General features: G+C 70.5%; 101 protein-coding genes and 2 pseudogenes (1 of these 103 cut by a window edge). 72 read left to right on the top strand and 31 right to left on the bottom strand.

Features of this window, described 5'->3' with window-relative positions; genetic code table 11:
- Positions 1-190 precede the first annotated feature (190 nt).
- Complete coding sequence (locus ACFU6I_RS02705) at positions 191-568, top strand: hypothetical protein (protein ID WP_384360610.1); 378 nt, start codon at positions 191-193, stop codon at positions 566-568.
- Complete coding sequence (locus ACFU6I_RS02710; protein ID WP_384360612.1) at positions 568-1,275, top strand: tetratricopeptide repeat protein; 708 nt, start codon at positions 568-570, stop codon at positions 1,273-1,275. The genes ACFU6I_RS02705 and ACFU6I_RS02710 overlap by 1 nt, the downstream gene beginning before the upstream one ends.
- Positions 1,276-1,346: 71 nt before the next feature.
- Here ACFU6I_RS02710 and ACFU6I_RS02715 read toward each other — a convergent pair whose 3' ends face one another.
- Positions 1,347-2,624, bottom strand: a complete 1,278-nt coding sequence (locus ACFU6I_RS02715) for a DUF1015 domain-containing protein (protein WP_384360614.1) — start codon at positions 2,622-2,624, stop codon at positions 1,347-1,349.
- Positions 2,625-2,696: 72 nt separating this feature from the next.
- Here ACFU6I_RS02715 and ACFU6I_RS02720 point away from each other — a divergent pair, with 72 nt between their 5' ends.
- The 4 genes from ACFU6I_RS02720 to ACFU6I_RS02735 all read left to right on the top strand — a co-directional run bounded on the left by ACFU6I_RS02720 (position 2,697) and on the right by ACFU6I_RS02735 (position 6,931).
- A complete protein-coding gene (locus tag ACFU6I_RS02720; RefSeq protein WP_384360616.1) occupies positions 2,697-3,725 on the top strand; it encodes an HAD hydrolase-like protein in 1,029 nt (342 codons plus the stop codon).
- A 274-nt stretch (positions 3,726-3,999) separates the two neighbouring features.
- Complete coding sequence (locus ACFU6I_RS02725) at positions 4,000-4,959, top strand: iron chelate uptake ABC transporter family permease subunit (RefSeq protein ID WP_345513772.1); 960 nt, start codon at positions 4,000-4,002, stop codon at positions 4,957-4,959.
- 5 nt (positions 4,960-4,964) lie between these two features.
- On the top strand, positions 4,965-6,026 hold the full coding sequence (locus ACFU6I_RS02730; RefSeq protein ID WP_384360886.1) for a FecCD family ABC transporter permease: 1,062 nt from the start codon (positions 4,965-4,967) through the stop codon (positions 6,024-6,026).
- A gap of 77 nt (positions 6,027-6,103) precedes the next feature.
- The gene (locus ACFU6I_RS02735) at positions 6,104-6,931 is read left to right on the top strand and encodes an ABC transporter ATP-binding protein (protein WP_384360888.1); all 828 of its coding nucleotides are present in this window, start codon (positions 6,104-6,106) and stop codon (positions 6,929-6,931) included.
- 138 nt (positions 6,932-7,069) lie between these two features.
- Here ACFU6I_RS02735 and ACFU6I_RS02740 read toward each other — a convergent pair whose 3' ends face one another.
- Positions 7,070-7,417: an SCP2 sterol-binding domain-containing protein gene (locus ACFU6I_RS02740; protein WP_266987247.1), complete on the bottom strand. Its 348-nt coding sequence runs from the start codon at positions 7,415-7,417 to the stop codon at positions 7,070-7,072.
- Positions 7,418-7,459: 42 nt separating this feature from the next.
- On the opposite strand from ACFU6I_RS02740, the gene ACFU6I_RS02745 reads away from it, so the two are divergent.
- The 6 genes from ACFU6I_RS02745 (at position 7,460) to ACFU6I_RS02770 (ending at position 13,535) form a co-directional block, all read left to right on the top strand.
- Positions 7,460-7,759, top strand: a complete 300-nt coding sequence (locus ACFU6I_RS02745) for a hypothetical protein (protein WP_384360618.1) — start codon at positions 7,460-7,462, stop codon at positions 7,757-7,759.
- A gap of 7 nt (positions 7,760-7,766) precedes the next feature.
- Positions 7,767-8,582 (top strand): TlyA family RNA methyltransferase, encoded by an 816-nt coding sequence (locus tag ACFU6I_RS02750; protein WP_266987249.1) that lies wholly within the window; start codon positions 7,767-7,769, stop codon positions 8,580-8,582.
- Complete coding sequence (locus ACFU6I_RS02755) at positions 8,579-9,484, top strand: NAD kinase (protein WP_327247138.1); 906 nt, start codon at positions 8,579-8,581, stop codon at positions 9,482-9,484. The genes ACFU6I_RS02750 and ACFU6I_RS02755 overlap by 4 nt, the downstream gene beginning before the upstream one ends.
- A 96-nt stretch (positions 9,485-9,580) precedes the next feature.
- On the top strand, positions 9,581-11,326 hold the full coding sequence (gene recN / locus ACFU6I_RS02760; RefSeq protein ID WP_384360620.1) for a DNA repair protein RecN: 1,746 nt from the start codon (positions 9,581-9,583) through the stop codon (positions 11,324-11,326).
- A 152-nt stretch (positions 11,327-11,478) separates the two neighbouring features.
- Complete coding sequence (locus tag ACFU6I_RS02765) at positions 11,479-12,249, top strand: hypothetical protein (RefSeq protein ID WP_384360891.1); 771 nt, start codon at positions 11,479-11,481, stop codon at positions 12,247-12,249.
- Positions 12,250-12,434: 185 nt separating this feature from the next.
- Positions 12,435-13,535, top strand: coding sequence for a glycosyltransferase family 4 protein (locus tag ACFU6I_RS02770; protein WP_384360622.1), 1,101 nt, complete (start codon positions 12,435-12,437; stop codon positions 13,533-13,535).
- Positions 13,536-13,578: 43 nt separating this feature from the next.
- Here ACFU6I_RS02770 and ACFU6I_RS02775 read toward each other — a convergent pair whose 3' ends face one another.
- From ACFU6I_RS02775 to ACFU6I_RS02785, 3 genes are all read right to left on the bottom strand, one after another.
- Entirely contained in the window at positions 13,579-15,222 is a 1,644-nt protein-coding gene (locus ACFU6I_RS02775) for a PucR family transcriptional regulator (protein ID WP_384360624.1), read from the bottom strand.
- A 95-nt stretch (positions 15,223-15,317) separates the two neighbouring features.
- Positions 15,318-16,736, bottom strand: a complete 1,419-nt coding sequence (locus ACFU6I_RS02780; RefSeq protein WP_384360626.1) for an FAD-binding oxidoreductase — start codon at positions 16,734-16,736, stop codon at positions 15,318-15,320.
- Positions 16,737-16,842: 106 nt separating this feature from the next.
- Positions 16,843-18,645 carry a glycoside hydrolase family 15 protein gene (locus ACFU6I_RS02785; RefSeq protein ID WP_384360893.1) on the bottom strand — a complete coding sequence of 601 codons (1,803 nt, stop codon included), beginning with the start codon at positions 18,643-18,645 and terminating at the stop codon, positions 16,843-16,845.
- Between the two features lie 405 nt (positions 18,646-19,050).
- Between ACFU6I_RS02785 and ACFU6I_RS02790 the strand changes: the two genes are divergently transcribed.
- The 14 genes from ACFU6I_RS02790 to ACFU6I_RS02855 all read left to right on the top strand — a co-directional run bounded on the left by ACFU6I_RS02790 (position 19,051) and on the right by ACFU6I_RS02855 (position 34,632).
- Positions 19,051-20,736: a CTP synthase gene (locus ACFU6I_RS02790; RefSeq protein ID WP_384360628.1), complete on the top strand. Its 1,686-nt coding sequence runs from the start codon at positions 19,051-19,053 to the stop codon at positions 20,734-20,736.
- Between the two features lie 88 nt (positions 20,737-20,824).
- Positions 20,825-21,451 (top strand): NUDIX hydrolase, encoded by a 627-nt coding sequence (locus ACFU6I_RS02795; RefSeq protein ID WP_345513641.1) that lies wholly within the window; start codon positions 20,825-20,827, stop codon positions 21,449-21,451.
- A gap of 176 nt (positions 21,452-21,627) precedes the next feature.
- A complete protein-coding gene (locus ACFU6I_RS02800; protein WP_384360630.1) occupies positions 21,628-23,691 on the top strand; it encodes a tetratricopeptide repeat protein in 2,064 nt (687 codons plus the stop codon).
- Between the two features lie 143 nt (positions 23,692-23,834).
- Positions 23,835-24,950, top strand: a complete 1,116-nt coding sequence (ald, locus tag ACFU6I_RS02805) for an alanine dehydrogenase (protein ID WP_384360895.1) — start codon at positions 23,835-23,837, stop codon at positions 24,948-24,950.
- Between the two features lie 368 nt (positions 24,951-25,318).
- Positions 25,319-26,437, top strand: a complete 1,119-nt coding sequence (locus ACFU6I_RS02810) for a ParA family protein (protein WP_030917911.1) — start codon at positions 25,319-25,321, stop codon at positions 26,435-26,437.
- A complete protein-coding gene (locus ACFU6I_RS02815; RefSeq protein ID WP_384360898.1) occupies positions 26,434-27,036 on the top strand; it encodes a hypothetical protein in 603 nt (200 codons plus the stop codon). Before ACFU6I_RS02810 ends, ACFU6I_RS02815 begins: the two co-directional genes overlap by 4 nt.
- A 144-nt stretch (positions 27,037-27,180) precedes the next feature.
- On the top strand, positions 27,181-28,368 hold the full coding sequence (locus ACFU6I_RS02820; protein WP_384360633.1) for a segregation and condensation protein A: 1,188 nt from the start codon (positions 27,181-27,183) through the stop codon (positions 28,366-28,368).
- Positions 28,365-29,021 (top strand): SMC-Scp complex subunit ScpB, encoded by a 657-nt coding sequence (gene scpB / locus ACFU6I_RS02825; RefSeq protein WP_384360635.1) that lies wholly within the window; start codon positions 28,365-28,367, stop codon positions 29,019-29,021. Before ACFU6I_RS02820 ends, scpB begins: the two co-directional genes overlap by 4 nt.
- Complete coding sequence (locus tag ACFU6I_RS02830; RefSeq protein ID WP_384360637.1) at positions 29,021-30,139, top strand: pseudouridine synthase; 1,119 nt, start codon at positions 29,021-29,023, stop codon at positions 30,137-30,139. Before scpB ends, ACFU6I_RS02830 begins: the two co-directional genes overlap by 1 nt.
- Before the next feature lie 194 nt (positions 30,140-30,333).
- Positions 30,334-30,987, top strand: coding sequence for a nicotinamide riboside transporter PnuC (pnuC, locus tag ACFU6I_RS02835; protein WP_384360639.1), 654 nt, complete (start codon positions 30,334-30,336; stop codon positions 30,985-30,987).
- Positions 30,984-32,063: an AAA family ATPase gene (locus ACFU6I_RS02840; protein ID WP_384360641.1), complete on the top strand. Its 1,080-nt coding sequence runs from the start codon at positions 30,984-30,986 to the stop codon at positions 32,061-32,063. The genes pnuC and ACFU6I_RS02840 overlap by 4 nt, the downstream gene beginning before the upstream one ends.
- A complete protein-coding gene (locus ACFU6I_RS02845; RefSeq protein ID WP_384360643.1) occupies positions 32,060-32,791 on the top strand; it encodes an NUDIX domain-containing protein in 732 nt (243 codons plus the stop codon). The genes ACFU6I_RS02840 and ACFU6I_RS02845 overlap by 4 nt, the downstream gene beginning before the upstream one ends.
- Positions 32,788-33,810, top strand: coding sequence for an ADP-ribosylglycohydrolase family protein (locus ACFU6I_RS02850; protein WP_384360645.1), 1,023 nt, complete (start codon positions 32,788-32,790; stop codon positions 33,808-33,810). The genes ACFU6I_RS02845 and ACFU6I_RS02850 overlap by 4 nt, the downstream gene beginning before the upstream one ends.
- 3 nt (positions 33,811-33,813) lie before the next feature.
- Entirely contained in the window at positions 33,814-34,632 is an 819-nt protein-coding gene (locus ACFU6I_RS02855; protein ID WP_384360647.1) for a DNA polymerase beta superfamily protein, read from the top strand.
- 244 nt (positions 34,633-34,876) lie between these two features.
- Here the strand turns inward: ACFU6I_RS02855 and ACFU6I_RS02860 are convergent, their stop codons facing one another.
- Together ACFU6I_RS02860 and ACFU6I_RS02865 are read right to left on the bottom strand one after the other, a co-directional pair.
- On the bottom strand, positions 34,877-35,581 hold the full coding sequence (locus tag ACFU6I_RS02860; protein ID WP_384360649.1) for a DNA polymerase beta superfamily protein: 705 nt from the start codon (positions 35,579-35,581) through the stop codon (positions 34,877-34,879).
- Positions 35,582-36,159: 578 nt separating this feature from the next.
- Positions 36,160-36,624: a Rieske (2Fe-2S) protein gene (locus tag ACFU6I_RS02865; RefSeq protein ID WP_384360651.1), complete on the bottom strand. Its 465-nt coding sequence runs from the start codon at positions 36,622-36,624 to the stop codon at positions 36,160-36,162.
- A 111-nt stretch (positions 36,625-36,735) separates the two neighbouring features.
- Here ACFU6I_RS02865 and ACFU6I_RS02870 point away from each other — a divergent pair, with 111 nt between their 5' ends.
- The 7 genes from ACFU6I_RS02870 (at position 36,736) to der (ending at position 41,901) form a co-directional block, all read left to right on the top strand.
- On the top strand, positions 36,736-36,960 hold the full coding sequence (locus ACFU6I_RS02870; protein ID WP_384360653.1) for a hypothetical protein: 225 nt from the start codon (positions 36,736-36,738) through the stop codon (positions 36,958-36,960).
- A gap of 5 nt (positions 36,961-36,965) precedes the next feature.
- A complete protein-coding gene (locus tag ACFU6I_RS02875; protein WP_384360655.1) occupies positions 36,966-37,232 on the top strand; it encodes a hypothetical protein in 267 nt (88 codons plus the stop codon).
- A gap of 157 nt (positions 37,233-37,389) precedes the next feature.
- On the top strand, positions 37,390-37,752 hold the full coding sequence (aroH, locus tag ACFU6I_RS02880; RefSeq protein WP_384360657.1) for a chorismate mutase: 363 nt from the start codon (positions 37,390-37,392) through the stop codon (positions 37,750-37,752).
- Complete coding sequence (locus tag ACFU6I_RS02885) at positions 37,749-38,834, top strand: prephenate dehydrogenase (RefSeq protein ID WP_384360659.1); 1,086 nt, start codon at positions 37,749-37,751, stop codon at positions 38,832-38,834. The genes aroH and ACFU6I_RS02885 overlap by 4 nt, the downstream gene beginning before the upstream one ends.
- A 160-nt stretch (positions 38,835-38,994) precedes the next feature.
- A complete protein-coding gene (cmk, locus tag ACFU6I_RS02890; protein WP_384360661.1) occupies positions 38,995-39,711 on the top strand; it encodes a (d)CMP kinase in 717 nt (238 codons plus the stop codon).
- Complete coding sequence (locus ACFU6I_RS02895; protein ID WP_384360663.1) at positions 39,708-40,364, top strand: lysophospholipid acyltransferase family protein; 657 nt, start codon at positions 39,708-39,710, stop codon at positions 40,362-40,364. The genes cmk and ACFU6I_RS02895 overlap by 4 nt, the downstream gene beginning before the upstream one ends.
- 67 nt (positions 40,365-40,431) lie before the next feature.
- The gene (gene der, locus ACFU6I_RS02900; protein WP_384360665.1) at positions 40,432-41,901 is read left to right on the top strand and encodes a ribosome biogenesis GTPase Der; all 1,470 of its coding nucleotides are present in this window, start codon (positions 40,432-40,434) and stop codon (positions 41,899-41,901) included.
- A gap of 106 nt (positions 41,902-42,007) precedes the next feature.
- Here the strand turns inward: der and ACFU6I_RS02905 are convergent, their stop codons facing one another.
- Positions 42,008-42,334: a hypothetical protein gene (locus ACFU6I_RS02905; protein ID WP_384360667.1), complete on the bottom strand. Its 327-nt coding sequence runs from the start codon at positions 42,332-42,334 to the stop codon at positions 42,008-42,010.
- Positions 42,335-42,471: 137 nt separating this feature from the next.
- On the bottom strand, positions 42,472-43,254 hold the full coding sequence (locus ACFU6I_RS02910; RefSeq protein WP_384360669.1) for a hypothetical protein: 783 nt from the start codon (positions 43,252-43,254) through the stop codon (positions 42,472-42,474).
- A gap of 355 nt (positions 43,255-43,609) precedes the next feature.
- Between ACFU6I_RS02910 and ACFU6I_RS02915 the strand changes: the two genes are divergently transcribed.
- From ACFU6I_RS02915 to ACFU6I_RS02930, 4 genes are all read left to right on the top strand, one after another.
- On the top strand, positions 43,610-44,893 hold the full coding sequence (locus ACFU6I_RS02915) for a glycosyltransferase (RefSeq protein WP_384360671.1): 1,284 nt from the start codon (positions 43,610-43,612) through the stop codon (positions 44,891-44,893).
- Positions 44,890-45,777 carry a transferase gene (locus tag ACFU6I_RS02920; RefSeq protein WP_384360673.1) on the top strand — a complete coding sequence of 296 codons (888 nt, stop codon included), beginning with the start codon at positions 44,890-44,892 and terminating at the stop codon, positions 45,775-45,777. Before ACFU6I_RS02915 ends, ACFU6I_RS02920 begins: the two co-directional genes overlap by 4 nt.
- 48 nt (positions 45,778-45,825) lie before the next feature.
- Complete coding sequence (locus tag ACFU6I_RS02925) at positions 45,826-46,785, top strand: helix-turn-helix transcriptional regulator (RefSeq protein ID WP_384360675.1); 960 nt, start codon at positions 45,826-45,828, stop codon at positions 46,783-46,785.
- A 438-nt stretch (positions 46,786-47,223) separates the two neighbouring features.
- Positions 47,224-47,439, top strand: a complete 216-nt coding sequence (locus tag ACFU6I_RS02930; RefSeq protein WP_345513621.1) for an I78 family peptidase inhibitor — start codon at positions 47,224-47,226, stop codon at positions 47,437-47,439.
- A gap of 94 nt (positions 47,440-47,533) precedes the next feature.
- Here the strand turns inward: ACFU6I_RS02930 and ACFU6I_RS02935 are convergent, their stop codons facing one another.
- Positions 47,534-48,565: a phosphatase PAP2 family protein gene (locus ACFU6I_RS02935; protein WP_384360677.1), complete on the bottom strand. Its 1,032-nt coding sequence runs from the start codon at positions 48,563-48,565 to the stop codon at positions 47,534-47,536.
- A gap of 488 nt (positions 48,566-49,053) precedes the next feature.
- Here ACFU6I_RS02935 and ACFU6I_RS02940 point away from each other — a divergent pair, with 488 nt between their 5' ends.
- Together ACFU6I_RS02940 and ACFU6I_RS02945 are read left to right on the top strand one after the other, a co-directional pair.
- A complete protein-coding gene (locus ACFU6I_RS02940) occupies positions 49,054-50,778 on the top strand; it encodes an MFS transporter (protein WP_384360679.1) in 1,725 nt (574 codons plus the stop codon).
- Between the two features lie 73 nt (positions 50,779-50,851).
- On the top strand, positions 50,852-52,084 hold the full coding sequence (locus tag ACFU6I_RS02945) for an acyl-CoA dehydrogenase family protein (protein WP_384360681.1): 1,233 nt from the start codon (positions 50,852-50,854) through the stop codon (positions 52,082-52,084).
- A 41-nt stretch (positions 52,085-52,125) separates the two neighbouring features.
- Here the strand turns inward: ACFU6I_RS02945 and ACFU6I_RS02950 are convergent, their stop codons facing one another.
- Positions 52,126-52,566 carry a cell division protein SepF gene (locus ACFU6I_RS02950; RefSeq protein ID WP_384360683.1) on the bottom strand — a complete coding sequence of 147 codons (441 nt, stop codon included), beginning with the start codon at positions 52,564-52,566 and terminating at the stop codon, positions 52,126-52,128.
- Positions 52,567-52,874: 308 nt separating this feature from the next.
- On the opposite strand from ACFU6I_RS02950, the gene ACFU6I_RS02955 reads away from it, so the two are divergent.
- A complete protein-coding gene (locus tag ACFU6I_RS02955; protein ID WP_384360685.1) occupies positions 52,875-54,092 on the top strand; it encodes a DUF5685 family protein in 1,218 nt (405 codons plus the stop codon).
- A gap of 33 nt (positions 54,093-54,125) precedes the next feature.
- On the opposite strand, the gene ACFU6I_RS02960 is transcribed toward ACFU6I_RS02955, so the two are convergent.
- Positions 54,126-55,070, bottom strand: coding sequence for an ABC transporter substrate-binding protein (locus ACFU6I_RS02960; RefSeq protein WP_384360900.1), 945 nt, complete (start codon positions 55,068-55,070; stop codon positions 54,126-54,128).
- A 506-nt stretch (positions 55,071-55,576) separates the two neighbouring features.
- On the opposite strand from ACFU6I_RS02960, the gene ACFU6I_RS02965 reads away from it, so the two are divergent.
- The 10 genes from ACFU6I_RS02965 (at position 55,577) to ACFU6I_RS03010 (ending at position 66,323) form a co-directional block, all read left to right on the top strand.
- Complete coding sequence (locus tag ACFU6I_RS02965; RefSeq protein ID WP_384360687.1) at positions 55,577-56,476, top strand: amino acid ABC transporter permease; 900 nt, start codon at positions 55,577-55,579, stop codon at positions 56,474-56,476.
- Positions 56,473-58,323 (top strand): FAD/NAD(P)-binding protein, encoded by a 1,851-nt coding sequence (locus ACFU6I_RS02970; protein WP_384360689.1) that lies wholly within the window; start codon positions 56,473-56,475, stop codon positions 58,321-58,323. The genes ACFU6I_RS02965 and ACFU6I_RS02970 overlap by 4 nt, the downstream gene beginning before the upstream one ends.
- A 68-nt stretch (positions 58,324-58,391) precedes the next feature.
- The gene (locus tag ACFU6I_RS02975; RefSeq protein WP_384360691.1) at positions 58,392-59,309 is read left to right on the top strand and encodes an amino acid ABC transporter permease; all 918 of its coding nucleotides are present in this window, start codon (positions 58,392-58,394) and stop codon (positions 59,307-59,309) included.
- A gap of 41 nt (positions 59,310-59,350) precedes the next feature.
- Positions 59,351-60,103, top strand: coding sequence for an amino acid ABC transporter ATP-binding protein (locus ACFU6I_RS02980; protein ID WP_384360902.1), 753 nt, complete (start codon positions 59,351-59,353; stop codon positions 60,101-60,103).
- Between the two features lie 41 nt (positions 60,104-60,144).
- Positions 60,145-61,119 (top strand): ABC transporter substrate-binding protein, encoded by a 975-nt coding sequence (locus ACFU6I_RS02985; RefSeq protein ID WP_384360693.1) that lies wholly within the window; start codon positions 60,145-60,147, stop codon positions 61,117-61,119.
- A gap of 22 nt (positions 61,120-61,141) precedes the next feature.
- A complete protein-coding gene (locus ACFU6I_RS02990) occupies positions 61,142-62,209 on the top strand; it encodes an LLM class flavin-dependent oxidoreductase (protein ID WP_384360695.1) in 1,068 nt (355 codons plus the stop codon).
- The gene (locus tag ACFU6I_RS02995) at positions 62,206-63,510 is read left to right on the top strand and encodes an NtaA/DmoA family FMN-dependent monooxygenase (RefSeq protein ID WP_384360697.1); all 1,305 of its coding nucleotides are present in this window, start codon (positions 62,206-62,208) and stop codon (positions 63,508-63,510) included. Before ACFU6I_RS02990 ends, ACFU6I_RS02995 begins: the two co-directional genes overlap by 4 nt.
- A gap of 4 nt (positions 63,511-63,514) precedes the next feature.
- Positions 63,515-64,312, top strand: coding sequence for a DUF1684 domain-containing protein (locus ACFU6I_RS03000; RefSeq protein WP_384360699.1), 798 nt, complete (start codon positions 63,515-63,517; stop codon positions 64,310-64,312).
- A 442-nt stretch (positions 64,313-64,754) separates the two neighbouring features.
- Entirely contained in the window at positions 64,755-65,654 is a 900-nt protein-coding gene (locus tag ACFU6I_RS03005) for a S1 family peptidase (protein ID WP_384360701.1), read from the top strand.
- Positions 65,655-65,843: 189 nt separating this feature from the next.
- On the top strand, positions 65,844-66,323 hold the full coding sequence (locus ACFU6I_RS03010) for a hypothetical protein (protein ID WP_384360703.1): 480 nt from the start codon (positions 65,844-65,846) through the stop codon (positions 66,321-66,323).
- A gap of 26 nt (positions 66,324-66,349) precedes the next feature.
- Here ACFU6I_RS03010 and ACFU6I_RS03015 read toward each other — a convergent pair whose 3' ends face one another.
- The gene (locus tag ACFU6I_RS03015) at positions 66,350-67,279 is read right to left on the bottom strand and encodes a DUF4231 domain-containing protein (protein WP_384360904.1); all 930 of its coding nucleotides are present in this window, start codon (positions 67,277-67,279) and stop codon (positions 66,350-66,352) included.
- Between the two features lie 318 nt (positions 67,280-67,597).
- Between ACFU6I_RS03015 and ACFU6I_RS03020 the strand changes: the two genes are divergently transcribed.
- The 5 genes from ACFU6I_RS03020 to fxsT all read left to right on the top strand — a co-directional run bounded on the left by ACFU6I_RS03020 (position 67,598) and on the right by fxsT (position 76,651).
- Positions 67,598-68,308, top strand: a complete 711-nt coding sequence (locus tag ACFU6I_RS03020) for a hypothetical protein (RefSeq protein WP_384360705.1) — start codon at positions 67,598-67,600, stop codon at positions 68,306-68,308.
- A 474-nt stretch (positions 68,309-68,782) separates the two neighbouring features.
- The gene (locus ACFU6I_RS03025; protein WP_208857661.1) at positions 68,783-68,947 is read left to right on the top strand and encodes an FXSXX-COOH protein; all 165 of its coding nucleotides are present in this window, start codon (positions 68,783-68,785) and stop codon (positions 68,945-68,947) included.
- Between the two features lie 30 nt (positions 68,948-68,977).
- The gene (gene fxsBH / locus ACFU6I_RS03030; RefSeq protein WP_384360707.1) at positions 68,978-71,281 is read left to right on the top strand and encodes a radical SAM/SPASM protein FxsBH, inactivated beta-hydroxylase extension form; all 2,304 of its coding nucleotides are present in this window, start codon (positions 68,978-68,980) and stop codon (positions 71,279-71,281) included.
- 91 nt (positions 71,282-71,372) lie between these two features.
- Positions 71,373-72,719, top strand: a complete 1,347-nt coding sequence (gene fsxC / locus ACFU6I_RS03035) for an FxsC protein (protein WP_384360709.1) — start codon at positions 71,373-71,375, stop codon at positions 72,717-72,719.
- On the top strand, positions 72,716-76,651 hold the full coding sequence (gene fxsT / locus ACFU6I_RS03040) for an FxSxx-COOH system tetratricopeptide repeat protein (protein WP_384360711.1): 3,936 nt from the start codon (positions 72,716-72,718) through the stop codon (positions 76,649-76,651). The genes fsxC and fxsT overlap by 4 nt, the downstream gene beginning before the upstream one ends.
- Positions 76,652-76,687: 36 nt before the next feature.
- Here fxsT and ACFU6I_RS03045 read toward each other — a convergent pair whose 3' ends face one another.
- Positions 76,688-77,581, bottom strand: coding sequence for an alpha/beta fold hydrolase (locus tag ACFU6I_RS03045; RefSeq protein ID WP_384360713.1), 894 nt, complete (start codon positions 77,579-77,581; stop codon positions 76,688-76,690).
- A gap of 268 nt (positions 77,582-77,849) precedes the next feature.
- On the opposite strand from ACFU6I_RS03045, the pseudogene ACFU6I_RS03050 reads away from it, so the two are divergent.
- Positions 77,850-78,129 (top strand): annotated as a pseudogene (locus ACFU6I_RS03050) (S1 family peptidase); the annotation flags it as partial.
- Between the two features lie 451 nt (positions 78,130-78,580).
- Here ACFU6I_RS03050 and ACFU6I_RS03055 read toward each other — a convergent pair.
- A complete protein-coding gene (locus ACFU6I_RS03055) occupies positions 78,581-79,459 on the bottom strand; it encodes a septum formation family protein (protein WP_384360715.1) in 879 nt (292 codons plus the stop codon).
- Between the two features lie 567 nt (positions 79,460-80,026).
- On the opposite strand from ACFU6I_RS03055, the gene ACFU6I_RS03060 reads away from it, so the two are divergent.
- The 3 genes from ACFU6I_RS03060 (at position 80,027) to ACFU6I_RS03070 (ending at position 85,755) form a co-directional block, all read left to right on the top strand.
- Positions 80,027-83,482 carry a DNA polymerase III subunit alpha gene (locus ACFU6I_RS03060; protein WP_384360717.1) on the top strand — a complete coding sequence of 1,152 codons (3,456 nt, stop codon included), beginning with the start codon at positions 80,027-80,029 and terminating at the stop codon, positions 83,480-83,482.
- On the top strand, positions 83,479-84,480 hold the full coding sequence (locus ACFU6I_RS03065; RefSeq protein WP_384360719.1) for an ImpB/MucB/SamB family protein: 1,002 nt from the start codon (positions 83,479-83,481) through the stop codon (positions 84,478-84,480). The genes ACFU6I_RS03060 and ACFU6I_RS03065 overlap by 4 nt, the downstream gene beginning before the upstream one ends.
- A gap of 381 nt (positions 84,481-84,861) precedes the next feature.
- Positions 84,862-85,755, top strand: coding sequence for an esterase/lipase family protein (locus ACFU6I_RS03070; protein ID WP_384360721.1), 894 nt, complete (start codon positions 84,862-84,864; stop codon positions 85,753-85,755).
- A 103-nt stretch (positions 85,756-85,858) separates the two neighbouring features.
- On the opposite strand, the pseudogene ACFU6I_RS03075 reads toward ACFU6I_RS03070, so the two are convergent.
- From ACFU6I_RS03075 to ACFU6I_RS03100, 6 genes and pseudogenes are all read right to left on the bottom strand, one after another.
- A pseudogene (locus ACFU6I_RS03075) lies at positions 85,859-86,308 on the bottom strand (lytic polysaccharide monooxygenase); the annotation flags it as partial.
- 220 nt (positions 86,309-86,528) lie between these two features.
- A complete protein-coding gene (locus ACFU6I_RS03080; RefSeq protein WP_384360723.1) occupies positions 86,529-87,392 on the bottom strand; it encodes a hypothetical protein in 864 nt (287 codons plus the stop codon).
- Positions 87,393-87,454: 62 nt separating this feature from the next.
- Entirely contained in the window at positions 87,455-88,900 is a 1,446-nt protein-coding gene (locus ACFU6I_RS03085) for a Dyp-type peroxidase (protein ID WP_384360907.1), read from the bottom strand.
- On the bottom strand, positions 88,809-89,822 hold the full coding sequence (locus tag ACFU6I_RS03090; protein WP_384360725.1) for a hypothetical protein: 1,014 nt from the start codon (positions 89,820-89,822) through the stop codon (positions 88,809-88,811). Before ACFU6I_RS03090 ends, ACFU6I_RS03085 begins: the two co-directional genes overlap by 92 nt.
- Before the next feature lie 12 nt (positions 89,823-89,834).
- The gene (locus ACFU6I_RS03095; protein WP_384360727.1) at positions 89,835-90,368 is read right to left on the bottom strand and encodes a hypothetical protein; all 534 of its coding nucleotides are present in this window, start codon (positions 90,366-90,368) and stop codon (positions 89,835-89,837) included.
- An 18-nt stretch (positions 90,369-90,386) separates the two neighbouring features.
- Entirely contained in the window at positions 90,387-90,605 is a 219-nt protein-coding gene (locus tag ACFU6I_RS03100) for a hypothetical protein (RefSeq protein ID WP_384360730.1), read from the bottom strand.
- 386 nt (positions 90,606-90,991) lie between these two features.
- Between ACFU6I_RS03100 and ACFU6I_RS03105 the strand changes: the two genes are divergently transcribed.
- Entirely contained in the window at positions 90,992-91,456 is a 465-nt protein-coding gene (locus ACFU6I_RS03105) for a GNAT family N-acetyltransferase (RefSeq protein ID WP_384360732.1), read from the top strand.
- Between the two features lie 51 nt (positions 91,457-91,507).
- Positions 91,508-92,986, top strand: a complete 1,479-nt coding sequence (locus ACFU6I_RS03110) for a trifunctional class I SAM-dependent methyltransferase/NUDIX hydrolase/VOC family protein (protein WP_384360734.1) — start codon at positions 91,508-91,510, stop codon at positions 92,984-92,986.
- Here the strand turns inward: ACFU6I_RS03110 and ACFU6I_RS03115 are convergent.
- Both ACFU6I_RS03115 and ACFU6I_RS03120 read right to left on the bottom strand, forming a co-directional pair.
- On the bottom strand, positions 92,983-93,492 hold the full coding sequence (locus ACFU6I_RS03115; protein ID WP_384360736.1) for a DUF402 domain-containing protein: 510 nt from the start codon (positions 93,490-93,492) through the stop codon (positions 92,983-92,985). The two genes, ACFU6I_RS03110 and ACFU6I_RS03115, sit on opposite strands and share 4 nt — an antisense overlap.
- On the bottom strand, positions 93,473-94,393 hold the full coding sequence (locus ACFU6I_RS03120) for a GNAT family N-acetyltransferase (protein ID WP_384360738.1): 921 nt from the start codon (positions 94,391-94,393) through the stop codon (positions 93,473-93,475). Before ACFU6I_RS03120 ends, ACFU6I_RS03115 begins: the two co-directional genes overlap by 20 nt.
- Before the next feature lie 69 nt (positions 94,394-94,462).
- On the opposite strand from ACFU6I_RS03120, the gene ACFU6I_RS03125 reads away from it, so the two are divergent.
- Positions 94,463-94,837: a GntR family transcriptional regulator gene (locus ACFU6I_RS03125; protein ID WP_345513581.1), complete on the top strand. Its 375-nt coding sequence runs from the start codon at positions 94,463-94,465 to the stop codon at positions 94,835-94,837.
- A gap of 93 nt (positions 94,838-94,930) precedes the next feature.
- Here the strand turns inward: ACFU6I_RS03125 and ACFU6I_RS03130 are convergent, their stop codons facing one another.
- Positions 94,931-96,034, bottom strand: a complete 1,104-nt coding sequence (locus ACFU6I_RS03130; protein ID WP_384360909.1) for a DUF5925 domain-containing protein — start codon at positions 96,032-96,034, stop codon at positions 94,931-94,933.
- Between the two features lie 446 nt (positions 96,035-96,480).
- Between ACFU6I_RS03130 and ACFU6I_RS03135 the strand changes: the two genes are divergently transcribed.
- A complete protein-coding gene (locus ACFU6I_RS03135) occupies positions 96,481-97,281 on the top strand; it encodes an SGNH/GDSL hydrolase family protein (RefSeq protein WP_384360742.1) in 801 nt (266 codons plus the stop codon).
- A 32-nt stretch (positions 97,282-97,313) separates the two neighbouring features.
- Here ACFU6I_RS03135 and ACFU6I_RS03140 read toward each other — a convergent pair whose 3' ends face one another.
- A complete protein-coding gene (locus ACFU6I_RS03140) occupies positions 97,314-98,942 on the bottom strand; it encodes a serine/threonine-protein kinase (RefSeq protein WP_384360744.1) in 1,629 nt (542 codons plus the stop codon).
- Between the two features lie 277 nt (positions 98,943-99,219).
- Between ACFU6I_RS03140 and ACFU6I_RS03145 the strand changes: the two genes are divergently transcribed.
- Entirely contained in the window at positions 99,220-99,483 is a 264-nt protein-coding gene (locus ACFU6I_RS03145) for a hypothetical protein (RefSeq protein WP_327247209.1), read from the top strand.
- An 80-nt stretch (positions 99,484-99,563) separates the two neighbouring features.
- Here the strand turns inward: ACFU6I_RS03145 and ACFU6I_RS03150 are convergent, their stop codons facing one another.
- A complete protein-coding gene (locus ACFU6I_RS03150) occupies positions 99,564-100,760 on the bottom strand; it encodes a CaiB/BaiF CoA transferase family protein (protein ID WP_384360746.1) in 1,197 nt (398 codons plus the stop codon).
- A gap of 122 nt (positions 100,761-100,882) precedes the next feature.
- Here ACFU6I_RS03150 and ACFU6I_RS03155 point away from each other — a divergent pair, with 122 nt between their 5' ends.
- Positions 100,883-102,628 carry an amidohydrolase gene (locus ACFU6I_RS03155; RefSeq protein ID WP_384360749.1) on the top strand — a complete coding sequence of 582 codons (1,746 nt, stop codon included), beginning with the start codon at positions 100,883-100,885 and terminating at the stop codon, positions 102,626-102,628.
- Positions 102,629-102,842: 214 nt separating this feature from the next.
- Positions 102,843-103,451, top strand: coding sequence for a TetR/AcrR family transcriptional regulator (locus ACFU6I_RS03160; RefSeq protein WP_384360751.1), 609 nt, complete (start codon positions 102,843-102,845; stop codon positions 103,449-103,451).
- Positions 103,452-103,552: 101 nt separating this feature from the next.
- On the opposite strand, the gene ACFU6I_RS03165 is transcribed toward ACFU6I_RS03160, so the two are convergent.
- On the bottom strand, positions 103,553-104,374 hold the full coding sequence (locus tag ACFU6I_RS03165) for an ABC transporter permease (protein ID WP_384360753.1): 822 nt from the start codon (positions 104,372-104,374) through the stop codon (positions 103,553-103,555).
- Complete coding sequence (locus ACFU6I_RS03170; RefSeq protein WP_384360756.1) at positions 104,371-105,348, bottom strand: ATP-binding cassette domain-containing protein; 978 nt, start codon at positions 105,346-105,348, stop codon at positions 104,371-104,373. The genes ACFU6I_RS03165 and ACFU6I_RS03170 overlap by 4 nt, the downstream gene beginning before the upstream one ends.
- 64 nt (positions 105,349-105,412) lie before the next feature.
- Between ACFU6I_RS03170 and ACFU6I_RS03175 the strand changes: the two genes are divergently transcribed.
- The gene (locus ACFU6I_RS03175) at positions 105,413-106,132 is read left to right on the top strand and encodes a TetR/AcrR family transcriptional regulator (protein ID WP_384360759.1); all 720 of its coding nucleotides are present in this window, start codon (positions 105,413-105,415) and stop codon (positions 106,130-106,132) included.
- A gap of 12 nt (positions 106,133-106,144) precedes the next feature.
- On the opposite strand, the gene ACFU6I_RS03180 is transcribed toward ACFU6I_RS03175, so the two are convergent.
- From ACFU6I_RS03180 to hmgA, 3 genes are all read right to left on the bottom strand, one after another.
- Complete coding sequence (locus ACFU6I_RS03180; RefSeq protein ID WP_384360761.1) at positions 106,145-107,362, bottom strand: type ISP restriction/modification enzyme; 1,218 nt, start codon at positions 107,360-107,362, stop codon at positions 106,145-106,147.
- A 63-nt stretch (positions 107,363-107,425) separates the two neighbouring features.
- Entirely contained in the window at positions 107,426-108,211 is a 786-nt protein-coding gene (locus ACFU6I_RS03185) for a GntR family transcriptional regulator (protein ID WP_384360763.1), read from the bottom strand.
- A 63-nt stretch (positions 108,212-108,274) separates the two neighbouring features.
- Positions 108,275-109,603: a homogentisate 1,2-dioxygenase gene (gene hmgA, locus ACFU6I_RS03190; RefSeq protein ID WP_384360911.1), complete on the bottom strand. Its 1,329-nt coding sequence runs from the start codon at positions 109,601-109,603 to the stop codon at positions 108,275-108,277.
- 186 nt (positions 109,604-109,789) lie between these two features.
- Between hmgA and ACFU6I_RS03195 the strand changes: the two genes are divergently transcribed.
- The 5 genes from ACFU6I_RS03195 to ACFU6I_RS03215 all read left to right on the top strand — a co-directional run.
- On the top strand, positions 109,790-111,997 hold the full coding sequence (locus ACFU6I_RS03195) for a right-handed parallel beta-helix repeat-containing protein (protein ID WP_384360766.1): 2,208 nt from the start codon (positions 109,790-109,792) through the stop codon (positions 111,995-111,997).
- The gene (locus tag ACFU6I_RS03200) at positions 111,994-112,851 is read left to right on the top strand and encodes a hypothetical protein (RefSeq protein ID WP_384360768.1); all 858 of its coding nucleotides are present in this window, start codon (positions 111,994-111,996) and stop codon (positions 112,849-112,851) included. Before ACFU6I_RS03195 ends, ACFU6I_RS03200 begins: the two co-directional genes overlap by 4 nt.
- Positions 112,848-114,131, top strand: coding sequence for a hypothetical protein (locus ACFU6I_RS03205; protein ID WP_384360770.1), 1,284 nt, complete (start codon positions 112,848-112,850; stop codon positions 114,129-114,131). Before ACFU6I_RS03200 ends, ACFU6I_RS03205 begins: the two co-directional genes overlap by 4 nt.
- A 46-nt stretch (positions 114,132-114,177) precedes the next feature.
- A complete protein-coding gene (locus ACFU6I_RS03210; RefSeq protein ID WP_384360772.1) occupies positions 114,178-114,798 on the top strand; it encodes a TetR family transcriptional regulator in 621 nt (206 codons plus the stop codon).
- Positions 114,799-115,014: 216 nt separating this feature from the next.
- Positions 115,015-115,343: the 5' end (the start) of a molybdopterin-dependent oxidoreductase gene (locus ACFU6I_RS03215; protein ID WP_384360776.1), read on the top strand. 1,921 nt of this gene lie beyond the right edge of the window; 329 of the gene's 2,250 nt are visible here — the first part of the coding sequence; it begins with the start codon at positions 115,015-115,017; its stop codon lies beyond the right edge, outside the window.

The raw sequence follows: 115,343 nt of genomic DNA on the forward strand, positions 1-115,343 counted from the left end.
GACCGCGGTGGGCGTCCCGGTGGTGGCTTCGAGCGTCGTGACGACCGGCCGCGTGGGCCCCGTCGCGACGACGACAGCCGCGGCGGCGGGTTCCGCCGTGACGACAGTCGGCCCATGAGCGGCGGCGACCGCGGCGGGTTCCGTCGCGACGACAGCCGTGGCGGTGGCGGCGCCGGTAGGTTCCCCCGCGATGATCGTGCGCCGCGTCGTGAGGACGACCGTGGTGGGTACCGTGGACCGCGTCGTGATGACGACCGCGGTGGGCGTCCCGGTGGTGGCTTCGAGCGTCGTGACGACCGGCCGCGTGGGCCCCGTCGCGACGACGACAGCCGCGGCGGCGGGTTCCGTCGTGACGACAGCCGTGGTGGCGGTGGGTACCGCGGACAGCGGGACGACCGCGAGCGAGGTGGGTACCGCGGACAGCGGGACGACCGTGACCGTGGTGGATATCGCGGACAGCGGGACGAGCGTGGTGGCTACGACCGGGACCGTGAGCCGATCAAGCGGCTTCCCATCCCTGACGACGTCACCGGTGACGAGATCGACAAGGATGTGCGGCAGGAGCTGATGAGCCTGCCGAAGACCCTGGCCGAGGATGTTGCCCGCAACCTCGTCATGGTCGCCCGGCTCATCGACGAGGACCCCGAGCAGGCGTACGCGTACTCGCGCATTGCGCTGCGGCTGGCCTCGCGGGTGGCTGCGGTGCGGGAGGCGGCCGGCTTTGCCGCGTACGCGACGCAGAAGTACTCGGAGGCGCTGGCCGAGTTCCGGGCGGCGAAGCGGATGACCGGTTCCGTGGAGCTGTGGCCCGTCATGGCCGACTGCGAGCGTGGACTCGGGCGGCCCGAGCGGGCGTTGGCCATGGCCGGCGAGCCCGAGGTGCAGAAGCTGGACAAGGCCAGCCAGGTCGAGATGCGCCTGGTGGCCGCCGGGGCGCGCAGGGACATGGGGCAGATCGATGCCGCCATCGTCACCCTGCAGAGCTCCGAGCTCGCATCGAGCGCCGTGCACCCGTGGACGCCGCGACTGCGCTATGCGTACGCCGATGCGCTGCTGGCCGCGGGGCGCGAGGACGAGGCGCGTGAGTGGTTCGCGAAGGCCCTGGAGGCCGACAAGGACGGTGCCACCGACGCGTCGGACCGGCTCGCCGAGCTGGACGGTGTCGAGTTCGTCGACGCTCTCGGTGAGAGCGACGACGAGGACACGGTCGAGGCCGAAGCCGGCACCGACACCGATGTCGATGATGCGGATGAGGGCGGGTCGGCGAAGGCGTAGGACATGAGAGAGGGCGGCATCCCGCAAGGGACGCCGCCCTCTTTTTTTGTGTCCTGCGTCCGTGCCCGCCGTCAGCCGAGGGCGAGGCTCCGCAGGACCAGGCCCGTGGCCGGCTTGGGGCCGAACGAGGTCGACTTGCGGGGCATGGTGACTCCCTGTCGGGCCAGGTCCCGGACGACTTCTTCGCGTACCGGATGCATCAGGACCGCGGTGGCGTTGCGGCGCTCGGCCTGTTCCACGGCTGCCTCGGTGTCGTGTATGTACGCGATGCGTTCCGGGCTGTCGGGGATCTGCCACACATGGTCGAGCAGCGTCGCGTGCAGCACCGTCGCATCGAGAGTGCGCCAGGCGGGTGGGCGGTCGGCCGGGATCGTGCGGGCCAGCAGTGCCTCGTCCGGGCGGTCGACGAGATGGAACCGGCCGTCGCCTGCCAGCAGGAAGGCGTTGCCCTCGGCGGCCGCCTCGGCGAGGGCGTCGAGGGCCACGGGGAGTGGTTCATCGATGTCGCGGACGCGGAAGGTGCCGTTCAACGCGGCCAGGGCGTCGGCGACGGGGAGGCGGTGCAGCAGCCGGTGGATGGCGCGGACCCGGAGCGGGTAGCGGGCCGTGTCGACGAGGAGGACCAGGCCGAAGTCCCAGGGGCCCGGGTCGGTGTGTTCCTGCTGCAGCCGGAGGTAGGTGGCCCATCGGTGGTGGCCGTCGGCGATGAGCGCCTGGTGGCGGGCGAGGTCGGTCTCGATCTCGGACCGGTCGGCCGGGTCGGTGACCGCCCAGAGCCGGTGCCGGTAGCCGTCCTCGGTGGTCGTCGCGAGCAGCGGCGGCCGGTGGATGGTGCGCTCGATCACAGCGGTCGCGCCGGTCGGGTCGCCCTCGCTGCGGTAGGTGAGCAGGAGCGGTTCCAGGTGGGCGGCTGTGGTGCGCATCAGGTTGGCGCGATCCTCGACGACATGGGCCATGACGTCCTCGTGCGGCAGGACGATGCCGTCGGCGGGGGAGGAGAGCGCCAGTGCTCCCACGATGCCGCGCTGCAGGATCTCGCCGCTGCGCTGCTCGTAGACGTAGAGCGCGGGCTCGCTCTCGGGGACCAGTATGCCCTCGTCGAGCCAGCGGTTCAGAGTCTCGGCGGCCTGCTCCTGGCGGGCGGCGGGCGTGTCGGCCTGCGGCAGGATCAACCTGACGATGTTGTGCGGGTCCGCCGATTCCAGGTGGTGCAGCCCGTCGGGGCGCACGACGACGTCGTACGGCGGTGAGGTCACCGCCGCGAGACTGCCGACCCGCTCGGGGACGTAGCGAAGACCGCGGAACGGGATCAGGCGCAGTCCCTGGCCGGTGGGACCTGGTGTCTTCATTTCTGCATCGTATGTGCGTTGTGGCGATGCGCGATGATCGGGGGAGAAGCATGCAATGAGGAGCGTAAAGATATGAGTCAGGTGAGCAGGAACCGGCCGAGCGGGATCAGCACTGCGCTGAGCGAGGCGTACGACACGGCTCTGCTGGATCTTGACGGGGTGGTGTACGCGGGCGGCCACGCGATCGTGCATGCCGTCGATTCGCTGGGCGTCGCGCGGGACCGCGGCATGCATCTCGCGTACGTGACCAACAATGCGCTGCGTACGCCGGCTGCCGTGGCGGACCATCTGACCGAGCTCGGAGTGCCGGCCGAGCCCGCCGACGTGATCACCTCGGCGCAGGCGGTGGCCCGGCTGATGGCCGATCAGCTGCCTGCCGGGGCTCGGGTGCTCGTGGTCGGAGGTGAGGGGCTGAAGGTCGCGCTGGAGGAGCGCGGGCTGGTGCCGGTGGAGTCGGCGGACGACGAGCCGGTGGCGGTGGCGCAGGGGTACGGCGGTCCCGACATGGCGTGGGGGCGGTTCGCGGAGGCTGCATACGCGATCAACCGTGGGGTGCCGTGGTTCGCGTCCAACACCGATCTGACGATTCCGAGCGCCCGGGGGATCGCGCCGGGCAATGGTGCGGCGGTCGAGGTCGTACGGATCGCCACCGGTGCCGAGCCGCAGGTCGCGGGGAAGCCCCTGCCGCCGATGCACCGTGAGACCGTGCTGCGGACCGGGGCGGAGCGGCCGCTGGTGGTCGGGGACCGGCTGGACACGGACATCGAGGGTGCGTTCAACGGTGGAGTGGACTCACTGCTGGTGCTCACCGGGGTGACGGACGCGGCGCAGCTGGTGGCGGCCGAGCCGAAGCACCGGCCGACGTATGTGGATGCGGATCTGCGGGGACTGCTCACCGGGCAGCCCGAGGTGACGGAGAACGGCGGTGGGTTCGGCTGCGGTGGCTGGACGGCCGTGGTGCGCGGCGACGAGCTGGCGCTGGAGGGCGACGGGGACGTGCTCGACGGGCTGCGGGCGCTGTGCGGGGCCGCCTGGTCGTACGCCGGTGAGGGGGCGTGCCGGCTTGATGCGGGGAAGGCGGTGGCCAGGCTCGGGCTGTAGTCCGGCGGCAGCCGGAGGGAGCTGCGCGCGGGGCGTGGGCAACTGGGCGGGAGGGTCCGGGAGTTCGCCGGGGCGACGGATCCTTGCGGGATGAATCGGGCGTATGCGGCGTTCCGTTGCGTACGGAGGCCGGGCGACTCGACAACTTAAGAGGGTAGGCTAACCTAACCTCGTGTTGGTCGAGAGTCCGCCAGAGCCGAGCGCAGGTCCCAGAGCCGCGCCGGTGACATCCGCGCCCCCCGGGCGCCATGCGATCCGTGCCGCAGGGCTGTTGATGGCCGTGGTCGCGCTGGTGCTGGTATGCCTCGCGAGTGTCGCGATCGGTGCCAAGGCGCTGCCCCTCGCCGATGTCTGGCACGGTCTGTTCCACGCCTCGGGGACCCATGGCGATGTCCTCGTGCGGGAGGTGCGCATCCCGCGGACCGTGCTCGGGCTGATCGTCGGCACCGCGCTCGGCCTCGCCGGTGCGGTGATGCAGGCCCTGACCCGTAACCCGCTGGCGGAACCCGGACTGCTCGGGGTCAACGCAGGAGCCTCGGCAGCTGTCGTCTCCGCGATCAGCTTCTTCGGTGTCACCTCGCTGACCGGGTACGTGTGGTTCGCGTTCCTCGGCGCCGCGGTCGTGTCGGTCGCGGTGTACCTGCTCGGTGGCAGCCGGTCCGCGACACCTGTACGCCTCGCCCTCGCAGGGACCGCGGCCAGCGCCGCGCTGTTCGGCTATGTCAACGCCGTACAGCTGCTGGACGCGGCGGCGCTCGACCGGCTGCGGTTCTGGACGGTCGGGTCGCTGGCCTCGGCGAACATGGAGACCGTCGGCAAGGTGTGGCCGTTCATCGCGGTCGGTGTCGTCCTCGCACTGCTCATCGCCCGGCCGCTGAACGCCCTGGAGATGGGCGACGACACCGCCAGGGCGCTCGGCGCCCACCTGACCCGCACCCGCGTCCTCGCGATGCTCGCCGTCACTCTGCTGTGCGGGGCCGCGACCGCCGCCTGCGGGCCGATCGTCTTCATCGGGCTGATGATCCCGCACCTGGTGCGCGCGATCACCGGCCCCGACATGCGGTGGATCCTGCCCTACGCGGCCGTGCTCGCCCCGGTGCTGCTGCTCGGCGCTGACGTGGTGGGGCGGGTGATCGCCCGGCCGTCCGAGCTGCAGGTCGGCATCGTCACCGCGCTGCTCGGCGGTCCCGTCTTCATCCATCTCGTACGCCGCAAGAGGATGGCCCAGCTGTGAAGGCCATGAAGACCCGTACGAAGGGCGGGGCCGGCACGGTTCGGGCCGTACGGACCGGCGGGGGGCTCTCCTTCCGGGTGGACGTCCGGGCGTTCGTGGTGATCGTGCTCCTCGCCGCTGTGGCAGCCGGGGCCGGGATCGTGCTCATCGGCAGCGGCGACTACACGATGACGCCCGGCGAGGTCGTCAGCACGCTGCTCGGACACGGCACCTTCCAGCAGGAGTTCATCGTCACGGACCTGCGCCTGCCACGGGTCCTCGTCGGGCTCCTGGTCGGGGCGGCGCTCGGGGTCGGCGGTGCCGTGTTCCAGACCATCTCCCGCAACCCGCTCGGCAGCCCCGACGTGCTCGGCTTCGGCCAGGGTGGCACCGTCGGTGCGCTGACCGTGATCGTCCTCTTCCAGGGCGGGGCCGCCGCGGTCGCGGGCGGCGCCGTGGTCGGCGGGCTGCTCACCGGCGCCGCGGTGTACCTGCTGGCGTGGAAACGAGGGGTCCACGGCTACCGGCTGGTGCTCGTCGGTATCGGCGCGGCCGCGATGCTCACCGCCGCCACCCAGTATCTGATCACCAAGGCCAACCTGGTGGACGCGACCCGCGCCGTCGTCTGGATGACCGGCTCGCTGGACGGGCGCGACTGGGCGCAGGTCCGGCCGCTGCTGGTGGTGTGCGGCCTGCTCATTCCGTTGGTGCTCGGGCACGGGCGGGCGCTGCGCATGATGGAGATGGGCGACGACGCCGCGTACGCCCTGGGGGTACGGGTGGAACGCACCCGGCTCGTCCTGATGGGCTGCGCCGTGCTGCTCGTCGCCGTCGCCACCGCCGCCGCCGGCCCCATCGCCTTCGTTTCGCTGAGCGCCCCGCAGTTGGCCCGTCGGCTCACTCGCTCACCCGGGCCCAATCTGGCGCCCGCCGCCTTCATGGGGGCCGCGCTGCTGCTCGTCGCCGACTGGATCGCGATGGACTCCTTCGGCGACCGGCAGCTGCCGGTCGGTGTTGTCACCGGCGTGCTGGGTGGCTGCTACCTGCTGTGGCTGCTCGTCTCCGAGCGTAGGGCGGGGCGGATATGAGAACCCGCAGGACGGTGAATCCGCCCCGTAGGACCAGCCCGTCGATGACCCATCCCACCGACTCCCGGAGTACGACCATGCAGCGCCTCACCGCGGATTCGGTGACCCTCGGCTACGACCAGCGGGTCATCGCGGAGAACCTCTCGGTCGAGATCCCCGACAACTCGTTCACCGTGATCGTCGGCCCCAACGCCTGTGGGAAGTCCACGCTGCTGCGGGCACTGTCCCGGATGCTCAAACCGAGCCGGGGGCAGGTGCTGCTGGACGGGCAGACGATCCATGCGATGCCCGCGAAGAAGGTCGCGAAGACCCTGGGGCTGCTGCCGCAGTCCTCGATCGCGCCCGACGGCATCACCGTCGCGGACCTGGTGGCACGCGGTCGGTATCCGCATCAGGGGCTGCTGCGGCAGTGGTCGCCGGACGACGAACGCATTGTCGAGGAATCGATGATGTCGACCGGTGTCCGCGAGCTGGCCGATCGCTATGTCGACGAACTGTCCGGCGGTCAGCGGCAGCGTGTCTGGATCGCGATGGCGCTTGCGCAGGAGACGCCGCTGCTGCTGCTCGACGAGCCGACGACGTACCTCGACATCCAGCACCAGATCGATGTCCTCGACCTGTGCGCGGAGCTGCATGAGACGCGCGGGCGGACGTTGGTCGCCGTGCTCCACGACCTGAACCACGCCGCGCGCTACGCCACGCATCTGATTGCCATGCGCGGGGGCGAGGTCATTGCCGAGGGGCCGCCGGGAGACGTGGTCACGGCGGAGCTGGTGGAGCGGGTGTTCGGGCTGCGGTGCCAGGTGATCGATGATCCGGAGACGGGGACGCCGTTGGTGGTGCCGGCCGCACGGGGCGCGCGTAACGCGCGGGGCGCGCGCGTTACGGATTCGGTGGGAGCCTGAGCGGGACTGCACTGCCTGTCGGCGCGCTCTGTCCTCGATCGCCGGACGGGTTTGATTCCGGCGGGCGTGATCGATCAGCGCGGCAGGCCTGACGGTGTGGGTGTGGCCGGTTGCCCCAGTGGTCCGGGGGTGCTTGTACTACAGCAGTGTTCTGAGGCGCATGAGGTCTCGGAGGCTTGCCTCCAGCCGGACCCGGCCCGAGGCCCAGGCCTTTGCGAAGTTCAGGTTCCCGTTCACCATGGCCACCAGGTCGTCGCCGTTCATCGCGAGCCGGATCTCGGCCTTCTCGCTCGGCGGGCCCTCGATCGTGTCGAGTACCTGGATCCGGCCGTCCTTGAGACGGCCGGTGAAGGTGATCCCGAGATCCTTGATGTGACAGCTCAGCGAGCGGTCCAGGGCAGCCGCGCTGCGCACGTCGCCCTCGGCCGTCGCGAGGTTGTCGGAAAGTCTGTCGAGTGCGCTGCGGCACTCCGCCATGGTCGCCATCGTGACTGACGGTACCCCAGGCCTTCGCGGTAGCGTTTCCGCATGAGCGACTTGATGCCGGAAGCCGCGGCTGCACCCGGGGAATCGGTGGAGACGGCCGGCCCCGCACCCGAGCCCGCAGCCCCCGCCCCCCTAGGCGTCACGCGCACCCCCACCGGCCACGCCGAGATCGACGCGGGGCTGGAGCGGCTGGCCGATGCGGACCACCTCCCGGCGGAGGGACACATCGAGGTGTACGAGGATGTACACCGTGGGCTGCGCGATGCGCTGACCGCGCTGGATGCCCGGCCCGCACCCGCACCGGTACCCGCACCGATGCCCCCGTACAACAACAGGAGCTGAACCGAACGTGGCAGGAGTGGCACGTCGCCGCCTCGACGCCGAGCTGGTACGCCGAAAGCTCGCCCGCTCACGCGAGCATGCGAGCCAGCTGATCGCCGCAGGGCGGGTGACCGTCGGCGGCAACACCGCGACCAAACCCGCCACCCAGGTCGAGACCAGCGCCGCGGTCGTCGTCATCAAGGACGACAGCGACCCCGAGTACGTCTCGCGCGGCGGGCACAAGCTCGCGGGCGCCCTCGCCGCCTTCGTACCCCTCGGGCTGAAGGTCGAGGGACGGCGGGCGCTGGACGCAGGGGCGTCGACCGGTGGATTCACCGACGTGCTGCTGCGGGCCGGAGCCGGTCATGTCGTCGCCGTCGACGTGGGCTACGGGCAGCTCGCCTGGTCGCTGCAGTCCGATGAACGCGTCACCGTCAAGGACCGCACCAACGTACGTGAATTGACGCTGGAGGCGATCGACGGCGAGGCGGTGGACCTGGTGGTCGGCGATCTGTCGTTCATCCCGCTGGGGCTCGTCCTGCCTGCTCTGGCGCGCTGTGCCGCCCCCGACGCGGACCTGGTCCTGATGGTCAAGCCGCAGTTCGAGGTCGGCAAGGAGCGGCTGGGCAGCGGTGGCGTGGTACGCAGCCCCGAGCTGCGGGCCGAAGCGGTACGGGAGGTCGCGCGCCGGGCCTGGGGGCTGGGCCTCGGAGTGCGCGGAGTGACCGCGAGCCCACTGCCCGGGCCTTCCGGCAATGTCGAGTATTTTCTCTGGCTGCGGGCCGGAGCGCCTGAGCTGGATCCCGCGGATGTCGACCGTGCAGTGGCGGAGGGGCCTCGTTGACGACGAATGCGGCACGAACAGTCTTTCTTTTGGCGCATACCGGCCGACCGGCCGCGATCCGCAGCGCCGAGCTCGTGGTGCAGGGGCTGCTGCGCAGCGGACTCGGGGTACGGGTCCTTGCCGCGGAGGCCGCCGACCTGCCGCTCCCGACGGCCGTGGAGACGGTCGACGACGCGACGCCCGCGGCGGTCGACGGCTGTGAGCTGCTGATCGTCCTCGGCGGGGACGGGACGCTGTTGCGCGGCGCCGAGATCTCCCGGGCCTCCGGGGTGCCGATGCTCGGTGTCAACCTCGGCCGGGTCGGCTTCCTCGCCGAGGCCGAGCGGGACGACCTGGACAAGGTGGTCGACCGGGTCGTCACCCGGGCTTACCGGGTCGAGGAGCGCATGACGATCGACGTCCTCGTGCACAGCAACGGCGACATCGTCCACACCGACTGGGCGATGAACGAAGCGGCCGTGCAGAAGGTGTCGCCCGAGCGGATGCTCGAGGTCGTCCTGGAGATCGACGGGCGCCCGGTCACCGGCTTCGGCTGCGACGGGATCGTCTGTGCGACACCGACCGGCTCCACCGCGTACGCCTTCTCGGCGGGCGGGCCGGTGGTGTGGCCGGAGGTCGAGGCGCTGCTGATGGTCCCGATCAGCGCCCACGCCCTGTTCGCCAAACCGCTGGTGACGTCGCCGACCTCGGTGCTCGCCGTCGAGGTCCAGCCGCACACACCGCACGGGGTGCTGTGGTGCGACGGGCGCAGGACCGTGGAGCTGCCGGCCGGAGCGCGGGTCGAGGTGCGGCGCGGCGCCGTGCCCGTGCGGCTGGCGCGGCTGCACCAGGCCTCGTTCACGGACCGGCTGGTGGCGAAGTTCGCGTTGCCCGTCTCGGGGTGGCGGGGCGCGCCCCACTGATCGCGTCGGTGCCGCAGATCACGGCCCTCCGGCGCACGGGAGAGTGAATCCGCGGCCGGGGCCCGTCGCACACCGGGGTCCGGACCTCGTAAGGTCGTGTCCGTGTTGGAGGAGATGCGGATACGGTCGCTCGGAGTCATCGACGACGCGGTGGTGGAGCTGTCACCAGGGTTCACCGCGGTGACGGGCGAGACCGGCGCGGGCAAGACCATGGTCGTCACCAGCCTGGGGCTGCTGCTCGGCGGGCGCGCCGACCCCGCCCTGGTGCGGATCGGTGCCAAGGCTGCCGTCGTCGAGGGACGGATCACGGTGTCCGCCGGTGACGCGGCCGCGGTACGGGCCGAGGAGGCCGGGGCCGAAATCGACGAGGGTGCGCTGCTGATCAGCCGTACCGTTTCCGCGGAGGGGCGCTCGCGTGCCCATCTCGGCGGACGGTCCGTGCCGGTGGGCGTCCTCACCGAACTCGCCGACGAACTCGTCGCCGTGCACGGCCAGACCGACCAGCAGGGGCTGCTCAAGCCCGCGCGGCAGCGGCAGGCCCTGGACCGGTATGCGGGCGACGGTGTCGCCGTGCCCCACGCCAAGTACGCGGCGGCGTACCGGCGGCTGCGGGCCGTCGTCACGGAGCTCGACGAGCTGACCACGCGCGCCCGCGAACGAGCCCAGGAAGCGGATCTGCTTCGCTTCGGACTGGGCGAGATCGCCGGCGTCGAACCGCTGCCCGGCGAGGACACCGACCTCGCCGCCGAGGCCGAACGGCTCGGTCACGCCGAAGCGCTTGCGTCCGCGGCCGCCCTGGCGCACGCCGCGCTCGCGGGCAACCCGGAGGACCAGGAGGGCGTCGACGCGACGACCGTCGTCGCCGCGGCCGGGCGGGCGCTCGACGCCGTCCGCGCCCACGACCCGGCGCTCGCCGCGCTCGCCGACCGGATCGGTGAGATCTCCATCCTGCTCGCCGATGTGGCGGGCGAACTGGCCGGGTACGCCGACCAGCTGGACGCCGACCCGTTGCGGCTCGCCGCGGTGGAGGAGCGGCGTGCCGCGCTCACCGCGCTCACCCGCAAGTACGGCGAGGACATCGCCGCCGTTCTCGCCTGGGCCGAGGACGGGGCCGACCGGCTCACCGAACTCGAGGGCGACGACGACCGGATCGGCGAGCTGACGGCCGAGCGGGACGCGCTGCGGGCCGAACTCTCCGGACTCGGACAGGCACTGACCGATGCGCGAACGGCGGCGGCGGCACTCTTCGCCGAAGCGGTGACCGAGGAACTGGCCTCCCTCGCCATGCCGCACGCCCGGGTCTCCTTCGACATCCGGCAGACCGACGCGGCGGACGAGGCGTCCGGCATCGACATCGGCGGGCGGAGCGTGCTCTACGGTCCGTCCGGCGCCGACGAGGTGGAACTGCTGCTGGCCCCGCACCCCGGCGCCCAGCCCCGGCCGATCGCCAAGGGCGCGTCGGGCGGTGAGCTGTCCCGGGTGATGCTCGCCGTCGAGGTGGTGTTCGCGGGCTCCGACCCCGTACCCACGTACCTCTTCGACGAGGTCGACGCGGGCGTCGGCGGCAAGGCGGCCGTCGAGGTCGGGCGGCGGCTGGCGAAGCTCGCCAAGTCCGCGCAGGTGGTCGTCGTCACGCACCTGCCGCAGGTGGCGGCGTTCGCCGACCGGCAGCTGCTGGTCGAGAAGACGGTCGACGGCGCGGTGACCCGGAGCGGTGTCACGGTCCTGGAGGGCGAGGACCGGGTGCGGGAGCTGTCCCGGATGCTCGCGGGGCAGGAGGACTCGGAGACGGCGCGGGCGCATGCGGAGGAGCTGCTGGCCGCGGCGCGGACGGACGGGTAGGCGACGGCGCACCGCTGCGGGGCGTCTTCGCCGTTCGGTGCGGGGACGGGCCGGCTTCGGTGTCTGCGGCGCGACGCGGTGTGCGGGCGGGCCTCGGCGCCCCTGCGTCCGAGCGCTCGGGGCGGACTCGTAGCCTGGCGGACATGGGAGCAATGATCAGCAGGGCCGCCGCCGGTGCCGTCGCCGCCGGGGTCGCGGGCGGGGTGTACCGGGTGCTGCGGAGGCGGCCGCGCCCGGGGTGGTTGCGGACCAACTACGCGGGGCACACCGTCGATCTGTATGCCGGGCCCGCCGTCGCGCTCGGTGCGGCCGCCGGGGCCGCCGTGCTCCCACTGCCGCCCCGCACCCGGACCGCCGCCGTCCTCGCCGTGCTGGCCGCCGGGGGCTGCGGGGCGTACGACGACTTCGTCGGCGCCGACGATTCGCGCCGCGGGTTCCGCGCCCATCTCACCGCGCTGCGGCACGGCGAGGTGACCAGTGGCGCCGTGAAGCTCTTCGGTATCGGGGCGGCCGGGCTCGCTGCCGGCGCGCTGCTGAAGGAACGGCCCGTCGACCGGGTCCTCGCCGGTGTCGTGATCGCCGGAACCGCTCATCTCGTCAACCTGACGGACCTGCGGCCGGGCGTCGCGACCGCCACCGTGCTGGCTCTCGGGACCCCGGGGCTGGTCCGGGGCGGACTCGGTGCCGCGCCGATGGGGGCCGTGGCAGCCCTCGCCGCCGAGGAGCTGGGGGAACGCACCATGATCGGGGACGCGGGGGCGCACGCCCTGGGCGCGGCCGTCGGTCTCGCGATCGTTGCAGGCAACGGCCGCGGCGGGCTCGCCGCCCATGCGGCGGGGGTCCTGGCCGCGGCGGTGCACGGGGACCGGATCAGCGGGCTCGCCCGGCGCTGTCGGATCGGTGACGGGCTGTCGGGGCGCTGACGCGTCGCCGCGTCGCCGGCGTGGAACTATCGCACCGTTGTCCTCACCCGTTCGGGTGGTAACGCACGCCCGGTTGTCGCTGTGTACACCGGAACCACGGCTCCGAGGTGCCGGAACGTGCGTACGGACTGGCATCCTTGGCGGTGCACATACCGCCGACTCGGTAGCCCCGGGAGCCATTCAACGTGTCACAGCTGCGTACGGTCCAAGTCCTGGGCGGCGGCAGTGCGGGCAGCAGCGCTCACGTCAGCTCGCTGGCCGCGGGGCTGGTGGCGAGAGGCGTACACGTCACCGTCTGCGCCCCGGCCGAACTGGACCGCGCCTACGACTTCTCCGGCACGGGGGCCCGCTTCGTCCCCGTACCGCGGCGCAGCGACCCCGCCGCCGTCGCCGCCCTGCGGGGCGCCTGCGTGGGGGCGGACGTGGTCCATGCGCACGGGCTGCACGCCGCCGTACGCACGGGTCTTGCGCTCGGTGGGCGGCGCACCCCCCTGGTTCTGACCTGGCACACCCGGGCGTACGCCGAAGGTGCTCGCAGCCGGCTGCTCCACCTTGTGGAGCGAAGGGCCGCCCGGGCGGCGGCCGTTGTGCTCGGTACGTCGTCGGACCTGGTCGACCGGGCGCGGCGGCGGGGCGCGCGCGACGCGAGACTCGCGCCGATCGCCGTTCCCCTGTCGCGCGTTCCCGCCGCTGTCCGCGACGAGGGCAAGGCGCGGGCCGAACTCGGAGTGGTGGGACGACCGTTAATCGTCTCCGTCGGCAGTCTCGTACCGCATCACGGGTACGACACGCTGCTCGACGCGGCACGGATGTGGCGTCAACTCGACCCCGTGCCCCTGCTGGTCATCGCGGGGGAGGGGCGGGAGCGGGGTGCCCTCCAGCGGCGGATCCGGGACGAGGAACTGCCCGTCAGACTGATCGGGAGCCGTGACGACGTCGCCGGGCTCCTCACCGCCGCCGATCTGGCCCTGTTGCCCAGTCGATGGGAGGCGCGGTCGCCGGTGGCGCAGGAGGCGCTGCGGATGGGGGTGCCCTTGGTCGCCACGGCGGTGGGCGGGATGCCCGAACTGGTCGGGGACGCGGCGGAACTTGTGCCGTACGGCAACGCGGAGGCCATGGCGCGGGTCGTGGTGCGGCTGCTGGGGGACCCGGCGGCTCGGGAGCGGATGGCCGGCACGGGGCTTGTGCAGGCGGCGAGTTGGCCCACGGAGGACGACACGATCGCGCAAGTCCTCAGTGTGTACGACGAGTTGGCTCAGCCGTCGGCGATCGGGCGGGGATGGTGAGGAGGCGACGGGGACGCCGGAGCCTCCCGCGGCCGTCTCGTTCTCAGTCGCCCGACGCTCCCGGTTTGGCGTGGCGGCGGGCTCTCAGGGCCAGGCTCAGAGCCAGCACCGTCTGAGGGTCGTCCAGGTCCGTGCCCAGCAGCTCGCCGATGCGGGCCAGGCGGTTGTAGAGGGTCTGGCGGTTCAGGTGCAGTTCGCGCGCCGTCTCCGCCTTGCGGCCCGCGTGGGCGAGATACGACTCCAGGGTGGGCAGCAGCGGCGGGCGCGAGGTGCGGTCGTGATCGCGCAGCGGACCGATCGCCCGTTCCACGAATGCCGCCAGGTCCGGATGGTCCCGCAGTCGCCACAGCAGCAGGTCGATGTCCAGGCGCCGGGCGTCGTACCAGGGCCGGTCGCTGAGCCCCTGCGCCGCCGTCGCCGTCTCCGCCGCGTGCCGCAGCCCGGCCCCGGCCGCCGCCCAGCCGCCCGCGACCCCGACCACCACGACCGGCGGATGAGAGCCCGCCCGCTCCAGCCCGGCCCGCTCGACGCCGGCCCGCAGCGCCGCCGCGACCCGGTCGGCCACCGCCGTACGCTCCGACTCGGACCGCAGGCCGACCAGCAGCGGAACCCTGCCCTCCACGGGGCGTACGCCGAGCAGCACCGGCACACCCACCGATGACAGCTCCTCCAGGACCGCTCGCGCCAGCAGCGCCCAGTTGCCCGACGGGGACAGCTCGGGGGCCAGTCGCATCACCACCGGCAGCAGCGGCGCTCCGCCCGGCTTGAAGCCCAGTACGCGGGCCTGCGCCGGTGCGTCCTCCGGGGTGATCCGGCCCTCCGCGAGGTCCGTCAGGAAATCGCCGCGGCCGCGCGCGGCGAGTTCCTCCTCCTGGCGGGCCTGCATCAGCACCACGGCGAGGATGCCCGCCGCCCGCTCCGCCGCCATCCGGTGCACCGTCACCAGCGGCCCGGACACCGCGAGGAGCACCAGCCTGGCCCGTACCGAGCCGGACCCGGGGCCGCCGCCCGGCACATCCACCAGCACCGCACCCGTGGGCGGTGCCTCGCGGGCCGCCCGGCCGCCGCGCATCCCGTCCCACACCTGGAGCGGATCGGCGGAGACCGGACCGGACTCGGTGCCCGCCGCGTACAGCAGCTGGCCGTCCGCCGTCTCCAGGAAGACCGGGTTGGCGGTGAAGTCCGCCAGAATGCCGAGCACCTGCGGGATCCCGCCGCCGCCGAGCAGCGCCTCCGTGCACCGCCGGTGCACGTCCTCGGCCTGCCGCAGCAGCGCGTAATGGCCGTTGACGATCTCGGTGTGGATCTCCTCGGTCACCGTCACGAACGGCACCTCGCGGTGCAGCTGCACGAGCGGCAGACCGGCTGCCCGCGCGGCGTCCACGATCGAGGCGGGCAGTCTGCTGAAGCGCGGCCCGAGCTCCACCACCAGGGCGGCGATCCCGCGGTCGGCGAGCCTGCGCACGAAGGTGCGCTGCTCGGCGGGGCGGGTGCCGAGCCCCAGACCGGTGGTGAGCAGCAGCTCACCGCCCTTGAGGAGGGACGCGATGTTCGGGACCTCGCCCGCGTGCACCCAGCGCACCGTGCGGTTCAGCCGGTCCGCGCCGGCCACCACCTCGGGGAGTCCGCTGCGCAGCCCCGGCAGTTCCAGGGCGCGCTGCACGGTGATTCCGCCTTGGTTCTCCACTGGTTCTGGCCTCGTGCTTCCGTTCGGGTCGGGCGGGCTGTCGCCCTGGTCAGGAAGGTACCGGCCGGATGCTGCGGAGCCGTCCTCGGGGGAGTTCACCGGGCGGCGGCAGGCTCGACGTTGTGGTTGAGGTGGAACACGTTGTCGGGGTCGTACGCGGCCTTGACCGCGGCGAGCCGGGCGTAGTTCTCGGCGCCGAGTCCGGCGACGATTCGGCCCGAGCCCTCGCGCCCGATGAAGTTGAGGTAGACGGCGCCGGTGGACCAGGGGCGCACGTCGGCGCGCACCTGACGTACCCACTGGCGGCCGCGCTCGTCGTCGGACGGGCTCTCCCAGATACCGAACGGGTGCACGGCCCAGCGGGCACTGCGCCACGGCAGCGGGTACTCGGCGGGGCCGCGGGCCACCGCGCCGCCCATCGGGAAGAGGACGTGCTGCGAAGCGGACGGGACGGGCATGTCGGCGACGTGGGAGCAGAAAAGGTCCACCGCTTCGTCGGGGAAGGCGTCCAGGTACTCGGCGGACCAGTAGTTCCGCATCCCGGGCGGGTCGTCGAGCATGCACTGCAGATCCGCGTACGGGATGTCGGTGATCACCTCGGACTCGTGACCGAGGGCGAGCAGCGGCCCGGCCAGTTCCCGGGCCCGGGCCGACGGCCCGGTACAGGTGAGCAGGACTCCGCAGACGAGTGTGCCGACCAGATGCTCCGGTACGAAGTCCTCGGGCGGCGCGGTGATGTAGAGAAGGGCGCCGCCGGCCTCGTCCAGCGCGGAGGCCATCAGGTCCCGGTACGCACGCAGAACTTCGGGACCGGCCTCGGGGCGGTACAGCAGCAGCGCGAAGGACATCTCCGGCAGTTCGTGCAGGTCGAGCGTGAGCGAGGTGGCGACGCCGAAGTTGCCGCCGCCACCGTGCAGCGCCCAGAACAGTTCAGGGTTCTCGTCGAGGCTCGCGTGGACGGTGCTGCCGTCCGCGGTCACCAGCTCGGCGGCCAGCAGGTTGTCGCAGGCCAGACCGAATTTCCGCTCCAGCCAGCCGGAGCCGCCGCCCAGGGTGAAGCCGCCCACACCGGTGGTGGAGGCCCGGCCACCGGTGGTCGCCAGACCGTACGGCTGGGTTGCCCGGTCGAGATCGCTCATGGTCGCGCCGCCGCCGACGCGCGCCGCCTGGTCGCTCGGGGAGACCGTCACGCTGTTCATGCGGCGGAGGTCGACCACCAGTCCGCCGTCGGTGAGTGACATGCCGGCGACGCTGTGGCCGCCACCACGGACCGCGATCTCCAGGCCGTGCTCCCGGGCGAACCCGACCGACAGCGCCACGTCCGCCTCCGACGCGCACTGGGCGACCACTGCGGGCCGCCGGTCGATCATGCCGTTGAAGATCATGCGCGCCTCGTCGTATCCGGCGTCCCCGGGCGCGAACGCTTCGCCGGTGAGGTCGCGGCGGAGACCGTCCACGGCGAGGCCCGTCGTACCGGTGATGTCGCTGGTGCCGGTGGTGCTGCGGGGCGTCATGATGCCCCCTTCCGAGGGCGTGACAGATCAGTTCCATCGTAGGGCGGTGCTCCCGGGCCGTACCGGCCCGGGAGCACCGCCCAGCCACGCATTCGGCGGCCGGCGGTCAGCCGACGTAGGCGCCGCTCGCCGTCAGCCTCAGCGCCGTGTCGATCAGCGGCACATGGCTGAACGCCTGCGGGAAGTTCCCCACCTGCCGCTGCAGCCGCGGATCCCACTCCTCCGCGAGCAGCCCCAGGTCGTTGCGGAGCGAGAGCAGCCGCTCGAAGAGCTGGCGTGCCTCGTCGACCCGTCCGATCATCGCCAGGTCGTCGGCCAGCCAGAACGAGCACGCCAGGAACGCGCCCTCGTCGCCCTCGAGACCGTCGACGCCGGCGTCCTCGCCCTTGGTGGGGTAGCGCAGCACGAAGCCGTCCTCGGTGGACAGCTCGCGCTGGATCGCCTCGATCGTGCCGATGACCCGCTTGTCGTCCGGCGGCAGGAAACCCATCTGCGGGATCAGCAGCAGCGACGCGTCGAGCTCCCTCGACCCGTAGGACTGGGTGAAGGTGTTGCGGTCCTTGTCGTAGCCGTTTTCGCAGACATCGCGGTGGATGTCGTCGCGCAGCTCCCGCCACCGCTCCAGGGGGCCCTCGGTGTCCCCGGACTCGATCAGCTTGATGGTGCGGTCGACGGCGACCCAGGCCATGACCTTGGAGTGGACGAAGTGACGGCGCGGCCCGCGCACCTCCCAGATGCCCTCGTCCGGTTCGTCCCAGTGGTTCTCCAGGTACGAGATCAGCTTGAGCTGGAGCCCCGTCGCGTAGTCGTTGCGGGTCAGTCCCGTCATGTGGGCGAGGTGCAGGGCCTCGGTGACCTCGCCGTACACATCGAGCTGCAGCTGGCCCGCCGCGCCGTTGCCGACCCGGACCGGGCCCGAGTTCTCGTAGCCGGGCAGCCAGTCCAGCTCGGCCTCGCCCAGCTCGCGCTCGCCCGCGATGCCGTACATGATCTGCAGGTTCTCCGGGTCACCCGCGACGGCCCGCAGCAGCCACTCGCGCCAGGCGCGGGCCTCCTCGCGGTAGCCGGTGCGCAGCAGCGAGGAGAGGGTGATCGCCGCGTCGCGCAGCCAGGTGTAGCGATAGTCCCAGTTCCGCGAGCCGCCGATGTCCTCCGGCAGGGAGGTGGTCGGGGCGGCGACGATGCCGCCGGTCGGCGCGTACGTCAGCGCCTTCAGGGTGATCAGGGAGCGGACCACCGCCTCGCGGTAGGGGCCGTGGTACGTGCACTGCTCGACCCACTCGCGCCAGAAGTCCTCCGTCGCCTCCAGCGATCCCTCGGGGTCCGGCAGCCCGGGCGGTTCGTGGTGCGAGGGCTGCCAGCTGATGGTGAAGGCGATCCGGTCCCCGGGTGCGACGGTGAAGTCGGAGTACGTCGTCAGGTTCTCGCCGTACGTGTCGACGGGCGTGTCCAGCCAGACGGAGTCCGGGCCGGCGACCGCGACCGTACGGCCGTCGACCTTGTGCACCCAGGGGATGACCCGCCCGTAGCTGAACCGCATGCGCAGCTCGGAGCGCATCGGCACCCGGCCGCTGATCCCTTCCACGATCCGGATCAGTTGCGGTGCGCCGTCACGAGGCGGCATGAAATCGGTCACGCGGACCGTGCCGCGCGGCGTGTCCCACTCCGACTCCAGGATGAGGGAGTCCCCGCGGTAGCGCCGCCGGTCCGCCGCCGGTGGCTCCGCCCCGGTCGCGAACGCGGGGCCCAGGCGCCAGAAGCCGTGCTCCTCGGTACCCAACAGTCCCGCGAAGATGGCATGCGAGTCGAAGCGGGGCAGGCACAGCCAGTCCGCTGTGCCGTCCCGGCAGACCAGGGCAGCGGTCTGCATGTCTCCGATGAGTGCGTAATCCTCGATGCGCCCGGCCACGTGCATCTCCAGTCGAACGGCCATGTCGCCCCGTGGGGCGCTTACTGCGGGTAATGAGGTCGTTGCAAGGGGTCGTTGTGGTGAGCCGACGGCTCCAACGCCTCGCCCGGGGCGAGTGTCCGAGCAGGATACGACGCACGTCCATGATCCGCGCGACGGTCCCGGCAACACGTCTACGTCGAACGGGTGGGGCGTGAACACGGTGCGGTGATTCTGTGCGGCGAGTGTGCCGGGTGTGGCCGGAAGCGGGCTCCCCCGGTCGCTGATACCCTGGTAGCCCGTGGACGGTGGTCGTCAGCAACAGCGGACGAGGCCCCCGAACCGCAGCGACGGCACCTCCGAATCTCCGGACGGCAAAGCCGGTACGCACCTCAAGATCCGCGACCACGGGAGCCCCCTTTGGCTATGCAGCCCACATCCACGACGACCAAGCACATCTTCGTCACCGGGGGTGTCGCCTCATCCCTCGGCAAGGGTCTGACTGCCTCCAGCCTGGGTGCCCTGCTCAAGGCGCGGGGCCTTCGGGTCACCATGCAGAAGCTCGACCCCTACCTGAACGTCGACCCGGGCACGATGAACCCGTTCCAGCACGGCGAGGTGTTCGTCACCAACGACGGCGCCGAGACCGACCTGGACATCGGCCACTACGAGCGCTTCCTCGACGTCGACCTCGACGGCTCCGCCAACGTCACGACCGGCCAGGTGTACTCGCAGGTCATCGCCAAGGAGCGGCGCGGCGAGTACCTCGGTGACACCGTGCAGGTCATCCCGCACATCACCAACGAGATCAAGCACCGTATCCGCCGCATGGCCACCGACGACGTCGACGTCGTCATCACCGAGGTCGGCGGCACGGTCGGCGACATCGAGTCGCTGCCGTTCCTGGAGACGGTCCGCCAGGTCCGCCACGAGGTCGGCCGGGACAACGTCTTCGTCGTCCACATCTCGCTGCTGCCGTACATCGGCCCGTCCGGCGAGCTCAAGACCAAGCCCACCCAGCACTCCGTCGCGGCGCTGCGCAACATCGGTATCCAGCCGGACGCCATCGTGCTGCGGGCCGACCGTGACGTACCGACCGCCATCAAGCGCAAGATCTCGCTGATGTGCGACGTCGACGAAGCCGCTGTGGTGGCCTGTGTGGACGCCAAGTCGATCTACGACATCCCCAAGGTGCTGCACACCGAGGGTCTGGACGCGTACGTGGTGCGCAAGCTCGACCTGCCGTTCCGCGATGTCGACTGGACCACCTGGGACGACCTGCTGGACCGCGTCCACAACCCCGACCACGAGGTCACCGTCGCGCTCGTCGGCAAGTACATCGACCTGCCCGACGCGTACCTCTCCGTCACCGAGGCCATCCGGGCCGGCGGCTTCGCGAACAAGGCCCGGGTCAAGGTCAAGTGGGTCGCCTCCGACGACTGCAAGACCCTGGCCGGTGCCGCGAAGCAGCTCTCCGACGTCGACGCGATCTGCGTCCCCGGCGGCTTCGGCGACCGCGGTGTCAACGGCAAGATCGGCGCCATTCAGTACGCCCGTGAGAACAAGGTGCCGCTGCTCGGCCTCTGCCTCGGCCTGCAGTGCATCGTGATCGAGGCGGCGCGCAACCTCGCCGAGATCCCCGACGCCAACTCCACCGAGTTCGACGCCGCCACCTCGCACCCCGTCATCTCGACGATGGAGGAGCAGCTCGCCTACGTCGAGGGCGCGGGCGACCTGGGCGGCACCATGCGGCTCGGCCTGTACCCGGCGAAGCTCGCGGAGGGCTCGCTGGTCCGTGAGGCGTACGACGACCAGCCGTACGTGGAGGAGCGTCACCGCCACCGCTACGAGGTCAACAACGCCTACCGCACCGAGCTGGAGAAGAAGGCCGGTCTGGTCTTCTCCGGCACCTCGCCGGACAACAAGCTCGTCGAGTACGTCGAGTACCCGCGCGAGATCCACCCCTACCTGGTCGCCACCCAGGCGCACCCGGAGCTCCGTTCCCGCCCGACCCGCCCGCACCCGCTCTTCGCGGGCCTGGTGAAGGCGGCCGTCGAGCGCAAGACGGGCGCCGGGGCAGACAGCAAGCAGGGCGCCACGTCGGGCAAGTAGTCCGGCGGCGGGCAGGCGTTACCGTTGACCGGGGTACGGATCGATCGAGGATCCGTACCCCGGTTTCTGTTTTTGTGGGAGGACGTAGATGGTTATCCAGGACACGCCCGAGGAGTGGCAGGTCACTGCGACCGAGACCCCCTTCACGGGCAACAAGACCAGCGTCCGCACCGATGACGTGGTGATGCCCGACGGAGCGGTCGTCCGCCGCGACTACCAGGTCCATCCCGGGTCGGTCGCCGTGCTCGCACTCGACGACGCGGGCCGGGTCCTCGTCCTGCGGCAGTACCGGCACCCCGTGCGCCACAAGCTCTGGGAGATCCCCGCCGGCCTGCTCGACGTCCCCGGTGAGAACCCGCTGCACGCGGCGCAGCGCGAGCTCTACGAGGAGGCGTACGCCAAGGCCGAGGACTGGCGGGTGCTGACCGACGTCTACACCACGCCCGGCGGCTGCGACGAAGCCGTACGGATCTTCCTCGCCCGGAACCTCTCCGAGGCGGACGGCGAGCGTTTCGCGGTCTCCGAGGAGGAGGCCGACATGGAGCTGGCACGGGTGGAGCTGCAGGAGCTCGTACGGGGGGTGCTCGCCGGGGAGCTGCACAACAACTGCCTCGTGGTGGGCGTCCTCGCGCTCGCGGCGGTGCTCGCCGGGGACGGAATCGATTCGTTGCGGCCGGCCGAGGCGCCGTGGCCGGCCCGGCCCTTCGAGGTCTGACGGTCCGCCCGTCCATTCGGGGCGCAGATAAGTCTTCCGATCGGACGAGCTGCTGATCCGATCGGGGGACGACCCCGCCACGCTCCACGCCGAGGGCGCATACGCCTGAACTACGCTCGGAATGCCCTGACCGGAGTCCCGGCGGGCAACGCGTGCAGCGAAGTGGAGCGTGGCCCGTGACGGATCAGGCGGTGGACACCAGCGGCCCGGCGACGGCAGCGGGTACCGAGGAGCCGTCCGGTGCCGCACCGCCCCGATTCTTCGGCCGCGAACGCGAGTTGAAAGAACTGAGGGCCGATATCGAACGGGCCGGGCTGGACACTCTGGCCGGCCGCAAGGCCGCCCGTGCCCGGGTCCTGCTGATCGCCGGACGCCCCGGCTCCGGACGCACCGCACTCGCCGAGGAACTCACCCGCGCGCTCATGGACTCCGGCGACTACCCCGACGGGCTGCTCCGGGTCCGGCTCACCGAACCCGGGGGCGTCCCTGTTCCCACCGAGCGCACGGCACGCGAGCTCCTCGACCAACTGGACGTCACCGGCCCGCCCGGCGCGGACGGTGACGAACTGTCCGAGATGGTCCGCGAGGCCCTCGCCGCACGGAGCGCCCTGCTGCTGCTCGACGACGCGGCCGACGCCGAGCAGGTCGACCCGCTGCTGCCGGACAACCCGGACTGCCTCGTCGTCGCCACCGCACAGGGCCCGCTGACCGGCATTCCCGGCGTCCGGCCCTGCACCGTCGGCGGCCTCGACGCGGGCTCCGCCGTCCAGTTGCTGGCCCGCGACATCGGCCAGGTCAGGATCACCGTCGACCCGCGGACCGCCGAGACCCTCGCCGAGGAGTGCGGCGGGCAGCCGGCCGCCCTCGTCATGATCGGCGGCTGGCTCGCCGCCCATCCGATGGCATCGGTCGCCGACGTCACCAAGCAGCTGCACGAGCTGCCGGACGACGACGAGCAGTCCACCGGCGCCCGCCCGCTGGCCCGTGCCTTCCGGCTGGTCCACGAGTCCCTGCCGCCGCCCGCCGCCCGGATACTGCGCCTGCTCGCGCTCGCCCCTGGCGGACTCGCCGACGCCCACACCGCCTCCGCGCTGGCCGGCTGCTCGGTCTCTGCCGCCCAGACGACCCTCGACGACTTCGTGGGGCTGGGCCTGCTGCGGGCCAACGGTGCGGAGCTGTCGCAGTACGAGGTGCCCGGCTGCCTCCTCCCGCTGCTGCGCGCCCTGCTGGCGGACCGGGACCGGCCGGCCGAGATCCAGCTGGCCCGGGCCCGGATGCTGGAGCGGACCGTACGGCAGCTGCAGTCCTGCCGGGCGGTCACGGAGCCGGAGGGCTCCCCGGCCCGCAAGAAGCTCGCCGGGCTGCCGCGCTCGCTGCGCTTCCCGCATCCCGAAGCGGCTGCCGCCTGGCTGCGGATCCGCCGGCCCGCTCTGCTCGCTTCCGCCCGGATCGCCGTCGAGGACGGTGAACTCGACACCCTGGCACGGCGGTTGGTGGCCGCGCTGGTGCGGGCGCTGGCCGTGCACCAGGGTACCGAGGCCGCCGCCCCCGACCTGTACGGTCTGCACGGACTGGTCCTGGCCGTCGCCGAGCGGCGCGAGCTGTACCGTGAGCAGGCTGCCGCGCTGCTCAATCTCGCCGATCTGGATGCCAGGACCGGGCGTACGAAGGAGGCGCTGGCCCGATACCGGGCCGCGCTGGACGCCGGGCGGGCGGCGAAGGATCCGTACGCGACCGGCAGGGCGATGGAATCCGTAGGCGGCGCCTATGCCGAGCTGGGGGACTTCCACCGGGCCTCCGACTGGTTCGGCCGGGCGCTCGCCCAGCGGCTCACCCAGGGCGAGCGTGCCGACGAGGCGCGGTTGTACGGGCGGCTCGGCGCCGTCCACACCTATGCCGGGCGGTACGGCGAGGCGCTGCGGAACTGGCGGGCCGCGGCGGCCGGATACCGCAGGCTCGGGGACCTGCCCGCCCAGGCGCGGGCGCTCAGTGAGGCCGCGCGCGTGCAGGAGTACGCGGGGCGACCGCAGGAGTCGCTGCAGACCTGCCAGGAGGCCGTGGAGTGGGCACGGCAGGCCAAGGACGTGCGCCTGCAGGCGGCGCTGGAGCTCCGGCTGGCCGACACCCTCGAACGGCTCGGGGACCCCGCCGCGGCCCGGCTGCACCGCGGAGTGGCGGACAGACTACTGGGAGAGAAGGGTCCTGCCTACGAAATCCGTAGTACGTCGGCGGAAAATTAATGCTTTGTAAGGCTAGACAGCGGGAAGCCCTTCATTAGACTGGCTATGCCGCGGACCTCCGTGGTGTCTCCATTTACACTAAGTGTGTCCGGGTATGTACCGCCATGCCCGAGTAACCCTCTGAGTCAAGGACCGTGATCGACGTGAAGGTCGGCATCCCCCGCGAAGTCAAGAACAACGAGTTCCGCGTGGCCATCACGCCCGCCGGTGTGCATGAGCTCGTCCGCAACGGCCACCAGGTCGTCGTCGAGCAGAACGCCGGCGCAGGGTCCTCGATCACGGACGAGGAGTACGCCGCCGCCGGGGCGCAGATCCTGCCCACCGCCGACGAGGTCTGGGCCACCGCCGACCTGCTGCTGAAGGTCAAGGAGCCGGTCGCCGAGGAGTACCACCGCCTCCGCAAGGACCAGACGCTCTTCACCTACCTGCACCTCGCCGCCTCCCGCGAGTGCACGGACGCGCTGCTGGAGTCCGGCACCACTGCCATCGCGTACGAGACGGTCGAGACCGCGAGCCGCGCACTCCCGCTGCTCGCCCCGATGTCCGAGGTCGCGGGCCGCCTGGCCCCCCAGGTCGGCGCCTACCACCTGATGCGCTCGGTCGGCGGCCGTGGTGTGCTGCCGGGCGGCGTCCCGGGCACGGCCCCCGGTGAGGCCGTCGTCATCGGTGGCGGCGTCTCCGGCTGGAACGCCACGCAGATCGCCGTCGGTCTCGGCTTCCACGTCACGCTGCTCGACAAGGACATCAACAAGCTGCGCGAGGCCGACAAGGTCTTCGGCACCAAGGTCAAGACCGTCGTCTCCAACGCCTTCGAGCTGGAGAAGGCCGTCGTCGAGGCCGACCTCGTCATCGGTGCCGTGCTGATCCCCGGCGCGAAGGCCCCGAAGCTGGTCACCAACGAGCTCGTCGCCAAGATGAAGCCCGGAAGTGTACTTGTCGACATTGCAATCGATCAGGGTGGTTGCTTCGAGGACTCGCACCCGACGACGCACGCCGACCCGACCTTCACGGTCCACAACTCGGTCTTCTACTGCGTCGCCAACATGCCCGGCGCGGTGCCGAACACCTCCACGTACGCGCTCACCAACGCGACGCTGCCGTACATCCTGGAGCTCGCCAACCGCGGCTGGGTCGAGGCGCTGCGCCGCGACGCCGCGCTCGCCAAGGGCCTCAACACCCATGAGGGCCAGGTCGTTTACCGCGAGGTGGCGGAGGCGCACGGCCTGGAGCACGTCGAGCTGAGCACGGTTCTCGGCTGACGAGTCAACGCATTCCGTCAACCCTGCACGTCCGGCCGGACCTTGTCGAGCAAGGTCCGGCCGGACGTGTGTCGGCCCCCGTGAGGCCGTTGTCCAACTCGCGCCGAACGTAACCCTTTACCCGTTTCGTACGGTTGTGAAATCTGCGCCGGAATGACTGCACACCCTTGACAGGGGGGTGTTCGATTGCCGACACATCGGGCCGGGTCCGGCGGATTGTGTTGCTGCGAACCGGTGACACGCCATAGAGTCGCCAATCGTCGGCATGGTGTCACGCTGACCTATCGATAAGTTTCCTGGTCACGTCCAAGGAGGTAAGACGACTTGTGAATGAGTCGACATTTACTCCCGGGGGTGTTCAACCAGGGATGCCTGCACGGGGCCAAAGCCCGATCGGGCTGGAGGCTGTCGGCTCCGTCGCTGTCCGCACCTTCGCCACCCACCAGCACATGACGACAGCCCCCCAGATGATGGACGGCCTAAACGTGAACGCCATGGCCGGCAACGAGAGTGGCCGAGAGACCGCCCACTTCGCCGACTTCGACGAGGTGCCCCAGGGGCACTTCTACGACCCCGACGCCGAGTACGAGCCCGATCCGGAGTACGCGGCCACCCTCGCGCCCGATGCTGCCCGTCAGCGCCGCGAGCGGATCGGCCCGACCGGTCGGCCCCTGCCCTACTTCCCGATCCCGGGTCCGCTGACCGACCACGGTCCCGCGAAGATCATCGCGATGTGCAACCAGAAGGGCGGCGTCGGCAAGACCACGTCGACCATCAACCTGGGTGCCGCACTCGCGGAGTACGGACGCCGTGTCCTGCTCGTCGACTTCGACCCGCAGGGCGCCCTGTCCGTCGGTCTCGGCGTCAACCCGATGGAGCTCGACCTCACGGTCTACAACCTGCTCATGGAGCGGGGCATGTCGGCCGACGAGGTCCTCCTGAAGACCGCCGTGCCCAACATGGATCTGCTGCCGAGCAACATCGACCTGTCGGCTGCCGAAGTGCAGCTGGTCAGCGAGGTGGCCCGGGAGTCCACGCTGCAGCGCGCCCTGAAGCCGCTGATGGCCGACTACGACTACATCGTGATCGACTGTCAGCCCTCGCTGGGCCTGCTCACCGTGAACGCCCTGACGGCCGCTCACAAGGTGATAGTGCCGCTCGAGTGCGAGTTCTTCGCGCTGCGCGGCGTGGCGCTGCTCACCGAGACCATCGAGAAGGTCCAGGAGCGGCTCAACCCGGAGCTGGAGCTCGACGGCATCCTTGCGACCATGTACGACTCCCGTACGGTGCACAGCCGCGAGGTGCTCGCGCGGGTCGTCGAGGCCTTCGACGAGCACGTCTACCACACGGTGATCGGGCGCACGGTGCGATTCCCGGAGACCACGGTCGCCGGTGAGCCCATCACCACGTACGCCTCCAACTCGGTCGGTGCCGCCGCCTATCGCCAGCTCGCCAGGGAGGTGCTCGCCCGGTGTCACGCCGAGTGAGTCTGCCCGGAGCCGACGAACTGTTCCGTACCACCGGGGGGATGGGGCTGCAGTCCTCGTCCCCCGCGGACCGGCGGCGCAAGGCGAACGGCGAGGCGCGGGTGCCGGCTCCGGCCGGTGAGAACGAGACTGCGGCGGACAGCTCCGGAGCGACCGGGGGAGCGGCCGAGGCCGGCGGCGTTCCCTCCTCGGAGGAGCACGCGTCGGCAGAGGCCGACGCGGGGGATTCCCGCGGCCGCGGCGAAGACAGCGACCGGGTGGCCGTGGCCGCACAGGCGGCCCGCCGCCCCTCGGCCTCCCCTTCCGCCGCCGCGCAGCAGGAGGCCGTTCCGACCGTCCAGCAGCAGCGCAGGCGCGGAGGCGGGCGCGGGGCGAACCGGCGGCCGAGCGGCAGGGAACGCCACGACGAGAAGATCACCGTCTATGTCTCCGCCGAGGAACTGATGGACCTCGAGCACGCGCGGCTCGTGCTGCGCGGTGAGCACGGGCTCGCCGTCGACCGCGGTCGGATCGTCCGTGAGGCGGTCGCGGTGGTCCTCGCGGACCTGGAGGCGCGGGGCGACGCGAGCATCCTCGTACGGCGGCTGCGCGGCCGCTGACCGGCGGGGCGCCGGTAGCCTGCCCGGAGAGCCGCGCTGCTCGGCGGGCGGACCGTACCGTAGCGGTCACCGCCGACCGGTGGTCCGGCCCGCCCTGAACGGGCTGCCGCCCACCGCCCGTATCCCGCCGCACTCTGGACCTCCATGCCGACGAACGACGAGCCCGCCCGCACGCCTCGGCGCCCCCTGGGGCGCGGTCCGGGGGGCCGGCCTGCGCCGGTTGCGGAGGAGCCGTCGGCGACCGGGGGGCCGGGGGCGGACGCCGCCCCGGTCGTGCCGCCTGCCGCGCCTCTCCCCGTCGGCGGGACCACGAAGTCCTCGGCGGTCGCATCTGGCGACATGAGGTCGGCGTACGGCGACGGGGCGACCGCGGCGGACGGGCACGGCACCGCGTCGGCGGATGCCGGTGGCCCCACTGCCGCGACAGAACCCGCGGCGCCCGCAGAGCCTGCGGCGCCCGAAGAAGCCGCAGAGCCCGCGGAGCCGGAGCTGCCGGATCCCGCTGGGCCCACGGACCCCGCTGAACCCGCGGGCGACGGACGGTTCACCGTTCGGCTCGCCAACTTCGAGGGGCCGTTCGATCTTCTTCTGCAGCTCATCTCCAAGCACAGGCTCGATGTGACCGAAGTCGCTCTCTCCAAGGTCACGGATGAGTTCATGGCCCACATCCGGGCCATGGGGCCGGACTGGGATCTCGACCAGACCACCGAGTTCCTCGTCGTCGCCGCGACCCTGCTCGATCTCAAGGCGGCCCGTCTGCTGCCCGCCGCCGAGGTCGAGGACGAGGCGGATCTCGCGCTGCTCGAAGCGCGCGACCTGCTCTTCGCGCGGCTCCTGCAGTACCGCGCGTACAAACGCATCGCGGAGATCTTCAGCGCCCGGCTGGAGTCCGAGGGACGGCGCTTTCCGCGGACCGTCGGGCTGGAGCCGCACCATGCCGAGCTGCTGCCCGAGGTGGTGATCAGCATCGGCGCCGAGGGGTTCGCCAGGCTCGCCGTGAAGGCGATGCAGCCCAAGCCCAAGCCGCAGGTGTATGTCGATCACATCCACGCCCCGCTGGTCAGTGTGCGGGAGCAGGCCGCGATCGTGGTGGAGCGGCTGCGGGAGGCGGGGGAGACCAGTTTCCGGCAGCTCACCGAGGACGCCGCGGACACCCTCACCGTCGTCGCCCGGTTCCTCGCGCTGCTGGAGCTGTACCGGGAGAAGGCCGTCACCCTCGACCAGGAGGAGGCGCTCGGCGAGCTCATGGTGCGTTGGACCGGGGGAGCGGATGCCGCACCGAGGGTGACGGACGAGTTCGACCAGGACGTACAGGAGGACGCAGAGGCATGAGTGAGCGCAGCGAGCAGGACGGCATCGGCGTCACCGTCGCGGATCTCGAGCTCAAGCCCGCCCTGGAGGCGGTTCTGATGGTCGTCGACGAGCCCGCCACCGAGGAACACCTGGCCAAGGTGTTGCAGCGGCCCCGGCGGGCCGTCGCCGATGCGCTGCGGGAACTGGCCGACGAGTACACCGTGCAGCGCCGCGGTTTCGATCTCCGGCTGGTCGCGGGCGGCTGGCGCTTCTACACGCGCCCGGAGTACGCGGAGGCCGTCGAGGGCTTCGTGCTGGACGGCCAGCAGGCCCGGCTCACCCAGGCGGCTCTGGAGACCCTGGCAGTGGTCGCGTACCGGCAGCCGGTCAGCCGCTCACGCGTCTCCGCGGTGCGCGGTGTGAACTGTGACGGCGTGATGCGGACCCTCTTGCAGAGGGGCCTGGTCGAGGAGGCGGGCGCGGAACCCGAAACAGGTGCGATCCTGTACAGGACGACGAACTACTTTCTGGAGCGGATGGGCCTGCGTGGCCTGGATGAGCTCCCGGAGCTCGCGCCCTTCCTCCCCGAGGCGGACGCGATCGAGGCTGAGACGCTAGAGGGTGTGCCGTCGTTCGATCCGGACGCACCGGACACCCCGGATACTCACGCAGACGACAAGACGGAATTTTGATGCGAAGCAGTGGCAGGAACAGCGGAAGCGGCAGCGGCAAGAGCGGCGGCAACCGGAACCCCCGGGGTGGCGGCGCCGGGCGTGACGACCGGCAGGGCCAGCGTCCCCGCCGGCCCCGGCCCGAGGAGCGCCGCTACGACGTGGGCGGCACGACCGGTGCCGGTGAGAAGAGCGGCGACGGCCCCCGCAAGGGCCGCGGAGCCGCGGCGCGCGGCGGAGCCAAGGGCGGGCCGAAGACTGCGCAGGGCGGCGGCAGGAGCGGCGGCCCGCGGCGTGGACCGCAGGGCGCCCCGTCCCGTCCGCGCGAGCTCGACGCCAAGATCGAGCAGCGCAACCGGGACAGGTACGCGAACAAGCCCGACATCAGGACGCCCAAGACGTTCCCGGGCGCCGAGCAGGAGGGTGAGCGTCTGCAGAAGGTCCTCGCCCGAGCCGGCATGGGCTCGCGCCGCGCGTGCGAGGAGCTGATCGAGCAGTCCCGTGTCGAGGTCAACGGGCAGATCGTCGTCGAGCAGGGCATGCGCGTCGATGTGCACAAGGACGAGATCAAGGTCGACGGTCTGACCGTCGCCGCCCAGTCGTATCTCTTCTTCGCGCTGAACAAGCCCGCCGGTGTCGTCTCCTCGATGGAGGACCCGGACGGCCGCCAGTGCCTCGGCGACTACGTCACCAACCGTGAGACGCGTCTCTTCCACGTCGGCCGGCTGGACACCGAGACCGAGGGCATCATCCTGCTCACCAACCACGGCGAGCTGGCCCACCGTCTCACCCACCCCAAGTACGGAGTGAAGAAGACCTACCTGGCAGCCATCCAGGGACCGCTCCCGCGCGAGCTGGGCAAGCGCCTCAAGGACGGCATCCAGCTGGAGGACGGGTACGCCCGCGCCGACCACTTCCGGGTCGTCGAGAACACCGGCAAGAACTACCTGGTCGAGGTGACCCTCCACGAGGGCCGCAAGCACATCGTCCGCCGGATGCTGTCCGAGGCGGGCTTCCCGGTCGAGCGGCTCGTGCGGACGTCCTTCGGGCCGATCCCGCTGGGCGACCAGAAGTCCGGCTGGCTCCGCCGCCTCACCAACACCGAGGTGGGCATGCTGATGCGGGAGGTCGGTCTCTAGTGCCCCTCCCGGCAAGCTTTGCCCCGTCGCAAGCATTGCCGGTCACGGCACTGGAGTCCCCTTAGCCCGCGGCTCCGTCCGCTCTCCGGCCCGCGGCCGGTTCCTGTCTTCGATTTTCGAACAGGAATCGGTCGCGGGCCTTTTGCTGCCGTCGTTCCGCCTTTATAGTCAGGTTGACTATTAAGGAGGCGGGTGTGAGTCTCGCGGACATCCTCGATCCCCTGCAGCAACCCCTGGTGACGGTCCTGGACACCCCGGTCAGCTGGACCGAGGTCCTCGGCTTCGGCAGTGGAGCGCTGTGCGTCTGGCTCGTGGCCCGTCAGCACCTCGCCAACTGGCCGATCGGCATCGCCAACAACCTCTTCTTCATCCTGCTGTTCACCCAGTCCGGTCTGTACGCCGACGCCGGCCTGCAGATCGTCTTCATCACCCTTGCCGTGTACGGCTGGTGGACCTGGACCCACGGGGGTGGACCGGGTTCGTCAGTCCTGCCGGTGCGCAGTACCACGCGCACCGAATGGGCCTGGCTGTGCGCGGCAGGGGCGGCGGGGACCCTCGCCCTGACCGTCCTCCTCGACCGGGCCACCGACTCGACCGTGCCGTTCTGGGACGCCCTGACGACCGCGCTGTCGCTGGCGGCGACGTACGGGCAGTGCCGGAAGCTGGTCGAGTCGTGGTGGCTGTGGATCGCCGCCGACGTGGTGTACATCCCGCTCTACGCGTACAAGGAGCTCTATCTGACCTCCCTGCTGTACGTCGGGTTCCTGACGCTGTGTCTGGTCGGACTGCGCAACTGGAAACTCGATCTCACCGTGCGGCAGCGGGAGTTGGCGGAGGTGGCCCGATGAAGCGGTTCGCGCACGGCCTCGTGCTCGGCAAGTTCTATCCGCCGCACGCCGGCCATCACCACCTCGTCCGCACCGCCCAGGACCGCTGCGAGCGGCTGACCGTCCTGGTCTGCGCAGCCTCCGTCGAGTCCGTCCCGCTCGCCGATCGCGTCGCCTGGATGCGGGAGGTGCATCCGGACGTACGGGTCGTCGGCGCCGTCGACGACACCCGGATGGATCTCCACGACCCGGCGATCTGGGACGCCCACATGGCTGTCTTCACCGAGGCCGTCCCGGAACCGGTCGACGCCGTCTTCACCTCGGAGTCGTACGGGGACGAACTGGCCCGCCGCTTCGGTGCCGAATCCGTCTGCGTCGATCCCGGGCGCACGGTCTTTCCGGTCTCCGGCACCGCCGTCCGGAAGGACCCGGTGGGCTGCTGGGACTTCCTCGAGCCGCCCGTACGGGCCGCGCTCACCCGCCGGATCGTCGTCCTCGGCGCCGAGTCCACCGGAACCACCACGATGGCCCGCGCCCTCGCCGACCACTACCGGCGACGCGGCGGCGTCTGGGCGCAGACCCGGTACGTCGCCGAGTACGGGCGGGAGTTCAGCGAACAGAAGCTGGCCGCGCTGCGCGCACGGTGGCCCCAGGCACAGTGGGAGGACGTCGCCTTCACCACCGACGACTTCCCGCTGATCGCCGAGGCGCAGAATGCCAGGGAGGAGGCCGCCGCCCGGACCGGGTCCCCGGTGCTCATCTGCGACACCGACTCCTTCGCCACCACTGTCTGGCACGAGCGGTACGTCGGCGGCCGCAACCCGCTCGTCGAGGAGACCGCCGACCGGGTCGGCCACCACCTGTGGCTGCTCACCGACCACGACGGCGTCGCCTTCGAGGACGACGGGCTGCGTGACGGCGAGGAGCTGCGGCCCTGGATGACCGACCGGTTCCGGACCGAACTCACCCGCACCGGAAGGACGTTCGTCGAGCTGACCGGGACGCACGAGAAGCGCTTGGAGGCCGCGCTCACCGCTGTCGACGCCCTGCTCGCCGCAGGCTGGAACTTCGCCGCACCCCTCCCGGAGCGACGATGAGCACCGCCCCGGAGGGCTACGACCCGCATGCCTTCGAGCCGTTCGCCGTCACCGTCGACCTCGCGGTCTTCACGGTCCGCGGCGGACGGCTGCACGTCCTGCTCGTCGAACGCGGCGAGAACCCGTACAAGGGGCACTGGGCGCTGCCCGGCGGCTTCGTCCTGCCCCGTGAGTCCGCCGAGTCAGCCGCCCGCCGGGAGCTCGCGGAGGAGACCGGGCTGACCGAGTCCACCGTCTCCGCCCTCCACCTGGAACAGTTGCGCACCTACAGCGATCCGGACCGCGACCCCAGGATGCGGGTCGTCTCCGTCGCGTACGCCGCGCTCGTCCCCGACCTGCCGGAGCCGCGCGGTGGCGGGGACGCGGCCAACGCCCGCTGGTGGGACGCCGGAGCACTCGGCGCGCTCGCCTTCGACCACGACCGCATCCTCGCCGACGCGCACGACAGGATCGGCGCCAAACTCGAATACACGTGTCTTGCCACCGCCTTCTGCCCGGCCGAGTTCACCCTGGGCGAGCTCCAGCAGGTGTACGAGACCGTCTGGGGCGTCGAGCTCGACCGACCCAACTTCCGGCGCAAGGTCCTCACCACGCCCGGCTTCGTCCAGGCCGTGGAGGGATCACCGCGCCGCACCGGCGGGCGGGGGAAACCGGCCGCCCTGTACCGGGCGGGTGCCGCCACCGCCCTGCACCCTCCACTGCTGCGACCGGAAGGAAGAAGCACATGATCGTGACCAGGACCATCACCAAAGGAGCTGCCACCGGCGCACTGACCGGGCTCGCGCTCGGTGACGCGCTGGGCTTCCCGACCGAATTCAACAACGTGCCCTCGATCCTCGCCAAGTGCGGGCCGTGGCGTCAGATGCGGCTGCCGCGTCCCGCGATCGTCTCCGACGACACCCAGATGACGCTGGCCCTCGCGCGGGGCATCCGCACCGCCATGGACCGGGGACTGCTCACCGCGCTGCGGCTGACCCGGCCGGTGCGCGAAGAATTCGTCGAGTGGTACCACTCACCGGACAACAACCGCGCCCCCGGCCGCACCTGCATGACCGCCTGCCGGCTGCTCGACAGCGACCGGCTCTGGCAGGAGGCCAGCCAGACCGGCTCCAAGGGCTGCGGTGCCAACATGCGGGTGGCGCCCGTCGGACTCGTACCCGGGCTGAGCGAGGAACAGCGCTCCGGCGCGGCGCAGTTGCAGGCCGCCCTCACGCATGGACATCCCACGGCGCTCGCCGCCTCCGACCTGATGGCGCGCGCGGTGTACCTGCTGGCGCAGGGCGCGGAGCCGACGGGGCTGATCGGGCAGCTGCGCTCGTACGCGTACGAGAACAGCAACCGTTACCTCTCGCGCTGGCTCGGCGACCTGTGGCGGTACGCGGGTGACGACTCCGGCGAGAGCTACATCCGGCGCGGCTGGGACGAGTGCCTGACCGCACTGGCCCGGGTGCAGGACGCCCTGCGCGACCCGTCACCGGAGGACGACCCGTGCGAGACGACCGGCGACGGCTGGATCGCCGAGGACGCCCTCGCCACGGCCCTGCACTGTTTCCTGCTGTTCCCCGACGAACCGGTCACAGCCCTGCGCCGGGCCGCCTGCACGCGTGGCGACTCCGACTCGATCGGCTGCCTGACCGGGGCGCTGGCCGGGGCACATCTGGGGGCCGCGGCCTGGCCCAAGGAGTGGTCGGAGCGGATCGAGTACCGCAGCGACCTGCTGTCGCTGGGAGCGCTCTGGGACTCTTGATCCATGCGTACGAAGACGAAGCACCTGCACGAGGCCGGGCTGCCGGTCACGGACTTCGGCCCGGTACTGGCCGAGGAACCCGGACCGCTGCTGTTCGCCACGGTCTCCGGGGCTCATCTGTACGGGTTTCCGTCCCGGGACTCGGATGTGGACCTGCGGGGGGTCCACCTCCTGCCGACGGAGGATCTCGTCGGGCTGCGCGAGCCGGAGGAGACACGTTCGCGGATGTGGGACCGGGACGGGATCGAGATGGATCTCGTCACGCACGACCTGCGGAAGTTCGTCCGGCTGATGCTGAAGCCGAACGGATATGTGCTGGAGCAGCTGCTCTCGCCGCTGGTGGTGCACACGAGTGGGCTGCATGCGGAACTGATGGAGCTTGCGCCCCGGGTGGTGACCCGCAACCATGCCCACCACTACCGGGGGTTCGCGAAGACGCAATGGCGGCTGTACGAGGGCACCCGTGAACTGAAGCCGCTGCTCTACACGTTCCGGGCGCTGCTGACCGGTATCCATCTGATGCGCAGCGGCGAGGTACGGGCGCACCTGCCGGCCCTGCTGGGGGAGGTGGCGGCGCCGCAGTATCTGCCGGAGCTGATCGCGGCCAAGGCGGAGGCGGAGCACGGGGGCGCCGAGGGTGTGGACGGCGCGGTGGTGTCCGGCGACGTGGAAGCATTGCACCGGGTGCTCGACGAGGCGCAGGAGAAGTCGGGGCTGCCGGAGACGGCCGGGCGTGCGGCGTTCGACGGGCTGCATGAGCTCGTGGTGCGTGCGCGGTCGACCGGAGGCGGGGCTCTGTCCTCGATCTCCCCCTCGGTCTGAAGGCCATGGGGGACCCCCTCTACGGACGTGGGGGCGGCTCGTCCGCGAGGTGCTGTCGCATGCGGGTGACTCCGCCGGGGACGGCCCGTGGTGACCGGGTGCCCCCCGGGGGCGACGTCCCGGGCGACGAACGTTCCGGTGCGACGCAGGGGTTCTGCTTCATCCCCCTGCGGGGACTCCCCTGCGCGGCCCCGGACCGGCCGTCACGCGGCAGCGGAGCGGTGGTGGTTGCGGGCGGGCCCGTTCAGTCGGTGCCGGGTGACAGCGCCGACGTTCGGCGGGTACGGATCAGGAAGTCCTGCACCCGGGACCGGTCCGGCTCCGGTGGGAGCGGGGAGCCCGTTGCCGCCTCGTCGTTCTCCTCGGCCATGCGGGTCATCCGGCGTTCGACCTCCGACCAGGGAACCTCGCCGCGCTTCACCGCGAGCAGGTCCTCCCGGGCAGCGCCCACGTCGACCGTCAGCTCTCCCGTGCGCAGCAGGTCCCGGCCACTCGCCAGCAGCCGCAGCAGATGCATGGCGTGCTTCCAGCGTGGCGCACCGTGACTACGGACATCCGCCTCCAGCTTCCTGCGCTGGCCCAGCGCGTAGCGGACGAAGGTCCGGTGGGCGAGGCGGGACAGGAACGCGTCGCGCAGGGAGAGGAGTTCGCGGCCGACGGGGGTGACCTGTTCCACCAGGGGGGAGTGCAGGCACTCCAGGACATTGGGGTTGGCGATCAGCGCCAGCTCGCAGAAGCGCTCCAGTTCCCAGGAGAACTGCTCCTCCGCCGGGCCCTCGACGTGTGTCGGCGGTTTCTCGAACCGCCAGAAGAGGGGGGTCGGCGCCAGGAAGACACCGCGCCGGTCGGTGTCACTGTCGTCCGTGGCGAGCCCGAACGCGCGTGAGCCCATCACACAGGAGTAGATCGTGTGGTCGCGTACGAGGGCCTCGGCGTCCGGGGATGTCATGCGGGTGAGCGTACGTGAGGGTCGATGCGTCGTGGGCGGGGAGCCGTGGCGCCGGCACCGGCCGCATGACGGTGATCCGAAAGGCCCGGCGCGCACCCCTCCGGTGAGCGCGACGACCCCACCTTCGTACCGCAGGGAGACTTCGATCGCCTGCCGTATCCGGCCCGCATGCGGACCAATGCCGAATCCGTCCGCTTCCCGGACGACGTCCCATGCCGAACGTCGCGGGACCCACTGGACGCCGGGGAAGCCGATGAACGCCGACTGGGGCTGTCGACGGACCGCCGCCCGGCGGGCACCTCGGGCGGCGGTGCGCGGCGGTGCCCCACGCGGCGATCGGCGCCGTGGCGACGGGGCCGCGCGCCCATGGCGCGGCCACCGCGGAGCCCGCCGCCGTCCACCTCGTCGCCCGGGCGGGCGAGGGCGCGCGCTGGGCTCAGCCGTGGCCCGCCGAACCGGCCGCGCTGCGGGGGCAGCGCGTACGCCGATGTCGCGGAGGCCGCGTTCGCGGACGCCCGCGGACTTCCCTGACGTGACCGTCCCGGCGGGGGCTTCGGCTCGCGCCGGGACGGCCGGTGTCATACGAGCCGGATGGTGTCACCGGTGACGGTGATCCGTTCGACGGGCAGCGGGCCAGGCGCGGGACCGGCCACGACCGCCGCGTCCGTGATGCGGTACTTGCTGCCGTGGCAGGGGCAGTTGATGGTGCCGTTGCTGACCGAGTCGACGGTGCAACCCGCATGGGCACAGATGGCGGAGAAGCCCTTGAACTCGCCCTCCTTGGGCTGGGTCACCACCACCTTCTGCTCCTGGAAGATCGTGCCGCCGCCGACGGGGATGTCCGAGGTCTTGGCGAGAACCGTGCCGCTCGCGTTGGAACCTTTCGGCGCCGTGGTGCTTGCCGTGGCACTCGGGGTGACGCTTGGTGAGGTCTTCGGTGCGGATGCTGTGCTGCTTTCGTCTCCGGACGAGCCGCAAGCGGTCACCAGCCCGGCGGCGCCCGCCGCGGCTGCCGTGAGGACCGTCCTTCGTCGTGCGTCCATGGCTTGCTCCCTCTGTGGTGGCCGCGACCGGGTGAGCCGTCTGCTCCCGGCATGGGCATCGTGACCCCGCGGACGCCGAGGGCCTAGCAACCTGGCGGCAGACTCGCCCGAGTGGCAGAAGGACCGGTTCTGGCCGCCATTGTCGATATTCCGTCCCTCTTCCGAAGGGCGGAACCATGGCAGGAAACGACCTCGGCGGCTTGCTGGACGGCTTGCTGGGCGGCGGGAGCCGGAGCGGGGGTGCCGGCGGGCGCCGGGAACATCCTCGGAGCGCTGCTGGGCGCGCTGGGCGCTGACAAGGGCGGCGCGGGCGATGACAACGCACGCGAGGCCTGATCGGGATGCTCACCGGGTCCGGCCTCCTCGACCGGGCCAAGTCCTGGGTCGGCACCGGTGCGTACCGGTCGGTGAGTGGCGCCCGGATCGCACCGGACGCCGCGAACTTCCCGGCAAGCCTTTCCGGTCGCTGCACCAGCGCCGTCGCCGGACTGTTCACCGGCGTCCTTGCCGACCGGGTGCACGGCCGGATCGATGCCTGCCCGGCGCGGGCGGCCGGTCGGGTCCGGCGGGCGCTGCTCGCCGGGCACGCCACCGCCGCCTCCCGATGACCGCCGTGTCTCACGGACAGAGCACCTCGGTCGTCTGCCGCCCCGCCCCTCTAGGCTGAAAACGCGCAGGTTGGCACCGAGCAGGTGCGACAACCATGCAGCGGCACGAAGAACAACGGCACGAAGAACGACAGCACGAAGAAGTGAGGAGCCAGACGTGGCGGTACGAGCGGTCCGTGGAGCTGTCCAGCTGGACCGGGACGAGGCCGGACACATGGACGAGCGGGTCAGCGGCCTGCTCACCGCCATCCTGGAGCGCAACAGCCTCGTCGCGGACGACCTGATCAGCATCTGGTTCACGGCCACCCCCGATCTGCACAGCGACTTCCCGGCCGCCGCCGCACGCGGCATCGGCATTGTCGACGTGCCGCTGATCTGCGCCCAGGAGCTGGACGTCGAAGGGGCGATGCCGCGCGTGGTGCGCATCCTCGCCCATGTCGAGACGTATCTCCCCAAGTCCGAGATCGCGCACGTCTACCTCGGCGCCACCGCCTCCCTCCGCAAGGACATCGCCCAGTGAGAACCGCCGTCGTCATCGGAACCGGCCTGGTCGGCACCTCCGCAGCCCTCGCCCTCGCCGGGCGCGGCGTCCACGTCCACCTCCTCGACCACGACCCGGCGTCCGCCCGCACCGCGGCCGCGCTCGGCGCCGGTACGGACGAGGCGCCCGAAGGCCGCGTCGACCTGGCCGTCGTCGCCGTACCGCCTGCCCATGTGGCCTCGGTGCTCGCCACCGCCATGCGGGACGACATCGCCCGCGGCTACCTCGACGTCGCCAGCGTCAAGGGCGGACCCCGCCGCGAGCTGGAAGCCCTCGGCGTCGACCTCACGCCGTACATCGGTACGCACCCGATGGCCGGCAAGGAGCGTTCGGGCCCCCTCGCCGCCACCGCCGACCTCTTCGAGGGGCGCCCCTGGGTCCTCACCCCGACCCGCGACACCGACACCGAGGTCCTCAACCTCGCCCTGGAACTCGTCGCGCTCTGCCGCGCCGTTCCGGTCGTCATGGACGCCGACGCCCACGACCGGGCCGTCGCCCTCGTCTCCCACACCCCGCAGCTGATCTCGTCGATGGTCGCCGCCCGCCTGGAGGAGGCCGACGAGACGGCCGTACGCCTCTGCGGCCAGGGCATCAGGGACGTCACCCGGATCGCCGCCTCCGACCCCCGGATGTGGGTGGAGATCCTCTCCGCCAACCCCGGACCGGTCGCCGATGTGCTCGCCGGGGTCGCCGCCGACCTCGACGAGACGGTACAGGCCCTGCGCAGCCTCCAGACCGGCGACGAGCACAAGCGCCGCGAAGGCACCGACTCCATCGAGGACGTGCTGCGGCGCGGCAACGCGGGCCGCGTCAGGGTCCCCGGGAAGCACGGGGCGGCCCCCGCGTCGTACGAGGTCGTGGCCGTGCTGATCAGCGACCGGCCGGGCGAACTGGCCAGGATCTTCGCGGACGCGGGCCGGGCCGGGATCAACATCGAGGACGTCCGCATCGAGCACGCCACCGGGCAGCAGGCGGGTCTGGTGCAGCTGATGGTCGAGCCGAGTGCGGCTCCCGCACTGGCCACGGCGCTGGGCGAACGGGGCTGGTCGATTCGCCAGTAGGTGGCGTCCCGCGCATCACGGCCGGACGCCCCGGGTCAGCGGTGTGGCCAGGTCCGGGGGCAGTTGTCCACAGGGTGCAAAGGCCCGTCCAGACACTCGGTAACCTTGAGCGGGGCGGGTTCGCGCGTCCCCGTCCCGCCCACCCCCGAGTACCAGGAAGGTGTCCACCACCGTGGAAACCGCAAGCGCCGCAGCCCGGACGGCCCCGGCCGCAGTGATCGTTGCCATAGACGGCCCGTCCGGCACCGGTAAGTCGAGCACGTCGAAGGCCGTCGCCGCCCAGCTCGGCCTGAGCTACCTGGACACCGGCGCCCAGTACCGGGCAATCACCTGGTGGATGCTGAACAACGGCATCGACGTGCACAATGCCGCGGAGGTCGCGACCGCCGCGGACAAGCCGGTCATCGTCTCGGGCACGGACCCGGCCGCCCCGACGATCACGGTCGACGGCGAGGACGCCGCGGGCCCGATCCGTACGCAGGAGGTCACCTCCAGGGTCAGCGCCGTCAGCGCGGTCCCCGAGGTGCGGGCCCGGATCACCGAGCTGCAGCGGTCCATCGCCGCCGGCGCCGAGGTCGGCATCGTCGTCGAGGGCCGTGACATCGGCACCACCGTGCTGCCCGACGCCGACCTCAAGATCTTCCTGACCGCCTCCCCGGAGGCCCGCGCGGCCCGCCGCAGCGGAGAGCTCAAGGGCTCCGATCTCGCCACCACCAAGGAGGCGCTGATCAAGCGGGACAACGCGGACTCCAGCCGGAAGACCTCGCCGCTCGCCAAGGCGGACGACGCGGTCGAGGTGGACACGACCGAGCTGACCCTGCAGCAGGTCATCGAGTGCGTCGTCACCCTCGTCGAGGAGAAGCGGGCCGCGAAGTGACCCCTGCCACGGGCACGCCCACGCTGCGTGGAGCGGCGGTCGGGCGCGGGATCGGCATCGGGCTGATGTACGGGCTGTGGAAGCCCCGAGTCCTCGGTGCGTGGCGGGTACCCGCCTCCGGACCCGTCATACTCGCGGTGAACCACTCCCACAACATCGACGGGCCGATGCTGATGGGCACCGCGCCCCGGCCCGTGCACTTCCTGATCAAGAAAGAGGCGTTCGTCGGCCCCCTCGACCCGTTCCTGCGCGGAATCGGTCAGCTGAAGGTGGACCGTACGAGCGCCGACCGCACCGCCGTCACGCACGCCCTGGGGGTCCTGCAGAACGGCGGGGTGCTGGGGATCTTTCCCGAGGGCACCAGGGGTGAAGGAGACTTCGCCTCGCTGCGGGCCGGACTCGCGTACTTCGCGGTACGCAGCGGGGCGCCGATCGTCCCCGTGGCCGTCCTGGGAAGCACCGAGCGCCGTGGGCGGTTGATATCGGCACTGCCGCCGTTGCGCAGCCGGGTCGATGTCGTCTTCGGCGACGCCTTCGAAACCGGTGACGGGAGTGGCCGGCGCACCCGGAAGGCGCTGGACGAGGCGACGGTACGGATCCAGGAGCGGCTGACCTCGCACCTGGACAGGGCCAGGCGTTTCACCGGGCGCTAAGTAAGACTTGAGTAGTGGGCCGCGTGATCGTGGTCCATCGATGATGATGCAAAGAGGAACGGACTTCATGAACGACCAGATTCACTCCGGCGGCTCGGACCACGAGCACGGAGCGCTTGGCGACGCCGAGTACGCGGAGTTCATGGAGCTCGCCGCGCAGGAAGGTTTCGACCTCGAGGACGTCGAGGGCGCGATCGACGAGGCCGGTCACGGACCGCTGCCCGTCCTCGCGGTCGTCGGCCGCCCCAATGTCGGCAAGTCGACCCTGGTGAACCGGATCATCGGCCGCCGCGAGGCGGTCGTCGAGGACAAGCCCGGAGTCACCCGGGACCGGGTCACCTACGAGGCCGAATGGGCCGGCCGCCGCTTCAAGGTGGTCGACACCGGCGGCTGGGAGCAGGACGTGCTGGGCATCGACGCCTCCGTCGCCGCCCAGGCCGAGTACGCGATCGAGGCGTCCGACGCGGTCGTCTTCGTCGTCGACTCGACCGTCGGTGCGACCGACACGGACGAGGCCGTCGTCAAGCTGCTGCGCCGGGCCGGGAAGCCTGTCGTCCTGTGCGCCAACAAGGTCGACGGCCAGAGCGGCGAGGCCGACGCCACCGCACTGTGGTCGCTCGGTCTCGGTGAGCCGCACCCGGTCTCGTCGCTGCACGGCCGTGGCACCGGCGATCTGCTCGACGCCGTCCTCGAAGCACTGCCCGAGGCTCCGGCCCAGCGCTTCGGCACCGCCCTCGGCGGACCGCGCCGCATCGCCCTCATCGGCCGTCCGAACGTCGGCAAGTCCTCGCTGCTGAACAAGGTGGCGAACGAGGACCGGGTCGTCGTCAACGAAATGGCCGGCACCACCCGTGACCCGGTCGACGAGCTGATCGAGCTCGGCGGCATCACCTGGAAGTTCATCGACACGGCCGGCATCCGCCGCCGCGTCCACCTCCAGGAGGGCGCGGACTACTACGCCTCGCTGCGCACCGCGGCCGCCGTCGAGAAGGCAGAGGTCGCCGTCGTCCTGATCGACGCCAGCGAGTCCATCAGCGTGCAGGACCAGCGCATCGTCACCATGGCCGTGGAGGCCGGGCGTGCGATGGTGATCGCGTACAACAAGTGGGACACGCTCGACGAGGAGCGCCGCTACTACCTGGAGCGCGAGATCGAGACGGAGCTCGCGCAGGTCACGTGGGCACCGCGGGTCAATGTCTCGGCTGTCACCGGCCGGCACATGGAGAAGCTGGTCCCGGCGATCGAGACCGCGCTCGAAGGCTGGGAGACGCGTGTTCCCACCGGCCGGCTGAACGCGTTCCTCGGCGAGATCGTCGCCGCCCACCCGCACCCGGTCCGTGGCGGAAAGCAGCCGCGCATCCTCTTCGGCACCCAGGCCGGCACCAAGCCGCCGCGCTTCGTACTCTTCGCCTCCGGCTTCCTGGAGCACGGTTACCGCCGCTTCGTCGAGCGTCGTCTGCGCGAGGAGTTCGGCTTCGACGGCACCCCGATCCACATCTCGGTGCGGGTCCGCGAGAAGCGCGGCCGCAAGAAGTGACGCCCGGGTCGGCCCGCCGACCGGCCGACCGACTGTCCGTCCGTGCCGGACATGACGAAGCCCCACACCGTTCCTGTTGTGAGCGGTGGGGGGCTTCGTCGTACGGTCAGGCTCCCCCGGAGCCCGGTGGCAGCGCCGCCGGGGCGGTGCGCCCGGCGTGACGGCCGACCCGCTGCCAGGAGCCGAGGTTTCCGGTGCGCGGACCCTGACCGGAGGGGCCTGTGGCGCCGCCGGAGTGGTTCGGATGGCCGGACTGGAGGCTCAGCGGGGTGCGGGCGCCGAAAGGACCCGTACCGAAGGCCATGAAGGCCAGATCTTCCTCGCCGCTCCGATCACCTGGCAGCGCCCGGAACGACCGTCGGTACTCGGAGTACAACGCGTCGTAGATCGGGGTGTGGGACTGGCCGCCCGAAGGTTCCCGCGACGGGCGCATCGCGGGGATCGGGCTCGGGCGCTGGTGGGAGGGGTCGTATGAGTGCACGTACGTGCCAACGACCCCACCGGCCGTCGGATGCGGGCCCGGCGAAGAAATAGCTGTTCGCTGCGGGTGCGAGGAGCGTACGGACATGATCAGGTCCCGGCCAGCGGCATCGCCGCCGCGACCAGGAGACCGCCGGCCGCGGCCTTCTCCAGTGCGTCGCGCAGCAGGTCCTCACGGGGCTGCTGGCCGATCGATCCGGCCGGGGCGGCGAAGACGAGAACGGTCCGCGATTTGTTGGCCGCGGTCCGCCAGCCCTCGGTGACCTGCAGCGGGGTGTGCGCCTGCCACCAGGCGACGGGGGCGCCGCCGCCCGTGCCCGGCTGCAGCACGGCGTGCAGCCGGCCCATGGCGAGCAGGATCGACCAGCCGTGCAGCAGGGCCGGCAGCCTGTCCATCGCGCGGACCGGCTGGAAGCCCTGCTCCAGCAGGAGCTGCAGGAACTCGTCGCCCCGGCTGCCGTCCGTACCGGGGCGGGCGATCGCGCCTGTCGGTTCGACGACCAGCGCCGGGTGGAGCTCGTCGTCGATCAGGACGAGACCGCTGGTGACGCCGAGGACGGCCTGGCCGGGCATGAGCCCCTCCGGGCCCTCCGACTCGCTGCCGGTGATGCTGCGCACGGCGCCCTGCAGCTGCTCCTCGGAGACCTGGACGACCTGGGAGGGGATGCAGGTCGCGTGCGCGAAGGCGAGCACGGCGGTCTCGTCGCCGACGAACAGCACCGTGCTGGTGCGCTCCTGCTCGGAATCGCCAGGGGTGCGGCAGGAGGTGCAGTCGTAGCTGCCCGGGGCGTTGTCGCCGACGAGTAACCGATCGGCTTCTGCATCGCCGATCTCGGCGCGTACGTCCTCGCTGACGTCGAGCATGCGCGGCACGGGTGGCTCCTCGAACTCGGTACGTGCGCCGGGCGGTTCCCGGCTCATGAAGAGACAACGGGCGATCCGTGGCCGGGGTCACGCGCGAAAGGGAACGGAATCGAACCGTCCGGCGCAGTGGGTGAATCGGAGCCCCGAAGGGTTTACTTTCGGTCAATACCCACTGATTGCTGGCACATTGATCTGCCTGGCCCGACGAGTGACCGGCTCGGCAACAGGTCGATAAATCATGAAATCGAGGAACATAGAAGTGGCTGAAACTCGTCGATACCTTGAGTAAACCGGCGATCGGGTCTCACCGTCATGACAGGTGGAGCCCGCAGCAGATCGGTCGAACCGGGGGACACGGCGAGTCATGCACATTTCGTTTCTGCTCCACAACGCCTACGGCGTCGGGGGCACCATCCGCACGACGTTCAACCTCGCCGGGCAACTGGCCGAGCACCATGACATCGAGATCGTGTCGGTCTTCCGTCACCGCGACGCCCCCGCGCTGGGCGCCCCCGCAGGCGTACGGATGAGTCACCTCGTCGACCTGCGGAAGAAGAGCCCCACGTACGACGGCGACATGATCGAGCACACCAGACCCGCCGCCGTCTTCGCCCGCGGCGACAGCCGGTACCGGCAGTACAGCCGGCTCACCGACGCACGGGTGGCGGACCATCTGCGCTCCCTGGAGGCGGATGTCGTCGTCGGCACCCGCCCCGGGCTCAATGTCCAGATCACCCGGCAGGCCAGACGCGGTCCGGTCCGGATCGGGCAGGAGCACCTCACCCTCGACAGCCACAGCTACCGGCTGCGCCGTGAGATCGGCCACCGTTACACGCTGCTCGACGCGATCACGACCGTCACCGAGGCCGACGCACACGCCTACCGGACCGGGCTGCGGCTGCCCGGCGTACGTATCGAGTCCATCCCCAACGGGGTGCCCGAGCCGGTGGTCGCACCCGCCGACTGCGACAGCAAGTGGGTGATCGCCGCAGGGCGGCTGCACAAGGTGAAGCGGTACGACGTGCTGGTCCGCGCGTTCGCCGACGTCGTTGCCGTCCGCCCCGACTGGCGTCTTCGCATCTACGGCGGCGGCGACGCGACCGGCGACGAACGGCAGGCACTGCACACGCTCATCGGTCGACTGGGCCTGCACAACCATGTGTTCCTGATGGGCTCGGTCAACCCGCTGGAGGCCGAGTGGCCCAAGGGGGCGATCGCCGCGGTCACCTCGGACCGGGAGTCCTTCGGGATGACGATCGTCGAGGCGATGCGCTGCGGCCTGCCGGTCGTCGCCACCGACTGCCCGCACGGCCCCCGCGAGATCATCGACGACGGCAACGACGGACGGCTGGTGCCGGTCGGGAACGCGGTCGCGGTCGCGGACGCCGTGCTCGGTCTGATCGACGACGACGGAACACGGCACCGGATGGGACGGGCCGCCCGCGCCGCATCGCGACGGTTCGACCCTGCGCTGATCGCCGAACGCCACGAAGGGCTCTACACCGAACTCATCAGGCGCGGCGGGCGTCACCACTCGCACAGCGCCCTGCGCACCGGCGTGCACAGGGCCCGCGGCGCGGTGCTGGACGGCATGTACGCGCTGCGCCACAAGGCCGGCGACGCGCTCCGCAAGGGGAGGGCCGCGTGACTGTGCCCGCGCTGCGGCCGACACCGCCCGCCGAATCCGCTGCCGGCCGCGTCGCCGACTGCATCGCCGACGCCGACGGCCGGATCACCTTCGACCTCCTCCCGGACCGCAGGGAGGGAGGGGCACCGGGGGCCGTCCTGCTCCTGCGCCTGCGCGCTGCGAAGGGGAGGAGCGACCGGACGGCCGAGGACGTGCGGTTGCCCCTGGACCCGGATGGCGACGGGCGGCTGCGCGCCGTGCTGCCGGGCACGACGGAGCTTGCCGAGGGCCGCTGGGACGCCTGGGTGCAGCAGCCGGGCACGGACGGCGAGACGGCCGTCGAACCCGGCATCAGGGATCTGCGGGCCCTGGTCGACCGCACGCCCGACCCCGGCGGCACAGTCGGCGGGGTCGTGGTCCGCATCCCGTATCCGACCGCCGACGGCCGGCTCGCCGTGCGCTGCTGGGTTCGCACGCCGCACGCGGAGGCCGGGCCGATCACCTTCGGTCCGGCCGCGATGACCGTCGAAGGGACGCTGTACGGGGCGGAGCTCGGCGACGACGCGTGCGTGGAGGCGCGGCCGGCCGGCCGTCCCGAGCTGAGCTGCCGGGCGCCCGTGACCGGCAGGGACGGGAGTTTCACCTTCAGCCTCCCGTACGACCTGCCGACCGCCGGACCGGTGACCGCGCCGCAGCTGTGGGAACTGTGGATGCTCCCCGGCGGGCCGAGCGGGGGCGGTATCGGCGGGATCAGGATCTCGCGCATCCTCGACGACATCTGGGACCGCAAGAAGATCTTCGTCTACCCGCCTCGAGCCATTACGGGGGACGTACTCGCCGCCCCCTGCTACTCGGCCGACAACGACCTCTGTCTACGGCTGGATCCGGTCCGACGGCACGACTGACGCGGGTCTAGGACAGCAGCTGTCCTCGACCAGTGGCAGACTCGCCCCATGTTGGAGACCTCGGCACGACTGCTGCGCCTGCTCTCACTCCTGCAGGCCCACCGGGACTGGTCCGGAGCCGATCTCGCCGAACGGCTCGGGGTGACCCCCCGGACCGTCCGGCGGGACGTCGACAAACTGCGCGAGCTCGGCTATCCGGTCAACGCCAGCCCCGGTACCGGCGGCGGCTATCAGCTCGGCGCGGGGGCCGAGCTGCCGCCGTTGCTCCTCGACGACGAGGAAGCGGTCGCGGTGGCGGTCGGGTTGCGCACCGCGGCCGGTCAGGGCGTCGAGGGCATCGGGGAGACCTCCGTACGCGCACTCGCCAAACTCGAGCAGGTCCTGCCGAACCGGCTCCGCCGCCGGGTCGGCGCCCTGAGCTCCTTCACTGTGCCCATGATGCGCGGACCCGGCGCCTCCGCCGTCGACCCGGGCGTCCTCACCGAGCTGGCCGGGGCCTGTCGGGACAGCGAGCGGCTGCGCTTCGCCTACCGGTCCCACGGCGGCTCCGTGTCGCGCCGGACCGTCGAACCGCACCGGCTGGTGTGCACCGAGCGCCGCTGGTACCTGGTCGCCTGGGACCTGGAGCGCGCGGACTGGCGCACCTTCCGGGCGGACCGGATCACCCCCACGCCACCGCACGGTCCCCGCTTCGCTCCGCGCCGCCCGCCCGCCGAGGACCTGGCCGCCTATGTCTCGGAGGGCGTCTCCATCAGTGCGTACGCGACGCATGCGGTGATCCGGCTGAAGGCACCGGTCGAACTGGCCGCGGAGCGCATCTCGCCGTCCTCCGGAGTGCTGGAGGCCATCGACGCGGACAGCTGCCTGCTGCGCGCCGGTGCGGCGAGCCTCGACGTCCTGGTGATCCACGTGATGCTCATGGGCTTCGACTTCGAGGTCGTCGAACCGCAGGAGCTCACCGAAGCCATCAGGGCGGCCCGGGACCGGCTCTCCCGGGCACTCGGCTGAAGGCAGCCGCGGACTTTCGACCGACCGCTCGCCCGGTGTGTCCGGCCGGTCGGGGCGGGCTTGTGTCCGGTATACGGGCGGATGCGGGCGGCGGTCCCGGTCCGATGGTGCGGATATTCCGACCAGAAGATAAGGCTGCCATAAGGAAGCGTGAATTCTCGGTGGCGAGCCTGTTTTGAAATGCCTTACAGGAAGGAAATTCCGACCATCGGGTATGTCATATTTCCTCGGGCTTTCCGAGCCGTTCAGTGATCGTTTATAAGTGCGCGTGATTACTGTGTGTCGGACTGAGAACCGCACGTTCGAGTGAAGGAGTCCGAGGGGAACGGCTGTCGTGATCCTGTGACACAAGCGTGACCGGTGGCGTACGTGAGGATGCGGTGCCGGGTGCCTGCGCCCGGCTTCCGTACCCGTACGGGGGCGCCTACGGTGAGTGGCATGGCACCTATCCCGACCCCTCCCGCCCAGCCCGATGACACGCCCGGCGCGTATGTCGGCCTCGCCGCAGAAGCCGCCGAGCGGAGGGCCCGTGCCCGCGGCTGGCGCACTGTCAGGGCTCTGCCGCCGGGGGCGATCATCACCATGGAGTACTTGGCCGGGCGGATCAACTTCGAGGTCGACAACGCCGTGGTGACCCGCTGCTGGGTCGGCTGAGACCTCTGTCATGAGCAAGGCCCCGACCGAGGTCGGGGCCTTGACTGTGCGGGGGGAGGCTGTGCGTACCGTCCCCGCACGGGGCTGCGGTCCGTCAGCCGCCGGCCACCGGGCGGGCCGGGCTCGTGCCGCCTCGGGGCGATCGGTCCGCGTGCGGCGGGCGCCGACTGCCGGCCGGGGTGACCGGCGTCCGCTCCGAGCGCACCACGTGCGACGTGTGGGCCCGCTGCCGGGTCCCCGCCGCCGGAGCGGCAGGTGCCGAGGCGGCCGGGCGACCGCCTGTGGCGACCGGTTCGAGCACCGGGCTTCCGCCCGCGCCGTCACCACTGTCCGGTTGCGGCAGCAGCACGGCCTGGGGCGCACCGGCCGCGACGGGCACCGGGAGAGCGGTCCGGCGGCGCGCACGCAACTGCTCGCGCACCGCGAAGATCCAGTCCTCGGTACGGGTGATCAACGGCTCGACCCACGGCAGGCCCAGCAGGATCAGCAGCCCTGCGGCCCAGCCGAGCAGCACATCGCTCAGCCAGTGCGTACCGAGATAGACGGTCGTGAGCCCGACCCCGAGCGAGACCACCGCCGATACGGCCGACAGGTAGCGCCTGGCCCGCGGCGTAGTGGCCAGGTAGGCGAGGATTCCCCAGGTCACCACGGCGTTGGCGGTGTGTCCGGACGGAAATATATCGCCGCCGGCGAAGAGCTCCGCGGAGCCGATCTGGGTTGCGTAGTGCGGGCCGAGCCGGCCCAGGCCGAGCTTGACGGCGCCCACGGTCAGGTTGAGCAGCAGCAGCGAGGCGCCCAGGGTCAGCAGGGGCCGCAGAGTGTGCTGCCGCCAGGAGCGCCAGCCGAGCCAGCAGGCGACCATCACGGCCGTCGGGCCTCGCTGGCCGAGCACGACGTAGTAGTCGAGGAAGGCATGGATTCCGGGCCACTGCTGGTAGGGCCGGAAGAGCATGACCTTCCAGTCCAGGGTCACCAGCCAGGAGCCGATCAGCACGGCAACGACGATGGCGAGATAGAACGCCAACGTCCCGCCGAAGAGAGCGATGCGGTGACGGCTCATCCGCGGCGGCTCTATCTTCGGCGGTTCCGGCTCCCGGTCCAGCCGGGCAAAGATGTCGGTACGCACCCAATCGACGTTACAGCGAGTGAGTGCCTGATCCGGTCGTTCGGGCCGCTTTGTGATGACGATGTGATGTGGACTATGTCTCAGACAGGTCAATATTTCGGACCCGCCAGTGAATCGCGATGGCCTGGTGCTCTATTTCTTCCGTGCTTATTTCGGATGAGTGTTTGAGTATCTCCGAATAAATGGCGAGCGGTGCAGGTATCCATTTCTCCGGCCGTGATGGGTGGGTGGACGGACGGTGCCCGGCCGGTCACGGAACGGTCACGAGTCGATGCCGGGGCCGGTCGGGCGCGGAGCCGGCGGAGGGACTGGCGTGGCGTACGCCACACCTCACGACCTGTCGGGGTATGAGATCGACCACGTGTGGCCACGTCGAACTCGCGTACGCTGACGGATCACTCGCCCGTCGATGCCGGGCCTGGAGGGGCAGTGCACGCTGCTTCCCCGGTTGGCCTGCCGAGCGCGAGGGACCTTTGGGAGGTACATGCATGTCCGGGACGACCACAGCCCGATTCCGGCTGCGCGCAGCCGCCGACGGTGCCAATCGATGGGTCGTCCTGGTCGTCCTCTGCCTCAGTCTGTTGCTCGTGGCGCTCGACGCGACGGTGCTCCACGTCGCCGTACCCGCCGTCACCGAGGATCTGCGGCCCAGCGCCGTCGGTCTGCTGTGGATCGTGGACGCCTATCCGCTGGTCTGCGCCTCGCTGCTGATCCTCTTCGGCACCCTCGGTGACCGGGTCGGCCGCCGCCGCATCCTGCTGCTCGGCTACGCGCTCTTCGGTGTGGCCTCCGCGATCGCCGCGGTGGCGGACAGTCCCGGCGTACTGATAGCGGCGCGCGCCCTGCTGGGTGTCGGCGGCGCGATGATCATGCCCGCGACGCTCTCCATCCTCCGCCAGGTCTTCCCCGACCGGCGCGAGCGAGCCGTCGCCATCGGGGTGTGGACCGCGGTCGCCGCCGTCGGCGCGGCCACCGGACCGGTCATCGGCGGCTTCCTCGTGGAGCACTTCTGGTGGGGCTCGGTCTTTCTGATCAACATCCCGCTGATGGCGCTGATCCTGCCGATCGGCCGGTTGCTGCTGCCCGAATCGCGGGGCAGCGACGACGGCCCCTGGGATGTGCTCGGCGCGCTGATGGCCGCGGCCGGAGTGCTCGGGGTGGTCCTCGGTGTGAAGCGCGCGGGCACCGGCGGGGGCGTCTTCGGCCCCGCCACCCTCGTACCGCTGCTGCTCGGGGCGGCGCTGCTCGTCGCGTTCGTCCGTCGGCAGAAGCGCCGTACGCATCCACTGATCGACATCGCGATGTTCGCGCGGCCCGCGTTCTCCACCGCGGTCGGCTGCATCGTCCTCGCCATGCTGGCCCTGGTCGGTCTGGAACTGATCGCCGTCCAGTATCTGCAGCTGGTTCTGGGCCTCAGCCCCCTGGAGACCGGCCTGCGGCTGCTGCCGCTCACCTTCGCCGCGATGGCCGCGGGCGCGACCGGCTCGTACACCCTGCGCCGGGTCGGGCCGCGCCGGATGGTCGGCTGGGGCTTCGTGCTCACCGCCGCCTCGGTGCTGATCCTGACCCTGATGGGGCAGCACGACCGGCCCGTCCTGCTGACCGTGGCGTTCGTCGTGCTCGGCTTCGGGCTCCAGTCCACGCTCTTCGGGGCGTACGAATCGATGCTCAGCGAGGCCCCGGCGGACCGGGCGGGTGGCGCGGCGGCCATCGGCGAAACCTCGTACCAGCTGGGTGCGGGCATGGGAATCGCCCTGCTGGGCAGCGTCATGAACGCCGCCTACACGCCCGGACTGGCCAAGCTCTCCGGAGCGGGGGTCCCCGCCGAGGCGTCCGCCGCCGCCTCTCACTCACTGGGCGAGGCCTATCAGGTCGCCTCGCAGCTGGGCGGTCCGCTGGGCGGGGTGCTGCGGAGCGCGGCCCGGCATGCCTTCATCGACGGGCTGCATGTCACGCTGCTGGTCAGTGCGGGTCTGCTGCTGGTGGGCGCGCTCGCCGCGCTGCGACTGCCGCGGGTGATGGAGTGCCCGCCGGTGGAGATCTGCGAACCCCGCGAAGCCGCCGAGGCGGCCGTGGTCGTGGAGTCGCGAGGGCCTCGCGCGTTCCCTGCTCCCCAGGGCGCCCCGGTCCAGGGCCTGCCGAACGGGCCCCTTTCGGTGCCCGCCCGGCGGCGACCCGCCGAGGCCACCGGCTCTGGACGCGCGGCACGCTGAGCCGTAACGTCAGCACGACGCCATAACTAACACTGCTAGTTTTAGTATCGTGCGAGCCGCCGGAGGCGCCCTCATGTCCACCCCATCTCCCGCGAAGCCGTCGAAGCTCCCGCCCTTCGACCCCGGCGACCCGATCGGCATCGACGATCTGCTCGACCCCGAGGACCTCGCGATCCGCTCCACCGTCCGCGCCTGGGCCGCCGACCGGATCCTGCCGCACATTGCCGAGTGGTACGAGAACGGCGAGCTGCCCGGCATCCGTGAGCTCGCCCGCGAACTCGGCTCGATCGGCGCCCTCGGCATGTCCCTGCAGGGATACGGCTGCGCGGGCGCCACCGCCGTCCAGTACGGACTGGCCTGCCTGGAGCTCGAAGCGGCGGACTCCGGGATCCGCTCTCTCGTCTCCGTGCAGGGCTCCCTCGCCATGTACGCCATTCACCGCTTCGGTTCCGAGGAGCAGAAGCAGCAGTGGTTGCCAGGCATGGCGGCCGGCGAGATCATCGGCTGCTTCGGCCTCACCGAGCCGGATCACGGCTCCGACCCGGCCGGGATGCGGATGCACGCCAAGCGCGTCGGAGCCGGGAGCGGGGGAGACTGGGTGCTCAGCGGCCGCAAGATGTGGATCACCAACGGCTCCGTGGCCGGGGTCGCCGTCGTCTGGGCGCAGACCGACGAGGGCGGCGGCGGCAGCGGCATCCGCGGCTTCGTCGTGCCGACGGACACCCCCGGCTTCTCCGCGCCCGAGATCAAGCACAAGTGGTCGCTGCGTGCCTCGGTCACCAGCGAGCTGGTCCTCGACGAGGTACGGCTGCCCGCCGACGCCGTACTCCCCGGGGTAACCGGCCTGCGCGGACCGCTCAGCTGTCTCAGCCATGCCCGCTACGGCATCGTCTGGGGGGCTATGGGTGCGGCGCGGTCCAGCTTCGAGGCGGCGGTCGACTACGCGAGGACCCGGGAACAGTTCGGCAGGCCGATCGGTGGTTTCCAGCTCACTCAGGCCAAGCTCGCGGACATGGCCGTCGAACTGCACAAGGGCATCCTGCTCGCCCACCATCTGGGCCGTCGGCTGGACGCGGGCAGGCTCCGCCCGGAACAGGTCAGTTTCGGAAAGCTCAACAATGTGCGGGAGGCCATCGAGATCTGCCGCACCTCGCGCACGATCCTCGGCGCCAACGGGATCTCGCTCGAATACCCGGTGATGCGGCATGCGACGAATCTGGAGTCGGTGCTCACGTACGAGGGCACCGTGGAGATGCACCAGCTGGTGCTGGGCAAGGCGCTCACCGGCCTGGACGCATTCCGGTAGAACGGGGGACGTCGGCCGGACCGATCCGGCGAGCGCCCTGCTCAGCTCTGGTTGAAGAAGCCGTCGGCCGGTCGGCCGACGGCTTCGCCGTTGAGTACCCGGGTGTCGGCCGGGGTCAGCAGGAAGACCCGGGTGGCCACGCGGTCGATCGAACCGCGCAGTCCGAAGATCAGCCCCGCGGCGAAGTCCACGACACGCTTCGCGTCGGCAGGGTCCATGGCCGTGAGGTTGATGATCACCGGGACGCCGTCCCGGAAGAGCTCGCCGATGGCGCGCGCGTCCCGGAAGCTGTCCGGGGTGACCGTGGCGATCCGGCGGCCCGTCTCCTCGGCAGCCTCGGAGACCACCTGCACCCGTGGATCGGTCACCCAGGCATTGCCGGTCCCGGTCCTTGCACCCTCGGCGTACTCGTCGTCGTAGTAACGCTCGTCGTTGTCCTCCACGAGGCCCAGCCAGGCACTCGCCTTGCGCACCGATCCCATGGACGCCTCCTCTCACCGCGGTTCCTTGGTGTTCCGCATCTCTTTCGTATCCCTATGGTCGACCATGATGCGGATCGTGCGCCAAGTGGATAGTCGGCGCGCAGGCGATTCGTGACGTTACTGGTGCAGAAGATCTGGCGATTCGTCAAGGTTCCTCCCGTATTGGACCCCTGGGGAAAAGAAAATATGATGCTCCGGCCCGTACGGGTGACACGGAGGACGTACGGGTGAACGGGTCACTCGATACGATGCCCGTCGCGCACCCGCACGAGCGCTGCGCATGACTGAACGGCTCTCGGGGGATTGTCGTGTTCGGAATAGTCAGGCCCTGCACCCATCGGTTGTCCGAGGGGCTCAGGACCGCGTGGATGGCTCATCTCTGCGGGCTCTGTCTCGCACTTCGCTCGGACCACGGTCAGTTCGCCCGGATCGTCACGAACTACGACGGCCTGATCGTCTCGGTCCTGACGGAGGCTCAGGCGGAGCGCACCACGGGCCGGTGGCGCACCGCGGGTCCCTGCCCGCTGCGCGCCATGCGGACCGCGCCGGTCGCCCGCGGCGAGGGTGCCAGGCTCGCCGCCGCCGTCTCGCTGGTGCTGGCCTCGGCAAAGGTGCGGGACCACGTCGCCGACCGGGACGGGCTGTTGAAGCGCCGCCCGGTCGCCGCAGCCGCCCGCCGGGTCGCCGCGGGCTGGGACAGGGCCGGGGCGCGCACCGGGGCACAGCTGGGCTTCGACACCGCGGTCCTCGTCGACGCCGTCGATCGGCAGACCGGCATCGAGCGGCTCGCAGGGCTCGGCACCCCGCTGCTGACGGTCACCGAGCCCACCGAGACGGCCACCGCGGCGGCCTTCGCCCACACCGCCGTACTCGCGGGCAAGCCGCGGAACGCCGAGCCGCTCGCCGAGGCCGGGCGGCTCTTCGGGCGGCTGGCCCATCTGCTGGATGCCGTGGAGGACCAGGAAGCTGACACGGTTTCGGGCGCCTGGAACCCGCTCACCGCCACCGGTACCTCGCGCGCCGAGGCCAGGAGGCTGTGCGACGACGCGCTGCGCGGCGTACGGCTGGCGCTGCGCGACGTCGAATTCACCGACGACAAGCTGGCGCATGTGCTGCTCGTGCATGAACTGCGCCGGTCGGTGGACCGCGCGTTCGCCACGGAGACCTGCTCCCATCAGGCGGATGCGCAGCGGGCCGGTGGACACGGCGTCACCGGGTCCTTCGGGCCGCCGCCCGGCAATCCGTACGCACCGAACGCCCCCGGCAGCCCGTTCGGCCCGCCGTCGCCCCCGCCGGAGCCGCCGCGCGACCGGCGCGGGCTGATCGCGGGCTGTCTGGTGTGGGCGGGACTCGCCTGCACCTGTCAGATGTGCTGCGGGACCTTCGAGGACCCGTGGAGCCGGCAGCGCCGTGAGGGTCTGTGCAGCCAATGCGACTGCTGCGATGCCTGCGACTGCTGCAGCAACTGCGCCGACTGCTGCAGCAACTGCGACTGCTGCGACTGCGACTGCGGGTGCGACTGCTGAGCCACGCCTCGGGCGCGGCTCAGCAGCCCCGGGTCACTTGATCTCGGGCGGTGAGATCTGCGAGGTCTCGATCGCCGACGCGCCGATGCCCCACTTCTCCAGGATGCGGTCGTACGTCCCGTCGGCCTTGAGCCCGTTGACCGCTGCCTGAAAAGCGGGGGCCAGCGGAGTGCCCTTCTTGAACGCGAAGCCGACGTCGAGCCGCTTGAACTCGTTGAGGAAGCGCACGCCCTCCTGTTGGCCCACCGCGTAGCGCAACCCGTTGATGGTCGACATCACCACGTCGCTGCGACCCTGCTGGAGCGAGGCCCAGATGGCTCCCGGATCGGAGTAGGTCTTCACGTCGTACGGCTTCTTGCCCGCGTCGGCGCACCGGTGTCTGTTCTCCTCCAGCGTCACTTCGAACGTGGTGCCCGCGGCGGTGCCCACGGTCAGGCCGCAGAGCTGGGTGAGATCGGTGACCTTCGTCAGCTTGCTGTCGTCCCGGACCGCGAAGCCCTGCCCGTCATTGAGGTACGTGACGAAGTCGATCGTCCTGCGCCGCTCGTCGGTGACCCCGAAGTTCCCGGTCCCCAGGTTGTACTTCCCGCTGTCCAGAGCGGGCAGGATCGCCTCGAAGGCGGCTGTCTCGCGCTTCAGCCTGAGCCCCAGCGCCCTGGCAGCGGCGTCCGCGATGTCGATGTCGGTACCGGCCACGGTCCTCCCGTCCGGCAGATAGGTGGCGCCCGGCGGCGAGCCGACGCTGGAGGCAATGGTCAGTGTGCCGGAGGCGCGGACACCGGCGGGGAGCAGCGCTGCCGCGGCCCGGTTCTTCCTCACCGAGGACACGACGTCCTGCGTGGGGACCTTCCCCTTGGCGGCGGCGGTCCCGGCCGCGCCGGCCGGTGCGGCCGCGGGGTCGCCCGACCCGCACGCGGTGAGAGCAAGGGAGGCAACGGTGATCAGCGCGAAGGCAGCGGTGTGCCGGGTACGGGGCATGAGGTTCTCCGGGTCGTCGACCGTGAACAGGCAGTCGGGCAGCGCGAAAGCACACGCCACGGCAGCACGGCCACGGTCGGGGCGAAGGAAGAGCGGACGGCGTCCGGAACAGCGAACGGCGAAGAGCGATCAGGCGAGGGGAGGGTGCAGCGATGTTGTGTACGCGAAGACACGCAGGGAACGGTGCTCAGGCGCCGGACAGGGCGCGAGGCACGGAAGCGAGGAACCGCAGGGGGTCAGCTCAACAGGAAGAGGACCACACGCGACCGAAGTCGATGTGGGAGCGCTTGACCAGCCACTGCTGCGAATGCATGGCCCCAGTGGAACAGGCGATCCGTGGTCCGTCAACCGAGGTGAGACGTACGGCTCACAGTGTGGACAAGCTTGACAGCGCGTCGTGAACAAGGCTTATCTCGGAGACGGATCGCGCTGAGGGGCCCGGTCCGCGTTGTGTTGTGCGTGAAGGCACGTCCCGTGTTCGATCTCTGCATCCACGGAGCCTTCGCATGTCTGCGCAGACAGATGCATTCCCTCAACCACGTCCGGCCCCACTCCCGAAGGGCCCCGTCCCGCTCTCGAAGCGCAACGGCACGGGCCATGACGCCGAACAGCTGCGGATCGTCCCGGTGCGCCGAACCGGCCAGTGGACGGCGGCCGTTGCGGCCCTGGTGCTTCTTGCCCTGGCGCTGAGCTCGGTCATCCGCAACGACGCCTTCCAGTGGGATGTCGTCGGCGACTACTTCACCACCGCATCGGTCCTGCGCGGTCTCGGTCTCACCCTCTGGCTGACGGCGCTCGTCATGGTGCTCGGCTTCGCCCTCGGAACACTGCTGGCCGTACTCAGGCTCTCCACCAACCGTGTTCTCCAAGCGGTCAGTTGGGGCTACACATGGCTTTTCAGATCCACTCCGATCCTGGTCCAGCTGCTCTTCTGGTTCAACATCGGAGCGCTCTACCCGCAGATCCTCGGCGTCCGTACGGTCAACCTCCTCGGGCCCGTCACGGTCGCCGTCATCGGGCTCACCCTCCATGAGGCCGCCTACGCGGCGGAGGTCGTCCGCGGCGGCATCCTCTCCGTCGAGCGCGGGCAGATCGAGGCCGCCCAGTCGCTGGGTCTCGGTGCCTGGCGTCGGTTGCGCAGGATCGTGCTGCCGCAGGCGATGCGGTCCATCGTCCCGCCCGCCGGGAACATGCTGATCGGCACCCTCAAGGGCACCTCGATCGTCAGCGTCATCGCCGTGCAGGACCTGCTGTACTCGGTACAGCTCGTGTACCACCGCACCTACCAGGTCATCCCGTTGCTGCTGGTCGCCACCCTCTGGTACGTGGCCGTCACCTCGCTGCTCGGCATCGGCCAGCACTACATCGAACGGCACTACGCGCGCGGCACGGCGGGTGCCCGATGAGCGAGCGGCCCACCCTCGTGGTGGTCGGCGCCGGACCGCGCGGCACCGGCCTCGTCGAGCGCATCGCCGCCAACGCCCCCGAGCTGTACGAGGGCCGGCAGCTCGACATCCATCTCGTCGATCCATACCCGCCCGGCGGCGGCCGGATCTGGCGGCGCGACCAGTCCCCGCTGCTGTGGATGAACTCCATGGCCGAGGACGTCACCATGTTCACCGACGACACGGTCCAGCAGGAGGGACCGATACGGCCGGGGCCCGCACTGCACGCCTGGGCGGCGGACGTCCGCGATGGGCGGGTCACTGTCCGGGCGGAACCTGAACTCCTGGCTGAGATAAGGGCATTGGGTGGCCAGGACTTCCCCAGCAGGCGGCTGCAGAGTGCCTATCTGGGCTGGGTGTACGAGCAGGCGGTGTCCGCGCTCCCGCAGGGCATCACCGTGCACGAGCACCGCGGCCGCGCCCTGCGCGTCGCCGGTCCGCGTGGCGGCCGGCAGCGCGTCTGGCTGCAGGGGCGCGACGAACCGCTGACGGCCGACCTCGTCGTGCTCACCATCGGCCACCTCGATGCCGAACCGGCCCCCGAGCACGTCGAACTTGCGGAGTTCGCGGAGCGGCACGGGCTCGTCCACCTGCCGCCCGACTTCACCGCCGACAGTGATCTCTCGGTCCTGCAGGCGGGCGAACCGGTCATCGTCCGGGGCTTCGGGCTCGCCTTCATCGATCTGATGGTGCTCCTCACCGAGGGGCGCGGCGGACGGTACGAGAACGGCGCGTACCTGCCCTCGGGCAAGGAGCCCGTGCTGTACGTCGGGTCGCGGCGCGGAGTCCCGTACCACTCGAAGATCGGCTACGGCTGGCAGGGCGAACGTCCGCCGCTGCCGCGCTTCCTCGGCCCGGACCGGACGGAGGAGCTGCTGAGCCGGTCCGAGCCGCTCGACTTCCGGCGCGATGTATGGCCACTTGTCGACAAAGAGCTCGGGTATGCCCACTACCACCGGCTCTTCACCGCCCATGCCGAGCGCACGACGGTCGACTGGCCGGTCTTCGAGGAGAAGTACGTGGCTGCCGACCCGGACAGCCCCGAACTGCACGCCCTCATTGCCGCCGCGGTTCCCGACCCCGCCGACCGGCTCGACCTCGACGCGCTCGACCGCCCCCTGGACAAAGTGCGCTACCCGTCGTACGACGCACTGCAGCAAGGACTGCGCGACTACATCACCGCCGACCTCGACCGTCGCCACGACCCCGCCCACAGCGAGGACCTCGCCGTTTTCCTCGGGCTGCTGACCGCCTACGGGCAGTTGATGCGGCTCGGCGACATCGGGAGCTGGTGGCACGGCTTCTTCAGCTACCTCGCATCCGGCCCGCCGGGCCCCCGGCTGCACCAGCTGCTCGCCCTCTCCCGGGCCGGTGTCGTCCGCTTCCTCGGCGCCGGAACGACCGTCGAGGCGGACGAGGAGCGCGGCATCTTCCGGGCCGGCGGCGCCACCGTGCCGGGGGAGTGGATCGAGGCCCGCGCACTCGTCGAGGCCCGGCTGCCGGAGCCGTCCCTGGAACGCACCCGCAGCCCGATCCTTCAGGCGCTGTACGAGGACGGGGCCGCCGCCACCGCCACCGGACTGCTCTCCGTCCACCCCGACGACGGCCGGATCCTGGGCCGCGACGGACGCCCCCACCCCCGCCGCTTCGCCCTCGGTCCTCACACCACCGCACGGGCGAGCGGCGCCTTCACCCGGCCGCGCACCGGCGGCCCGGCGTTCCGACAGAACGACGCCACCGCCCGCACGGCGCTCACGTTCCTCCGCGACCTGCTCTGTAGCGGCGGCAGCGATCGCCTCAGCGCCTGACCCCGACGCCGTCGCGGCCTCGTACCCCCGTACTCCGTCGCCCCATCGCCCGCACCCCAAGGACTCCCATGTCGCTCACCAGCGATCCACCCCTCGACCGGCCGACCGGTCCGCACACCGATACCGGAACCGGTACCGATACGGATGGCGGCGTCGACCACGGTGCGCTCACCGTCGTCCCCGTACGCCACCCGTGGCGCTGGGTCGCGGTCGCCGCCACCGCCGTCCTGCTCGCCCAGTTCCTGCACGGCCTGGTCACCAACCCCGGCTGGGAGTGGGACGTCTTCGCCCGCTTCTTCACCACCGAGATCATTCTCAAGGCCGTCGGGGTCACCCTCCAACTGACCTTCTACGGAACGGTTCTGGGCTTCGCGCTCGGCATCGTGCTCGCCTTCATGCGCCTGTCGACCAGCCCGTTCCTCAGCGCGGTCGCCTACGCGTACATCTGGGCGTTCCGCTCCATCCCGCTCATCGTCCAGTTGCTCTTCTGGTTCAACCTCGCCTATCTCTACAAGGAGTTGCAGTTCGGCATCCCCTTCGGGCCCGGCTTCTTCTCCTTCGACACGATGAACCTCGTCGGTGCCATGAGCGCGGCCGTCCTCGGACTCGCCCTGCATCAGGCCGCATACGCGGCGGAGATCGTGCGCGGCGGTGTACTCGCTGTGGACAGCGGTCAGTTGGAGGCGGCGGCCGCCCTCGGGATCCCTCGGTACCGGCAGCTGCGGCGGATCGTGCTGCCGCAGGCGATGCGTTCCATCCTGCCGAACGCCGCCAACGAGATCATCTCGCTCTTCAAAGGCACCTCGATCGTCTCGGTGATGGCGATCGGCGAGCTCTTCTACCAGGTCCAGGTCGTCTACGGGCGCAACGGCAGGGTCGTGCCCCTGCTCATGGTCGCCACCGTCTGGTACATCCTCCTGACCACCGCGCTCTCCGTCCTCCAGCACTACGTCGAACGTCACTACGCCAAGGGGGCCGCGCGATGAGCAGCACCACGAAGGACACCACCACCGACACCCCGGACGCCATGGTCGAGATCCGCGCCGTGCACAAGAGCTTCGGCACCCTCGAAGTCCTGCGCGGCATCGACCTGTCCGTACGCGCCGGAGAAGTGACCGTGGTCCTCGGCCCGTCCGGCTCCGGCAAGTCAACGCTGCTGCGCACCATCAACCACCTGGAGAAGGTCGACCAAGGCTGGATCAGCGTCGACGGCACCCTTGTCGGCTACCGCAGGGACGGCAACAAGCTGTACGAGCTCCGCGAGCGCGAGGTCCTGCGCCAGCGCACCCGGATCGGCTTCGTCTTCCAGAACTTCAACCTCTTCCCGCACCTCACGGTCCTGGAGAACATCATCGAGGCGCCGGTCTCCGCACTGGGACGCCCCCGCAAGGACGCCGTCGCCGCCGCCGAGAAGCTCCTCGCCAGGGTCGGGCTCGCCGACAAGGCGGGGGCGTACCCCAAGCAGCTCTCCGGCGGGCAGCAGCAGCGGGTCGCCATCGCCCGCGCGCTGGCCCTGGAACCGAAGCTGCTGCTCTTCGACGAGCCGACCTCGGCGCTCGACCCCGAACTGGTCGGCGAAGTCCTCGATGTCATCAAGGACTTGGCGCGTGGCGGCACCACGATGATCGTCGTCACGCACGAGATCGGCTTCGCCCGCGAGGTCGCCGACACCGTCGTCTTCATGGACGAGGGCCGGATCGTCGAGCAGGGCGCCCCCGCCGACGTACTCGACCGCCCGGACAACCCACGCACCCGCGCTTTTCTCTCCAAGGTCCTGTGACCCCCATGCCCTCCACCGCCCTTCCTCCAAGGAGTACGCACGTGTCCGTCCGCCGCACCCTCGCCGCAGCGCTCGCCACCCTCACCGCCGCGGGGCTGCTCACCGCCTGCGGTACCAGCGACGCCGCCACCGACGAGATCAAGCCGAAGGGGCAGAAGGGCACCGGCATCAACATCGGGCCCGACCAGCACCGGATCAGAGGCAGGAAGGTCGACGCCGTCGCGGCGAAGGTGCCGAAGGCGGTCCGTGAACGCGGCACGCTGCGACTGGGCGCGAGCGCCGACGCGTCCCCGCCGCTCGGCTTCTACGCCACGGACGACAGGACCCGGATCGGCTCCGAGATCGACATAGCGACTCTGATCGCCGACACGCTCGGGCTGAAGCCGCAGTTCGAGCAGGTCTCCTGGGAGAACCTCTTCGTCGGCCTCGACAGCTCCAAGTTCGACGGGGTCCTGTCGAACGTCACGGTCACCGAGGAGCGCAAGGAGAAGTACGACTTCGCGACCTACCGACTCGACAACATCGCCTTCGAGGCGAAGAAGGGCTCCGGCTGGAAGGTGAAGGGCCCGAAGGACGTGGCGGGGAGGACCATCGCCGTCTCGTCCGGCACCAACCAGGAGAAGATCCTCGTCGACTGGAGCGAACAGAACGAGAAGGCCGGACGCAAGCCCGTCGACATCAAGTACTTCCAGAAGGACACCGACTACTACCTGGCGCTCCAGTCCGGCCGGATCGACGCCTACCTCGGCCCCAGTCCGTCCGCCAACTACCACGTCGCGTCAGCCGGTCAGTCCGAGATCGTCGGCACGCTGTCGGGCGGCGGCGACGGGGTCCAGGGGAAGATCGCCGCCACCACGAAGAAGGGCAGCGGCCTGGCCGAGGCGTACGCGGCCGCCATCGACCACATCATCGAGGACGGCTCGTACGCCAGGGTGCTGAAGCGCTGGGGGCTCTCCAACGAGGCCGTCGAGAAGTCGGAGATCAACCCGCCCGGCCTTCCCAAGCCCAAGAACTGAGCCCCGAGAGGTCCGCACAGCCATGCCTGCCACCACCGCACTTCATCTGGCCGCCGAGATCGGCGGTCCGCCCCACTACGACGCCCCGCACTACACCTCGCTCGCCCAGCTGGCCGAGCGCGGGACCCTCGACTTCGTCACCCTCGGCGACTCGTTCGCCCGCCCCGGACTCGACGCGCTCGCCGTGCTCTCCCGGGTCGCGCCCACCACCCGCCGGATCGGGCTGGTGCCGACCGTCACCACCACCCACACCGAGCCGTTCCACGTCTCGTCCGCCGTGGCCACCCTGGACTGGGTGAGCCGCGGCCGGGCGGGCTGGAGCGCCGAGGTGTCGACGACCGGAGCCGAGGCCCGGCTCTTCGGCCGGCGGCCCGCCGAACCCGCCGCGGACCTGTGGCGCGAGGCTGCCGACACCGCCGAGGCCGGCGCCCGGCTCTGGGACAGCTGGGAGGACGACGCGGAGATCCGTGACGTCGCCACCGGGCGGTTCATCGACCGCGCCAAGCTGCACCACGTCGACTTCGAGGGCGCCACCTTCACCGTCCGCGGACCCGCCATCGTGCCCAGGCCCCCGCAGGGCCACCCGGTCACCGTCATCGACGGGACGGGCGGACCGAGCCAGGACGCCGCCGCACGCCACGCCGATGTCGTGCTCGTACGGGCCACCACGCCCGAGCAGGCCGCCGGCATCCGGGCGGAGGTACGGCGCCGTGCCGCGACGTACGGCCGCGACCCCGATGCCCTGCGGGTGCTGGTGGCGCTCACCGTGGATCTCGGGGACGCCGAGACCGCACCCGAACCCGGTCCGGAGAGCGGACCGCGGCTCGCCGCCGGGGGCTCGTACTACCGCGGCGGCCCGGTCGACCTCGCCGAACTCATCGGCCGGTGGCACCGGAGCGGAGCCGCCGACGGCTTCCACCTCACACCCCTCACGCCCGCACGCGATCTCGAACGGATCGTCAACGGCACCGTGGCCCTGCTGCAGCACCGCAGTCTGTTCCGCACCTTCTACCCCGGGGGAACGCTCCGCGAGCACCTTGGGCTGACGCGGCCGGCCAACCGATACGCCCTCGCGGAGGGACGAGCATGACCGCACCGACACAGAAGCAGATGCATCTCGCCGCCCACTTCCCCGGCGTGAACAACACCACCGTCTGGGCCGATCCCCGCTCGAAGAGCCAGATCGACTTCTCCTCCTTCGAGCACCTCGCCCGCACGGCGGAGCGCGGCAGGTTCGACTTCTTCTTCCTCGCGGAAGGGCTGCGGCTGCGCGAGCACAACGGGCGGATCCACGACCTGGACGTGGTGGGCCGTCCCGAGTCCCTCACGGTGCTGAGCGCGCTGGCCGCCGTCACCGACCGGCTCGGGCTCGCCGCGACTGTCAACGCCACCTTCAACGAGCCCTACGAACTGGCACGCCGGCTCGCCACCCTCGACCACCTGAGCGCCGGCCGGGCCGCCTGGAACGTCGTCACCTCATCCGACGCCTTCACCGGGGAGAACTTCCGGCGCGGCGGCTACCTCGACCGGGCCGACCGCTACACCCGGGCCGCCGAGTTCGTCGCCACCGCCCGCGAACTGTGGGACACCTGGACTCCCGACAGGACACCGCGCCCCTTCCACCACCACGGACAGCACTTCACCATCGAGGGCGAGTTCACCGTCCCGCGCTCCCCGCAGGGGCACCCGGTCGTCATCCAGGCCGGGGACTCCGCGGAGGGCCGCGAGTTCGCCGCTTCCGCCGCCGACGTCATCTTCACCCGGCACGGCACGCTGGAGGCGGGCCGCGCGTTCTACGCCGACGTCAAGGCGAGGCTGGCGAAGTACGGCCGGGAACCCGACGAACTGAAGATCATGCCCGGGGTCACCGTCGTCCTCGGCGACAGCGACGCCGAGGCACAGGAGCGTGCGGCCGAGATCCGGCTCCAGCAGATCTCCCCGCAGAACGCGATCCTCGCCCTGGAGCAGATCTGGGGCCGTGACCTCTCCTCGTACGATCCCGACGGGCCGCTCCCCGAGATCGACCCGGTCCCCGGTTCGACTCCGGTGCAGGGCCGGGTCAGGATCGGTGACCGGCTCGAGGTGGCCGCCCGGTGGCGCGCGCTGTCGCAGGCCAAGGGGCTGTCCATCCGGCAGACGGTGATCGAGACCACCGGCCGGCAGTCGTTCATCGGCAGCCCGGAGACGGTCGCGGCGGAACTGATCGAGTTCGTCTCGACCGGCGCGGCGGACGGTTTCATCCTCGTACCGCATCTCACGCCGGGCGGCCTCGACGACTTCGTCGACCGGGTCGTCCCGCTCCTCCAAGAACGCGGAGCCTTCCGCTCCGAATACACCGGTCCCACTCTGCGGTCGCATCTCGGGCTGGCCGAGCCGGTGTGGAAAGGTTGATCGCATGAGCACGGACGCACAGCAGGCAGCCCAGGACTGGACCCACTGGCACGAGGAGCGCACGGCCACGGTCTCGGCGCCCTACGGACCGCTCTCCCTCACCGGTACCCACTGGCTCTCCGACTACCCGGAGGGGCGAATTCCGGCCCTTCCCGGGCAGTGGCGTGAGGACGGCGACGAACTGGTGCTCACGGCCGGTGTCGAGGACGGGCTCACCGTCGACGGGAAGCCGTTCACCGGCGAGGCGCGGCTCACCGCGGACCGCGGCCCGATCGGCGAGTCCCGCGTCGCGCACGGCGAGCGTCGGCTGGTCGTGCTGAGCCGCGAAGGGCTCTGGGCCGTACGGGACTTCGACCCGGACTCCAGGGCACGTAAGGCCTTCCGTGCCATCGACGCGACGCCGTACGACGCCCGCTGGGCGCTGTCCGGCACCTTCCGCCCGTACGCCACCGCCCGCACGGTCCGGGTCGAGAACGCCGACGGTGTCGAGCGGGGGCTCGGCCTCGGCGGGGAGATCGCGTTCGAGGTGGACGGCACGGAGCACACGCTTCAGGTCGCGGTCGAGCACGACGGCTCGCTCTGGGCGGTCTTCGCCGACGCCACCAGCGGGAACAGCAGCTACCGCTTCCGCTTCCTGCGGTCGGCCGCGCCGGCCGAGGACGGCAGCGTGACCGTCGACCTCAACCGCGCGCTGCTGCCGCCGTGCGCCTTCGCCGACCACTTCATCTGCCCCTTCCCGCCGCCCGGCAACACCCTGCCGATCGCCGTCGGAGCGGGGGAGCGGAACCGGGTCGACCACTGACGCACCACCGCACCCGATCGGTTCAGGCCCCGGCAACGCGCGCGCTGCCGGGGCCCTGGGCTCTGTCCGACCGATCTTCGTGGGCCCGCGACGCCCCGGCACTGCACCTCGCTGCGTTGTCTTCAGTCGTCCACGTACGTCCGGTACGAGGACGATCACCCGCTTGCGATCGCACGCACCGGACGACGCTCCTCACGGGGCAGACATCGCCGGTCACGGCACCAGTGGGCGAGCGGCGGGAGGGACGGCCGGCCCCGTTGCGGTGAGTTCAGGCCAAAGGGCCCTCTTGCGCGTGAAGTTGACGCCTTGAATACTCCCGAGCAGCGCTTGTCAGGAGCACGTCGCATCCGGAACGCGGAGTCGCGACCGTGCCCCCGACTGCGCCTCACGGGTCCGACCACCCCACAGGCGGACCCCCGTTTCCCCTCGGGAGGAATGACAAGTGAGGAACAAGCGCACCACCCCCCTCAGCGCCACAGCGCGACGAAGCCGGATCGTCGCGGTCGCCGCGGGCCTGGTTGCCCTCGCCGCAATCGCCGTCCCCAGCGCCCAGGCCGACTCCACCACGACATTCAGCGCCAACCAGCTCTCCGCCGCCAGTGATGCGGTGCTCGGCGCCGACATCGCCGGTACCGCCTGGAACATAGACCCGGTGACCAAGACCCTCGTCGTCACCGCCGACAGCACGGTCACCCAGGCCGAGATCAAGCAGATCAAGAAGTCCGCCGGTGCCAACGCGGGCGCCCTGCGCATCGAGCGCACATCCGGCACCTTCAGCAAGCTGCTCTCCGGCGGCGACGCCATCTACGCCCCCGGCTGGCGCTGCTCCCTCGGCTTCAACGTCCGCAGCGGCAGCACCTACTACTTCCTGACCGCCGGTCACTGCACCGATGGCAACCCGCCCTGGTACACCAACTCGTCGAACTCGACGTACATCGGCCCGACGGTCGGATCCAGCTTCCCGACCAATGACTACGGCCTGGTGCGGTACGACAACGCCTCCGTCGCCCACGCGGGTACCGTCGGCAGCCAGGACATCACCAGCGCGGCCAATGCCACGGTCGGCATGTCCGTCACCCGTCGCGGTTCCACCACCGGCATCCACAGCGGATCCGTCACCGGTCTCAACGCCACGGTCAACTACGGCGGCGGAGACATCGTCTACGGCATGATCAAGACGAATGTCTGTGCGGAGCCCGGCGACTCCGGAGGTCCCCTCTACTCCGGGACGAAGGCGATCGGACTGACCTCGGGCGGCAGCGGCAACTGCAGCTCCGGCGGTACGACGTACTTCCAGCCGGTCACCGAGGCGCTCAGCGCATACGGCGTCAGCGTCTACTGACGCGCCGGCACCCGATCGCACACATGACGGAGCCCTCGCCCGAATTCCGGGCGGGGGCTCCCGCACACCCCGCGGCTTTTGAGAGGATGTGGGGGAGGTCGGTCGCGCAGGAACAACGGGGGCGGATGCTGTGCCTCCCGGAGGGATGTCTCCGGGAACCCCCGGACACACTCCAGGGGGTTCCAGTCCGTGAAACGCATCGGAGTGACCGGCCATCGCAGCATTCCCGAGGAGGCGCACGCCCATGTGCTGGCCGGGATCCGGGCGGCGCTCTGCGGGCTCGACGGCTCCCTGGAAGCCCTCTCCAGCCTGGCCGCGGGCGCGGATCAGCTCTTCGCCGACCTGGCACTCGCCCACGGGGCCGAACTGACCGTCGTCATCCCCAGCGGGGACTACGAGACATCGTTTGCCGCCGGCGCCGAACTGGCCCGCTACCGGAGCCTCAAGGACCGGGCGGCCCGGGAGGTCCGGCTGGACTTTCCGCACTCCACCGACGAGGCGTACTACGCGGCGGGCGCCTATATCGCCGATCACTGCGACCGGCTGCTCGCGGTGTGGGACGGCCGGCCGGCCCGCGGTCTCGGCGGCACGGGCGACATCGTCACGTATGCGCGGACCCTCGGCCGCCCGGTCACGGTGATCTGGCGCGACGGGGTCGAGCGCGCCTGATCCGACGTCATCTCAGTGGCCTCGCCTCACATGCGGTGCCGTGCCAGCCAGTCGGTGTGTTCGGGGGAGACGATCCGCTCGGTCTCGAAGACCGCGACCGGCCACTGTCGTTCGGTCAGGGTGGTCTCCATGGCGGCCTGCATCGACTCCAGGTCCTCCTCGACCAGCGAGTGCGCGGATATCAGCGGGTGATGGCGGCGCATCTCGTTCCAGGCGAGGCAGGCGGCCGCTGCCGCCGAGAGCGCCCCTGTCAGGGCGAAGGACCGGGCGGCACCGAACGTCTGCAGCAGGCTGAGCGTCAGCGCCGGGATGGTCAGTGCGGCGACGGCGCTCGACCAGACGAACGCGCCGCGCCGCGAAACCTGCTGGCGCCTGCGGTACCAGCGCCGCTGTTCGATCAGCCGGTCCCGTACGTACGTCTCCTTGCGGACCGTGAACGCCCTGCTCCGTAGCTCCCGCATGGACTCCGTGATGAGCCCGCTGCCGGCATCGTTCATCTCGTCCCGGGGGTCCACCCAGCCGACCTTCCTGAGCTCCTGCAGACCCTCTTCGAGCCGGTTGGCGAACACCGCTTCCGGGTGCTGGGTACCGGTGCCGAACGGGGAGCCGTGGACGGCGTAGCGCCAGCACATCGACTTGATGAACTCGGCGGCGGAGCGGTTCAGTTGCCAATGCGACTTTGCTTTGCGCCGGGAAGCGACATACGTCGTGACCAGAACCCCGAGATAGGCCAACACACCGACCGCGTCGAGCAGTTGAAATGAGCCACCGATCCTGCCGTGCCACGGCAGGGCCGCCGGCACGGCGCCGACCACGAGCAGGATCAGCTGGCCGCGGGTCGTATTGACCGCCTCCCTCTGACGTGCGATGGCGATGGCGTCCGTGTGGTGGAAGAGCGCCGGGAGGTCCTCGCTCCTGAAGACCATGGACTGAAGCGGTCCGGGAATCGCCGTCATGTTCACCCCGTCTGCAGTTTTGGACATGCTCGTTCAGCCAGGCGGATGGCCTGTCCGGTCCGGCCGGAAGGTCTGGAAGGCCCCTGTGCGGTGCCCGGGGCGCACGCGTGCGTGGGCGGAGGCCGACCGGGTGCACGAGAGTAGAGTCGCCCGCCCGGACACTGCAATGGTGCCCCGGGCGCCGGCTGCTTCCCCGGATCCGGATCCGGTCGCTCTCGTGCGATCCGAAACGCTGTGGCATGGTTGGTCAACTTGCTTTTGTTGCAGGCGAGTTCCCCGTTGGCGTCCGGGTCTCGCCTCTCGCCGGGGGGAGCGAAGGTGCAGGATGCGAACGAGGGCGACGTTCAGTCGCCGGCCGGTGCCCAACGGAGGATCCGACGAAGTCCACTGCTGTTCACCACACCCCTCGCGCTGCTCGCACTGCTCACCGCGATCCTTCTCTGGGAAGTGATCCGCTCCAACATCACAGCCGAGGCGCAGACCGAGTGGCCGTGGCGCCTGCACCTGCTCGACATGGACGCCCTGGGCAGTCTGCTGGCCGTCGCCGGCGGCGCGGTCCTGGCCAGGGCGCAGTACGCCCGCACGGTGCGGCCGTATCTGGGCTGGCGCGGATCCTGGCAGAAGGGGCATCTGAAGGAGGACGCGTCCGCGTGGCGCGTCGGCGTGCTCAACGGCGGGCAGCACCTAGCCGTGATCGATACCTGGGACTGCCGCCTCGTCCTGGCCGGGCAGGCCGATTCCGCCGGTGCGCAGTGGGTCGATCTCGACGAGGCCGTGACCGAACTGACAGCTGCCGGGCTCGTCGTCGCGCAGGACTTCCAGGTCATCCGCTTCGGGACGGGCTTTCCCCTGGTGGGCACCGGGGGATACGAAACGGTGCTGGTGGGTGCCTTCTCGAAGCGGTTCGTCCGTGACGTCGAGGCGTTGTACCTGCGGTTCAGGGTCACCGATGTCGTGGGGGACACCCACGAGCGTGTCCTGGACTGCATGAAGGGGGCGAGGACGGATCTCAACGCCCCGCTCGACTGAGGTCCGGCAGGACCCGCCCGTCCGCTCGGTGGAGGCGGCCGACGGGAGGCGTTCGCGGACGGAACCGGCAGAGCGTGGCGCCGGGCGGGTGAACGGAGTGGAAGCGAACACGCGGCGTCGCGCATCTGTCCTGAAGTCAAATCCACGTACCTTTCGCCGAAATCGGGGTGGCGCATCACCCGTCCTTGGTGCAGGGGCACCCCACCGGCCCGCGTACAGGCCGGCGAAGGGGAGGATCCGGCCTTCCGGAACTGGCTCGTGTCATCCGCTCCGGCCTGCGCTTTCTCTCCTCACTCCGACGGTCGAAAGTCGAGTCGCGTTCCGTCTGGCGTAATGCTGTGTGACAGCTGCGTTTCGTACGACGTCGGCATTTGCCAAGCGCTGTCAGCGGAGTAAAGTCGTGCCGCCGGACACTGCATTTATGCAGTAGCCGGAAGCGTTTCAGTGTCCGGAACAATCCCATCAAGGACGGCCGTGAAGACCAACGAATCCACCTCATCCTTCGCCAATGCGAAGAGCCGTGTGCCGCTCGCCGAGATCGACATCCGTGGCGTCGAAGCCACCAGGAAGCTCGACCGGGTATTCAGCACGTCAACCGGCCGTTCCACCAAGGCGTCAACCTTCAGCTCGGCTCTCTGAGTCGCGCCGTAAGGTGGCTAGACTGACGGAATGACAGGACCCCTGGTCCCCTTCCGCGAAATTGTGCTCAAAGTGCACAGCAGGTGCGATCTTGCCTGCGATCATTGTTACGTCTATGAACATGCTGATCAGAGCTGGCGTACCCGCCCTAAGGCAATCTCTGATGAGGCTATTTCCTGGACCGCTCAACGCTTGGCCGAGCATGCTCTGACGCATGCGCTGCCCTCCGTGTCAGTGATCCTGCACGGAGGGGAGCCTCTCCTGGCGGGCCCCGCGCGTCTGCGCCGCGTCTGCGAGGAACTCACCTCGGCGCTGAAGGGCATCGCCGATCTCGATCTACGGATCCATACCAACGGTCTGCAGCTGAGCCCGCGCTATCTCGACCTCTTCGACGAGTTCGGCGTCAAGGTCGGCATCTCGCTCGACGGCGACCGGGCCGCCAACGACCGGCACCGTCGTTTCGCCGACGGACGCACCAGCCACCCCCTGGTCCTGCGAGCCGTCGAGCTCCTCCGTCAGGAGCGCTACCGGCACCTCAACCTCGGCCTGCTGTGCACCGTCGACATCCGGAACGATCCGCACGCGGTGTTCGACGCCCTGGCCGAACTCGATCCACCGCTCATCGACTTCCTGCTTCCGCACGCCACCTGGGAGCAGCCGCCGCCGCGTCCGGACGGATCGCCCACGGCCTATGCCGACTGGCTCCTCGCGATCTTCGACCGCTGGAGGGAACAGGGCCGGCCGGTGCCGGTGCGGTTCTTCTCCTCGGTCCTGTCCAGCCTGAGCGGCGGACCCAGTCTCACCGAATCCCTGGGCCTGGCCCCCACGGACCTCGTCGTCGTCGAGACCGACGGGCAGCTGGAACAGGTGGACTCGCTCAAGAGCGCCTACGAAGGCGCGGCCTCCACCGGGTTCGACGTCTTCACGCACGCCTTCGACGAGGTCGCGGCGCACCCCGGGGTGCGCGCGCGGCAGCTCGGCCTGGCCGGGGTCAGCGAGACCTGCCGTCGCTGCCCCGTTGTACGTTCGTGCGGCGGGGGGCTCTACACACACCGCTACCGCTCGGACAGCGGATTCGACAACCCCTCGGTGTACTGCGCGGATCTCGAAGCACTGGTGCGCGGCATCGAGGTGCGGACGGCGGCGGAAACCGAGTCGGCCGCGGTCGCGGAGCCGCACGAGCTGATCGCCGCGCACCAGGACCTGACGCGGACTCTGCTCGCCCGGCTCCACGCGGACCTCGACGGCGGGGGCGGAGAGCGCTGGGACGAGGCCTGGGAGCTGGTGCAGGCCTTGGACCGGACGGAGGCGGGTGCCGTTGGACTGGACGGTGTTCTGGCCCATCCCTACACCCGCACCTGGCTGCTCGACGCGCTGGACGCCGTGTACGCCGGCCGGCCCGGTGCCGACCGGTCGGCGACGCTGCGGCTGTCGTCGTCCGTGGCCGCTGCCGCCGTACGCGCCGGACTCGAACGGGATGTCCCCGTCGCCTACCGGGACGGCAGCATCTTCCTCCCCACCCTCGGCGAGGCGCGGATCGGCGGGCCGGGGGAGCACGGGACCGCTCTCGTGCGCGCCACCGACGACGGATTCCTGATCCGGCGGGACGGGCACCCCGCCGAACGGCGGATCGTGCGGACGTCGACGGAAGACCCTGGCTGGCTTCCGGTGCGCCACGTGGGTGTCGACGGGGCGCCCGGCTTCGTACTCGACGACCTCGACCCGTACCGGGACTGTTTCGACAGGCCCGTCGCTCCCCGGCTCGGGCAGTCCGAGGCCGATGCGTGGAGCGCGGGACTCGCCGGGGCCTGGGAACGGCTGATGGCGGTCGTGCCGGAGCAGGCGGCCGAAGCGGCGGGCAGCCTGATCGCGCTGACGCCGCTCACCGCCGGGCAGCCCGCCGTGGGGCGGCACGGCTACGGGGCGTTGGGGATCGGCGTGTGCACGGATACCGAGGAACTGGCGCTCGGCCTGCTCCGAGGATTCCGGCGGGCCAAGCTGAGGGCCCTCGTGGATGTCACGGATCTGTACGCATCGGACGGAGCCTGGGACCATCGGACGCCCTGGCAGGAAAAGTCCGTTCCCTTCTCCCGACTGCTGTCCATGACCTATGAACGGGTGGGACTGGGTCTCTTCGACCCCCGGTTCCTGGACGGGGTGCCGCAGGCACTCGACACACTCGAAGCCGCGGCCGAACTGACCATCGACGGAAAACAGCTGCTGGCCGCAGTCCGAAAGGAGATCAGCGGTACACACGGGACATCCGGGAAGAACAGTTGCAAGACCGTTTTTGATCAAGAACCTGATGGACCGGGCGTGAGGATGGATGACTGAAAAGCGGCGTTGAATGACCGAACGCCATGGGGGTGGAGCAAGGTCCGCTCCGGAATGATGAATTCGCTCGCATTCTTCCCACACTCCTCGGATGCGAGTGCTCACACAGGACGGGGGTCGTGTGCACGCATCAACGCAACCGCGAGCGGCGGACCATCGGCCGTACTTCTTCTTGAGCTATGCGCATACACCGGGGTACGGCGGTGGAACGGACCCGGATATGTGGGTCGAGCGGCTGTTTCAGGATCTCTGCGGCCATGTAATGGCCATGACCGACCTCCCGGCGGGCGCCTCCGCCGGGTTCATGGACCGGGAGATACGGTCCGGCGAGGGGTGGTCGGAACGGCTCGGCAGCGTGCTGGCCACCTGCCGGGTGTTCGTCCCGCTCTTCTCTCCGCGCTATTTCGCCAGCGAGATGTGCGGAAAGGAGTGGCATGCTTTCGAACAGCGCGCCATCGCTCACCGCGCCCGCAGCAATCAGCCCGCCGAAGCGATCGTGCCCGCGCTCTGGGTGCCGGTTCCACCGAACCAGCTGCCCGGGCCGGCGGAGCGACTGCAGTTCAATCACCGTGATTTCGGGGAACGTTACGTCAGTGACGGGCTCTACGGACTGATCAAACTCAGACTCTTCGCCCAGGAGTACGAACGGGCCGTCTACGAACTCGCCAAACGTATCGTCAGCGTCGCGGCCACCGCCCGGATCGAAGTGGGCCGCCCCGTCGACTACCGGCTGGCCCCCAGCGCCTTCGGCTCGCAGAGCAGCGGTGCCGGTGCGCCTCGCCCGATGAAGGTGACCATCGCGGCTCCCACCCGGCACGACCTGCCCGAGGGACGCAACGCCGACTACTACGGCGACAATCCGCACGACTGGAATCCCTACCACCCGGCCTCCGCACGGCCCCTGGCCTATGTCGCCGAGGACCTGGTGCGCTCCCTCAACTACCAGGCCACCGTCACCTCCTTCGACGAGGAGTCCGGCCACACGGAGAGCAAGGGGCCACCGAACAGGCCGGAAATCCTGGTCGTCGACCGCTGGGCGCTGATGGACGAGGACCGACGCCGCAGACTCGCGGCCTTCGACGCCGAGAACCGCCCGTGGGTGACCATGGTGGTGCCCTGGAACCGCGAGGACCCCCAGAGCAGAGCCGCCGAGGCGGAGTTGACCGAGAAGCTCGAACAGACCATGCCGTCCAAGATTCGACAGGGGCGCGCGTATTGCCGCGCCGCGGCAAGGGGAGTGCCCAGCATGGATGCCTTCGGACAGGTACTGCCCCAGGTGGTGGAGGCGGCGGCCCAGCAGTATCTGCGCCACGCGGCGGTCTACCCGCCGGCGACGGGCGGCGGTCACACTGAACGAACACGACTGATGGGGCCCATGGGCAACACGCAGTTCATACCGGACATGCACGACCCTGCGACGGATGCGGAGGACGTATGACGGCCGGGCGTGACGGACGCATCGTCACTTTCTACTCGTACAAAGGCGGTACCGGGCGCACGATGGCCCTGGCCAACACCGCCTGGATCCTGGCTGCCAACGGCAAACGGGTACTGGCCGTCGACTGGGACCTGGAGGCGCCCGGACTCCACCGGTTCTTCCATCCCTTCCTCGACCCGTCGACACTCGGCGCCACCACCGGCGTCATCGATCTGATCACCGAGTACGCCTGGGCCGCGACCAGCCCGGTCGAGCGTGCCGACGACTGGCACCGCGACTACGCCCGCATCCAGCCGCACGCCGTCTCCCTCGCCCCGGAGGCGCTCGGCTGGGAGTTCCCGCAGGGGGGCACCCTCGACTTCGTCTCCGCCGGGCGCCAGAACCGCGAATACTCCGCGACCGTCTCCACTTTCGACTGGGACAACTTCTACGACCGGCTCGGCGGCGGGCACTTCTTCGACGCCCTGCGCGACGACATGAAGGCCAACTACGACTACGTCCTCATCGACAGCCGGACCGGTCTCAGCGACATCGCCGACATCTGCACCGTCCACCTTCCGGACCTGCTCGTCGACTGCTTCACACTCAGCGACCAGTCCATCGACGGCGCGGCATCCGTCGCCCGGCAGATCTCCGAGCGCTACACCGGCCGGCCCATCTCGATCTTCCCCGTCCCGATGCGCATCGACGAGGGCGAGAAGGAGAAGGCCGACGCGGGTCGAGCCCTGGCCCGGCTGAAGTTCGACCGGCTGCCCCGGGACCTGTCCGGTGACGAACTCACGGCCTACTGGGGAGCGGTGGAGATTCCGTACCGCCCCTACTACGCGTACGAGGAGACGCTGGCCACCTTCGGCGACGAGGCAGGTCTGACCAACTCGCTGCTGTCCGCCTTCGAGCGGCTCACCGCCGTCATCACCGACCGGCAGATCACCTCGATGCCCCCCGTGGGCGAAGAGGTGCGGCTGCGGATCCGCGACGCCTTCACCCGGCGCAGGCCTGCGCTGCCCGCCGATCTCTTCCTCAACTATGTGGCGGAGAACCGGATGTGGGCCGACTGGATCGAATCGGTTCTCACCCGGGCCGGATTCCGCGTCGTCCCGCGCGATGTCTCCGCCGAGCCCGGCGTGGCCGACCCGGCGCAACTCGCGGCCGAGAGCGCCACCCGTACGGTCGTCCTGCTCTCCAGCGCCTATCTCAAGTCCCAGCGGGCCGTGAGCCTGTGGGACAGGGCGGTCGCCGAGGACCCGGGCGGAGGAAGGCGTCAGCTGCTGCCTCTCAGGGTCGGGGACGTACGCCTTTCCGCGCCCTACATCGACCGGAACCCCGTCGACCTCTTCCGGCTCGACGAGGTGCACGCCACCGCGGCGCTGATGCGTGCCCTGGACCGCCCAGTGCAGCTCGTCGACGGGGTCGCGCCCGGGCCCCGCTTCCCCGGCACCGTGCCGAAGATCTGGAACGCACCACCCCGCAACCCCGGCTTCACCGGCCGCTCCCTGGTCCTGGAACGGATGCGCGACCAACTCGGTGGTGGCATGGCCGTCGTGCTTCCCCAGCCGCAGACCCTTTACGGTCTCGGCGGCGTCGGCAAGACGCAGGTCGCTCTCGAGTATGTGCACCGCTTCATGGCCGACTACGACCTGGTGTGGTGGATATCGTCCGAGCAGACCGACGACGTGGTGGCCGGCCTCGCCGAACTTGCGGTCCGGCTCGGCGCGCAGGGCGGCGACGACATGGCCGCGGCCTCCCAGGAGGCCGTCGACCTGCTGCGCCGCGGAGTTCCGTCGGACCGCTGGCTGCTGGTCTTCGACAATGCCGACGACCCCGAACGGCTCCGGCGCTACTTCCCGCAGGGCGGTTCCGGTCACATCCTGGTCACCTCCAGGAACCAGACCTGGTCCCAGCACGGCGACGCACTGCCCGTCGACGTCTTCCTGCGGGAGGAGTCCATCGAGCACCTCCAGCGCCGCGCCCCCGGGCTCAGCGTCGAGGACGCCGCGCAGGTGGCCACCGCTGTCGGTGACCTGCCGCTCGCGGTGGAACAGGCGGCGGCCTGGATCGCGGAGACCGCCACGCCCATCGACGCCTATCTGGAGCAGCTCGCCCAGCAGGCCCCTCAGGTGCTGGCCCTCAACCAGCCCGCGGGCTACCCGGAACCCGTCGCCGCCACCTGGAACATCTCCATCCAGCGCCTCAAGGAGCGCTCGCCCGCCGCCGTGCGGCTGCTCCAGCTCTGTGCCTTCTTCGCCCCCGAGCCGATCAACGCCAACCTCCTTTACAGCAAGGAGATGATCGAGGCGCTGAAACCGTACGACCCCTCGCTCCAGGAGAAGCTGGTGCTCGGCCGGGTCATCCGGGAGATCGGCCGGTTCGCCCTCGCCAAGGTCGACCAGGTCTCCAACTCCATCCAGGTGCACCGCCTCGTCCAGGCCGTCATCCGGGCGCAGCTCAGCGAGGAGGAGCAGCGTGACGCCCGGCATGTCGTCCACCGCATTCTGGCGGGTGCCCGGCCCGATGACGACGAGCCGATCGACAACCCGGCGACCTGGCCGCGGTTCGCGACCATATGGCCGCACCTCGGCCCCTCCGATGCGCGCAACTGCAGGGAACCCGAGACCCGCAGGCTCCTGATCGACCGAGTGCGCTACCTGTGGAAGCGCGGTGACTTCAGGACGGCCGGCACCCTCGGCGCCGAACTGCGCGAGACATGGGAGGAGATGCTCGGCGAGCGGGATCTCCAGTACCTCTACCTCTGCTTCCACCTCTCCAACATCTACCGCTCGCGCGGTCGTTATGTGGAAGCGAAGGAACTCGACGAGATCACCCTCGCCCGGCAGCGGGAGGTACTGGGGTCGGAGCACCCGCACACGTACATGACCACCAGTAGCCTCGCGACGGACCTCGGCACCCTCGGCGACTACAGCCGGGCGATCGAGCTGGCGACCGAAGCCACCGAGGGGTTCAGTCAGATCTTCCACGACTCACACCCCAGGACGCTGGCGGCGGCCAACAACCTGGCTCTGAACCTGCGCCTCGTCGGGCAGTACGCCAGGGCCAGGGAGATCGATCAGGACGTCTACGACCGGCGTACCGAGGTGCTCGGCGCGAACCACCCGTACAGCCTGTCCTCCGCCATGAACCTGGCCCGCGATCTGCGGGACGTGGGACGGTACGAGGACTCCGTCGGTCTGCTCAGCCGCACCTACGACAGCTACAAGACACACCTCGGGCGAACCTTCCCGGGCACGCTGAGTGCGGCGAAGAGCCTCGCGGTCTCACTGCGCAGGGCGGGTCGGCTGGAGGACGCCCGCAGACTGACGGTGGCCACCCGCGCCAGGTACCGGGCCAAGTACACCTCGGCGAACCCCGAATCGCTGGCCTGTGATCTCAACATGGCGGCCGACCTGTTCGCGGCCGGTGAGGCGGTCGAGGCGCGGGACACCGCGCAGGAGGTCGTCGACCAGTACATGAAGGTCCCGGGCGAGAAACACCCGTACACCCTGGCCGCCCAGAACAACCTCGGCGTCTATGTCTCGGGGGCCGGTGCGGCGGAGGAGGCGGAGAAACTGCTGAAACGGGTGGTCGCCTCGATGCGCGAGGTGTTCGGGCGCGAGCATCCGCACACCCTGTTCTGCGTCATGAACCTGGCCAACGCAACCGCGGACCTCGGCGACCTCGACATCGTGCTGTCGACGGAGCGGCAGGTGTCCGCGCAGCTTCGGGAGACCCTCGGGGCGCATCATCCGGAGACCTTGGCCATGACGTCGAACATGGCTGTCACGCTCGATGGGATGGGGCGCAAGGACGAGGCGTTGCAGGTGCGGGCGGAAGTGGTCGAAGAGCTGTCCCGGCAGCTCGGCGACGAGCATCCGCTGACCCGGATCGCCCGGGACGAGACCCGCTTCCAGCGCGAACTGGAGCCGATCACGATCTGAGCCGACCGGGCCCGCCGATGGCGGGCCCGGCCCGGGTCAGCCCTTCGAAGGAACGGCGGTGGCCTGTTCCTCCAACAGCCAGTTGAGGACGACAGGGAGCACGGACAGCGCATCGAAGTGCGCCGCCGCCGGCTCCAGCACCGCGGTGGCGCCCGGGATCTGCCGGGCCAGCCAGCGGGAGTGCCCGACCGGTGAGAAGACGTCCTTCTCGCCGTGCCACAGCATCACGGAGCCGGTGATGTCCGCCGGGTCGAAGCCCCATGGGGTGCAGAGCGCGATCGCGTCGTCGATCCATCCGTACGCCGAAGTGCGCAACCCCTCACTGTAGTTGCGCAGCAGCATGGAACGGATTCCGGCGTCGTTGACGATGACCCGGTCGGAGTCGGTCAGCTCCCGGCGGAGATCGTCGAGGAGCTTGACCGGATCCTGTCTGATCACTGCCGACCGGGAGATGAAGGACTCCGCGAGCCCGTCCGGGTCGGCCGCCGCCGTGGTGTACGCCAGCACATTGGATGCGGCCATCCCGTCGAACCAGTCCAGTCCGTCCGCGTCCCAGGGGGCGAGCCCGACCAGAGCGGCGGTACGGGTGACCCGGTCCGGCATCAGTGCGGCGCAGGCCAGGGCATGCGGGGCGCCGCCGGAACGGCCCACCACGGCGAACCGTTCCAGTCCGAGCGAGTCCGCGATGGCCCGCACATCCTCCACGGCGTCCGCCACGCAGCGGCCCGCCAGCCGGTCGGAGCCGCCGTAGCCCGGTCGGTCATAGGCGATGAGCTGTGTCTTGCGCTGGTACAGCACCATGCCGCGCGGCGCCGGACCGAGCCGGCTCCCGGGCATTCCGTGGAGCAGGAAGACCGGTCTCCCCTGCGGGTCGCCCAGACGCTCCACCATCAGATGCCGCCCGTCCTTTGCGCGCACCCGACTGCGCACTCCGCGCCTCCTCCACTCCGTGCGGGCACCGAGTGCCCGACTTTTCCACCGATTCGATGATGACCCATCAAAGTCCCGGGGCGGAATGGAAATTGAGGTAAATCAACAGCGAATACTGGACGGGCCCAGTCCTCACACATGGCCGACCGGACGGTCGCACGGTTTGTTCGCAAGCGGAACCGACATGGTGCGGCTCCAGGTAGGTGAACGGGGCGGGGGAGAAGCGGTGCGGTCGTGTGTTCGTCCTGAAGTCGACCGTGTGTGCTATATGCCCGGTCGGAATAGTGGACGGCTCCATCCTCCGTACCCGGGCACCCCACTTGCCCGTGCGCTGCCCCACAGGAGGTCGACGTCGAAGCATCGGCGCATATCCAGGAAGCGTGCGGTGATGGCCGGTTCGGCCGTTGTCGCCCCGGTCGCAGCAGGAATCACATTCCAGAATGCGAACGCCAGTGACGAGGTACCGCAGTTCACCGCGCGGACGCCGACGGCGAATGCGGCCGGAAAGCTCGCCACCGCCCTCGGCGACGACCTGGGCGCGACGCGGCCGGGGGACAGTCGGAACGTGAGTCAGGCGGAGGGGCGGCCTGGTCCGGGCCTCATCGGCGGCGTCGTCCACCAGGCGTACGCCGACGAGGTCCACCTCGGTCTGCACAAGAAGCCGGCGAAGCACCCGGACATGCCGAAGCCCTCCGCCGAGGCGGGAGACCGCACGGTTGCCCGGACGCCACTTGCATCGTCACGCCGCACATCGAGCAGATCCGAATATCCCGGCCCCGACCGAAGCCGTCCGCGTAGCCTGCGGCCGCAGCGCAGCGTCCCGCCGAAGGACATGCCACCGCGCCTTGCCCCGCCCGCGGGCTGATGGTGGGGACGGCGGGGCGAAGCCCTGATGGGGTGGCGCCCCGCCTCGGAACCGGAGAGGTTTCGGGCAGACGGCCGCCTCTGCGGGCCCCGCCGTCCGGCAGGTGTCCGGCCGGACGGCGTGATCCGACCGGGTCAGCCGGCCCAGACCTCGGCTTCGTCGGCCGGGACGGTGGTGGCGAGCTGCAGCTCCTTGCGGGCGGCGACCGTCTTGCCCGGGTCGATACCGGAGAAGGCCCCGTCGTAGGCGAGGTAGAAGGAGTCCGTGTCACCGGCCGAAGCGGCCTTCTCCCACGCACCGGCGGTCTTCTCCAGCCGTGCACGGAGCTTGACGGTCTCCGGCTGCTGAATGCCCTTCAGGGCCGTGAGGTGAGTGCCGAGCGCGGCGGCAACGGCCTTGGCCTGCTTTTTGTAGCCGGCCAAGTCGCCCTCGACCTGCTCGGCTTCGGGCTGGTTCGTCCACAGGGCATCGTAGACGGCGTTCGAACCCTTCAGGTATGCGAGCTGGTCGGCGTTCAGGGGCTTGCTCTTCAACGAACCGGAGAACGTGCCCGATTCCTTGGTGTACGTGCAGCTCACGGCCCGATCGCCCGCCGCCCAGCTCTCCTTGGTGGGGGAGTAGTAGTAGACGTCGACGCCCTTGGGCAGGGCCCAGGCGTCGGGGGTGAACTCCTGCGCCTTGGCCGGGCATCGTTCGTCGGCGATCTGTGCGGTTTTGTCCTCACCGGGGTAGGCCGACTGCCCGTCGATCTTGAAGTCACCGACGACCTGGCCCTGGTGCGGTTCCTCGCACGGCACGACCTCGACGGTGAACTCCTCGCTCTTGGGTGCCTTGTTGTTCGGGTTGTAGCAGTCGCCGGCCGCGAGCGAGAAGACCGATCGCTGGCGAACCACTTTCTTGGCGCCGGACTTTGCGCTGTCGAGGGCTCCGGAGCATCCCACCGCTCCGACCGAGATCAGGGCTATGGCGGCGGATATACCGCGCAGGGAACGGGACGTGACACCGAGGGACATGACGTGAGCATCCTCAAACGGAAGGGGTGTGAGCGGGTGTGCGCATCGTATGGCATGTAAGTGACAGTGCTGTGTGCGGGCGCTTCGTTGCGCCGGAGGCGGTTGTGCGGGTGGCATCCGGACGAGTTGTCGTCCGGCGCGGGGGTCGGGAGGTGTCGGGGGTGGGCTTGTGAACTCCGACGACGGGCAGTGCGGCCCGTGGAGTGACGGCCTTCTTCACCTCGTCAGCGAAAGCCATGCCCCCACGGTCCGGGGTGTTCCCTGTCTGCGCAGATGGGGCCGGGCCGAACGGCTGACCGGCTCGCCCGTCGGATGCCCCGTGCCCGGCGCGCATTGCTGCGCAGTGCGCTGTGGTTTCCCCGCCGACCCCTTGTGCGCGGAGAGTTCCCGTGCGGTGACGTTGAGTGCCGACGGGGTCATGGTGAGCCGCTGCACGGATACGCCAAATGGGTCACGCGTTCGAATCACGCCATCGATCGAGGTCGGTGGGGGTTAGAGTAATCGAACGCGCGTACGATGAATGTATAGGGCAAAAGACTCAAATGGGGTGAGTGATGGAGGTGCGGCATGGCGGGTTACGCCCATCTGCACGTCGCGTCCGGATACTCCGCCCGCTACGGTGCCGCCCATCCCGAACACCTTGTCCGGCGAGCGGCTGAGCGCGGCACGACGGCGCTCGCGCTCACCGACCGGGACACGGTCACCGGTGCCGTACGGTTCGCGAAGGCCTGCGCCGGAGCCGGGATCCGGCCGGTCTTCGGCATCGATCTGGCCGTGGAGGCCATCGCACCCCCTCCTCCGGTGCAGCGCCGCCGCACCCCGGCGCGTGGTGGCGCGCACGTCGTCGAGCCGCCCCTGCGGGTGGTGCTGCTCGCACAGAACCGGACGGGTTGGGCACGGCTGTGCCGCATCACGTCGGCCGCGCACGCGGGCACGGCGGGCGGCGCGGCCCCGGTGGTGGTGCCGTGGGAAGCGCTGCGCGAGTACGGCGGTCCCGGTCTGATCGTGCTGCTCGGACCGCTCTCGGAGCCGGTACGGGCACTGGCGGCAGGCAGGGAGGACGTCGCGGCGAAGCTGCTGGCGCCATGGCGGGAGATCTTCGGCAGCGGTGTGCGGCTGGAGGCTGTCCTGCACAGGCGGTCCGGTACGGACCCGGGATCACTGCGGCTGGCCGCCCGCACCCTGGCGCTGGCCGACCGTACCGGCACCACCGCCGTCCTCTCCAACGCCGTCCGCTATGCCGACCCGGACCAGCACCGGCTCGCCGACGTCCTCGATGCCGCGCGGCTGCTGCGCCCCATCGACCGGCGCCGCCTGGACAGCGGGCAGCGCTGGCTCAAGGGCGAAGGAGAGATGGTGCGCATCGCGCAGTTGATCGCCGAGTGTGCCGGAGCGGACGCCCGGCGGGCGGGCCGTTTGCTGGCGGACACCGCCGCCACGGCGGCCGAGTGCTCCGTCGATCCCAGGGCGGACCTGGGGCTGGGCACATCCCACTTTCCGGAACCGGAAGTGCTCGGTGTCGAGCCGGGAACGGGCGGCGCGGCACAGTTTCTGCGTCGCCGGTGCGAGGCCGGCATGGTACGGCGCGGCCTGGACCGTGACCGGGTGGCGCTCGACCGGCTGGACGAAGAGCTCGGCGTGATCTCCGAGCTGAACTACGACTCGTACTTCCTCGCCGTCGGCCAGGTCGTGGCCGACATCCGGGAGCTGGGCATTCGGGTCGCGGCCCGCGGCTCGGGCGCCGGTTCGATGGTCTGCCACGCGCTGGGCATCGCCACGGCCAACCCGCTCGACCACCGCCTGCTGTTCGAACGCTTCCTGAGCGTGCGACGGGCGTCGCTGCCCGACATCGACATCGACGTGGAGTCCGCCAGAAGGCTGGAGTGCTACGACGCGATCTTCGCCCGGTTCGGTACCGAGCGGGTGGCGGTCACCGCGATGCCCGAGACCTACCGGGCCCGCCGGGCGCTGAGGGACACCGGGCTCGCACTGGGGATCGCGCCGGCGGACGTCGACCGGATCGCCAAGAGCTTCCCGCACCTGCGGGCATCGGACATCACCGGCGCACTCGCCGAACTGCCCGAACTGCGTCAACTGGCGGCCGAAGCGAAGCGGTACGGGCCGTTGTGGGAGCTCGCCGAAGGCCTCGACTCCCTGGTTCACGGCATGGCCATGCACCCGTGCGGAGTGATCATCAGCGACGCGACGCTCCTGGACCGGCTGCCCGTGCAGCCCACCCCCCAGGGCAACTATCCGATGGCGATGGCGGCCAAGGAGGAGATCGAGGCGCTGGGCAACATCAAACTGGACGTTCTGGGGGTGCGGATGCAGTCCGCGATGGCCCACGCCGTCGCCGATATCGAACGGGTGACCGGTGACCGTATCGATCTGGACGATCCACGGCAGGTGCCGCTCGACGACGTCTTCGCGTTCAAACTCATTCAGGAGAGCCAGACCATAGGACTGTTCCAGCTCGAATCGCCCGGCCAGCAGGATCTTCTCTCGCGCCTGCAGCCCCGCGACCCGCAGGACGTCATCGCCGACATCAGTCTCTTCCGCCCCGGACCGGTTGCGGGGGGAATGCCCGAGCGGTACATCGCCGCACGTCATGGCGGTACACCGGCCTACGCCCACCCGGACCTCGAACCCGTGCTCGCCGACACCTACGGCGTGACCATCTGGCACGAGCAGGTCATCGAGACGCTGTCGGTGCTGACCGGCTGCGATCGCGCTCTGGCCGAGGTCGCCCGGCGGGCACTCGGCGACAAGCACCGACTGCCCGGGATCAAGGACTGGTTCCACCGCCGGGCGGCCGCCCGCGGTTACAGCCCTGCGGTCCGGGACCAGGTGTGGAAGACCATCGAGGCCTTCGGCGCCTACGGCTTCTGCCGGGCGCACGCGGTCGCCTTCGCCGTACCGGCTCTGCAGAGCGCCTGGCTCAAGGCGCACTACCCGGCCTTCCTGCTGGCCGGCCTTCTCGAACACGACCCCGGTATGTGGCCCAAGCGCGTCATCGTCGCCGACGCCCGCCGACGCGGCGTCCCGGTGCTGCCCGTCGACGTCAACCACTCCAGGACGAAGCACACCGTGGAGCGGGCCGACGGGGAGCAGTGGGGCGTGCGGCTCGCGCTGTCCGCGGTGCGCGGTATCAGCGAGGAGGAATGCGCGCGGATCGAGGAGGCCCAGCCCTACGGATCGCTGTCGGACTTCTGGCAGCGGGCCCGGCCCAGCCGACCGGTCGCCGAACGCCTCGCCGAGATCGGCGCGCTGAACTCCCTGCACGACGGGTGCCTCACGCGGCGGGATCTGCTGCTGCAGATCGTCGAACTCCAGCGGCAGTCCCGCGCCCGGTCCGCGAGCAAGGGCCAGTTGCCCATCGACGTGGAGGCGGTCGGCGGAGCGGAGCCGAGCGGCCTGCCGGAGATGACCGGACGCGAAGCCCTCAGCGCGGAGCTGAACACGCTCGGCATCGACGTCTCCAGGCATCTGATGGAGCATCATCACCGGCTGCTGCGGGAGATCGGTGCCACCGACGCGGCGCATCTGGCCGGAGCCCGTCCAGGCGGGCAGGTTCTCGTCGCCGGGGTACGGGCCTCGACGCAGACCCCGCCGATCGCCAGCGGCAAGCGCATCATCTTCGTCACCCTGGAGGACGGCTCCGGCCTGGTCGACCTGGCCTTCTTCGAGGACTCCCACCCCGCCTGCGCGTACACCGTCTTCCACAGCGGGCTGCTGCTGGTCCGCGGCACGGTCCAGGTGCGCGGCACCCGCCGCACCGTCGTCGGCACCATGGCCTGGGACCTGGACCGGATCGCCGTCGCCCGTCGCGATCACGGCCCCGAAGCCGCTCTCTCCCTGCTCGGAGTCAGCCATCCGCAACCGACCCCCGCGCAGCCGCGGCGCACCCTGATCAACGGCACGACAGGCGCCCGGCTGCATCCCTATGCCGACCTGCAGCCCGCCGGCAGCGGTTCAGCCGATCTGAGAAAGCTCGGCTACACCAGCCCAGGGAGCGCAGGATGACCACGCGCCGACGGCACATCGCCCACCTGCACCTGCACGCTCTGCCGTACGAAGGACGGTACGCGGACGCGATCGACCTGCTGACCGGCATCACCCCCCATGTGCAGGCGGTGTCGCCCGATGCCGTCCAGCTCGACCTGACGTCCGCGCTCAGGTACTTCGACCTCACCCCGTACGACGTGGTTCAGCTTGCGAAACTCAGACTGTTCGCCTTGTACGGCATCGAGAGCAGCGCAGGGCTCGCCGGCAACCGCATGCTGGCCACCATGGCGGCCGACGCGTCCGCGCCGGGACACACCACCTGGGTACCCGCCGAACAGGCCGCCGCCTGGCTGCGCCCCCGACCGGTCACCGCGCTGCCCGGAATCGGCCGTGCCACCGCGGCCACGCTCGGCCGGTACGGCCTGCACACCATCGGTCAGCTTGCCGACGTACCCCCGGCGACCCTGCAACGCATTCTCGGCGTCGGCCAGGCCCGACTGCTGGCCGAGCGGGCCCGCGGCCATGATTCCCGCCCGGTCGTCCCGCTGGAACCGGCGGCACATCTGATGGCCGATCTCGTGCTCGACCAGGACTGTCTCGACCCGGTGCGGCATCACCGTGCCGTCCTGGGACTCGCCGACGGGATCGGCCAACGCCTGCGTGGTGAAAGCCAGGTCACCGGCCGCCTCACGCTCACGGTGCGGTACGCCGACCGCAGCTCCACCACGCGTACGTGCACGCTGGCGGAACCCACCGACCATTCGCCCGCCCTCGTCACGGCTGCTCTGGGTCTGCTGACCGCTCTCGGGCTGCAGCGGGCGCGAGTCCGTGCTTTCGTGATCCGCGCCGACGACCTGCTGCCGGCCGCCAGGGCTCACCGCCAACTCCCCCTGGACCCCGGCGATTACCGTGCCCGTGCCGCCGAAGCCGCCGCGGACCGGGCCAGGCGGCGCTTCGGACCCGAGGCCGTACTTTCCGCCGCTCTGGCCGGCGAGCGACCCGGACCTCGGCGATGAGGATCCCCGGGGGCCGGACGCGAGCGACCTGTGGTCACGATCGCCCCGCGGGAGCGCACGGTGTCGTCTCCGCCCTGCAGCGCACGTCTTCGACGACGTGATAGGCCTCCGGGCGAGGCGTGCACGGCTGTACGCGGTCGTCGTGGATGATCGACCCGTTGCCTGACGAACCATCATATCTGTTTCGCGTGAATGCCTGATGATGCTGCGTCAGTTTTTACCGACGCGTAACTTCCCTCGCTACCTTACTCGCGCGTAATTTGGCATGAACGCATAGAGCGCGGTACCGAACATCGGTACGGAACGTCGGTAAGAACTTGTGGTCCGGGCCGCAGGGCGCATTGACATCGCAACTCCCTTGAGCCGCAAGGAGACCACACGATGCTGCCCTGGACACGTGCGCCGCGCACCCCACGTGCGCGGAGAACCCTCGCCGCACTGCTCCTCGCCGTCGCAGCGTTCGCCGCCCCCACGGCGACCGCCACCGCAGCCACCCCCGCCGCAGCCACGGCCCCCTCCCGGGGCTGGAACGACTACTCCTGCAAGCCCTCCGCAGCCCACCCCCGCCCCGTCGTCCTGGTCCACGGAACCTTCGGGAACTCGATCGACAACTGGCTCGTCCTCGCTCCGTACCTGGTCAACCGGGGCTACTGCGTCTACTCGCTCGACTACGGCCGGCTTCCCGGTGTGCCGTTCTTCAACGGCCTCGGTCCGATCGACAAATCGGCCGGTGAGCTCGCCACCTTCGTGGACCGGGTGCTCGCCGCCACCGGAGCGCCCAAGGCCGACATCGTCGGTCATTCCCAGGGCGGCATGATGCCCAACTACTACCTGAAGTTCCTCGGCGGCGCCGCGAAGGTGAATGCCATGATCGGGCTCGCCCCCGACAACCACGGCACCACCCTCCTCGGGCTGACGAAACTGCTGCCGTACTTCCCCGGCGCCGAGGACCTGCTGAACGCCGGCACGCCCGGTCTCGCGGACCAGGTCGCCGGATCCCCGTTCATCACCAAGCTCAACGCGGGCGGCGACACCGTGCCCGGCGTGCGCTACACGGTCGTCGCGACCAAGTACGACGAGGTCGTGACCCCGTACCGCACGCAGTTCCTGGACGGGCCGAACGTACGCAATGTCCTGCTCCAGGACCTGTGCCCGGTCGACCTGTCCGAGCATGTGGCGATCGGGACCGTGGACCGGATCGCGTACCACGAGGTGGCGAACGCCCTGGACCCGGCGCACGCCACCCCGACCACCTGCGCCTCGGTCATCGGCTGAGGTCTTCCGTTCGGATCATGCCGGATCCTGCGAGCCCGTCGTGATCCGAACGAGGGGCCCTGGGGCGACCGGTCGCCCTCAGTCCGTGCCGGGCAGCGATGACGGCCCGGCGGCGGACCGGGGCGAACAGTGCGGCCGCGCCCACGGCGAGCGCGGCCGCACCGCCGATCGCCAGGTACGGGGTACTGCCGTCACCACCCGTCTCGGCGAGGTTCTCGCCCGCCGGGGCGGGACCGGTGGCACTGTCCGGCTCGGGCGCGTTCGGCTCGGACGGACCGGTCCCGGACCCGGCGGCCGGAGCCGCGTCGGCGCAGGCGTAGAACGCTTCGGGGGAGTCCGAACGCTGCCAGACGGTGTAGATCAGCTGCCGCCCCGCACGTGCCGGGACGGCGCCGTCGAACAGGTACGAGCCGCTCTCCACCCTCGGGTCGGTGGCCGTGACAAAGGGCTTTGCCTCCAGGTCCGACCATTTCAGGCGCTTCGCCGGGTCGTAGCCGGCCTTGGTGAGATACAGCTCGAAGGTGCCCCTGTGCGGTGCCGTGGTTATCAGTCGGCTGCGCAGTCCCTTGGTGCGTCACACCTGATCCTCTCGATGCGAACTCTCGGCCGGCAGGTCGTTGCGGTCCAGGACGCTGGTCGTGGAGTCCTCCGGGGCCGTTGAGGGTTAGCTGCGGTTGCGGTGGTTGCTGTGCTTCGCTGCGGTACTGCACCGGTTGCCGGGTCAGATCATCTTGGGGTAACTGCCCAGGCCTGGCAGGTGTGTTCGGGCGGTCTCACGGGGCGCTTCGCCTGCCGCTGAGAACCGTGGCGATCGGGAGGGCTGCTGCCAGGCCGCTGAGCAGGACTCCGGCGAGGGCGCCCAGGATGGCGGGCTGGTCACCGAAGGCGATGCCAATTGCAGCCAGGGCAGGACCTGCGTTGCGGACCGCGGCGACGCCGCCCATGGTGGTGCGGCGCGTCGGCGGTCCGGTAGCCAGCAGTGTGCCGGCGGCGAAGGCGGCGACCGCCAGGAGGAACCCGGCGAGGAGGGCGAGTGAGCCGAGGAGGGCCACGACGTCCCGCCAGTTGCCGAGCAGCATGCCCGCCAGCACGACCAGGAACGTGACGTTGGAGACTGCGGTTGCCGGGGCGTGCCACGACCGCGCCACGTCGGTGGCGCAGTGGCGCATCAGCAGTCCGATAGCGAACGGCACGAGCTGCAGGAAGGCCACGGTCCCGACCAGTGCCCCGACGTCGAGGGAGACGTTCGTGCCGACATCGGCCGCAGTGAGGATGCCGTTGACGGTCGGTCCGAAGGTGAGGCTGCCGACGGAGGCGAGCAGTACCTGCATCGCCGCGCCCCCGACGACGTCGCCCTTCTGGACCATGGCCAGTTTCGCCCCGAAGGGACCGCCCGGCGAGGAAGCGACCAGGACGAGCGCGATGAAGGAGGCCGAGGGGAGATGGAACAGCGCGCCGAGACCCCAGCCGAGCAGCGGAATCACCACCATGTTGGTGATCAGTGCCAGCAAGAGCAGCGGAACATCGGTGAAGACGCCGCGCAGTGCTGGAACGGTGGCCCCCAGACCGGCGGCGAACATCGTGGCCGCGATGAAGATGACTGTGACGGCGTTGAGCACCATGTGCAGGGTGTCCATCAGGCTTCCCCTCGGGCGGCGGAGCACCTCAGGACGGTGCCAGGGCGCGCGTTGCGGCCGTGTCAGTCTTGAAGATCGCCGAGCCAGCGGAGGGCGCTCAGGCTTGGCAGGAAGCAGTACTCGCCACCTCGGGTGACGACGAACCGCGGCAGAGCAGCAAGGCGCCGTCGAAGCGGCCGCCGCGGAATGGTGAAGCCAGTGATGCCGTCGTGGGATCCGGTGACGGGGTCTTTGGCGCTGCCCGCACCGAAGAAGACACCATCGTTCATCCATTCCGACTGGACGAACTCGAACTGCCGTCCCAGGTGTGCGCCGATGAACGCGAACATCAGGCCGCGGTCGGCTCCGTCGTCTTCCATGACCCCGTCGGGCAGTGGCGGACCATAGACGGCGCCGCGTCTGATCATGCGGTGCAGTCGCACTTCTCCGGCCACTGAGGCATCGCGGGGGTTGGCCCGGCGGATGTGACACCCGCCGGGTGTGCTGAAACCTGCCGGGTCGTCCCGCTCGTACAGGAACGTGTTACGGCGCTGTGGGTCGACGCCGAGCTCGGGGTCGTCACGCTGCGGAGCGAGCGCCAAGGGGGCTCCGCTGCGCCAGCGCCCCATGATCTTGGCGGCGATCAGTTCCTCGTCTGCGGGCCCGGTGGCGCTGTCCTTCAGATACCGTCGGAATTCGGCGACCCTTTGGTGCAGCTTACGAAAGACGGCGTAGCTACCGTTACGCCCCAGTACGGGCGGCTGCGGCGTCTGGGCACCCCCGAGTTCGTCCGGATGACCGAGGACGAACTCGCCTGCCTTCAGAGGAACTTCCAGTCGGTTCGATCCGACGATGCCGCTGCCTTCGACGGCCGGATGGCTGACACCGTCCCGATAGCCGAAATGCTCGGTTTCGGTGGGCAGGGCGTAGCAGTCCTGCCGCCAGATCGCCATCACGCCTGGAAGTCGGTCGTAGGCCGGTCGGGCCCGCTCGACCGCCGCCTCCAACTGCAGCGGGTCGGGTGCGACCGCTGCGATCACCACGTGGACGTCGGGGCTGCCAAGCGGTGCTTCCCAATTCTCCGGAGCGCTCTCGCCCACGTCGCCCAGTGCTTTGGCGCGGGCAGACATCCCCTGTCGGAACTCCCACGCGAAGGTGTCCAACGACGAACGTGGCACGCCGAGCGCAGCCAGGCCGGTGCAGGTGACCGCGACACTGACCCAGGTCTCCCCCAAGGGGCTGGCCGAGTCCGCGGCGGACGTCACTGCCGCGGACGCCCTGCGCATCAACTCCCGTCCCTGGGCCCGGTCGTCGATACGAAAGGCGAGGTAGGTCGCGGCGTAGGGGGTCGGCCGAGGACTGAGCACCCCCCGTTGAATGTCGTCCAGCTCCAGTTCGACGCCCCTGGGCCCGATCACGGTTGGCCTCCTTGCTGCACTAATTCGAGACGAGGTTGCGCCAGAAATTCCGCAGGCTGTCATCACCGCCGAACAAGGAGCTGAAGATCGTCGAGTCCGCCAGCAGCACATCGGCCGCTCGGCCACCGCTCGGAGGCATCCACAAGAACATGTTGAACTCGGTGTTGCCCGCTTCGGTGAAGGGATGCGGCCGGGAGGTGTCGATCGGCTGCCTGGCGAGCACGTGGATGGTGTCCGGATCGTTCGTCGTCACGTCGTAGTGCGGCAGATGCATGTGGAAATTGAAGTTGGTCACCCCGTCCAGCCAGCCCTTCGGGTCCAGGTCCCTGACCGTGGACAAGGGGGCGATCTGGTTGCTCTCACTCGTGGCGGGGCGCAGGCCGTAGCGGTTCACGACCGGCACCCCCAGGCCCTTCATCAAATCCCTGACGAACGTGGCGAACCGCTGCTGCCGGGGGACCAGCAGATCACCGTGGTGGCGGTACTCCACCTCCCGTACCGACAGGTCGTCCGAGGCGCCGACGTCGTGATGGGGCCCCAGGACGAGGCAGGCGTCCTCTCGGGCGAGGAAGGCCTGCAAGGCCTCGATTTCCCCCGGCTGCGCCTCCTGGCCGGTGATCATGTGGTCCAGTCCGAACACGAACAAGACATCCGTGTCGGCCAGCACTCGCTCATCGAGGGGGGTGCGAAAGCCTGCCTGGTCGATGCGTTGGTACACCGGGACGGAATGTCCCGTCACTTCTTCGACGAACTCCTGGAACGGCACCCAGGCCCAGAAGAACAGCTCCAGGGATCCCGCGATCCCCTGCTGGAACTGATAGGGGTCCGACCACTTCGGGTCTTCGTAGGCCGGCCACGCGACCCGCCTGACCTCCGTCATCGTGGAGAAGCGATTGTCCAGCTCGGCCGTGTTCCGGCCTGCCTCGGCCGGATAGCTCCACGAGACGTAGATACTCACCCGTCGCCCACCGGGGGTGCGCTCCCGAGGGATGTGGTTCTGGTTGTACGTCCGTGCGGTCTTGACCTCGTTCATCTCAGCAAGCCTTCACTGAAGCTGGTCGAGCATGTCCGACAGAGCCCTCTTGATCCGCAAAGCCTTCTTGATTTCGTCTGCCGATACGTACGGATACTCCCCGTACTCGATGAAGCTCGGACATTGATGTTCGCGTACGAACCTGACGAACGCCTCAGGGTTGGTCCGCCAGTCCTCGGGGAAACCTTCAAGGTTCTCAAAAACCGTGCTCACGCCCGCCTTGGTGAAAAGCGCGATCGCGTCCTCGGTGTACTTGTCGAAATCAGTGTCGAAGATCCCCTGGTACATGAAACGCGTGTCGTCGTCGAAGAGTACCCAACGCAGATAGTGCAGCTTCAGCGGCGCGAGAAGATGCGGATCTTTCTCCAGCGCCTTGGCCAGTGTGTAGCCGTACTCCCTTACCGCGTCAGCTCGGCCCGGCTTGACATTCGCGATCACGGTGAACCCGTAGCACGCCGGGGTCTTCGGAAAAACGGGGCCGTACTTCCCCTGTTCGAGAAGCTCGGTTTCCTTGGGGATGACGGCTGCCTGCGGCTTGATCTCCATGTTCGCTCCTCCCGTCAACTAGCGGTCGCGGCCAACCCCTATGCTGGCATGCGACCTCTCGATTTTCCTGGAGCGCAACGCGACCGACATGTCCTGTGCCACCCACTGAAAGAAGCCGTCCGGATACGATGGCTGGTCGATGAAAATCGCCATGGAGCGGTTGGAATAGGGCCACCTTTGAGTTTCCAGGTCGGTGGAACTGCTTTGGGCTGGAGCTGCTTTGGCGCGAGTGATCATGGCCCGTAGGCTTCCGGCGCGTCAGGCAGTCTGTGGACCTGCCCGGTAAAGCACGACGTTGGGGCCACGAACTGCGAGGCTCGCGCCAAAGTGGCTGCCTGAGGGCTGTCCAAGAAGGGGCTCAGAAAAGTCCACCGGTGAGTGCGGTGACGGCTTCATGAGGTCCGGCCGCAGAACCGGGCGACCGACGCTCAGGATCTGGTTCAACGAGAGGTAAGCCCACACGCACTCGGCAGAGTTGTTGCTCACGACCGCCACGCGCCGACCCGACTCGCGCGCGGCCGAGGAGGACACCGCCACGGTCCGGGGCGGCGATGCGGCCCTCTCCGTACGTGCACGAAGGACCCACCCGTAGGTCATGGCCGGGGCCCTCGTACCGTGCTTCCATGAACGCCGACACGTCCGACGAGATCCGCCTCGCCGCCCCGGCCGACGTCCCCGTGGTACGGGCCGTCACCGATGCCGCCTACCGGCACTACATCGCGCGCATCGGCGTCGTCCCCGCACCCATGCGTGCGGACCATGCGGCGGATGTGGCGGCGGGCCGGGTGTACGTGACGGGGGCCCCGGAGGTCATCGGCGTCCTGGTCCTCGTCCCGCACGAGGACCACCTCTTCCTGGAGTCCGTCGCCGTCCACCCGGACGCGGCCGGCCGGGGAGTCGGCCGACGGCTGCTCGCCTTCGTGGACGCGCATGCCCGCAGCCTCGGCCTTCCCGAGATCCGCCTCTACACCAACGCGCTGATGTGGGAGAACCAGAAGATCTACCCGCGCTACGGGTACGAGCTGGTGGAGCGGCGCGTGGACGGCGTCTACGACAGGTTCCACTACCGCAAGCGGCTGACCCGCTGACCGGCCGACCGACTGATCGACTGTGTCAGTGGTGGCTGAGACGATCGACGCATGACGACGATCGACTGGGACTCCGCCGCCGACTCCTTCGACGAGGAGCCCGACCACGGGCTGCTCGATCCGGTGGTCCGGCACGCATGGGCGCAGCGCCTGGAGAACTGGCTGCCCGGGGGCCGCTCCGAGGTGCTCGACCTGGGGTGCGGCACCGGAAGTCTGGCGCTGGTCGTCGCCGGCCAGGGCCACCGGGTCACCGCGGTCGACCGGTCGCCGCGCATGGTCGAGCAGGCACGGGCCAAGCTTGCCGGGACGGGCACCGAGGTGCTCGTCGGGGACGCGGCCCGACCACCGGTCGGGAAGCAGCAGTTCGACGTGATCATGGCCCGCCATGTGGTGTGGCTGCTGCCCGATCCCGAGGCCGCTCTGCGCCACTGGTTCGGTCTGCTGCGGCCCGGCGGGCGGCTGCTGCTGATCGAGGGGGTGTGGGGCGGGGTGGGCCTCTCCGCCGAGCGACTGACTTCACTGCTCTCCCCGTTCACGGAGCGCATCCACCACGAGCGGCTCTCCGGCGACCCGAACCTGTGGGGCAAGCAGGTCGACGACGACCGGTACGCGCTGGTGGCACGCGCCGAACCGCCGCACCGGCACACCGAGATCGTCGATGTGCATCTGATCCTGCGTCGCGGCCCCGACGTCCTGCTCGCCCGCCGCGCCGGCACGGGATACGCGGACGGGCTGTTCAACGGTCCGTCCGGACATGTGGAGGACGGCGAGGACGTCCGCGAGGCGATGATCCGCGAGGCCGCCGAGGAGATCGGTCTCGCACTGGACCCGGACGAGCTGCGGGTCGCCCTGGTCATGCAGCACCGGGGTCCCGGCGGCAGTCCCCGGACCGGCTGGTTCTTCGAGGCGGAGTACGACCCGGCCCGCCCGCCGTACAACCGCGAACCGGAGAAGTGCTCGGAGCTCGCCTGGTTCCCGCTGGACGACCTGCCCGACGACATGGTCGCGTACTGCCGTGCGGGGCTGGACGGTTACCGGGCGGGGGAGCACTTCCTGATCCACTGGCACGAGGACGGCGACAGCGTGGCGTACCAGCCGCACGGCATCCGCCGCGCGGTCCCGCTGCGGTCCGGCGGGTCCGCTACCGGCGGGGTGCACCACATCGAGCTGTGGGTCCCCGATCTGGCGGTGGCCGAGGCGGGGTGGGGCTGGCTCCTCGGTGAACTGGGCCATGTCCCGTACCAGAGGTGGGAGCACGGCCGCAGCTGGCGGCGCGGTGACACCTATCTGGTGATCGAGCAGTCACCGGCCCTGGCCCCGGAACCGCACGACCGGCTCCGCCCCGGCCTCAACCACCTGGCGTTCCACGTCCGGGACCGGGCCACGCTGGACGCGCTGGTGGCGCGGGCCCCGGAGCACGGCTGGCGGCTGCTGTTCGCGGACCGCCATCCGTACGCGGGCGGCGACGGACACTGCGCCGCCTATCTGGAGGACACGGCGGGGTACGAGGTGGAGCTCGTGGTGCGTTAGCGTCCGTCGCCGGACGGGCGCGACGGTGCCAGCAGCCCCGCGAGCCCGCCCGCGAGGGCGAGGCGTTCCAGCTCGTCCAGCGCCCGGCGGGCGGCATCCGCCGCGTCGGGATCGTGTGCGGCCAGTCCGCTCTCCTCGAACTCGTCCTCGTCCAGCCGCAGTACGGAGGAGCCGTCCGCGGACACCCACAGATCGAGATCCAGGTCCTCGACCAGCAGCTCCCCGTCGCCCAGCACCGCGGGCCGGGTGATGTCGCAGTACCAGCCCTTCAGCGTCCCCTCGCCGGTGCGGACCTCCTTCACCGCGAACCACCGGTCGCGCCAGTAGTGCTCGGTGAAGACGTCGCCCGGCTCGAACCGTACGAAGCCGAAGTCGCGCACACCCGGTGCGGCCCACGGTGCGGTCACCGTCACTTGGGCGCCGTCGTCGCCCACGAGCTCCGCCGGGTAACGGATCTTCGTCCGCCCCGCTTTGACCAGGACGACCTCAACCGATGTTGTGGACATGGCGCACCTCCGTGGCGCAGATCCGGTAGCCGAACCATGTGTTGATGGCCAGCATCGGGCCGTTGTCCGCGTCATTGCCGGTGTACGCGTCCGTGTAGCCGGCCGCGCGTGCGCGGTGCAGCGAGTCGGTCTTGGCGAGCTTCGCCAGACCCCGGTTGCGGTACGCCCTGCGGGTGCCGGTCATCCCCGACCAGTAGCGGGTCAGGCCGTCGGTGTTCGCCGCGCTGAAGGCCGCCACCTCGCCGTCCACCACAGCGACCGAGGTGAGCTCCCGGTCCAGACCGGGGTTGTTCCAGGTGTTCCGCAGCCAGTCCTCGTAGTCCGAGAGTTCGGCCGGGGTGTCGCTCGGCTCGTCCGCCGTGGTCTCCGCGTCCGCCTCGAACAGGGGCCGCGGGTCGTCCGCGAAGTCCGCGGCGGTCTGCAGCTCCACACCGGACGGAGGGTCCTGACGGGGCGGCAGCGTGCCCTGTGTGAGGTCGAGATGGAGGAAGTGCGCCGGACGGCTCGGCGTGTACCCGCGCTTCTCGGCGAAGACCCGGTTCGCCGGCTCGTCGAGCACCCAGGTGTAGACGGCGACAGCCCCCTCCCCGGCCAGATACTCCTCGGCGGTGCTCACCAGCAGCGAGCCTGCCCCGCGGCCCACCCGGTGGGGGTGCGTGTACGGATTGCAGAAACCCTGGCCGGGCTCCGGGCTGTCATGGACGATGCCGACCTGAGCGGTACCGATGATCTCCCCGTCCTCCTCGGCGACCAGCAGCCTGTACCGCCTGTCGGGATGGGCGTTGGCCTGTTCGAAGGCAACCTGCTCAGGGGTCGTCACCATGTACGGAAGTGCGGCGCGCCGCACCCGTACCCACGCCTCGGCGTCGGTGGGCACGAAGTCGCGAACGATCACAGTCATGCGGCGGACGTTACGGGGAGAACCGGCCCGGTCGCCTCCGATTTTCCGGTGGTGGGGGAGAATCGGGCCGTGACTTTGAAGATCGCTCTCGATCCCGACTCCGGCACCGCCCCGTACGAGCAACTGCGCACGCAGATCTCCGAACTGGCGCGCTCCGGCGCGCTGCCCGTCGGCTACAGACTCCCGACCGTACGCGGCTTCGCCGAGGAGCTCGGCCTCGCCGCGAACACGGTGGCCAAGGCGTACCGGACCCTGGAGGCGGACGGGGTGATCGAGACCCGCGGACGGAACGGCACGTTCGTCGCTGCCGCGGGGGACGCGGCGGAGCGGAAGGCCGCGGAGGCGGCGCGGGAGTACGCGGACCAGGTGAAGCGGCTCGGGTTGTCGCGTACGACGGCGGCGTCGCTGGCGCAGGATGCGGTGCGGGCGGCGTACGAGGAGTGACCGCGGCGGTCCGGTCCGGTGGCCGTTCGTGTCCTCAAGGACGCGAGAACCAAGCCCGTCCGGCGATCGAGGACGGGCTTACGGGCGGAACCCTCAGAGATACAGGCCCGCGTCCGCCCCCGCGTCCTGCTTCGGCACCGAGGCGGGACCGGTGCCGCGGCGCAGCGCGTACAGCTCGGCCAGCGTCGAGCCCTCCCGGCGGAGCCCTTCCTCCGTGCCCAGCCACGCCACCGCCTCCTGGCGCGTCAGTGGGCCCACCTCGATGCGGGCCAGGCAGCGGCCGGGCCTGACGACCGCCGGGTGGAGTCGCTCCAGGTCCTCATTGGTCGTCACGCCGACCAGCACATTGCGGCCCTGGCCCAGCAGCCCGTCGGTGAGGTTCAGCAGCCGGGACAGCGCCTGGCCCGCGGTGTGCTTGGCCTCGCCCCGGATCAGTTCGTCGCAGTCCTCCAGGAGCAGCAGCCGCCACCTGCCCTTCGCCGTGCCGTCGTCCTCGCCGATCGCGATGTCCATCAGGTAGCCGACATCGTTGAAGAGCCGCTCCGGGTCGAGTACGCAGTCGACCTGGCACCAGTCCCGCCAGGACCGTGCCAGCGTGCGCAGCGCGGACGTCTTGCCCGTGCCGGGCGGGCCGTGCAGCAGGAGCAGCCGGCCCGCGATGTCGTCCGGTGTCACCTTCATCAGCCGGTCCATGGCCTCGGCCACCGGCGCCGTGTAGTTGCTGCGCACCTCGTCCCATGTACCGGCGGCGATCTGCCGGGTGGTGCGGTGCGGGCCGCGGCGTGGCGAGACGTACCAGAAGCCCATCGTCACGTTCTCGGGCTGTGGTTCCGGTTCGTCCTGGGCGCCGTCCGTCGCCTGGCCGAGAATCTTCTGCGCCAGCTCGGCGGTGGTCGCGGTGACGGTGACGTCGGCGCCGCGGTTCCACCGCGAGATGAGCAGTGTCCAGCCCTCCCCCTCGGCGAGGGTCGCGCTGCGGTCTTCGTCGCGGGCGGCGCGCAGCACCTTGGCGGCAGGCGGCAGCAGCGTCGCCCCGGACTTCACCCGGTCGAGGGAGGAACTGTGGGAGTACGGCTGCTCGCCCGTCGCGAAGCGGCCGAGGAACAGCGCGTCGACGACATCGGCCGGGGAATCGCTGTCGTCGACGGTGAGCCGGATCGGAAGAGCGGACTCAGGGTTGGCAGACATGGCGCCCATGATCCGGCACAGGGGCACCCGGCGCACCCAGGTTTTGCCACCTTCTGCCACCCGTCCGACCGGCCCGCATCGGCCCCTCCTCAAGTCGGTGAATCCGCGTCGGACCTGGCGGGTCCGCCGCACGACCGGCGTACCCGTCGTCGAAGGTGATCGGTACCGGGCGCGGCAACAGGAGTGCCGGTGCGTCGGGCCCGGCCGCGCGCTGCGGGGGAGACGGCCGGAACAGGGGGACGTGTGTCCGTACCTCCCCGTCTCGATGTCGATGTTCCGCATGCGCGACTTTGTCGCCCGGTGCGTCGGATGCCGGACTGCCGGATGACGCACGCTCAGCGGGCCGTCAGGGAGCCCCCGTCGAACGGACTTGGCATGAACACTTCCAGCACCGCGCCCGTGCTGCTACTACGGAGTAGGGCAGAGATCCTGCCGGCCGGTCCAAGGGAGAATCCATGAAGATATCCAGACTTGTGGCGTTGTCGTCCTCACTTCTGCTCGGTGCCGTACTCGCCCTGACCGGGGCGGCCACCGCGAACGCCGCAACGTCGGTCGATTACGTCGCACTCGGCGACTCGTACTCCTCGGGGGTCGGCTCCGGCAGTTACGACAGCGCCAGCGGTGACTGCAAGCGCAGCACCAAGGCCTATCCCGCACTCTGGGCCGCCGCCAACTCGCCCGCGTCGTTCGCCTTCACGGCCTGTTCGGGCGCCCGTACCGGCGATGTGACGGCCGGGCAGCTCGGCCCGCTCTCCGCCTCGACCGACCTCGTCTCGATCTCCATCGGCGGCAACGACGCGGGCTTCGCCGATGTCATGACCACCTGTGTCCTCCAGTCGGAATCCACCTGCCTCAGCCGGATCGCCACCGCCCGCAGCTATGTCGACTCCACTCTGCCCGGCAAGCTCGACTCGGTGTACACGGCGATCAGGTCCAAGGCGCCGTCCGCCCACGTCGTCGTCCTCGGTTACCCCCGCTTCTACAAGATCGGCGGCAGCTGCCTCGCCGGCCTGAGCGAGACCGAACGCTCCGCCATCAACAGCGCCTCCGACTACCTCAACACGGCAACCGCCAAGCGTGCGGCCGACCACGGCTTCACCTTCAGCGATGTCGCATCCAGGTTCACCGGGCACGAGATCTGCTCCGGCAGCGCCTGGCTGCACAGCGTCAACTGGCTCAACATCGGGGAGTCCTACCACCCCACCGCCGCCGGACAGTCGGGCGGCTATCTGCCCGCCCTCAACTCGGCGGTCTGACGGGGCGGCGGAGGGATCGCGCGCCGCCCCGGTCAGTCGCCCGCCGGAGCGGAAGTCCCTTCCGCCGTGGCGGAGGCCCCGTCCGTCGGGGTCTCCGTCCGGCAGGTCACCGAGAACGCCACTCCGTTCGAGGTGACCGCCACCGGACTCCTCACCTCCAGGGTGATCGTTCCGTGGTACGTGGTGTCCTGCCGGTACGTCAGCTCCGTGTGCGACACGGGTTTCGACCGCCCGTCGCCGGCGCCGAAGGACAGCGACTGCCAGCCGGGATCCGAGCTCGTACCGTCCTTCAGCGCCCACCGGTACTCGACCTGCACCGGCGTACGTCCCACGGTGATCGTCGCCTCGACCGCCGGTGCCTCGGTGTGCGGGGGCGGGCAAGTGCCCTCGTAGCTGTCGCGTACGGGGGTGAGATACACCGTCACGGTCGGGGGCGACGGCTTGCTCGTACTGCTGTGGCCGGTGTTCCCGGCGCCGCTCGCGCCCGGTGATCCGTCGGTGTCGGGCGTCACCCCGGTGGCGGGCGCCGAGCGCGGGGCGCTGCTGGTCGGGCCCGGGCCGGGGGCGCCGGTGGACCCTCCCGCGTTCTTGTCGTCGCCCTTGTGGGCCAGTGTCCAGACGATCCCGCCGATGGCCAGCAGCAGGATCGCCAGCCCTACGGCGAGAACGGCGACCGCCCGACGCGACCGCTCCTCGGGGGCGTACGCGGACGTCGCAGACGAAGCGGGGGAGGGGAAGGAGGTCGCGGGAAACGGCGTCGCGGGCGTCGTCGTGCCGGCCGTCACCGTGACGCCGTGGGGATCCACCGCGCCCGCCCCCGCGGTCTGCGGCGTACCCCCGGCGGCGACGATCCGCAGCCGATGCTCGGCCTCCGCGGCCGAAAGCCGCTCGGCCGGGTCCTTGCGCAGCAGCGCCTCGACGACCGGGGCGAGCGGGCCGGCTCGCCGGGGCGGCGGAAGTTCCTCGTCGACCACCGCCCGGAGCGTGTTCAGCGGGGTGTCCTGACGGAACGGCGAATTGCCCTCGGTCGCGGCGTACAGAAGCACACCGAGTGACCACAGGTCCGATTCGGGCCCCGGCGTGCGCCCCAGTGCGCGCTCGGGTGCCAGGAACTCCGGCGAGCCGATCAGTTCACCCGTCATGGTGAGTGCGGACGTCCCCTCGACCATGGCGATGCCGAAGTCCGTCAGTACCACCCGCCCGTCGTTGGCGATCAGCACGTTGCCGGGTTTCACATCGCGGTGCAGCACCCCGGACCCATGGGCGCTGCGCAGCGCGGCCAGTACCTCCGCGCCGATGTGCGCCGCCCGCTGCGGGGGCATGGGGCCATCGGCGTCCAGTACGTCGGAGAGCGTGAGCCCGCGGATCAGCTCCATCACGATCCACGGGCGGGAGTCCTCGGTCGCCACGTCGTGGACGGTGACCACGTTGCGGTGGGAGACCCTCGCCGCCGCCCAGGCCTCCCGCTCCAGGCGCGCGTAGAGCCGCTGCACGTCGGAGGCGGGCAGCCCCGACGGGGCGCGGACCTCCTTCACGGCGACCTCGCGCCCCAGCACCTCGTCGCGTGCCCGCCACACGATCCCCATCCCGCCCTGGCCCAGGGGGCCCAGCAGGCGGTAGCGGCCCGCGATCAGTCGGTCCTCGCCCGGCACTTCGCTCACGGTGATCCCCCATCCGCAGGAGTGGCGGCAGCACGGCGGAAACCTCTCCACGCTAGCTCAGACCGGCCCGTTCCGACCCCCTTGCGCACCAATTCGCCGCTGCGGGCGAACCGCTCCCGTTCTGTCCAACTCGCCCTGGAATCGAGCGAATTATGAGTACGGTCGTCAACCTCCGTATGTGTGTACTCAATCCGACGCCCGGGATACACGCGTGTCATCGCGGGGGGATAGGGTTAACCTGCCCGGGCCGGGTGCCCTCGTACGGGTGGGGAGTGACATGGAACAGATAGCGATGCGCAGCAGGCCGCGTGTGCCTGCCATCACATGTGGGAGCAGTGCGACCAGTTCGCGCCTCGACCGCCATCTCGCAGTGCTCGGCGGCCCCGCCGTCCCGCAGCGCGAGACCGCGGAGGCGACGTTGCTGATGCTGGAGCTCACCTCGCGCGACGCCGCGCACAGCCGCCGGAGCAGGAGCGCGCGTGTCTCGCTCTTCGCCCCGCTGCGGCGACTGCGGCGCTCGCTCTTCGGCAGCCGCCGCTGACCCGACGGCCTGTCACCATCGATCCGGCCCCCGACCGATCGCCCGTCGCCGACTGAACCGGCCCACCGCTCGGGCCGCGCTCAGGCGATCACACCGTCCCGGCGCAGCTCCGCTGCCTGCTCGTCCGTCATCCCCGCGGCCCGCAGCAGCGCTTCGGTGTGCTCACCGAGCGCCGGTACGGCTCCCATCCGCGGCTCCGCCCCGCCCGGCAGCGTGATCGGCGGCAGCATGGCCCGCAGCGCCCCGACCGGTGATTCCACTTCCCGCCACCGGTCCCGCGCCGCCAGCTGCGGGTGCGCCGCCACGTCCGCCACGGTGTTCAGCCGGGCGCAGGCGATGCCCGCGGCGTCCAGCCCGGCCAGCGCCTTCCGCGTGGTCAGCGTGGCGAGCACCTCGGCGACCACCGCGTCGGTCCGCTCCCGGTGAGCGGTCCGTGCGGTGTTCGTCGCGAAGTCCGGATCGTCCGCCAACTCCGGCCGTCCCAGAACCTGTTCCGCGAGCCGGCGCCACTCCCGGTCGTTCTGCACGGAGAGCAGCAGGTGTTCCCCGTCCGCCGTCTCGAATGCGTCGTAGGGAGCGATGACGGGATGCGCGAGTCCCGTGCGCGCCGGGGTTTCGCCTCCATGCATCCGATGGTGCAGCGGATGCCCCATCCACTCGGTCAGCGCCTCCAGCATCGAGATCTCCACCGGCCCGCCGAGCCCGGTGGTCGCGCGCCGCAGCAGCGCCGCGAGCACCCCCGAGAAGGCGTACATCGCCGCCGCGATGTCGGCGGCGGGCACACCCGCCTTCACCGGCTGCCCGGGCGTGCCGGTGACGGAGACCAGACCTGCCTCGCACTGCACCAGCATGTCGTAGGCCCGCTTGTGTGCATACGGCCCGTCCCCGCCGTACCCCGAGATGTCGACGGCGACCAGCCGCGGGTGCGCGGCGCAGAGCGTCGTGGCGTCCAGACCCAGCCGGGCGGCCGCACCCTGGGCGAGGTTCTGTACGAACACATCGGCGTCGGCGACCAGTCGGCGCACCACGGCGAGGCCGCGCGGGTCCTTGAGGTCGATCGCGAGGGACTCCTTCCCGCGGTTGCACCAGACGAAGTGCGAGGCCAGACCGCGGGCAGCGGTGTCGTAACCGCGGGCGAAGTCACCGCCGTCCGGGCGCTCGATCTTGATGACCCGGGCACCGAGGTCGGCGAGCTGCCTGGTGGCGAACGGGGCGGCGACGGCCTGTTCGACGGCGACGATGGTGATGCCGTCCAGAGGGAGGGGGTGAGTGCTCATGGGAACCCTACCTATCGTGTACGTAACAACTTTGTCATCCCGAGATGTTGACGTCGAAAACTTCCGGGGCCAAGGTGCTGATCGTTTGGCACGTACACAGCACCTCACCTCCGGAGGCGTACATGTGTGACCTGCACGACCAGCACGAGCACGCGCACGAAGCAGCCATGGCAGCCGGTCCGGTCCTCAGCCGCAGACGGATCATGCAGTTGCTCGGTGCGGCAGGGGTGACCACCGCCGTGATGACGGCCGAGGCCGATCCCGCGATGGCCGCGGCCTCCGAGGCGGCCGAAGCCGCGACGGCCGACGGTTACGAGGCTCCCAAGGGGCTGGCGCAGGACAGCCCGGCCAAGCAGGCGGCCATCGGCTGGATCGAGACCAACAGCGGCCGGATCACCGGGCTCAACGCGGAGATCTGGGACCACGCCGAACTCAGCCTGCGCGAGTGGAACTCCTCGCTCGCCGAGGCCGGGTTCCTGGAGAAGGCGGGATTCGACGTCGAGTTCGGCACCGCGGGCTTCCCGACCGCGTTCACCGCCACGTACCGCTACGGCAGCGGCGGCCCGGTCCTCGGCTTCAGCGGGGAGTACGACGCGCTGCCCGGCCTCTCACAGAACAAGGGCGTCGGCCACCACGATCCGCGCGAGTACATCCACGACCCGTTCGCGCCCGGTTACGGCCCCGGACACGGTTGCGGGCACAGCGCGCTGGGAACGGCCGCCGCCGCGGCCGCGGCAGCCGTCGCCCAGGCCGCGGCGAAGCACCGGCTGCCCGTCACCGTGAAGTTCTTCGGCTCGACGGCGGAGGAGGCGCTGATCGGCAAGACGTACGCCGTCAGCCAGGGCGTGTACGACGGTCTGGACGCCTTCCTGGACTGGCACCCCTCCACCGCCAACGCCACCGGCTGGGGCTCCACCACCGCGATGACCGCGGTGACCTTCACCTTCCTCGGGGTCGCCGGCCACGGCGGAACCCCGCTCGGCAACAAGAGCGCGCTGGACGCCGCCGTGATGATGGCGACGATGTCGGAGTTCCTGCGCGAGGAGAACCTCGCCCCGTCGGGGCGACTCCACTGGGTGATCAACAACGGCGGTGACATCCCGAACGTCACCCCGGAGATCGCCGAGATCTCGTACTACGTCCGCGAAGGCAGTCCGGCCCGGGTACAGGTACTGCTCGACAAGGTGATCGCGGTCTCCGAGGCGGCGGCGAAGGCCAGCCAGACCACGGTCGGACACCGGATCACCTCGGCCTGCTGGAACCAGCTGCCGTCGAAGTCCTTCGCCGAGCTGCTGCACGAGAACATGACGCAGATCGGTCCGCCCGCATTCACCGACGAGGCGCACCGGCTGGCGAAGGAACTCCAGACGTCGCTGGGACTCCCCGCCACCGGCATGCACGACAAGGTCGGCGCGCTCACCCCGCCCAACCCGGTCTTCATGGGCGGCGGATCGACCGATGTCGCGGACATCAGCTGGAATGTGCCGACCGTGTCGATGGGCGCGGCGCTCGCCCCGATCGGCACCAAGATGCACACCTGGTCCACAGCCGCGTGTGCGGCAGCCGCGCCCGGTCAGGCGGCGGTGATCGCCGCAGCGAAGTATCTGGCCGCGACCGCGGTCGATCTGCTCACCCAGCCGGAGCGGCTGAAGGCGATCAAGGCCGAGTTCGCCGAACGCACCAAGGGGCTGGCGTGGAAGACGGCGCTGCCCGGTGGCTATGAGCCGCCGATGTACGAGCCTCCGGCCTGGTTCCTGAAGAAGACCGGGCAGAAGTGGCCGCCGAAGAACATCACCTGGCCGCCGAAGCGGGTCGTGTCGCAGGAGAAGTTCGCCTCGCTGGGGCCGGAACTGATACCGCAGAAGTAAAGGGGCAGAGGCAAAGGGCGTGGTGCCGGGGCATGTCCGTGGCATGACCCGGCACCACCGCACCGGGTGCCGGGTGCCGGGTGCCGGGTGCCTGGCGGCGGGAACGGTGCTCATGCCCGCCGGGGCCGGCGCCCGCAACGGTGACCCGGGCCGCGGGCGACGGTCCGACCGGGACCGAAATAATTCGGCACCGAAGTACTTCTAGACTGTGCGCATGTCCGAAAAGCGAGCAGCGCGCCTCAGTCCCGACGAACGAAGGGCTCAGCTGGTGGCCATCGGCCTGGACATGCTGGCCGATCGGTCACTGGACGAGCTCTCCACCGACGAGGTGGCGCGCCGTGCCGGGATCTCCCGGGGGCTGCTGTTCCACTACTTCGACTCCAAGCGCGACTTCTACCGTGCCGTGGTGCAGCAGGAGTGCGACTGCTTCGCCGCAGCCACGGAACCGGACCCCTCGCTGGAGCCCGTTCCCTGGCTGCGGTCGTTCATCGTCGGCTTCGCGGCGTACGTACTCGAGCACCGCAAGGTCTATCTGGCCCTGGTCCGCGGCGCCGCCGGGAGTCATCCCACGGTGGAGGACATCGTCGAGGGGACCCGGGACACGCTCGCCCGGCGGGTGGAGGAGGGGCAGCGGCGGCTCGGGATGCCGGAATCGCCGTGGCTCCCCATCGCCAGCCGGGCCTGGATGGCGTTCGCCGAGGAGGCCGTCACCAACTGGCCGCTCGACGACCCGGACGCGCCGGCGGAGCTCGCCGCCTTCCTGGAGTCGAGCTTCATCAGCCTGCTCAGCACGCTGGACCGGCCGGCCGCGCTGACGCATTGATTCCGCGGTGAGCCCGGTGGGCGTGCCACGCCGACGCGACGACCCCTCGAGTGTCCGGTGCATCCGCCGCGGCGGTGCGGTGGCGCCTCGGTGAGTCCGTGTCACTCGCCGCCGCGGGCATGGCGCCGGACGGCCAGCGGTACGAACACCATGAGGAGCGCCGCCGACCAGGCGAGCGTGCCCGCCACCGGGTGGGCTGTCGGCCAGGCGGCGTCCGCGGACGGCGCCGCATTGCCGAACAGGTCGCGGGTGGCGGCGGCCATGGCGCTGATCGGGTTCCACTCCGCGACCGTCCGGAGCAGGCCGGGCAGATTGTCGGTCGGGATGTAGGCGCTGGACAGCAGCGGAAGGATGAACGTGGCGCTGCCCAGCTGGCCCGCCGCCTCCTCGTTCCGGATGAGCAGCCCCAGCCAGCAGCCCAGCCAGGACGTGGCGAACCGGAAGAGCAGCAGCAGTCCGAACCCGCCGAGTGCCGCAGACGGGCCGCCCTCGATGCGCCAGCCCACCGCCAGCCCGACCAGGATCAGCGGCACCATGCCGATCGCCGTGGTCAGCAGATCGGCCGCGGTCTGCCCGAGCGGTACGGCGGTGCGGCTCATCGGCAGCGTACGGAACCTGTCCATCACCCCCCGGTGGCAGTCCTGTGCGGACTGGAACATCCCGGTCATGATGCCGTTCGCCGCCGTCGCCGCGAGCAGCCCGGGCACCAGGAACGCGCGGTACTCCTGCCCCGGCATGGCGAGTGCGCTGCCGAACACGTACCCGAAGAACAGCAGCATCGTGATCGGCATGGTCTGGGTCAGGATCAGCACCCCGGGGGCGGCCTTGATCCGCTGCAGGTGGCGGCCCAGCACGCCGCAGCCGTCGGCCAGCGGGGTGCTGGTGACCGTGCGGGCCGTGGTCGCTTCCCGTGCCTGCGTCATGCTGCCGTCTCCTTCACGGGCGGGGATGTGCGGCCGTCGTCGCGGCCGGTCAGGCGGAGGAAGACCTCGTCGAGCGTCGGCGGGCGCAGGCTCGCGTCGATCAGCGGCACTCCCGCCGCGTCCAGTTCGCGGACGATGCGGGGGAGGGTGAGTGTGGTGTCGGTGGCGACGGCGCCGACCGTGCGGCGCGCGTGGTCGAGCACGGGTTCGACACCGGTGAGCCGGTCCAGGACGCCGGCCGCGGGCACGAGGGCCGATTCATGGCCGACGACCACTTCCGCGTAGGAGCCGATCAGGGCCTTCAGTTCGGCGGGGGAGCCGCGGTGCGCGGCCCGGCCCCGGTCGATCAGCACGATGTCGTCGGCCAGCTGATCGGCCTCCTCCAGATACTGCGTGGTGAGCATGACGGTGGTGCCCCCGCCCGCCAGTTCGCGTACCGCCGCCCAGATCTGGTTGCGGCTGTGCGGGTCGAGTCCGGTGCTCGGCTCGTCGAGGAAGAGCACCTGCGGACGGGTCAGCAGGCCGGCGGCCAGGTCCAGGCGGCGCCGCATCCCGCCCGAGTAGGTGCGGGCCGGGCGGTCGGCTGCCTCGGTCAGCTCGAAGCGTTCGAGGAGTGCGTCGGCGTGGCGGCGCACGGCCTCGCCACGGAAGCCGAGCAGCCGGCCGAAGAGCCGCAGATTCTGCCGGCCGGAGAGCTCGTCGTCGACCGAGGCGCTCTGCCCGGTCACCCCGATCGCCGCGCGCACCGCGCTCGCCTCGCGCACCACGTCGTGCCCGGCGACCCGGGCGCTGCCGCCGTCCGGGGCGGTCAGTGTGGTGAGGATCCGCACGGCGGTGGTCTTGCCCGCGCCGTTCGGTCCCAGGACTCCGCAGACGGAGCCCTCGGCGACGGCGAGATCGAGACCGCTCAGTGCGTGGACGTCCCCGTAGCGTTTCGTCAGACCTTCACTAAGTACAGCGTACGTAGTCGTCATACTGCCCACCGTACCTCACTACGTACGGTGTACGTAACTAGGATGGTGAGCGAGGTGATGATCGATGGTGGGGCGACCCGCTGTACCCGAAGTGATCTGGGCACGCCCCGAGCGTGCGGGCCGTGGCCCGAAGCCCGCATTCAGCCGCGCCGACATCGCGGACGCAGCCGTCCGCATCGCCGATGCGGACGGCGTCGACGCGGTGTCCATGCGCAAGGTCGCGGCCGAGCTCGGCTGCGGCACGATGTCGCTGTACAACTACGTGCCGCGCAAGGAGGACCTGTACGAGCTGATGGTCGACCGGGTCAGCGCCGCTTACGAGCTGCCGGAACACCCTTCGGGGGACTGGCGTGCCGACCTCGTCGCACTCGCCCACCAGACCCGTGCGCTCATGCACCGCCACACGTGGGTGCCCCGGCTGATGTCACCCGTCTACGGCTTCTCGCCGAACGCGCTGCGGTTCCTGGAGTACGCGCTGAGCTGCCTGGACGGCCTGGACGCGCGGTTCGGCGAGAAGATGGAGCTCGTCGCCATGGTCAACGGCATGGTCACCACGTATGTGTCCAACGAGATCGCCACGGCGGAGCGGAGCCGGTCACTGCCCTGGTCCGAGGAGCAGGAGCAGGCCGTCCGCACCGGCTATCTGATCAGCCAGATCATGACTGGGAAGTACCCGCATATGGCGGCCGCGTTCGCCGAGGACTCCGGGCCGATCGATCTGGACGGGGTGTTCGACCGGGCGCTCGGCCGGGTCCTGGACTCGTTCGAACGGTCGGCTTCCTGACTGCCCGATGTGTCACACCAGGGCGAACTGCCCTTCCGGGCCCTCCTCGTGGTGGTCGAGCACGGAAGCCGGCCGCCTGGCCGTCGCCGCGACCGGCAGGACACCGGCCGCGCGCAGATCACCGGTGGTGAGCCGCGGGCCGTCGGCCGGCTCCTCCTGCCGGGGCCGGAGTTCGGCGAGCAGCGCCAGCACGGTGATCAGTTCCAGCAGTTCCGAGGTCCACTCCTGGGGCCAGCCCCGGGGCCGTATCGCCTCCAGACCGTCCGCCCCGTCCGCTGCGGCCCTTCGCTCGAACCACAGCTCCAGCATCCGGACCCCGCCCACCCGGAACTCCCAGGCTCCCGCCGGCACGGGCGAGATGCGTCCCGTCCCCAGCAGGAGCGTCTCGTCGGCGGGGTCGTACTCCAGCGTGCCGGGCGCGGCCGGTACCGCGGCCCGCACGTAGGGGCGCCGCCCGCCGGGCAGCCGCGGGCGCTCCCCGCCGCGCGCGCCGCGCAGCTGCAGCCGCAACAGCTCCCGGCCCAGCTCCACCCCCGCCCACCAGCGTGCGGTGTCGGCGGGCAGCGGTACGACGGTCCCGGCGGGGGAGTGACGGGCCGCCGTGACGATCCACGCCAGCACGGCCTCCGCGGTGACCGTGTCCCCGTGCCGGGCGCGCAGCAGGCCGAGCAGCCCGGGCGCCAGATTGGGTTCCCGTCCGCCGGGCCTTCGGTAGAGCGGCCGGATCCGGCCGGGGCGGCCCGCCGGCCAGTGGCCGTCGGGCAGCAGCGCCGTCACGGACAGGGCGGGACCGGTGTCCTGCGGTACGTACCCGTGCTCGACGGCGAAGAGCTGGTGCCCGTCGGCGACCCTCCACAGCTCCGGGCGGGCGGCGTCGATCAGTCGGTGGTCGGGGATCAGCCACTGCTCGTCGAACGGTCCGTGCAGGATCCGCACCGGCTCGGGGCACGGACCGGACTCCCGTGCGAACCGGGCGGTGGAGGTGGTCTGGCCGGGCAGCGCCGCGACCGGAGTCTGCGGGTCACGGGAGCGGGTGGGCCGGAAAAGCTGTTCGCGCTCGGCTCCCTCGGCGCTGACCAGACGTCCCCAACGGGCCCTGAGGGAACCGGCGTCCGGGGCCGTCACCCAGGGGCGCCCGGTGCGCAGGGGTCGTACGGACCATGGCATGAGATCGTCGAGCAGCGGGATGTCGTCGTCCCCGCCGGCTCCGGCGCCCGCCCGTGCTGCCACCGTGTCGTCCTCCCCGTCGCCACGTCCGCCGCCCCAGGCATCGTAACGGCGCGTCGTGTGCGGTCAGTGCGCTTCGACCGTCACCGAGAACGAGAACCTGTCCCCCCGGTACCGGATCTGTGCCACATCCACCACCCGGCCGCTCTCGTCGTACGTCACCCCTGTGTAGAAGAGGATCGGGCTGAGCAGCGGGACCTGGAGGAGCTCGGCGGTGGTCGGGTCGGCGAGCCGCGCCTCGACCGTGTCCGTGATCCGCGCGATCCGGACGCCGACGCGATCGCGCAACACCTTGGTCATCGGCCAGCGTTCGAGATCGGCGGCATCGAGCCGGGCCGCGACCTCGGGATGCACCGTGTTCTCCGCCCAGTTGGTGGGCTCGCCGGTGTCGCCGTCGCAGCGCAGCCGCCGGTAGCCGACCACGTCCGTGCAGCCCGGGAAGTACTCGGCGAGATCGCCGGGCAGGGCGAGCGGACCGTGGCCGAGGACGGTGGTGCGCTCGCCCGACTGCTGGGCGACGATCGCATCGATCGAGCCGAGCAGCCGGACCGGCGAGGCCCGGCGGGCCCCCGGCTCGATGAAGGTGCCGCGCCGCCGGTGCCTGCTGATCAGCCCCTCCGTCTCCAGCTCCTTGAGTGCCTGCCGCATCGTGAGGACGCTGACGCCGTAGTGTGCGGCGAGCTGCTCCTCGGTCGGCAGCCGCAGCGAGGCGTCCTGGGCGCGGCCGAGTATGGACGCGCGCAGGGACTGCGAGACCTGGTACCACAGCGGCAGTTTGCGGTTCAGGACCAGCGAGTCGGGGGCGAAGGCCGTCACCTGGGGCGTCTGGGGCAGTTGAGGCACCTGGGTCACCTGGACTCTCCGTACTGCGACACTGCGGACGCGACGAGCGGGGGCCGGAAGCGGTGGCTTCGCCTATGGCCGGAAGTTACGTTCGAGACCCTGCCACACGCCGTCGTACCCGCGCTGCAGGTGGTCGGCGGTAGCCGCCTGTCCGGTCGCCGTGACCGGCCAGCGGGTCTCGAACATGAAGGCAAGACCGTCGTCGATCTTCTGCGGCTTCAGCTCCGCCGCGCTCGCCCGGTCGAAGGTCTCCCGGTCCGGGCCGTGCGCCGACATCATGTTGTGGAGCGAGCCGCCGCCCGGCACGAAGCCACCCCTGCCGGCCGTCTTCGCGTCGTACGCCCCCTCGATCAGCCCCATGTACTCGCTCATTACGTTGCGGTGGAAGTACGGCGGCCGGAACGTGTCCTCGCCGACCAGCCAGCGCGGCGCGAAGACGACGAAGTCCACACCGGCGAGACCGGGGGTGTCGGACGGCGATGTCAGCACCGTGAAGATCGACGGGTCGGGGTGGTCGTAGCTGATGGAGCCGATGACGTTGAAGCGGTGCAGGTCGTAGACGTACGGGGTGTGGTTGCCGTGCCAGGCGACGACGTCGAGCGGCGAGTGGTCGTACGTCGCGGACCACAGGTTGCCGCAGAACTTGTTGATCACCTGGACCGGGCGGTCCGTGTCCTCGTACGCGGCGACGGGAGCGAGGAAGTCCCGGGCGTTGGCAAGACCGTTGGCGCCGATCGGGCCGAGGTCGGGGAGGGTGAACGGCTGTCCGTAGTTCTCGCAGACATAGCCGCGGGCGGAGTCGTCGAGGAGGTCCACCCGGAAGCGGACACCGCGGGGGATCAGTGCGATGTGGCCGGGTTCGGCGCGCAGCAGGCCCAGTTCGGTACGGAGCAGCAGGCCGCCCCGCTCGGGGACGATCAGCAGTTCGCCGTCGGAGTCGCTGAACACCCGGTCGGTCATGGCTGTGTTGGCGTGGTAGAGGTGCACGGCCATGCCGGTGCGCTGGGTGGCGTCGCCGTTGCCGCCGAGGGTCCACAGCCCTGCCAGGAAGTCCGTGCCGGGCGCGGGGTCGGGGAGCGGGTCCCAGCGCAGCCGGTTCGGATCGGGGACGGACTCGGTGAAGGGGGCGGTGCGCACCGCGCCGTTGTCGATCCGGACGAACGGCGGGTGGGCGGCCGAGGGACGGATCCGGTAGAGCCAGGAACGGCGGTTGTGGGCGCGCGGTTCGGTGAAGGCCGAGCCGCTCAGTTGCTCGGCGTAGAGGCCGAGGGGTGCTCGCTGCGGCGAGTTGCGGCCCTGCGGCAGCGCCCCCGCGACCGCCTCGGAGCTGTGCTCATTGCCGAAACCGGGGGAGTGCGCAAGCGCTTCCGCCGTCTTCCTCGCCTGCTCGATGCCGCTGATGCCGCCCATGCCGCGCTCCCGGTGCCGAAGAATTCCTATGGGACACCGTAGGAATCAGATCGGGGCACGTCAACGGGGCAGGGCGGTGGCGCGTCGCGGATCCGGTGCGGGGTCGTGACGGAATTCTTCTGATCCGTCGTGCAGGAGGGGGTCTCAAAAGTTGAACAATGCTCTACTCTCCCGCACATGTCGTGGACACGAAGACTTCTGGTGGTCCTGGCGGCACTGGCCGCCGCACTCCTCGCGGCCCCGGCCGCCCAGGCGCACGAGGAACGGCCGGTCACCCTGCCCGACGGATCCGGCAGTGTCCCGGTCCACCGCGCCGGAGAACCCGATCTGCTGGTCTGCAAGAGCGACCGCGCCGACTTCGAACGCCGGATATCCGGCTTCCCGGCGAAGCTCCGGGCACGCAACCTCGAACTCTTCGACCGGTGCCTGAAGTCCGGCTACCGCCATCTGCAACAGGCCGTCGACAAGGTCGGCAGACCCGGCATGAACATCGCGATCCTGCCCGGCCTGTACGAGGAGGAGCCCTCGCTGCCCGGGCCGACGGGGGAGTGCGCGAGGCTCAAGGCGCCCGACTCGCAGCTCGGCTACCAGATCCTGTCGTACGCGCAGCAGAAGCAGTGTCCGCACAACCAGAACCTGGTGGCGATCCTCGGCAAGAAGCAGCTCCAGATCGAGGGGACCGGGGCGGAGCGCACCGACGTCGTCATCGACGCCAAGTACCGGAAACTCAACGCGATCCGCTCGGACGGCTCCGACGGCATCTACTTCAAGAACTTCACCGCCCAGCGCACGACGTTCAACTCGCTGTACGTGCTGGCCCAGGACGGCTTCGTCATCGATGACGTCCTCACCCGGTGGAACGACGAGTACGGCTTCCTCACCTTCGCCAGTGACCACGGGCTGTACAAGAACTGCGAGTCGTACGGCAACGGCGACTCGGGCATCTACCCCGGCAGCGCGTCGGACATCAATGACGGATACGGCTACGACGTGCCGCGCTACTCGATCGAGATCACCGGCTGCCGCAGCCACCACAACATGGTCGGCTACTCCGGCACGGCGGGCGACTCCGTCTACGTCCACGACAACGAGTTCGACCACAACATGGGCGGCGCCTCGATGGACAGCGCCTTCCCCGGCCACCCCGGACTCCCGCAGAACCACGCACGTTTCGAACGCAACCTGATCCACGACAACAACGCCGACTACTACCCGTACGTCGCCGACGGAACCTGCGCCAAGCCGCCCGTCGAGCGCGGCTACGAGGACGGCGTCGTCTGCCCGCAGATCTCCATGCCGCCGGGCACCGGCATCATCACCGCGGGCGGCAACTGGAACATCTACGAGAACAACTGGATCTACGGACAGCGGCGCGCCGCCTTCTTCCTGAGCGCCGTCCCCGCCTTCATCCGCGGCGAGAGCGCCCTCGCGAAGCAGGCCGACACCTCGCACCACAACCGGTACGCGAACAATCACCTCGGCACGGACAAGGCGGGCCGCTCCCGGCCCAACCGCACCGATGTGTGGTGGGACGGCCAGGGCGACAGCAACTGCTGGCAGTCGGACACCGGACCGTCCACGCCGCGCTCGCTGCCCGCGTGCGGGGCCGCGCGCGGCGCGGTCTCCGTCCGCACCGACCGGCTGGTGGGCGAACCGGTCAAACTCGCCCAATTGCTGGTCTGTGCCGACTACAACGTGCAGGCGCGGCGGCTGCCGGCCGGCTGCGACTGGTACGGCGCACGCGGCATCGAGCGCATCGAGGTGCAGATCGCACTGGGTGTCGCCCTGGTGCTGACGCTGGTCGGCGGGGTGCTCTGGTGGCGCCGTCTGCGGCACAGCCGGCTCGCCACAGCGGCCACCCTGCTCGGCGTGATCGGCCTCGGGCTGGATGTGGCCGGTGCGACGACGGGCCTCGCGTCCTCCCATCTGCCTGCGGCGGCGCTGCTGCTGACCGGGGCGTGGTGGACCGGAATCGGGCTCGTCCTGCGCGGCGAGCGGCCCGGACTGGGCTGGACCACGGTGGTGCTGGGCGTCCTGACCCTGCTCGACGCCTTCGACAAGGCCGTCCTGATGATCCCGTGGATCCCGGTCGGCCCGGCCTGGATACGCGGTCTCCTCGGCGCCATCTGGGTGGTGTGGGCGGTGGCGGCCTCGGCGCGGCACGGGGAACGAGCGGTGCGGAGGAAGGCGGACCCGGGGCCGGACGCGGACACGAACCCCGATGCGGGGGACACGCCGGGCGACGACCGTGCGGGGGCCGGTGCCGGTGCGGGAGCGGGAAGGAATGCGGGCCACGGCGCGGGTTCCGGACGCGGGGCCGATTCCGGGCCGGGCACGGATTCCGGGTCCCACCGGGGCTCCGGACGGGACGGGGACCGGTCATGAGGCGATCTTTCCGCCCGCTGCGACTCGACAGGCTCACGTCGCTCACATCGCGCACGGCGTTCCCCCGGTTCGCCGTCGCCCTTCTCGCCGCGGGCGTCCTCGTGTCCGGTGCGAGTGCCTGCGGTGGGCGGCCCACCACCCACCACAGGCCCGGCACCAGTCATGAACAGGCTGGCGGCAGCGTCGGCCGGCTCCTCACCGCGGACGACGGATCCGGGCACCGGCTGCGCCAGGTCGAGGCCACGGGCGCCCCCGCGGTGACCGTCGCCGTACGGCCGGACTCCGAGGACGGGTGGAACGTCCATCTCACCGTACGGAACTTCAGATTCAGCCCGGACAGTGTCGGCGGCGCGGCGCTCCTCGGGCGCGGCCACGCCCGGCTCTTCCTCGACGGCCACCCCCTGGCCCGGCTCTACGGCCCCTGGTACCACCTTCCCGACGCCCTCGTCCGCGAGGCGGGTGGCGGCCGCACCCTCACGGCCCGGCTGTACGCCGACGATCACACCGCCTGGGCCGTGCACTCCACACCGATCCAGGGCACCACGCCTCTCACCACCACTCCTTCCGCCGGCACCCCCGCCGCTCCCCGCCCCGACCGGACTCTGGAGATCGCCATCTCTCACGGCAAGGTCAGCCCCGCCCCCGGCCGCACCGAGCTCAGGAAGGGGCAGCGCATCGAGCTGCGTGTCCGCACCGACCGTGCCGACACCCTCCATGTCCACGGCTACGACAAGGAGGCGCGCCTGGCCGCCGGGCGGACCACCACCCTCACCCTCACCGCCGACCGCACCGGGCTCTTCGAGGTCGAGACCCATGAGTCCGATCTGCTCCTGACCCAACTCGTCGTACGGTGAGCGTCCTCGCCCACGGCATCGGCTCCCGGCACGACCTGCCGCTGTCCCCCTTCTACGCGTTCGCCGGCGCCTTCGCCGCGCTCTTCGTCTCCTTCCTCGGGCTCGGCCTGCTCTGGCCCGCCTCCCGATTCCGGGGCGACCGGGCGGGCCGCCCGCTTCCGGTCCCTCTCCAACGCCTCGCCGACGCCCGCCCCACCCGTGTCGCCGGGCGCGCCGTCGGCCTGGCCGCCACCCTGTTCGTCCTCCTCCATCTCCTCCTCGGCCCGGACGGTCCGGAGCGCAACCCGGCCGCGGGCTCCGTCTACGTGCTCCTCTGGGTCGGGCTCGTCCCCGCCTCGCTCCTCCTCGGTCCCGTCTGGCGACTCCTCAATCCCCTGCGCACGCTCCACCTCCTCGTCTGCCGCGCACTGGCCCGCGACCCGGCTGCGGGCCGCCCCCTTCCCGTACGCCTCGGTCTGTGGCCCGCCGCGGCCGGACTCCTCGCCTTCACCTGGCTCGAACTCGTCGCCCCGGACCCCGCGTCGTCCACCGCACTCCTTCTCTTCCTCGTGCCGTACGGCGCTGTCCACCTCGCGGGCGCCGCCCGCCACGGCGCCCGCTGGTTCGACCACGCCGACGCCTTCGAGGTCTACTCCGGCCTGCTCGCCCGGCTCTCCCCCCTCGGCCGCAGGCCCGCCGACCGCCGCCTCGTCCTGCGCTCCCCGTTCAACGGACTCGACGCCACCCCGCAGACCCCCGGTCTCGTCGCCACCGTCTGCGTCATGCTCGGCTCCACCGCCTACGACGGCTTCTCCGGCGCCCCCTCCTGGATCACCGCCGTCCAGACCTCACCCCTGGGCCGCACCACCGCGGCCACGCTCGGGCTGCTCGCCGCCGTCGCCCTCGTCGCCACCCTCTATGCCCTCTGCGCCGGTGCCACCCGGCTGATCTCCGGTCGGCTCCGCCACCCCCTCACCGTCTTCGCGCACTCGCTCGTCCCGATCGCCCTCGGCTATCTCGTCGCCCACTACTTCACGCTCTTCGTGACCGAAGGGCCGCACACGGTCATGGTGGCGCTCGGTGCTGACTCTCCCGTCCCGCCCGATCCGCCCCTGGCCCCCGGCGGCATCGCCACGCTCCAGGTCGCCGCGATCGTCGTCGGGCACGTCCTCGGAGTCGTCGCCGCCCACGACCGGTCCGTGCGCCTCTTCCCGCCCGCCCGTGCCGTCGCGGGGCAACTTCCCCTGCTGGCACTGATGATCGCGTACACCGTCGGAGGGCTGACCCTGCTTCTCGCCTGACCGCAGGTCCGCACCCGCCCGTCCCGCAGAGGAGAGTCACGGCATCATGGAGCCCGTGCCCCATGCGAATACGAACCTCCGCCGCGCACCCGTGCAGCAGCGCAGCGCCGAGCGCCTCGCCCGGATACTCGACGCCTGCGCCGAACTCCTCGACGAGACCGGTTACGAGCAGCTGTCCACCCGGGCCGTCGCCGCCCGCGCGGAAGTCCCGATCGGCTCCGTCTACCGGTTCTTCTCCAACAAGCGCGCCCTCGCCGACGCCCTGGCCCGGCGCAATCTGGACAGTTACGCGGACCGCATCACCGGTCGCCTCACCGCGATCCCGTCCGCCGACTGGCGCGGCGCCATCGACGCAGTGCTCGACGAATACCTGGCGATGAAGCGCTCCGTCCCCGGTTTCGCCCTCGTCGACTTCGGCGCCCCGGCCCCTGTGCACGACCCGGCCTCCGACGCCAATCACCGCGTCGCGGAGCGCCTCGCCGAGCTGCTCTCCGGCCATCTGGGGCGCAGTGCCGACGAGGATCTGCTCCGGACGATCCTGGTCTGCGTCGAAGCCGCCGACGCACTCCTCCAACTCGCCTTCCGCACCGATCCGTCGGGCGATCCGGCGATCGTCGCGGAGACCCGCGTCCTGATCCAGGCGTATCTGGCCCAGGTCCTGGACTGAACCCGCAACGCACCGCACCTCGTCGCGCCGGACGGCGCCGGTCCGCGCCGCAGGGGTCCGGACCGCATCTCACCGCATCTCGCGAGAATCCGACGGGACCCCCCACCCGCCAATGTCGACCCGACAACACCTCCCCACCATGCGTACCGGTCGGTATGCTCGGCGATGCTTGCCCACGTTCGCGCGCCACCGCAGTCGCCGCCCCGGGGAGGGCCCATGCCGCACGAGTCCCGTACCACCCGTACCGCCCTGCGCATCTGCCCCCTCTGCGAAGCCACCTGTGGACTGACCCTCACCATCGAGGGGACACGGGTCACCGGAGCCCGCGGCGACCGGGACGACGTGTTCAGCCGGGGCTTCATCTGCCCCAAGGGGGCGTCCTTCGGTGGCCTCGACGCCGATCCCGACCGGTTGCGCACCCCCCTCGTCCGCAAGGACGGCGTGCTGCGGGAGGCGAGTTGGGGTGAGGCGTTCGGCGCGATCGCCGCCGCACTGCCCCCGCTCACCGAGCGGCACGGGCAACAGGCCGTCGGCGTCGTCCTCGG

The organism is Streptomyces sp. NPDC057486, assembly GCF_042802415.1.
Lineage (GTDB): Bacteria > Actinomycetota > Actinomycetes > Streptomycetales > Streptomycetaceae > Streptomyces > Streptomyces yanii.

Bases quoted from the DNA above. Each gene is read 5' to 3' on its own strand.
- ACFU6I_RS02705 (WP_384360610.1), top strand. From the start codon at position 191: ATGATCGTGCGCCGCGTCGTGAGGACGACCGTGGTGGGTACCGTGGAC.
- ACFU6I_RS02710 (WP_384360612.1), top strand. From the start codon at position 568: ATGAGCCTGCCGAAGACCCTGGCCGAGGATGTTGCCCGCAACCTCGTC.
- ACFU6I_RS02715 (WP_384360614.1), bottom strand. From the start codon at position 2,624: ATGAAGACACCAGGTCCCACCGGCCAGGGACTGCGCCTGATCCCGTTC.
- ACFU6I_RS02720 (WP_384360616.1), top strand. From the start codon at position 2,697: ATGAGTCAGGTGAGCAGGAACCGGCCGAGCGGGATCAGCACTGCGCTG.
- ACFU6I_RS02725 (WP_345513772.1), top strand. From the start codon at position 4,000: ATGGCCGTGGTCGCGCTGGTGCTGGTATGCCTCGCGAGTGTCGCGATC.
- ACFU6I_RS02730 (WP_384360886.1), top strand. From the start codon at position 4,965: ATGAAGACCCGTACGAAGGGCGGGGCCGGCACGGTTCGGGCCGTACGG.
- ACFU6I_RS02735 (WP_384360888.1), top strand. From the start codon at position 6,104: ATGCAGCGCCTCACCGCGGATTCGGTGACCCTCGGCTACGACCAGCGG.
- ACFU6I_RS02740 (WP_266987247.1), bottom strand. From the start codon at position 7,417: ATGGCGACCATGGCGGAGTGCCGCAGCGCACTCGACAGACTTTCCGAC.
- ACFU6I_RS02745 (WP_384360618.1), top strand. From the start codon at position 7,460: ATGAGCGACTTGATGCCGGAAGCCGCGGCTGCACCCGGGGAATCGGTG.
- ACFU6I_RS02765 (WP_384360891.1), top strand. From the start codon at position 11,479: ATGATCAGCAGGGCCGCCGCCGGTGCCGTCGCCGCCGGGGTCGCGGGC.
- ACFU6I_RS02780 (WP_384360626.1), bottom strand. From the start codon at position 16,736: ATGACGCCCCGCAGCACCACCGGCACCAGCGACATCACCGGTACGACG.
- ACFU6I_RS02790 (WP_384360628.1), top strand. From the start codon at position 19,051: ATGCAGCCCACATCCACGACGACCAAGCACATCTTCGTCACCGGGGGT.
- ACFU6I_RS02795 (WP_345513641.1), top strand. From the start codon at position 20,825: ATGGTTATCCAGGACACGCCCGAGGAGTGGCAGGTCACTGCGACCGAG.
- ACFU6I_RS02810 (WP_030917911.1), top strand. From the start codon at position 25,319: ATGCCTGCACGGGGCCAAAGCCCGATCGGGCTGGAGGCTGTCGGCTCC.
- ACFU6I_RS02820 (WP_384360633.1), top strand. From the start codon at position 27,181: ATGCCGACGAACGACGAGCCCGCCCGCACGCCTCGGCGCCCCCTGGGG.
- scpB (WP_384360635.1), top strand. From the start codon at position 28,365: ATGAGTGAGCGCAGCGAGCAGGACGGCATCGGCGTCACCGTCGCGGAT.
- ACFU6I_RS02830 (WP_384360637.1), top strand. From the start codon at position 29,021: ATGCGAAGCAGTGGCAGGAACAGCGGAAGCGGCAGCGGCAAGAGCGGC.
- ACFU6I_RS02840 (WP_384360641.1), top strand. From the start codon at position 30,984: ATGAAGCGGTTCGCGCACGGCCTCGTGCTCGGCAAGTTCTATCCGCCG.
- ACFU6I_RS02845 (WP_384360643.1), top strand. From the start codon at position 32,060: ATGAGCACCGCCCCGGAGGGCTACGACCCGCATGCCTTCGAGCCGTTC.
- ACFU6I_RS02850 (WP_384360645.1), top strand. From the start codon at position 32,788: ATGATCGTGACCAGGACCATCACCAAAGGAGCTGCCACCGGCGCACTG.
- ACFU6I_RS02855 (WP_384360647.1), top strand. From the start codon at position 33,814: ATGCGTACGAAGACGAAGCACCTGCACGAGGCCGGGCTGCCGGTCACG.
- ACFU6I_RS02860 (WP_384360649.1), bottom strand. From the start codon at position 35,581: ATGACATCCCCGGACGCCGAGGCCCTCGTACGCGACCACACGATCTAC.
- ACFU6I_RS02865 (WP_384360651.1), bottom strand. From the start codon at position 36,624: ATGGACGCACGACGAAGGACGGTCCTCACGGCAGCCGCGGCGGGCGCC.
- ACFU6I_RS02875 (WP_384360655.1), top strand. From the start codon at position 36,966: ATGCTCACCGGGTCCGGCCTCCTCGACCGGGCCAAGTCCTGGGTCGGC.
- der (WP_384360665.1), top strand. From the start codon at position 40,432: ATGAACGACCAGATTCACTCCGGCGGCTCGGACCACGAGCACGGAGCG.
- ACFU6I_RS02905 (WP_384360667.1), bottom strand. From the start codon at position 42,334: ATGCGCCCGTCGCGGGAACCTTCGGGCGGCCAGTCCCACACCCCGATC.
- ACFU6I_RS02915 (WP_384360671.1), top strand. From the start codon at position 43,610: ATGCACATTTCGTTTCTGCTCCACAACGCCTACGGCGTCGGGGGCACC.
- ACFU6I_RS02925 (WP_384360675.1), top strand. From the start codon at position 45,826: ATGTTGGAGACCTCGGCACGACTGCTGCGCCTGCTCTCACTCCTGCAG.
- ACFU6I_RS02930 (WP_345513621.1), top strand. From the start codon at position 47,224: ATGGCACCTATCCCGACCCCTCCCGCCCAGCCCGATGACACGCCCGGC.
- ACFU6I_RS02940 (WP_384360679.1), top strand. From the start codon at position 49,054: ATGTCCGGGACGACCACAGCCCGATTCCGGCTGCGCGCAGCCGCCGAC.
- ACFU6I_RS02945 (WP_384360681.1), top strand. From the start codon at position 50,852: ATGTCCACCCCATCTCCCGCGAAGCCGTCGAAGCTCCCGCCCTTCGAC.
- ACFU6I_RS02950 (WP_384360683.1), bottom strand. From the start codon at position 52,566: ATGGGATCGGTGCGCAAGGCGAGTGCCTGGCTGGGCCTCGTGGAGGAC.
- ACFU6I_RS02960 (WP_384360900.1), bottom strand. From the start codon at position 55,070: ATGCCCCGTACCCGGCACACCGCTGCCTTCGCGCTGATCACCGTTGCC.
- ACFU6I_RS02965 (WP_384360687.1), top strand. From the start codon at position 55,577: ATGTCTGCGCAGACAGATGCATTCCCTCAACCACGTCCGGCCCCACTC.
- ACFU6I_RS02970 (WP_384360689.1), top strand. From the start codon at position 56,473: ATGAGCGAGCGGCCCACCCTCGTGGTGGTCGGCGCCGGACCGCGCGGC.
- ACFU6I_RS02975 (WP_384360691.1), top strand. From the start codon at position 58,392: ATGTCGCTCACCAGCGATCCACCCCTCGACCGGCCGACCGGTCCGCAC.
- ACFU6I_RS02980 (WP_384360902.1), top strand. From the start codon at position 59,351: ATGGTCGAGATCCGCGCCGTGCACAAGAGCTTCGGCACCCTCGAAGTC.
- ACFU6I_RS02990 (WP_384360695.1), top strand. From the start codon at position 61,142: ATGCCTGCCACCACCGCACTTCATCTGGCCGCCGAGATCGGCGGTCCG.
- ACFU6I_RS02995 (WP_384360697.1), top strand. From the start codon at position 62,206: ATGACCGCACCGACACAGAAGCAGATGCATCTCGCCGCCCACTTCCCC.
- ACFU6I_RS03000 (WP_384360699.1), top strand. From the start codon at position 63,515: ATGAGCACGGACGCACAGCAGGCAGCCCAGGACTGGACCCACTGGCAC.
- ACFU6I_RS03015 (WP_384360904.1), bottom strand. From the start codon at position 67,279: ATGACGGCGATTCCCGGACCGCTTCAGTCCATGGTCTTCAGGAGCGAG.
- fxsBH (WP_384360707.1), top strand. From the start codon at position 68,978: ATGACAGGACCCCTGGTCCCCTTCCGCGAAATTGTGCTCAAAGTGCAC.
- fsxC (WP_384360709.1), top strand. From the start codon at position 71,373: ATGCGAGTGCTCACACAGGACGGGGGTCGTGTGCACGCATCAACGCAA.
- fxsT (WP_384360711.1), top strand. From the start codon at position 72,716: ATGACGGCCGGGCGTGACGGACGCATCGTCACTTTCTACTCGTACAAA.
- ACFU6I_RS03055 (WP_384360715.1), bottom strand. From the start codon at position 79,459: ATGTCCCTCGGTGTCACGTCCCGTTCCCTGCGCGGTATATCCGCCGCC.
- ACFU6I_RS03060 (WP_384360717.1), top strand. From the start codon at position 80,027: ATGGCGGGTTACGCCCATCTGCACGTCGCGTCCGGATACTCCGCCCGC.
- ACFU6I_RS03065 (WP_384360719.1), top strand. From the start codon at position 83,479: ATGACCACGCGCCGACGGCACATCGCCCACCTGCACCTGCACGCTCTG.
- ACFU6I_RS03070 (WP_384360721.1), top strand. From the start codon at position 84,862: ATGCTGCCCTGGACACGTGCGCCGCGCACCCCACGTGCGCGGAGAACC.
- ACFU6I_RS03080 (WP_384360723.1), bottom strand. From the start codon at position 87,392: ATGGACACCCTGCACATGGTGCTCAACGCCGTCACAGTCATCTTCATC.
- ACFU6I_RS03085 (WP_384360907.1), bottom strand. From the start codon at position 88,900: ATGTGCTGCTGGCGGACTCGACGATCTTCAGCTCCTTGTTCGGCGGTG.
- ACFU6I_RS03090 (WP_384360725.1), bottom strand. From the start codon at position 89,822: ATGAACGAGGTCAAGACCGCACGGACGTACAACCAGAACCACATCCCT.
- ACFU6I_RS03095 (WP_384360727.1), bottom strand. From the start codon at position 90,368: ATGGAGATCAAGCCGCAGGCAGCCGTCATCCCCAAGGAAACCGAGCTT.
- ACFU6I_RS03100 (WP_384360730.1), bottom strand. From the start codon at position 90,605: ATGATCACTCGCGCCAAAGCAGCTCCAGCCCAAAGCAGTTCCACCGAC.
- ACFU6I_RS03105 (WP_384360732.1), top strand. From the start codon at position 90,992: ATGAACGCCGACACGTCCGACGAGATCCGCCTCGCCGCCCCGGCCGAC.
- ACFU6I_RS03110 (WP_384360734.1), top strand. From the start codon at position 91,508: ATGACGACGATCGACTGGGACTCCGCCGCCGACTCCTTCGACGAGGAG.
- ACFU6I_RS03115 (WP_384360736.1), bottom strand. From the start codon at position 93,492: ATGTCCACAACATCGGTTGAGGTCGTCCTGGTCAAAGCGGGGCGGACG.
- ACFU6I_RS03120 (WP_384360738.1), bottom strand. From the start codon at position 94,393: ATGACTGTGATCGTTCGCGACTTCGTGCCCACCGACGCCGAGGCGTGG.
- ACFU6I_RS03130 (WP_384360909.1), bottom strand. From the start codon at position 96,034: ATGGGCGCCATGTCTGCCAACCCTGAGTCCGCTCTTCCGATCCGGCTC.
- ACFU6I_RS03135 (WP_384360742.1), top strand. From the start codon at position 96,481: ATGAAGATATCCAGACTTGTGGCGTTGTCGTCCTCACTTCTGCTCGGT.
- ACFU6I_RS03145 (WP_327247209.1), top strand. From the start codon at position 99,220: ATGGAACAGATAGCGATGCGCAGCAGGCCGCGTGTGCCTGCCATCACA.
- ACFU6I_RS03150 (WP_384360746.1), bottom strand. From the start codon at position 100,760: ATGAGCACTCACCCCCTCCCTCTGGACGGCATCACCATCGTCGCCGTC.
- ACFU6I_RS03155 (WP_384360749.1), top strand. From the start codon at position 100,883: ATGTGTGACCTGCACGACCAGCACGAGCACGCGCACGAAGCAGCCATG.
- ACFU6I_RS03160 (WP_384360751.1), top strand. From the start codon at position 102,843: ATGTCCGAAAAGCGAGCAGCGCGCCTCAGTCCCGACGAACGAAGGGCT.
- ACFU6I_RS03165 (WP_384360753.1), bottom strand. From the start codon at position 104,374: ATGACGCAGGCACGGGAAGCGACCACGGCCCGCACGGTCACCAGCACC.
- ACFU6I_RS03170 (WP_384360756.1), bottom strand. From the start codon at position 105,348: ATGACGACTACGTACGCTGTACTTAGTGAAGGTCTGACGAAACGCTAC.
- ACFU6I_RS03175 (WP_384360759.1), top strand. From the start codon at position 105,413: ATGGTGGGGCGACCCGCTGTACCCGAAGTGATCTGGGCACGCCCCGAG.
- ACFU6I_RS03195 (WP_384360766.1), top strand. From the start codon at position 109,790: ATGTCGTGGACACGAAGACTTCTGGTGGTCCTGGCGGCACTGGCCGCC.
- ACFU6I_RS03200 (WP_384360768.1), top strand. From the start codon at position 111,994: ATGAGGCGATCTTTCCGCCCGCTGCGACTCGACAGGCTCACGTCGCTC.
- ACFU6I_RS03210 (WP_384360772.1), top strand. From the start codon at position 114,178: ATGGAGCCCGTGCCCCATGCGAATACGAACCTCCGCCGCGCACCCGTG.